The sequence below is a fragment of the Flaviaestuariibacter amylovorans genome, from assembly GCF_039541815.1.
Taxonomy (GTDB): Bacteria; Bacteroidota; Bacteroidia; order Chitinophagales; family Chitinophagaceae; genus Flavisolibacter; species Flavisolibacter amylovorans.
Map to the genome: position 1 here is coordinate 1 of NZ_BAABGY010000009.1, position 115343 is coordinate 115343.

The following is a 115343-nucleotide window of genomic DNA, read 5'->3' on the forward strand; positions in this document are numbered from 1 at the left end:
CATGAAAACACCTGAGCAGGTGCACAAAACAAAAATCCCGGCCACCTGAGGCAGCCGGGATCTCTTCTAAAAACTGTCAACCTATTCTAGGACTATTCAGAATGATTGAGGAGCAAAGAAGTACATGGGTGTAATAAGTGATGAAATCTGTCGTTTGCCCCCTCATGTATTTCCCCGCCCACGATCGAAGAACAGCCTCCTACCGTAAAAAAATAATCGGCCTGATTTCCCCCCCTTGGGGGACAGGGGGGCGGGCCTATCTTCGCCGCGGACCCAAAACAACTGCATGAGAATCCTACTGCTCGCTGTGCTCCTGGTGGCCGCTCACGGCCTTTTCGCCCAGAAATCTGTTTCCCGCGCCACGTTCCTGACCTACGACCGTCAAAAGCTGGAAGGCTTCGTGCGCAACACGGCCTACGAGGGTACGCCTCAGGCCTTTGAATTCGGGTGGTCGGAGAACGGCCCGTTCAACGTCATCCCGCTCAGCCAGGTAAAGGAAGTGCGGATGGCCGACGGCCGCATCTATGAGCAGCACCCCGTTTCGCTGAGCGTGATCGCCGCTCCTTACATCTCCCGCGTTCGCAACGAATACGTCAATCCTGCCAACCAGCTTTCGGGCAACGTGTTCCTGGAAAAGATCCTGGACGCGCCGGTAGGGCTGTACCAATACGTCGACCGGTACCTCTTCCCCCATTTCTTCTATATGTCGGCCCCCGACACCTCCGTCGTATACCTCGATTACCGCCCCTTCGACGACAACGGGAACCTGCGGGAGAACGCCGGGTATAAAGACAAGCTGAAGCGGCTCGCGGAGGACAAGAGCTGCCGTAGCGCGGGACGCCTCGTACCGAATCTCGATTATGCGCGTGCCACGATGCTGCGGATGTTCCAGCGGCTCAACGCCTGCGGCGGCGGCGCGGCGGCGCCGGCACGCAAGACAGGGCAGCAGCGGATGCGCGTCAGCTTCGGGCTGATGGGCGGGATCTCGATGATCTCTTCCCGGAAGATCGAGGAAGACTTCACCGGCTTTCCCGCCCTGCACGAGAAGGCCTTCGGTGCCTCGTCGAAGCCGGCCTTTGGTGCCTACGTCAGTTTCTATCCCGCCAAGACCGTCCGCAACTATGTTTTTTCCATCGAGGTACTCCACCAGTCATATGCCACCGCCTCGGATTCGGTGACGCAGGGAAACTATACCGGCAAGGGCACCCTTTCGCAGGGGATGCTTAGCCTGGCCCCCGTGATGCGGTTGCTGCTGACCCAGGGTAAGGTGCTCAACCCGTTCCTTGAGGCGGGTGGCAGTGCGCACTACACCTACCGCTCCGACCTCAGGTATCACTACCGCCACCACCTGTTCCCCGGCAGCGCCATGTACACCCGCTCTACGGCCACCAACGGCTTCTCGTTCGGCGCGCTCCTGGGTGCCGGCCTCGACCTCAAGCGGGTATCGCTGCATGCGCGCTACGGCATCAGCGGCAGCGATTACACTTCCTTCCTGCTGCTGGCCAAGGTCAACCTGTTCTGACCGGCCCGGAACGCGAAACGTGTGCTGATATAAAAGAAGGCCCCGACACTACTGTCGGGGCCTTCTTTTATATCACATTAGCACATTAGCACATTATCCCATTACCCCTTCAGCACATTACTTGAGTTCCTGCATCTGCACGAGGCGGTAGTAGTAGCCGCCCTTCTCCATCAGCTGGTCGTGGTTGCCGCGCTCCACGATCTGGCCCTTTTGCAATACCACGATCTCGTCGGCGTGGCGGATGGTGGAGAGGCGGTGGGCGATCACGATGGAGGTGCGGTGCTGCATCATGTTGTTGATGGCGTCCTGCACGAGGCGCTCGCTCTCGGTGTCGAGGGCCGAGGTGGCCTCGTCGAGGATGAGGATGGGTGGGTTCTTGACGATGGCGCGGGCGATGGTGAGGCGCTGGCGCTCGCCGCCCGACAGCTTGGTTCCGCGGTCGCCGATGTTGGTGTCGAAGCCCTGCTCTTTTTTGCTGATGTAGTTGTACGCATTGGCGATGCGCGCGGCGGCCTCGATCTCGGCCTGGCTGGCGTCTTGCTTGCCCATGCGGATATTGTTGGCGATCGTGTCGTTGAAGAGGATGGGCTCCTGCGTTACGATGGAGATGCGGTCGCGCACGGAGCGAAGCGAGTACTCGCGGATGTCGATGCCGTCGATGAGCAGCTGCCCGGAGCTTACGTCGTGGAAGCGCGGCACGAGGTCGGCGAGCGTGCTCTTGCCGGCGCCCGAGGAGCCCACGAGTGCCACCGTCTGGCCCTTGCGGATCGTGAGGTTGATGTTCTGCAGGATCGGCTTGCCGTCGTAATCGAAGGAAACGTCGCGCAGCTCGATCGAGTCGGTGAAGTCGGTCAGCTGCCGGCCGTTCGGGTTGTCGTCGACCGTCACCGGTGCCGTCAGCACTTCCTCGATGCGGGCAATGGCGGCGGAGCCTTTCTGCATGTTGGAGAACGAGGTAGAGAGCGCCTTGGCGGGGTTGATGATGGTGTAGAAGAGGCCCAGGTAGCCGATAAAGGTGGCCGCATCGAGGGGGATGCCGCCGGAGAGCACGAGGCGGCCGCCGAAGTAGAGGATCCCGCAGAACACCATGATGCCGAGCGTTTCGGAGGTGGGCGAGGCGATATCGCGGCGACGGGCCACAGCGTTTTTGGCCCGGAGCAGTTGCTCGCCGTTGCCGTGGAAGCGGCGCTGCAGCAGCGGCTCGAGGTTGAAGGCCTTCACCACGCGGAGGCCGCCAAGCGTTTCGTCGAGGATGGAGACCGCGTCGGCATTGCGGTTCGAAACCTCGCTGTTCTGTGCCTTGAGCGAGCGGGAGATGCGGCCGATGATGACGCCTACGATGGGCAGCAGCACCAGCACGAACACGGTGAGCTGCCAGCTCGTGCTGAGGAGAAAGGCCAGCACGATGAGGATGGTGATGGGGTCGCGTACCCAGCCTTCGAGGGCGCCCACGAGCGAGCCTTCCACCTCGCCGATGTCGTTGGTGACGCGCGAGATGAGGTCGCCCTTGCGCTTCTCGGTGAAGAAGCCGATGGGCAGCTGCAGGATCTTGTCGAACATCTCGGCCCGCATCCGCACCACGATGCGGCTCTTGAGCGGGTTCAGGATGTACATCGAGAGCACGAGAAAGATGTTCTTGAGCAGGATGGCCACGATGATGAAGATGCAGATGAACGCCAGGGCGGCCACACGGCCCTGGGAGTCGATGATGTTCTGCATGGCGCCCTGGATGGCGTTGATCACCGGGCTCGAGGATTCCTTCATCTCGGCGCCTTCCACCGCGAAAATGAGGTTGAAGAAGGGGATGAGCATGCCGATGGAGGTGATCGAAAAGGCCACCGAGAGCAGGGTCGTGAGCGTATAGAGCGCGATCTGCGGCTTGTAATGACGCAGGTAGCGGAAGATGCGGGCGTATTTGTTCATGATTGCGGAGGCAAAGGTAGGCCCGTAGTAGGAGACTACGGACATCGTGAGCGGTGAGCGGGGTGAGCGGGTGAGCTGTCGGCTTCCAAAGTCATTTTCCGCATGAATTCTTCACAGCATTCGCTCACTTGCTGACTCGCTCCCCCGATCACAGCTCACGGTTCACGGTTCACGCCTCACGATTTCGTATTTTCGCCGCCAAACCAACCCCCAAGCGATGCAGGAAGGAAAACGACAGAAGCAGGTGGCCGGGCTCATCCAGGAAGAAGTGAACGACATCTTCCGGCGCCTCGGCATGAGTATGATGGACGGCGGCATGGTGTCCGTATCCTCCGTAAAGGTCACCCCCGACCTCCTCGAGGTGCGGATCTACCTTTCCTTTTTCCAGGTGACCGACCCGAAGGCGACGATGAAGAAGATCACCGAGCGCGGCTGGGAGGTGAAGCGCGAGCTCGCCGCCCGCATCGCCAAGCAGGTGCGCCGCATGCCCGAGCTCCGGTTCTTTTACGACGATACCCTTGACCACGTGTTCAAGATGGAAGATATCTTCAACCAGATCAAAAAAGACGACGAGGCAAGGGACCAGGGAACGAAGGAAGAGGGGGGGAAGGAGAATACTTGAGCATTTGAGTACATGAGTACCTGAATAACCGAGGGGTTGAACGGATAGGGGAGCGGGAGCAGGAAGAATACTTGATTACTTGAGTACATGAGTACTTGAATAACCGAGGGCGGGCCTGATTGATAAGTGATGAATTCCCTTTTCCGATCCTTCCTTCCGGCCTCCACCTCGAGTAATCGATTATTCATGTACTCTATTATTCAAGTAATCCCCCTCATAACCTTCAGTCCTCATTCCTCATGAACTTCCTGTTTGCCTGGCGCTATTTCAAGGCTAAAAAGTCCACGAACGCGATCAACATCATCTCGTGGATCTCGATCCTCGCCATCCTGGTGGGGGCGGCGGCGCTGATTTTGGTGCTGAGCGTCTTCAACGGCTTCGAGGACCTCGTGAAGGGGCTCTATTCCTCCTTTTACCCCGATATGCGGGTGGCGCCGGTGTCGGGAAAGCAGATCACGCTCACCGCGGAGCAGCTTGCCAGGCTCCGGGGCGTACCCGGCGTGGCCGCCGTTGCCGGCACCCTCGAGGAGAAGGCCCTCCTCCAGAACGGCGACTACCAGTCGATCATCTACCTCAAAGGCGTGGAGGAAAGCTACCGGCAGGTGAGTGGCGTGCCTGCCCATATGCTGCGCGGCGAATTCAACCTCGGCAGCGCGGAGCAGCCCCTCCTGGTGCTCGGCGCCGGCGTCGAGAACGCCGTGGGCGTGCAAAGCGACCGCAACATCGTTCCCCTGCTCGTGCATCTCCCCAACAAAAGCGCCGTCGAGGTGTCGAGCCCGCTCAACTCGATCTCGGCCGATACCGTCAATACGTCCGGGGCCTTCCTGATCCAGCAGGACTTCGACAATAAGTACGTGCTGACGCATATCGGCTTTATGCGCGCCATGATGGGCATCCCGGAAGGCAGCTACAGCGCCCTGGAGATCGCCCTGCGCCCTGGCACCGAGCCGCTCGACGCCCAGAAGGCGCTGCAAAGCGTGCTTGGTAAGGGCTACCAGGTGCAGACGCGCTACGAGCAGAACGCCTCGCTCTATGCGGTGATGCGGGCCGAGAAATGGGTCATCTACGCGATCCTCTCCCTCATTCTTGTCGTTGCCGCCTTCAACATGATCGGATCGCTGACGATGCTGGTGCTGGAGAAAAAGGCCGACATCACCGTGCTGCATGCCCTGGGCGCCGATGCGCGGCGCATCCGCTCCATCTTCGTGAGCGAGGGCCTCCTGCTCGCCCTCATCGGCGGCGGCGCCGGCATCCTGCTGGCCCTCGGCCTCGCGCTCGCCCAGATCAAGTACAAGCTCATCCCGCTCGCGGGCGGCTCCTTCCTCATCGATTACTTCCCCGTCAAGCTCGACCCCTGGGACTTCCTCCTCGTGGCGGTCACCATCCTCGTCATCGCCCTCGTAGCCGCCTGGGTGCCCGCCCGCAAGGCCGCCCAGCAACAGTTCGGTTTCCGGGAGGAATAAATGACAACAGTCTACTTAGAACTTCAAAAGCAAGGCAGAGTAAGGTAAAGAAGGGTCTTTTTACCGCTAAGAAAAGAAGTAGCAAAGGTATTCGCTAAGGCGACCGGTCACGCAGCACTCCATTCAGCCATCGTACGAAAAGATCATACAGAGAGGTATCGCGGAGTAGGGAAAGCGTCTGGAATAATTATTAAAAAACGGCGGGAATCGTATAAATCCTACTAAATCTGCGTTCCTTCTCTCCGCTGACCCAATAGCTTGCCCTATGGCCAAAAAAGGAGGAACGATTATCGCTCCTCCTTCACTTCGGTATTCAAAATTTCTAAAGCCCCCGTTGTCCTCTAATAATCGCCAAGGGTCTCCGGCAGTTGGGCTAACGCCTTCTCAAGTTGCTCGTTGGAGGGGGCCACGCCGTGCCAGTTGTGGTCGTTTTCCATGAAATCGACCCCGCTGCCCATGATCGTGTGCATGATGATGGCGATGGGCTTGCCCTTGCCTACGAGCGATTTGGCCTCTTTCAGGGTGTGTACCACCTCGTCCATGTCGTTGCCGTTCATCTCGAGGGTATGCCAGCCGAAGGCGTCGAACTTCTCGCGGATGTTGCCGAGGGAGTTCACTTTATAGGTCGGGCCGTCGATCTGCTGGCCGTTCCAGTCGATGGTGGCGATGAGGTTGTCGACGTTCTTGTTGGGGGCGAACATGATGGCCTCCCAGTTCTGGCCTTCCTGCAGCTCGCCGTCGCCATGGAGCGACCACACTACGTGCTGGTCGTTGTTGAGCTTCTTGGCGAGGGCAGCGCCGATGGCCACGCTCATGCCCTGGCCGAGCGAGCCGGAGGCAATGCGCACGCCCGGAAGCCCCTCGTGGGTGGTGGGGTGGCCCTGCAGGCGGGAGTCGATCTTGCGGAAGGTGGCCATTTCCGATGCCTCGAAATAGCCGGAGCGGGCCAGCACCGAGTAGAACACCGGCGAGATGTGCCCGTTGGAGAGGATGAATACGTCCTCTTCCTTCGCGTCCATATCAAAGGCCGGGTTGTGGGTCATGACCTCGAAGTACAGGGCGGTCAGGAAGTCGGCGCATCCCAAGGAGCCACCGGGGTGTCCGCTGTTCACCCCATGTACCATCCGGAGGATGTCGCGGCGTACCTGGCTGGCGATCTCTTGCAGGCTTGGCATAGATTTTTTATTGATTTTTAACCTTTTGTGTGAAGTGCTGCGGGGACTCCCGTGCCGTGCAAATGTGCAACCTTTTTGCATTCAAAAAACCGTAGTCTCCCGGGAATTTCCTATGTTAAATGATGTATAATGGTTATTTTCGCCGCGTAATTGAGCGCGAACGACAGCCGACAGCGGTTCCTGCGTTCGCTAGTGCGTATCCCTTACCCATGAAACTTGTAAGCTAAACCCAAACCACGCTGTATGCTCAATGTGCTCTTGACTGCATCTGTTTCCTTCGTCCTTACGTTCCTGGCCATCCCGGTCGTGATGCGTATAGCCGAGCTGAAAAAGCTCTACGACGTGCCCGATGCCCGCAAGCTCCACACGAAGCCCATTGCCTCCCTTGGTGGTGTCGGCATCTTCATCGGCTTCTTTCTCTCCAGCCTCCTCACGGTTTCCCTGAAGGATACACCCGAGTTCCAGTATTTCTTTGCCGCTGCAACCGTCATCTTCTTCCTCGGCATCAAGGACGATATCCTCGTGCTGAGCGCCACCAAGAAGTTCCTCGGCCAGGTGCTGGCCGCTGCCATCATCATCCACCTCTGCAAGGTCCGTATCGACTCTATGTATGGCCTTTTCGGGCTCTGGGAGCTGCCGGAAGCGCTTAGCCTCGCGCTGAGCTACCTCACCATCATCGTGATCGTCAACGCCTTCAACCTGATCGACGGGGTCGACGGCCTCGCCGGAACCCTCGGCCTGCTCACGAGCTGCGTGTTCGGCGCCTACTTCGTGATGGTGGGCGTTCAGGCCTATGCCGTGCTCTCCTTCGCGGTGGCTGGCTCGCTGATGGCCTTCCTGATCTTCAACTACAACCCGGCCAAGATCTTCATGGGCGACTCCGGCTCGCTGATGCTGGGCCTTGTCAATGCCGTGCTGGTGATCAAGTTCATCTCTGTGGCCGACAACCCGGCGGTTGCCTACCCGATCCCCTCAGCCGTGGCCGTGGGTTTCGCCATTCTCGTAGTGCCGCTGACCGACACGCTCCGCGTGTTCTCGATCCGCATCCTCAACGGACGCTCGCCCTTCTCGCCCGACCGCAACCACATCCACCACCTGCTGCTGGATCGGGGCCTCAACCACAAATACGTGACCTTCTCCTGCCTCGTGCTGAATATGGCGTTTATCTCCATCGCTTATTTCGGCCGCACGCTGGGACCCAACTACCTGATGCTCCTCATCTTCGGCGTTTCCTTTTCGCTGCTTGCGCTGCTGATCTATACGCGCAAGGAAAAGCGGATCAGCCGCCGCTCCGCCGTTGCCGAGCCGCTCACGAAGAACATAGCCGAAGGCCATACCCCGCTGGTCACCAAGGTGGTACCCATCTCCGCCGAGTCGGCCGTCGCCGAAAACTAGGGAATAACGAATATCGAATACGGAATATTGAATATCGAAGTGAGGACCCCGCTACTGGCGGGGTCTTTTTTATCTCGGATCGGTGATCTCGGATCTGTGATCTCTTCCTCCACAAACTTTTTGCGCCGCCGGCTGCCTTCGGCGCGGTGTGCAGGGCAGCCGGAAAAGGCTGGTCAGAAACAGATCTCAAATCCGAGATCTGAGATCCGAGATCTATTTTGTTCCTTAGCTTTGCCTCACTAAATCAAAACTTTATATGTCAGAAGAAGTGTCGCTTACGCTGGAAATGGCAGAAGATTCGATGCAGAAGGCCATCAGCCACCTGGAGTCCGAGCTCGGCAAGATCCGCGCCGGCAAGGCAAATCCCATGATCCTCGAAGGCATCATGGTGGACTATTATGGCTCCCCGACACCCCTCAACCAGGTAGGCAACGTGAGCGTGATGGACGCCCGCACCCTCACCATCCAGCCCTGGGAAAAGAACATGCTCCAGCCCATCGAGCGCGCGATCATCAACTCCAACATAGGCCTCAACCCGCAGAACGACGGCATCATCATCCGCCTCTTCCTGCCGCCGCTGACCGAGGAGCGCCGCCGCGAGCTCGTAAAACGCTGCCAGGGCGAGGGCGAGCATAGCCGCGTGGCCATCCGCAACATCCGCCGCGACGCCATCGAAAGCATCAAGAAGGCCCAGAAGAACGGCCTCTCCGAAGACGCCGCCAAAGATTACGAGGCCGAGGTGCAGGAACTCACCAACAAGTATATCGCCCTCGTGGAAAAGCACCTCGTGGCGAAAGAGAAAGAGATCATGGTGGTGTGAGGATCTCAGATCTCAGATCTCGGATCTGTGATCTGTTTCGGATCAGACAGACGTTACAATATTGGGCCTTTCCGCTTTGCGGGGAGGCTTTTTTATTGCGGCTATGTGCTGGTCGGGAGCAACACCGTTCCTTATGAGGTACACCTGCAGGTGCGGGACTAAAGGAAATGTTCGTCTAAGAACAGATCACAGATCTGCGATCACCGATCTGAGATCACCGATCTGAGATCAGCTCTTGTTGCCGAGGTATACCCCAAACAGGATGACCCCTAGGCAGGCCATCTGCAGGAGGGTGACGTGCTCGCCGGCGAGCAGGCCCCAGCCGATGGCCACCACCGGGATGGCATAGGTGACGAGCGAGGCGAAGAGGCCGCCGGCCCGCTTGATGAGGAGGTAAAACAGGGCGGTGGCCACCGCGCTGCCCACGATGCCGAGCAGGGCCGAGGCGCCTATGCTCCAGCGGGCCGCCGCGTCGTGCACCGCCATCGACACGAGCTCCTGCTGCGCCACCACGATCGCCGCAGGCACCGCCACAATGCTCAGCGACACGGTAGCCATAGCGATGGGGTCAAGGCCCTTCAGGTAGTGGTTCACGAGGTTGACGTTGATGCCATACATTAGCGTCGCCAGCAGGATGAGCGCGGCATAGCCGATGTCGGAAGCACCGATGCCGCTCGAAAGCGTCAGCAGGAGCAGTCCCACGAAGCCCACGATCACGCCCAGCACCTTGCGCGCAGGTAGCTTCAGCTTGAAGAACAGGACGCCCACCACGATCACGAACAGCGGCGTCAGCGAGTTGAGGATGCCCTCGAGGGCCGAGTCGATCTTTTCAATGGCCGTGGCAAAAAGATAGGCCGGCAGCAGGTTGCCGAGCACCCCCGAAAGCGCCACCAGCGGCAGCTTGCGCCGCGGCAGCCGCCGCACCTGGAACAGCGCGAACGGAAGGAACACGAGGCCTGCCGAGAGAATCCGCAGCGATCCGATCTGCAGGCCCGTCAGGTGCTCCTTCCCGATCTTCATCAGGATGAAGGAAGATCCCCAGATCAGGGCCAGCAGCACAAAAAGCCCCCAGTTGATCCATCGTTCGCGTGCGGTCATAGGCTGCAAAAGTGCGGTGCTGCCGCCAAAGCGCCGGCACTTTTCTGCGCTGTGCACAACGCGGCGGTCCCGCATCGCCCGATTGAATATTTTCTCCTATTTTTGAGACCCGCGCCCTCCGGGAGCACGGTATTAAAACCAACAACTGTTTTATGAGAAGAGCACTACTGTCGGCCGGGGCCCTCTGCCTCGCGCTCACGTCCATTGCGCAGACCGCCCCCCGCAAGATGAAGAACCCGAAATGGAACCGGGGGGGTATGGTGAGCATCGTAGGCGCACAGACCGGAAGCCGCAACTTTACGGTAGCCCCCGAAAAATATTCGCTGACAGGCGTCGCCTCGGCTTACCTCTTTGCCAATAAGAGCTGGGGCCGCTCAGGCTGGGATACCGTCAAGTACGAGAGCCGCCACAACTGGAATACTTCTGTGGACCTTTCGTACGGCCTGTCCAACGTTCAGTCTTCCGGCATCCGCAAGGTCGACGATAAGCTCGAGCTGCATACCCGCTATACCTTCCACGCCGTGCCCCGCTTCGGCCTCGGCTTCCAGGCCAACCTGCGCACGCAGTTCTCAAACGGCTACGACTATTCCGAGTCGCCGCGCCGCCGCATCTCCGGCTTCTTTGCGCCGGCCTACCTCTCCTTCAGCCCCGGCATGCACTGGGCGCCGAGCCGCAACACCCTCCTTGCCGTGGGCGTGGTGGGCCGCTGGGTGATCGTGAGCAACAACCCCTACAGCTTCAACTACCAGGGTGGCGTGAAGCCCACCGGCGAAACCGAGCGCACGCTGGCCAGCATCTATGAGGTAGACCCCGAGCGCACCTCGCGCTTCGAGATCGGCCCCATGGTAACCCTGCAATACAACCGCAACGTGTTCAAGAACGTGCACTACCGCACCCGCCTCGACGCCTCCTACGACACGAAGCAGGCGAGCCGCAACGGCCTCGACGTGTACTGGACCAATAACGTCACCATGAGCGTGAACAAGTGGCTCAAGGTGGTCTACAACTACGATCTCATCTACGACGGCAACGTGAAGTACTTCGGCCCCAACAAGAACCAGAACGCCATCCAGATGCGCTCGGTACTCGGCGTGGGCGTTGGCGTAGCCTTATAACAGAAAAGCGTAACTTTGAGGGTCCCGTGGCACGAAAGCCGCGGGATTTTCGTTTCTTTCCCTATGGCTGCACACAACATCAATTATAAGATCCAGCTCCCCCAGTTCGAGGGCCCCTTCGACCTGCTGTTGTTCTTCATCGAGCGCGACGAGCTGGACATCTACAATATCCCGATCACGACGATCATCAAGGACTTCCTGGCCTACATCCATTCGCAGGAGACGCTCAATATCGAGCTCTCGAGCGAGTTCATCCTCTTCGTTTCCACGCTGATGCGGATCAAGGCCAAGATGCTGCTGCCCCGCAAGGAGGTGGACGCCCAGGGCAACGAGATCGACCCGCGTCTCGAGCTCGTCGACAAGATCCTCGAATACAAGAAATACAAGGAGGCCGCTGCGCAGATGGCCGAGATGGAAGCCGAGCGCATGCTGCTGATCCGCCGCGGCAACATCCAGAAAGAGCTTTCCTCCATCGGCGAGGAAGCGGCCGAGGGCACCGAGGTGCAGGCCATCACGCTCTTCAAGCTGATGAAGGCTTTCGAGAAGGTGATTCAGCGCCTGCATGAGAAGCACAACAAGCCCGTGCATACCGTGGTGCAGTATAACTACAGCATGGAGGCCACCAAAACGAGCATGATCTCCGTGGCGCAGAGCCGCCGCACGCTCTCCTTCGAAAGCGTATTCGAGCGGGCCGAGAACCGCGTACACGCCATCTTCCTGTTCCTCTCCATGCTGGAGCTCGTGCAGCAGAAGTTCCTCCGCATCATCATCGGAGAGGGGCGCAACAACTTCCTGGTAGAATACAACGAAACGGAAGAAGGCCTCACCGACGAGGAGCACATGCACCTGTTGTGAGTTTGAAGTTTATAGTTGGCTCCGCCAGCGGCCATAACTGGTAATAGGACCCGGAAGCTCCGGGTCCTATTATTTTTTGTCCGGCCGGCGATGAAAGACACCTGCGATAAATTACGTTTCGGAGAGCGCACATTTTTCGGCGAACAGGTCATTGCGAGCCAGGCGAAGCAATCTCCTGCGTTACGCGGAGGGCTGCAACAGAAAGGCTCTTTGGGCACTCCGAAGGTGATGGAGATTGTACCGAAGCTTCGGAACGCTGTGCTTGAAATGACTGCTTCCAAGTATGGAACAAGGATTCGAATGCCCGAATCATCTGCATCCATCAGTTTCGTCATAAACCCCGAAGCTTCGGGGGGCGTTCTCCTTTCCGGCAACAGTTATTTGGAGATAGCGTTTGGTCCGCAACGGGACCTTCCCCGAACATCAAACCGCAAACGGCTACCGCATCCGGCGGAGCGAGATCTCGATTACCCGCGGCACGCCCATCGCCGAGCGGCCCTCGACAGTGGCCAGCGCTGAATCGGCGCTCACCTTCCGGTAGCCGATACGCTGCGGGTTGTCGTGCGTTGGGTTGGCGAAGGTATATACGGTGCTGCCCGAATCGATGCGTGTGAAGGTCACGGGCTGGCCGGAGTTCTGGTCGGCGACATGCACGATGTATTGCAGGCCGGCAGCACCTTGCTTGAGTGTGACCGATTCGAAGAACGTGGTGTCGGTGCTGCCGTCGGCAAGCAGGTAGCTGCGCCCGGTGAAACTGCTGTCGTTCTGCCGCCGCCACTCTTCCACCTGCCGCTTTCCGGCTTCCGCGGGCCTGCCCGCGGCCGACATATCCCACTTGCCCAGGAGCCATTCGAGGCTGCGCAGCTGGGCGCGCTCGGTCGGCGCTTGGGCAGACTTCCCGTTACAGGCAAACAAAAGGCCGGCGGCACAGAGTACAGGGAGGAGGCGCATAGGTACTTTTTGTAAGGGCCGAAAGATACGAATGCGGCTCAACGGTAGACCCAGAGCAGTACCGGTTTTCTTTCGCGGGCGAGGTAGCCGGCCGCCGTTTCCAGGAATCGGTTGGACACCATCGGGCAGCCGAGCGAGTTGCAGATCGATTCCGGATACACTTCGGTGTCGGGCACGCAGCGATAGGCATGCAGTACCACGAAGCGCTCGAAGGCCGTGCGGTTGCTGCTGTCGAGTCCGTACAGCTTGAAGGCCTTGCCGTAATTACCGGTGTAGGAATAGCCCACCTTGTAGCGGCCGAGGGAGCTGCAGCCGCAGCCCGGCTCCGCTGAAAAGGAGGCCTCTTCGAGAAAGCCTGCGTTGCAGGAGCCGTGCGCCACGAGGCCGGCGGCCAGCACCGAGTCGCGCACCAGGTCGTGGATAAAGAACCGGGCCCGGCCGCTCGGGAGGCGCATGTCGATGAGGAACGCAATATGGGTGGAATAGCCGTTGCGCCGGGCGAACGAAATGAGCTCGCGTGCATGGCGGCTGCGGCGTTGTGCGGTTGCCGTGGCAGCCGTTGTGGCGCCTGCGGCGGGGGCTGCCCGCTTCGCTGCAGGAGCTGCTGCCACCCTTGGCGCGTTCCCGGACCCGGGCTTCGCCACGCCCCCGGCCGAATGTAGGAAAAGGCCTGCCGCGAGCAAGAGGCCGGCAACGGGGAGGAAGTACACCAAGAGGCGGTTCATACGCATGGGATGCTGTTTTGATCGGTTTCCATAAAATGACCGCCACTCCCGCCGCCCCGCTTTTTTTCATACCTTTCGGTCATCCTCCTGTGTAAACCGTCCTCAGAACGCTGCGGCTCCTCTTTTATGATGCCGCGGCCTGCCGGCGCAGGAATATTTGTAAACCGATCCCGATGCGCACCCGGCTCCTCATACTGCTGCTCCTGCTGTTTGGTCTCTCCCGGGATACCCTGGCGCAATGGACCGGCGCGCGCGAGAACCTCGGGCCCTCGGTCAACGACGCCCGCGCGCAGGTGCTGCCGGTGTTCTCGCCCGGTGGCGATACGCTGTTTTTCAGCGAGCCGGCGGCAAGCGGTGGCTTCATCATCCGCTATAGCGTCCGCGGCTCCGCGGGCTGGTTGCCCAAGACCGACCTCGCTCCGCTCAATCCGCCTTCTTCCGGTGATAAGTATTTATACGGGGCGCTCTGTGAAGGCCAGTACCTTGTGAACGGGCATTTCCGTACGCTGAACCGGCGCGTGTACCAGACGGCAGGCCTGGCCTATGCAGCCGTTGCTGCCGGCGAAGGCAGTTTTCTTTCCGTGCCGTTCGAAGGCGCCGATACGATGCTCAACAGCCGCTATACCGGCGCCTGCATCTTCGAGCCGGCACGGGCGCTGTTCCTGAGCATCGTGCGCGGTGGCAACGAGGATCTTTTCGTGTGCGTGCCGCTGAACCCCGAAGAGCGCGAGTGGAGCCGCATCCGCTGGGCTTCGCCGCAAAAGCTCTCTGTCAATACGCCCTTCCGTGAGGGGGCGCCCTCGGTCTCGCCCGACGGCAGCACCCTGTTCTTTTCTTCCGACCGCCCCGGCGGGCAGGGAGGCGCCGACCTCTATCGCTGCACGCGTAGCGGCCCGGGCTGGACGGAATGGAGCGTACCGAAGAACCTCGGCCCCTCCATCAACAGCAGCGGCGCCGAGCGCGGCTTCGCCCTCGACCCACTCAGCGGCGACGCTTACTTCGTGTCCGACTCCGGCACGGTGGGCGCCACCGACATCTTCCGCCTCCGGCCTGATACCACGGTGCCACCGCCTGCAGCCCTGGACACACTGCCGCCCACCGCTCCCGGCGACCCCGAGCTCGACGAGCGCTACTACAAACCCAACAACATCGTATTTCTGCTGGATCTCTCGAATTCGATGAAAAAGGCCAACCGGATGAACCTGCTGAAGACCGCCATGCGGCCGCTCGTGCGGGCCCTTCGCCCGGTGGACAAGGTCACGATCTACCGCTTCGCTGAGGCGACCCTGCGGCTTTATGAAACGTCATCGGTGAACGATCCGAAGCGGCTATCGGGGCTCGTGGATTCGCTGCGCTCGCTGGGCGAGGCGACCAACGGCTCGGCGGCGATACAAGAGGGCTACCGCGAGGCCGAGCGCAAGCTGCTGCCCGGTGCCAACAACGAGATCTTCCTCATCACCGACGGCGACTTCCCGATCTTTCCCGACGTGGAGAAGCTGATCCTCCAATCGCTCCATATCCGCTTCTGCGTGGTCATGATCGACGAAACGCCCGAAGGCCAGGCGCTGCTTGCCAAGTTCCGCCGCTACCCCAACGTGCAGGTCGTGACGCTGCACGACGTAGTGAGCGATGCGCGGGCCCTGCTCAACAATGTGAAACAGAATGCGCGGAAGAAGTAGTTTCCGGTTTGTTGTGTAAAGCCTTGGAGTTGCCTACAGGCGCTCGGCGGCCTCTTGCAGCACCTCGCGGTACTCGGGATCCCATTTGCGGTATTTCGTTACGTCGAGCACTACCGAGCCGGCCACCAGGTCGTGAAGCGCGCGGCGTTGCGGGTGAAAGAACGCGATACCGATATCCACGAAGGAGAGCCCGATCACGATCCCCTCCAGCGTAAGCGAGCGGGCAGGCAGGCCGGCCACGGCAACCGGTGCACGGGAAAGGAGCAACATCACCAGGGTTCCGTAAAGCAGCGAGGGAAGCTCCCGGAGCAAGGCACGCCCGTAGCCGATGGTGCCTTGCTCCTCGCCGGCAAGGGTGACTTTCAGGTCGGAGGCACGCTTGCCCACCGTCCAGCCGAAGCGTCCGTGCATGAAGACCCGGTAGGCGGTCAGTAGTACTACGGATATGCCTTCCTCGAAGTATTCGGACAGCGGATCTCCTTCGCCGGCAAGCGCCGTGCACGCGATGCTGACGGGCAGGAAGATCACTGCGTCGATAAATGCGGCGGCGGCGCGCTGCACGAGCGTTTTGTGGCGTCGTTTGATTTTTCCCATGGCGTTGCGGCGGTCAAGATACAATAAAAGAAAAGCAGCCCCGCAGGGCCGCTTTTCTCCTGGAGATTACCCAGGATCTTTTAGAACGAGGGGCATCCATAAGTATGCTCCGTTCATGATTCAGGATTGACGATTCACGCTTCCGGCTGCGCGATGATGGCCGCCACCGAGATCCGGCACAGGTCGCGCACCGCCTCGGCGATGGCCGGGGCATCGTAGCCGCATTCCTTGTGCAGTTCCTTCAGCGTGCCGTGCTCCACCACGCGGTCGGGGATGCCGAGGATGCGCACGTCGTTCTTGTAGCCATGCTCCGCCATAAACTCGAGCACCGCCGCGCCGAAGCCGCCGACCACCGTGCCGTCTTCTACGGTCACGATCTTGTCGTAGGAGCGCAGCGCCTCGTGCAGCAGCTCGGCGTCGAGGGGCTTCGCAAAACGCATATCGTAATGAGCCGGCTCGATGCCTTCGCCCTTCAGCTCGCGGATGGCAGCCGCGGCGAAATTGCCGGGGTGGCCGAACGAAAGAATGGCCACGTCCTTGCCCGTGCGCAGGCGGCGTCCTTTGCCGATCGTCACCGCTTCGAGCGGCTTGCGCCACTCCGGCATCACGCCCTCACCACGCGGGTAGCGGATCACGAAGGGTAGCTCCGTGCTCTCGAGCTGGGCGGTGTACATCAGGTTGCGCAGCTCCTGCTCGTTCATCGGCGCGGAGATGATCATATTGGGGATGCAGCGGAAATACGGGATGTCGTAAGCGCCATGGTGCGTCGGGCCGTCTTCGCCCACGAGGCCCGCGCGGTCGAGGCAGAATACCACGGGCAGCTTCTGGATGGCCACGTCGTGCACTACCTGGTCGAAGGCGCGTTGCATGAAGGAGGAGTAGATGTTGCAGAACACGCGGAGGCCCTGCGTGGCGAGGCCGGCGGAGAGCGTCACGGCGTGCTGCTCGCAGATGCCCACGTCGAAGGCGCGGTGCGGCATCTTTTCCATCATGAACTTGAGCGAGGAGCCGGAAGGCATGGCGGGCGTGATGCCCATCACCTTTTCGTTGGCCTCGGCGAGCTCGATCATGGTATGGCCGAACACGTCCTGGTATTTGGGTGCCTGCGGCACGTCGAATTTCTTCTTGTAGATCTCGCCGGTGATCTTGTCGAAAAGGCCCGGGGCATGCCACTTCGTCTGGTCCTTTTCGGCGAGTGCGTAGCCCTTGCCCTTCACGGTTACGATGTGCAGCAGCTTGGGGCCGGGGATATGGCGCAGGTCGGAGAGGGTATCCACCAGCTTCGTGATGTTGTGGCCGTCGATAGGGCCGAAGTAGCGGAGGTTGAGCGCCTCGAAGAGGTTGGAGCTCTTGTTGACCATGCCCTTGAACGAGGCCTCGAGCTTGGAGGCCATGTCGCGCGTAAATTTCTTTCCCACGGGCAGTTTGCCGAGCAGGTTCCAGACCTCGTCGCGCACCTTGTTGTAGGCGGGCGAGGTGGAGATGTCGGTCAGGTATTCCTTGAGCGCGCCCACGTTGGGGTCGATGCTCATGCAGTTGTCGTTGAGGATGATCAGCACGTCGGAGTCGGCCACGCCGGCGTGGTTCATGGCCTCGAAGGCCATACCCGCGGTCATGGAGCCGTCACCGATCACCGCCACCGACTTGCGGTCCTTCTCGCCCTTGTAGCGGGCGGCCATGGCCATGCCGAGCGCGGCGGAGATGGAGGTGGAGGAATGGCCCACACCGAAGGTGTCGTATTCGCTCTCGCTGCGCTTCGGGAAGCCCGAGAGGCCTTTGTACTTCCGGTTGGAGAGGAAGGACTCGCGGCGGCCGGTGAGGATCTTGTGGCCGTAGGCCTGGTGCCCCACGTCCCAAACGAGCTGGTCGTAGGGCGTGTTGTACACGTAGTGCAGGGCCACGGAGAGCTCCACCACGCCGAGGGAGGCGGCAAAGTGGCCGCCGTGCACGCTCACCACGTCGATGATGTATTGGCGCAATTCGTCGCACACCTGGTGCAGCTGCTCTTTGGAAAGCTTCTTAAGGTCTTCGGGACTGTCGATCTGTTGCAACAGCGGGCCGGGGGGTATCTGCATGAGGACGATTTTGGGCTTCCCGGCGCTACCGCCGGGAGGAGGGACAAAAATAGCCGAAACTGGCGGTCCGCAGCCGTCAAACTACGGCCGGGCGGAAGCTTAACATACCGGATGCAATTATGTTGCCGCACCAGGATCTTAGATCTCAGATCTGTGATCTCGGATCTGCTTCCGGTGGCATCATTTCCTGCGCCTGGCGGAGGTTTCACCAAGTGCGTCCTGAAGTTTTTTGCGGTATTCGTGGCCCAACTCGTCGACAACGACTTAGGAACTGTCCGGTATCAATAGGAAAACTACCCGCCGAAAACAGATCTCACATCCGAGATCCCGGATCTGAGATCAACTCTCCATGGTCATATACGCGAGCTCGCCGTTGGCGTCGAGGTTGACGACGATGAGGTATTGAGTGAGGTCTTCGCCGAGGCTGTAGTCGAGGGTGGCGAACACTTCCTCGTCGTTGGGGTAGAAGCCGGCACGCACCCAGCGCAGGGCCTTCAGGAGGCGCTCGTCGCGGGGAGCGGCCGCGTCGGAACCCTCCAGGAGCGGATCCAATGCGTTGCCGAGCTCCTCGGAGTGATGCTCCAGGTACTCCGTTACCGTGTCGCCGCCGCCATGGAAGTCTTCGGCCATGAGGGCACGGGCCTTCCGGTCGAGGGCGGGCAGGTCTTCGAGGAAGCGCTTCACCTTGTCGAGCGACTCCGGCGCCACGCTGGCTTCGTCGACGTTGAGGTCGAGGGAAAGCGGGCCGTTGCCGAAGGTGGCCTCGGCGTCGTAGAATTCTTCGGGAGCGCCGGTGTCGATGGCACCGAAATAGGGGAGGGTATAGGTGGCCATAAGTACAGAGCGGCTTTGCGCCGCTGCCCCGAAAATAGCGGTTTTCGCCTGCCGTTGCTACAGGCCGAACCGGACGCCCAGGAGCAGGCTCAGGGCGTTGGTCCGCAGCACGCCGTTGTCGGGACCATCGATATCGCTGCTATTCGTAAGCCCGAGCTCGTCGCGCAACTCGAGGCTGAACGCCATTTTCCGGCTTACCGGGAAGAGTCCGCCAACGCCGGCAGCAAGTCCGAAGTCGGTCTTCCGGTAGCGGCCTTCGTTGTCGGCCCGGTCGTTTACCCCGGGCCCCTTAAGCTCGGCACGCTCGCGCAGCAGGAAGCCGGCCCAGGGGCCTGCCTGCAGGTAGATCCGCCCGCGGTTGCTACCCATATGGATGCCCACCAGCAGGGGTACGGTGAAGTAGTGCAGGCGGTGCGTCTGCTCGGCGCGGGCAAGCACGGTGCCGTTGCTCCCGATGGCGGCACCCGTCCAGCGCAGCCCTTTTTGTGTGAGCGAGAGCCCGCTGCGGAAGAAGAGGCGGCCGTGCAGCGCCCGCTGCAGGATGATGCCGGCCGCGGGTGCAAACAGGGGCTGCTGTCCTTCGAAGGGCGTACGCTCGCCGCGGGCCGATGCGAGGCTGGCCCCGCCTTCGGCACCGAGCGTCCATTTTCCGTCCTGCGCCCACAGGATGGTACAGGAGAGGGCGAGCAGCACGAAAAGGGTGCATTTTTTCATGGGTCTTTCTTTCCCTGAAGGTACGCCTGTGCTCAGCTCCGGCGCAACGCGGGCAGCTTCCGCAAGGGGATGCTATAGATCGACTCGATCCGGCGCCCGCCGGGGAGCACCTGGGTGCGCGAGAAGTAAAAACGCCGGCTGCCGGGGTGTACCGAAGGGCAAAATTCGCTTACCGGGGTATTGACGGCCGGGCCCAGGTTTTCGGCAGGCGCCCAGCCATTGCCCCGGCGCCGGGCGATGTGGAGGTCGCCGGAGCCGGCGCCGCCGGGGCGGTCGCAGAGCAGCAGCAGGTAGCGCTCGTCGGGGTCGATGAAGGGATTGGTCTCGTTGCCGGAGCTATTGAGGCTGCTGTCGAGCGGTACCGGTGCCGTGTAGGCGCCGTTCTCGAATCGGCTCATCCAGATATCGTTGCTGTTGTGCAGGCGGCGGGTGAAGTAGATGTTGCCGCTCCGGGCCATCGTAGCGTAAAAGTCGGAGGAGTCGGAGTTGAGCGCCGCGATCGGCTCGGGGCGGCTCCACCCGGTGTCGCGGCGGTGGCTGATGAAGATGTCGAAGCTGCGGGTGCCCGGCCCGTTGATGTTGAGCAGCAGGTGCTGCCCGTCGGGCGAGAAGGCCGGGTCGATCTGGCGCTGCGCGCCGTCGGCATGGGCCCAAGGCCGGGGCCGGGTCCACCGGCGTCCCCGCTTCACCATGTGGTACAGCTGCATCGTATCGCGCCCACCGTTGGAGTGCACGAAAAAGGCTTCGCGACCGTCGGGCGATACCGAAAGGCCGAAGGCGCCGTAGGGCAGCAGTCCCGGTGCGAAGGGCTCGGCCTGAGCGAGCGCCGCGCTGGAAAGAAGGAGCAGCGAAGTGAAGAGGAGCAGGGGCTTCATCTTTTTTTGTCAATGTTCGGCGTTCCTGCTCGTCACCTCAATTACATCCTGCCGAGGCGTTCCCGCGGCGGACGGGCCGTGCGCCGCGGCGGCGGTGGCGTTTCTTTCACCCGGGTTTCAGGCGCGCTCCTCCGTTCCCGACAACGATAGTTCTTCAGCCCATTGCAGCGGCGGCGGTAACTCGGAATCCGAGAACTCGAGATGCAGCACGCGCCGGGGCCGGTCGGTGGCGCTCCGCGAGGAAGCGTGCCACAGGAGCGGGCGCATCAACAACGCGCCACCGCGGGCAACCGGGCACAGCACCTCTTCGAAGCCTGTGGCGGCATCGGCCCGAAGGATGCCCTGGCGGTGCGAGCCGGCCCGTACCCGCAGCGCCCCGTTCTCCGCATCGGTGTCGTCGAGGTGGATGCGGAGCGTGAAGTTGTTTTCCAGCACCTGGAGCGGCGGCTGCACGGCCCACTGTTCTTCCTTCCGGGTCCAGGGACCGAAGCCCGGTAACGCGGCGCGCTCCTTTACGGCGATCGTCAGGTCCTGGTGGCCGGCCACGAACCAGTTGGCCGCCGGTGGCTTGTCGAAATAGATCGCTTTCACGAGACGATAGCCCTCGCCGAAAAGCTCGTGGAGGGCAGCCCGCAGCGCAGGCGTCATCAGCAAGGCGCGGCAGGCCGGCGCCGCATGCAGGAAGCGACGAACGGCAAAGCGCCCCGCTTCCTGCAACCCTGCTGCGTCGATGGCGGCGAGCAGGGAAGCTACTTCCGCTTCTGAGTAAAGCGGCGGCAATACGGTAAAGCCGTCCGCAGCAATCGCCCTCCGCTGTTCGTTGAAAGAATGCATGCTTAAAGGTAGGTGCAGGTGCCGGGAAAAAGTTCAGGTGAGGTCGCCGGCCGTATCCCTGATCCGTATTTCTACCAGTGTGCGCAGCTCCTCCGCCTCTTCCCTTGCTGCGTAGCGTGCTGATGCCTCCACAAGCGTCTCCCGCAACGAGTTGCGCAGCAGTGCATGGTAGGTGTCCGGAAAGCTTTCCGGATCCTGAACAGAAAGTTCGGGGTTGTTGCATTTCACTTCCAGCAGCGACCGTAGTACTCCGAGGGCATAGCGCTGTTGTTCTTCGTCGGCTATCGCCAGCACATGGTCGAAGAGCTCGCGGAAGGTCAGCCCGGCCAGTATCATACCGCGGTAGGCGTGGTAGCGGGTGCCGGTGCCGGAGCCGCCCGCCTCGTAGCACGGGTCCAGCAGCGCGTCGAGGAACCAGGGAAATCCTGCTTCGCCACTTCCTGCAAACCCCAGCAGGAGGCCGGCGTTACAATCAGTGGACGCCCATTCGCGGCCGGAGTGGTAAAGCTCGGGAAGCAGCTCCACGCGGTTCGGAAGCGTCGCTACGAGCGCAGGCACAAACTCCGGAAACAGGTTCTTGCCCAGGGTTGCGCGCACCGCGGCCTCGATCACGGCCCGCCACTCGCTGCAATCAACATGAAGTAGTCCGAGGGTAGCTGAGGCGGCATTGTAATAATCGTCGTTTTCGACGAGCGCATAATGGTGAAGCACCGCCCGCGCTGGCGCCCATTGCAGGCTTCCCAGCACCTCGAGCACTTCGGCCGGTGCTTCGGCATGAAGGCGTTCCCCCTCGAGGCAGGGCTTCGCCAGGAGCGGGGCGAAGGTAGGGTCGCCATGACGTGCAAATACCGGCAGCAGCAGCCCGCGCTCGTACTGGAAGGGGCGCTCGAGGAAGACTTCGAGCAAGGCCCGGGCGTCGGTGCGGTCGCCCCGGTACAGCACCGTGCGTATACCGGCGCGGATCGCCTCGTAGGCACCGATATCCATCCGGATCAGATCGGAGAGGTGTTTGGTGGCGGGCAGCATATGCCGCAAAGAAAATGCATTTGCTTCCGGCTGTGGCCTTCGGCAAATGCATTTCTATGATCGTTGCAAACACGGTTACTGCTTCATGAAGCGGAGCGTCATGGGCTTGTCGCCACCGTTGCCATCCACCGACACCTGGTACAGACCTGCCGGCAGGCTGCTCACCTGGAGCGGGATCTCGTTGGTGCCGGCATGCAGGCGCACGCTGCCCTGCAGGAGCGGGCGCCCGTCGACGCCGTAGACGCGGTAGCGTACGGGGCGCTCGCCGGGCGACTGGATCTCGAGTACCGTGCGGTTCGTGGCCGGGTTGGGCCGCAGGCCCTGCACCGAAAGGCCGGCGCCGGTGTTGATGACGCGCGAGTATTCGGGGCGGCCGTTGGCGCCGGTGATGCGCAGGCGGTAGTACGACGTGCCCGGGCGGCGCGCCACGGACTGGCGAACGTTGCGCGGACTGTTGCGGGTCAGCACCACCTGGTGCTCGGTGCGGAAGGTGGCGCCGTCGGTGCTGCTTTCGAGGGCCAGCGTTTCCAGGCCTTCCAAATCGGCCAGCCGCCAGTTGAAGGTGTGCTCGTCGGGGCTGGAGCCGGCAAGTCCGAAGTGCAGCAGCTTGATCGGCAGCAGCGGGCCGCAGGGCAGGATGCTGAACACGAAGGTCTTCAGGTTGCAGCCTTTGTAGGAGCCGACCGTTACGCGGTAGGAGCCGCCTGCAAGACCGGTAAGCTCGATGTCGGGGGAGGAGTTGTCGGATCCGTAGGTATACGTATCGCTGAAGTCGAACACGCCGTTGCCATCGGCGTCGTAGGCGATCGTATACTCCATCGGGAAGAAGGTGGAGATGTTGGAGCCGGAAGCGGTAATGGTGACGGCGCCGCGCTGTCCGGTGCAGTAGTCCATAGCGTTCACGATGTTCATCGAGTAGGTGATGCTGGACGTACCGCCGGAGGTCTTGTTGTTGTTGGCGCCCGCCGAGATCTGCGGCTGCTTGATCCATTCGCAATCGCCATCGAGCCTGCGGGCAAAGGAGTTGGCCTGGCCGGTCGACATGCCGAGCACTTCGTAATTAAGCGTCAGGTTGTCGAGGTCGAAGGTCTTGCGTACACACTGGCTCGAAACACTGGAGGTGGTGATGGTGCTCACGGCAGGGGCGGGGGTGGAGCGGGTTACGGCATCCACCACGTTCATACTCGCGTCGAAGAGCACCATGTTCGGATTGCCGTTGCCGCCGTCGGGCATGAAACCGGGTGCGGCTGTCGGGATCGTGGTGTTGGTGCAGCCGCAGGTGTTCCAGTTCAGGTTCACTACGGTGGGGCCGTCGATGTTGCCGCAATTCGTGACGAGGGTGTTGACGCCGGAGATCACATAATACTGACCGGGCTGCAGGATGGTGTTGGGCGGAATGGTCACCGAATACTTACCGTTGGTAAGGATATAGCATCCGATATTGGTGGGGCCGGGGCCGAAGTTCAGGAGCTCTACGAACTCCGTGGCCACTCCGCACGTGTTGGAGGTCCATGGCATGTACTCGTTGATCACGACACGGCCATAGCTCTGGGCTTTTGAGGTAGCTGCAAACAGCAGGACGATTCCGCTGAGCAGCACCAGTTTTAGGATACGGGCGCTCATAGGGACGGTTGGTTGGGTTTACGGACTCTACTAAAGTAGATACGAGGTGTACCAATTATTGGATTTTGGTAAGGAAACATTAAAAAATGCGGCCTTGTACTTAGGGAAAATACGATGGTAACCTAGGGCCCTAATGGTTCCTCCTGAGGGCATCTAAAGGAGTATCCTTCAGTATCGGTGGAAACCCGTAGAAGTCCCTTTGGGCGGCCCGGAAGCCCATTCAGCGGCCCGATTGCCCGTTCCTATAATTCGGCGCCGGCAGGCCGGCAGATATCGTAGATTTGTTTTCTATGAACCTGGGCAAGTTTTCGCGGTATTGGTTTTTCCAGGCAGCAGGGTGGGGGAGCTTTGCCTTTATCAACACCTTCTTTGCCTACTCTTTCGACAAGCTCAATAACCGGGCAGATGTGGAAGTGTATTTCGGCCGTCTCGGCATCTTTATCCTGCTGGGCATCCTGGCCACTCATGCGATGCGCTTCGTGATCATCCGCGTCAACGTGCTGCAGAAGTCCTTCGACCGGCAGGTAGCGCAGTTCCTGCTCATCACCTTTTTCTTCTCCACCGTCGCCTCCTACTTCTATATGATGGCGCTGCAGGACCGCACCTGGCTCAAGGACCGCAGCTGGCTCAATAAGAACGAGCATGAGTACCTCGAGAAGAACATCTTCCTGCTCGTGCTTTCCCTGGCCTTCTCCTTTTTTCTCCTGCTCTTTATCTGGAACCTGATCTACTTCATGTACCACTACGTGTCGAAGAGCCGCAAGCAGCAGATGGACACCCTGCAGCTGGAGGCGCTGGTGAAGGAGCTGGAGCTGAAGACCATCAAGGCGCATATCAATCCGCACTTTATCTTCAACGCCCTCAACAGCATCCGCGCGCTCATCGATGAAAACCCGGGACGCGCCCGCACGGCCGTGACCGAGCTGAGCAACATCCTGCGTTCCTCGCTGAAGGCGGAGAAAGGGGAGACTGTTTGCCTGAACGACGAGTTGCGGATCGTGAAAGACTACCTGGCCCTCGAGCATATCCGCTTCGAGGACCGGCTGCGGGTGGAGTACCAGCTCGACGAGGAAACGCTGAAGTGCGAGGTGCCGCCGATGATGCTGCAGACGCTCGTGGAGAACGCCATCAAGCACGGCATCTCCAAGCAGATGCGCGGCGGCCTCGTCCGCATCTGTTCCGGCTTCCGCGACCAGTTCTACGAGCTCACCGTGCAGAACACCGGCCACTTCAACGGTTCGGGCTCGGCACAGGGCGGGGGTTTCGGCCTCTCGAGCACCCAGGACCGGCTCGTACTGCTGTACGGCGCGCGTGCGCGCTTCCAGATCCGCCAGATCGGCGACGACCTCGTGGAGGCCAAAGTGCAGATACCGGTGGGGATGTAGGGAGCTTAGATGTCAGATCTCGGGTCTTGGATCTCAGATGTAGGATTTCGGATTTCAGATTTGGCTGGCGCACGTAGCGGATGCGGCAGAAAGAGTTGAACCGATCGAGGAAAGCCGGCACCAGAGGCGACCCCTTACCAATAAACCAATAGACCAATAAACGAATAGACCAATAAACGAATAGACCAATAAACTAATAAACATCCTCATGAGAGCGATCATAATTGACGACGAACGACTGGCCCGGGCTGAGCTGCGCAAGCTGCTCCAGGAATTTCCGGAGATCGAGATCGTGGACGAAGCCAGCAACGTGGACGAAGGCCTCGCCAAGATCGAGACCCACAACCCGGACCTGATCTTCCTCGACATCCAGATGCCCGGCAAGACCGGGTTCGACCTGCTGGCCGAAGTGGACAAGGCGCCGCAGGTGATTTTTACCACAGCCTACGACGACTATGCGCTGAAGGCCTTCGAGGTCAACGCGCTCGATTACCTGCTGAAGCCCGTGGAGCCGAAGCGCCTCGCCGACGCCATCCATAAGCTGCGCGGCGAAGAAGGCGGCCATGGCAACGGCGGCACCGCTTTCCCGACCGAAGGTAACCGGAGCCTGCTCACCGAGAACGACCAGGTGTTCGTGAAGGACGGCGACCGCTGCTGGTTCGTGCGCCTCTCCGAGATTCGCCTCTTCGAGAGCGTGGGCAACTACGCCAAGGTGTTCTTCGGCAACAACAAGCCCCTCATCCTGAAATCCCTCAACGCCCTCGAGGAGCGCCTCGACGAAAAGGTGTTCTTCCGCGCCAACCGCAAGCACATCGTGAACCTGCGCCTCATCGAAAAGATCGAGCCCTACTTCAACGGCGGCCTGCTGCTGGAGTTGAAAGGCGGTGAGAAGATCGAAGTGAGCCGCCGCCAGACGGTGAAGTTCAAAGAGATGATGTCGTTGTAGGCACGCAGAAAACGCGGAAGTACGTTTTGTGAGCGGTTTACAGAAGGGAAGTTTGTTTTACTGCTTGATGAACCCTCCGAAAAAGGTGCTGCTTTCCGTAGATGGACGTTGTTGTATAAAGCGCCGAAGGAGCTACCTCGGTACTCCCAGGCAACGATCCGCCGGTCTCCCCGCGTTCGCTTGCGAACGCTTCTGCGTTTTATTTGGAGGCGTCGGATCGAAGACGCTTCGAGCTAATTGGAATGATGGCATTGAAGCATTTGCAATTCAAAGAATATTGACCACCGATCGGAGTGCCCATGCAAAAAGATTCCGCGTTTTCCGCGCTTTCTGCGTGCCACCCGGTATTACCCACTAACCCCAATCATGAATAAAAAGCTGTTTTTGCTCCTGGCCTTTGGAGCCCCTTTATTTTCCTGTGCACAAAAGACCGACATCTCCGCCGCCGAGGCGACCCGTATCGAAACCTACCTTGCCTCCGACGAGCTCGGCGGCCGCCGGCCCGGCACGCCTGGTATTGAAAAGGCTGCTGCCTTCATCGCCGACGAGTTCCGCAAGGCCGGACTGCAGCCCCTGCCCGGTGCCACCGGCTTCCTGCAGGAGTTCCCGGTACTGCGCCCGAAGCAAACCCTCCTGAAGGCCGAAGTGAACGAGCAGGACTTCGACGTAAAGAACGTGCTGGTCGTCACCACGAAGAAAGAATTCAAGGTGAACGAGAAGAGCGGCTTCCGGGTGATGCGCCTGGCGCCGCAGGGAAAAGTGGACACGCGCCAGGTGTTCTCCGAGGTGCGCGGACTGGCCTCCGGCAAGGAGAACCTGGTGGTGCTGGTCGATACGGCCTATAGCCGCCTGTTCCCTCGTTTTTCTGGACTGAAGCGTGCGATGCTGCCCTCGGAGTACGACGTAGTGTTTCTTCTGACGCAGGAGACACCCCGTAGTTTTACGGTAAAGGCCGAGCATTCGTTTGCAGAAGAGCGGATGGCCAACGTGGTAGGTGTTCTGCCCGGCACCACGCGTGCTTCGGAGCAGGTGATCTTCTCCGGGCATTACGATCACCTGGGCATCGGCAAGCCGGTGAACGGCGACTCGATCTACAACGGTGCCAACGACGATGCGTCGGGTATCACTTCGGTGATCCTGCTCGCGCAGCACTTCGCAAAGCTAAAGAACAACGCGCGTGGGCTCATGTTCGTGGCTTTCACCGCGGAGGAGAGCGGCGGCTGGGGCGCCCAGTACTTCTCGCGCCAGCTTGACCCCGCCCGGGTAATGGCGATGTTCAACATTGAGATGATCGGCACCGAAAGCAAGTGGGGCCGCAACAGCGCCTTCATCACCGGCTTCGACAAGACCGATATGGGCGTGCTGCTGCAAAAGAGCCTGAAGGGCTCCGGTTTCGACTTCCACCCCGACCCGTACCCGGAGCAGGATCTCTTCTACCGCTCCGACAATGCCACCCTCGCCTATCTAGGCGTACCGGCCCATACGATCTCTACGTCGAAGATGGACGTGGAGCCGCACTACCACAAGCCCTCCGACGAGGTAGGCACGCTCGATATGGCCAACCTCGCCAAGATCACCGAGGCCATTGCCAGGAGCGCCGCCGGCATCATCTCCGGAACGGATACGCCGACACGGGTGAAGCAGGAAAAAAGTTTTTAGTTTGAGGTTTGGAGTTTGAAGTTGGCTGAGGCCGGTTGCTTTGGTCTCCAGCCCTTCCGAACACATACAGAAAAGCCGCCCGCCGGGCGGCTTTTCCCGTCATTGCGAGCGCAGCGAAGCAATCTCCTCCGTGACGCAGGGTGACCGCAAGATGACCGATATCGTTGGACGGTCATTCCGATAGTGCGGGAGATTGTCCCGAGGCTTCGGGACGCTGCGCTCGCAATGACGATGCCGCGCCTTTTGGGCGCGGCATCTTTATAAAGTTTATCGTCTAAGCCACGTTCACACCGTGAATCGCCGACGCGATCTCATTCAGCAGTTCCGGGTCTTTTTCGATGGCGTTACCCACTACCACCACGTCGGCACCGGCGGCGCAGGCGGCCGCGGCACGGGCGCCGTCGCGGATGCCGCCGCCCACGATAAGGGGCACGTCGATATGCCTGGCCACGGCACCGATCATGGCGGTGCTCACCGGGCGCAGGGCACCGGAGCCGGCATCGAGGTAGATAAGGCGCATGCCGAGCATCTCGCCCGCCAGTGCCGTGCACAGGGCGATGTCGGCCTTGTCGTGCGGAATGGGGGCCGCGTTGGAGATATAGGAGACCGTGGTGGGCGCGCCGCCGTCGATCACCATATAGCCGGTAGGCATGATGTCGAGACCGCTCTTTTTGACGAAGGGCGCCGAGATCACGTGCTGGCCGATGAGGAGCTCGGGGTTGCGGCCGGAGATGAGGGAGAGGTACAGGAGGGCATCGGCATGACGGCTGAGCTGCGACGGAGAGCCCGGGAACAGCACCACCGGCTTATCCGTGCGCGCCTTGATCTGCAGGACGCAGGCGTCGAGTCCGTCGGTTACGACGAGGGAGCCGCCTACAAAATAGAAGTCCACACCGGCTTCAATAGCGCGGTCGAGGAGGCGGTCGAGCGATTCGGGGGTGACGTTATCGGGATCGATCAGCAGGGCGAAGGATTTGATCCCCTGTATCTTCCGTTCCTGTAAAGTCTGATAAACAAGCCCCTGCATCCGTAGTCTTTAAAATGTATGCAAAAATGCGGAATTTTCTGCAATGCCGGTGCCCTGGGGAATTTCAGCCACCATCCGCACCCCCTCCGCAGCCCTCCCCGTATGGGTATAAACGGTAGTTCCTGTTTAGGGGATTTTGGGGCGATGCCAAAAAATTGTTATGCCGCGGACTGTGGATTTTGAGTGCAAAAATCACGGGATTCGCGCCCGGCGCGCCCTCCCGGGATTGTCCCCATTTTTGGGCCTCCATGTGCATATCTCCGGCCTCTTTTTTTCGCTCTATCCGGATACTTTCGTCGTCCGCCGAAACATTTTGGCGGATGTACGTCCGACAATTTTAATCCTACATAAACACATTTGGCTATGGGCAACGCTAAGAAAACCACGAAGGGCTTGGCCTTCACGCGGAAGTTCACCCGCGACGACATTCCTGTTTTCGACCAGTTCGAGTACGATTACCGCACCTCCGTGATCCGCAACCCGAGCGGCGAGGTAGTGTTCGAAATGAACAACGTTGAAGTGCCCAAGGGCTGGAGCCAGATCGCCACCGACATCCTGGCGCAGAAGTACTTCCGTAAGGCCGGCGTGCCGCAGCCCGATGGCTCCACCGGCCGCGAGACCTCCGTGAAGCAGGTGGCTCACCGCCTCGCCAACTGCTGGAAGGCCTGGGGCCACAAGTACGGCTACTTCGCCACCGACAAGGACGCGCAGGTGTTCTACGACGAGCTCGTTTATTCGATCCTCGCCCAGATGTGCGTGCCCAACTCGCCCCAGTGGTTCAACACGGGCCTGTACGAGAGCTACGGCATCTCCGGTAAGCCCCAGGGTCACTACTACGTGGACCCCGTCGACGGACAGCTGAAAGAATCCACCTCCGCTTACGAGCGCCCGCAGCCCCATGCCTGCTTCATCCTCTCCGTGGAGGACGACCTCGTGGGCGACAACGGCATCATGGACCTCTGGGTACGTGAGGCCCGCATCTTCAAATACGGCTCCGGCGTAGGCACCAACTACTCCAACCTCCGCGCAGAAGGCGAGAAGCTCTCCGGCGGCGGCACGAGCTCCGGCCTCATGTCCTTCCTCAAGATCGGCGACCGCGCCGCCGGCGCCATCAAGAGCGGCGGCACCACGCGCCGCGCCGCCAAGATGGTGTGCCTCGACCTCGATCACCCCGAGATCGAGCTGTTCGTGAACTGGAAGGTCGAAGAAGAGAAGAAAGTGGGCGCGCTCATCGCCGCCGGCTATCCCTCCGATTACGAGGGCGAAGCCTACCGCACCGTGAGCGGACAGAATTCCAACAACTCCGTGCGTATCCCCAACTCCTTCTTCGAGAAGCTCGAGAAAGGTGAAGACTGGGAGCTCACCGCCCGCACCGACGGCCGCGTAATGAAGAAGGTGCCCGCCAAGCAGCTGTGGGACACGATCGCATACGCCGCCTGGCGCTGCGCCGACCCCGGTACGCAGTACAACACCACCATCAATGAGTGGCACACCTGCCCCGAGGGTGGCGAGATCCGCGCCTCCAACCCCTGCTCGGAGTACATGTTCCTCGACAACACGGCCTGCAACCTCGCTTCGGCCAACCTGATGAAGTTCTACGATGCCGCCACGAACACCTTCGACGTGGAAGGCTACGAATACAACTGCCGCCTCTGGACCGTGGTGCTCGAAGTATCGGTGCTGATGGCCCAGTTCCCCTCCAAGGAAGTGGCCCAGCTCTCCTACGACTACCGCACCCTCGGCCTCGGCTACGCCAACCTCGGCACCCTGCTGATGGTGAGCGGCATTCCGTACGACTCCGAGAAGGCCCGCGCCATCGCCGGTGCCATCTCCGCCATCATGACGGGCGTTGCCTACAAGACGTCGGCTGAAATGGCTTCCGTGCTCGGTGCCTTCCCCCGCTACGAGGAGAACAAGGAGCACATGCTGCGCGTGATGCGCAACCACCGCGCCGCTGCCTTCGATGCTGCCGAATACGAAGGCCTCTCCGTGAAGCCCCAGGGCCTCAAGGCGCAGTTCACCCCCGACTACCTCCTCAAGGCTGCCTGCAAGTCGTGGAACGACGCGGTGGCTCTCGGTGAGCAGTACGGCTACCGCAACGCGCAAACGACGGTGATCGCCCCCACGGGTACCATCGGCCTCGTCATGGATTGCGACACCACCGGCGTGGAGCCCGACTTCGCCCTCGTGAAGTTCAAGAAGCTCTCCGGCGGCGGCTACTTCAAGATCATCAACCAGTCGGTTCCCCTGGCGCTCCAGCACATGGGCTATGGCCAGAAGGAGATCGACGGCATCATCAACTACGCGGTCGGCCACGGTACCTTCGCCGGCGCCCCGCACATCAACCACCAATCGCTGTCGGAGAAAGGCTTTATCGCCTCCGAGATCGAGAAGCTGGATAAAGCCGTAAAGGCCGCTTTCGAGATCGGCTTCGTGTTCAACGTCTACAACCTCGGCGAGGAGTGCCTGCAGCGCCTGGGCTTCACCCCCGAGCAGTACTTCAACTTCGAGTGGAGCCTGCTGGAGGCCCTCGGCTTCTCCGACGAGCAGATCGACGCCGCCAACGACTACGTGTGCGGAACGATGACGGTGGAAGGCGCACCCTTCCTGAAGGCCGAGCACCTGCCGGTATTCGACTGCGCCAACAAGTGCGGTAAGAAAGGCGAGCGCTACATCCACGCCCACGGCCACATCCGCATGATGGCCGCCGCCCAGCCCTTTATCTCCGGTGCCATCTCCAAGACCATCAACCTGCCGCACGAGGCCCAGGTCGACGAGATCGCCGATTCGTACCTGCTCTCCTGGCAGCTCGGTCTGAAGGCCTGCGCCCTCTACCGCGACGGCTCCAAGCTTTCGCAGCCGCTGTCGAACAAGTCGGACAAGAAGAAGAAAGAAGATACGTCGGCCACCTCTGAAGCTGCTGCCGAAACGCCCGCAGCCGAAGTGGAAAGCGGTATCGTGGATATGAGCAAGCTCACCATCGAGGAGCTCCTCGAGGAAGTGCAGAAGCGTGTGCAGGCTTCGCCCGACACCGTGCTGAAGCGCCAGCTCGCCTCCATCGTGGAGCGTCGCTCGCTGCCCGCCAAGCGCCGGGGCTTTACGCAGAAGGCGAAGATCAACGGACAGACGATGTTCATCCGCACCGGCGAGTACGCCGACGGCACGCTGGGTGAGATCTTCATCGATATGGCGAAGGAAGGCGCAACGATGCGCTCGATGCTGAACTGCTTTGCGGTGGCCATCTCGATCGGCCTGCAGTATGGTGTGCCGCTGGATGAGTACGTGGAGAAATTCGTGTTCACCAAGTTCGACCCCGCCGGCTTCGTGGAGCACCCGAACATCAAGAGCACCACCTCGATCGTGGACTTCATCTTCCGCCTCCTCGGCTACGAGTACCTCAACCGCACCGACCTCGTGCACGTGCTCGACAAGCCCGAAGTGGGCAACACCGGCGAAGAGAGCTGGGACGAGCCGACGGCGAAGTCGATCGAGAAACCTGAGTTGTCTTCGGTGCGCGTGGTAGCCACGACGCCCCAGGCCGCCAAGACGCAGAAGCAGCAGCCGGCAGCCGTGAAGGCTTCGAGCAATGGCCTCGGCGCAGTAAATGCAGCCGCCAAGAGCATGCAAAGCGATGCCCCGGCCTGTAACACCTGCGGCCACATCACCGTACGCAGCGGCACCTGCTACAAGTGCCTCAACTGCGGCAACAGCATGGGTTGCAGCTAACACTGGGATCTAGTTACTAAGGAAGGCTTTGTTTCATCGCCCTTTGCTTACTAACCTTTGGATATGGCAAGGGCCGCACGCAAGTGCGGCCCTTTTGTTTTACCCTTCTTTGCTGGGGAAACACCACATTTTTTGGCCAGAAAAAACCCAGCTTTTTTTGAGAGAAAGCACATGGAAGCCCCCTGCAAGCAAGGGTAGTTTTGAAAAAAAAGTTATGAAACAAATTCCTCTCCTCGCCCTGCTTGTAGCCTGTTGTATGTCGCCTTTCGAAAAGGCGAAGGCGCAAACGAAGAACGTTTTGCAGTTGGACCAGTACAAGAAAATCACCGCCGATCAGCTGGAAGCGGCTGCACGCCAATCTGCTTCCGATCCAAGTAAGGAAAGCACCTGGCCCACCCTGCGCCCCGAAGACATCCAAGGGGCCCAACTCATTGATCTCAAGAATGAAGCTACTCCTGTCGTCTTTGCCTCAGTTGTTCGTAGGGATGGTGAAGCTGTGGGTGTGCTCGCCGGGTACCCTGTAAGAGGCGGGGTTTTTAATGTCTACTACAGCTTCGAAGGCAGCCGCGATAGCAAGTATCCTGGCTTGGGCGTCTACTTGATCAATGGAACACGGCTTGGTTCCGTTATCTTTAACGAAGAGGGCTCCGGCCGAGTGGTGCCGGTGGAAAATACCGAAGTAGCCAGGCGCGGATTCTGGCAGTGGCTTGCCTGTACGGGAGATTGTGTGGGAGATGCGCAGATTGCGTGTAATTCGAATGCGCAATGTGCCATCCTGCTGATCTCGACAAACATCGGTGGCTCCGCAATTGGGGCAGGTCCGATCGGAACGGTGTCCATCGCGATGGCCTGCGGGATTGCCTGTACCGCCAACTCGAGTATCGACCTCCTTCCTGCCTTTTAATTCATGAATATGAAGAAGATCGGAAATACCCTGTTACTCGTTTTCCTGCTGGTCGTCATCGTTGTCATGAGTTTTCAGCAGCCCCAACGGTTCCTGCCGATTTACCTTTCCGTGTGGGTTGGTACCCTTATCTGGATCTATGTGGCTTTTTACCGTAAGCGGGCCGGCCGGAAACATGCCCGGTAACACTGCTTTGCTGACGAAGGCCCTGTGCTATAAGGTTCGCTTTTGGTAACCGAAGGGCACTTGGTTGTCTGTCTTAGGGGGAAAGAAGGTAGGTCTTGCCGCAGGGCAGGGCCTGCCTTACTTCTTTACCGGAGCTTTCGGTTGCTGCTGCTTTTTCACGAAGTCGCGGAGGTAGCCGCAGCGGTTGTAGGAATACTTATAAAATCTGGTGTCGCCGAATTCCCTGATGTACTGCGGGAAATACGGGTTTTCGCGGAAGTTGCGCTCGAAGGCTTTTTCAGCGGCCATCGGCGCGCTGTAGTCGGGCCGCGCGAACTGCCGTTGCCGGCACTTGGCTACCAGGAACAGGCAGGCTGCCTTGAACTCACGGTCGGCCGTCAGGGCATACGCTTTTTCATAGAAACCCTTGGCCCGGTACACGCCGTAGTATTCCTTTTGCCAGGCCAGCTTGTAGTTGCCCTCGTTCCAGTCGGAGCCCGTGCGGTCGTAAGCCACGGCGTTCCAGTTGTTGCCGTAGTAGCTCATGTTATACAGCGCGCTCGCCCAGCGGTAATACAGCTTCGCCTTTGCCTCCGGCGCCGTTTCTTTCTCCACCTGTTGCTCCAGGGCCAGCAGCTGCCGCGCCACGTCCAGCTTCGTAGGGCTTCGGTGCGCCTTTGAGGTAGCGCTGCCGGTCGCTGAGGTAGTCGTGGAAGGGATCGGGATCGGCCTTCCAGTTCTTTTCGTCGGTGTACAGGTCGTGGGTCAAGGGCTCCAGCTTTTTTGCTTTTGAAAGCCACTCAACGGCCTTCGCATACTGCCCTTCGCGGAGGTAAGCGGTTCCCGCGGTTTCGCTCACCGCGTCGGCATTGAAGGAGGTATGGTTCGCGAGGAACCGTTCCCAGGGCGTGGCCGGCTGCGTCATCGTACCGTATAATTGCTGTACGTCGGGTGCCGGAAGCTCGTAGCGCACGAAGTCGAGGCCGCGGCCCCAGCCATAATGCACCGGGCGCACTTCGTTGCCGGAGAACTTGAGGTCTGCCATGCCGAGGGAGAGGGCCGCACGCGTGCGGCTGCCGGCTTTCTGGTAGCGCAGGGCCAATACTTCGGAGAAGAAGTTGCGGCAGAACACCGCGTACTCGGTGTTGGTTTTTGCCTTGCCCACGAGCCATTGCGCGGCCGGCAGGAGCGCGGCTTCCTGGGTGGGGCCAATGACCTTTGGTTCCTCGGTGAGCAGGAGTAGTTGCAGCAGCTGCAGCTGGTCGTTCACGGGTGCCGCCGGTTCCAGTGCCCGCGCGTGTGCGAGCTCCTTACGCGCCGCGTCGAACTGGTGATCGATGATGTGGAGGTAGGCCGACGCGGCGGCATAGAACGCCCGGTTAGGCAGCGCAGCGTTATCGGCCAGGCGCGGCAGCCAGGCGGCGAGCGCGCGGGCGTTGCGCAGCACTGCCGGGAACTTGCCGGTGGTTTCGGTGCCCGGCTCCCAGGCATAGCCGAAGGAGGGTAGCTTGCTCTTGGGCCAGTGCAGCGCGGGCGAGAGGTATTGCTCCTCCACCTTGCTCACCTCGCGCGACACGAGCAGGGGCACGAGGGGCGACGAAGGGTCGAGCGCATACATCTGTTTCAGGAGGTGCAGCTGGCCCGCTTCGCCATACAGGCCGAACATCCCGAGCAGGTTCGCTTTTTCCCGCGCCGTGCGGCCCTGGGCGGTATAGGATTCCCGCAGGCTGCTGTCGACGGAGTTGGTGCTCCAGTTGAAGCCAAGGTAAGCACTCCTGCGCAGGCCCGGGGATTCGGCGAACACGCGGCTGAAGGCATAGGCCGCCTCCTTGTTCCGCCCCATGCGGTAGAGGCTGCCGCCTTTGTAGGAGCGTGCCAGGGTGGCCACCGTGCTGCTGTCGGCGGGAGCAAAGCCCTCGTCGGCATACTGCACGGCCGCCTTGTGGTTGCGGGCGTGGAAGGCGGCGCGGCAACGCTGCAGTCCGTAGCGTCCTTTCAGAAAAGGGTCGGCGGTAGCGGCGGCACGCCCGGCTTCGGCGGAGAGGCGCATGAGGCCCGCGCTGTCGCGTTTGGGTGCCGCTTCCCATTCATCGCCGGCGGGTACGAGGCTGTCGATGCGGCCTACGAAGGCGAGGTAGTTCAGGACCGCAGGATTACGGTTGTCGACGAGCGTACGCACCACTTTGTTGTTGCTGTAGTCGGGCGGCAGGGCTGCACCGGGCGGGAGCCTTCGTAATTCATTGATCGTGCTGTCGGAAGCGCCGAATACCAGCGCGGCGGCGTCGTCGCGGTGGGGCGTCCGGAGGTAGGCTGCCCATTCGGCGGCGGCGGCGGCCGTCAGTTGTTCGCTGCGGTCTTCTTCGCTGTCGTCGTAGAACGTGTGCATCATCGTATAGAAGAACGGGCGGAGCGACCGGTCCTGGGTGGCTGCCGGCCGGCTGAAGAAGGAGGTGAAGTAGTCGGTGCCGTCGGGTTCATCGCCCGCGCAGCTGATCCCGTTCTGCGGCAGCGAGCCGAGGAGGGCGGTGGCGCAGGCGGTCGTAAAAAGCTTCCAGTTCATCGTGGGTGTAGGCCGCGAGGTTTTGCTCGTCGAGCGCAAATAAAAGTACGCGAACCTGCCCGGATGGCAGCCGTTTTGCGACGGCGCTGGCGGCCCGCCGCACGCTTTCGGCATCGCTGCGTTCGGGCCGGAGGCGGTCGCCGGCACGGAAGCGGTAGCCGCCAATGGTGCTGTCGCGCGTGAAATCGAGCGTACTGCGGGGCGCGAGCGAGTCCGGTAGATATACAAGTCCTTTGTAACGCCCGCCTTCAAACCATACATTCCACTGGAACACGGGCAGGGCCACGTCGAGCGGGAGCGGGTAGGAGCGGAGGCCGCCGATGTACGGCTCCAGTACGCCGGGGTCGATGATGGAATTGCGAACCTTCGGATCACGGAGGTCGCCCATATTGTAGCACATCAGGAGGCCTTTGGCGGCAGGAGGGAGGCCGGACGCTGCGCGGTATTTGAGCTGGTGCAGGCGGATCGTTACCGAAAGCGTTTTGCTGCGGACGAAGGGCTGTCGCTGCAGCGCGCGCAGCAGGCAGAAATAGCGGTCGCGGGTGCCGGCGCTCCAGTCGCAATCGAGCTGCAGCTCGCCGCTCAGCGGCAGCCCGGCGCAGAGTTGCTCCATCAGGCGGGCCATCCGCGGCGCGAGGGCTTCGAGTGCGGTGCTGTCAGACCGGCGGAGTACTTCCTGCGTGATGAACACGACCGGGGTGATGCGAACATCAGGCGGCGCGGCGCTGTTGATCTGCACTGTACCCACCGGTGCGGGCTTGCCCTGCTCGTTCAGGTCTACATCAAACAGGCGGAGGTAGAGGTGGGAGGCGTTTAGCGCGCGCAGGTATTCCTGCTCTTTAGGCGTCGGGTCGAAGGTGGTCTTCCAGTAATAGAACCCACGCTCTACGGTGCGGTCGGCCGGTGGCTGGCAGCCGGCCACCACGAGTGTGATCAGAAAAAGGAGCGCTGCATTACGCATGGGGAGCGCAAAGATAGCAGGCCTGGCCCTGCGCCGGTTTCGTAACTTAGGGGTATCGTTAAGCTCCCTATGAACCGACACCTTTATCTGTTTGCACTACCGGCCCTTGTGCTCCTCTGTGCGTTCCGCTGCTCGCGCACGCCGGATTGCCCGCCCGATTCCGGGTATGCCTTCCGCGTTGCATCTTCCTGGGAGCCCGGACTTCCCGGTTATCGCGTCGGCGATACGCTCTGGTTTACATCGCGGTTTCCGAAAGCGCTGTTCGACGAGCGCAGCCGGCAGGTGGTTGTCTACAGTGAGGCCCAGGTCAGGATGGCGCTGCAGGTGTACCGTCTCGATACCGTGCGGCAGCGGCATGAGCCTGCAGCGGCGGAGTTCCGCTATGTGACCGTCATCGGTACGCTTCCCGATTCGTTTGCCACGGACCAGCGCGGTTTTCGCTTTCGCGAAGACAGCAGCGGCTATGCCCTGCGCGTCGGGCTTGTGACTCAGCGCCCCGGGCTGTACGCGATCATGGCCACCCAGATCACGAGTGCCGGCCGGGCGGGGCTCGCTTGCACCTTCGCCACCTTTTCGAACCGCCTCAGCAACCCCGACCGCTTCGTTTCGCTTTACCGGAATGCAATGGGCGCCGCGGCGCAGCCGGATGTAGACGAGCGGCTATTTGCCTTCCGGGTAGAATAAAAAAACGTCCCGCACAGTGCGGGACGTTTCCAATTTGTTTTATGCGCTTACTTGCCTTTCCCGAGCATGTTCTCGACCATGCCCTGCATCATCGGAAATTGCTCTACGAGGTATTCTTTCATGGTCTCGAGTACCTGTGCCACCTGCTCGTCGGTGAGGCCGGCATCGGCTTTCAGACGGGTGGAGATTTCTCTGACGTGGCCCTGCATATCGCCGCCGCCGCCTAACATGGATCCGAACATAGATTCTGGTTTTATAAGTCAAAAGTAAAAAGTCATCCCGCATTCTGCGGGACAAAAGCCTTGCCGCACACAGCGTTTTTGACTTTTGAATTTTGACTTTTGAATGAATTAAAATTAAGCCACCTTAAGGAGCGACATCTTGCTCTTGTCGAACTTCCGCTGCGCGTACTCGAGGTCGAGCGTGAAGAACTTCTCCTGTGAGGAGGGAAGCTCGAACATCGCGTCGGTGAGGATGCTTTCGCAGATGGAGCGGAGACCGCGGGCGCCAAGCTTGAACTCGACGGCTTTTTCCACCATGAAGTCGAGCACGGGATCCTCGATGTGCAGCTTGATACCTTCGAGGTCGAAAAGGCGGATGTACTGCTTGATGAGGGCGTTCTTCGGCTCCACCAGGATGGCGCGGAGCGTCTTGGCGTCGAGCGGGTCGAGGTGCGTCACCACGGGCAGGCGGCCGAGGAGCTCGGGGATAAGGCCGAAGGCCTTCAGGTCCTGGGCGTTGACGTAGCGGAGTAGGTTCTTCTTCATGTTCTCCTGCAGGTCCTTGTCGACGTTGAAGCCGATGGTGTTGGTCTGCACGCGGCGGCCGATGATCTTGTCGATGCCGTCGAAGGCGCCGCCGCAGATGAAGAGGATGTTTTGGGTGTTGATCTTGATGAGCTTCTGCTCGGGGTGCTTGCGGCCGCCCTGCGGGGGTACGAGCACGTCGGTGCCTTCGAGCAGCTTCAGCATGCCCTGCTGCACGCCCTCGCCACTTACATCGCGGGTGATGGAGGGGTTGTCGCCCTTGCGTGCGATCTTGTCGATCTCGTCGATGTACACGATCCCGCGCTCGGCGGCGGCCACATCGTAGTTGCACACCTGCAGGAGGCGCGTCAGGATCGACTCGACGTCCTCACCCACGTAGCCGGCCTCGGTGAACACGGTAGCGTCCACAATAGCGAAGGGCACGTTGAGGAGCTTGGCGATGGTCTTGGCCAGCAGGGTCTTGCCCGTGCCGGTCTCACCCACCATCACGATGTTGCTTTTCTCGATCTCGATCTCGGTGGCGGGATCGGTCTTGTACTGGAGGCGCTTGTAGTGGTTGTACACGGCCACGGAGAGGACCTTCTTGGCCTCGTCCTGCCCGATGATGTACTCGTCGAGGAATTTCTTGATCTCGAGGGGCTTCTTCACGGTGAGCTTGAAGGTGGCGGAGCCGGCACCCTTCTCATCGCGCACCATCAGTTCCTGGTCGATGATCTCCCGGGCGTGCTCCACGCAGTTCTCGCAGATATGCCCTTCCTGGCCGGCGATGAGGATCTTGACCTCGTCGCGGCTGCGCCCACAGAACGAACAGTGTAATATATTCTTTGCCATTGCTTCTAGTTAGAATGTTTTCCCGGCCATTTGGCTGCATGGATAGCCGGCAAAGTTAGAAAAAAGCCAGTGCCCCGGGCCCCTTTTGGCCGAATTAGGAACAAATTAGGGCGAAGCGGCTCCGGCCCCGGTTTAGAACGTTGAACGGCAGGGGTTTGTTACAGGGCGAAGCCCGGCATTTACGCGGAGAACAAGTGAACAGGGAATAAGGAACAGGGAACACGGAAGGGGAAGGCGGGGAAGGTAAAAGAAGGGATTTTTACCGCTAAGAAAAGAAGAGGCTAAGGTATTCGCTAAGCTCAGGGTGACAAGCCACGCTATGGAGGGAGCGTCTGTTTGTCTATTTGTAAAGGTCGCCTCTGTGCGACCTGCCTCATCGTACCCAAATATCTTACGGGTGTCAAGCTCGCGAACGCGGAGTGTACCCATTATAGGTAATCATCCGCGCTCATCGTATCAAATCCGTGACATCTGCGTTCTTTCTCTTTCTTGCCCATCCGGTTGCCACTGCCCATAAAAAAGGAGGAACCCACGGTCCCTCCTTCGTATTTCACATGTTCCTTGTTTCCTGTTCACTGGTTCTTACACCAGCTTGTCGATCACCTTATCCACGATGCCATAGGCAACGGAGGCTTCGGCGTCCATCCAATAGTCGCGCTCGAAGTCCTTGCGGATGCGCTCGATGGTCTGGCCGGTGTTCTCGGCGAGGATCTTGGCGCCCATTTCCTTCGTGCGGAGGATCTGCTCGGCATGGATCTCCATGTCGGCGCTCACGGCCTGGATGTGGCCGCCGAGCGACGGCTGGTGGATCATCACCTCGCCGTTGGGGAAGATGTAGCGCTTGCCCTTGGTGCCGCCGGAGAGCAGGATGGAGCCCATCGAGGCTGCGAGGCCCATGCAGATGGTGCTCACGGGGCTTTTGATCATGCGCATCATGTCGTAGATCACCATGCCGCTCGTAACGGAGCCGCCGGGCGAATTGATGTAGAACTTGATCTCCTTGCCCGGATTGTCGTGCTCGAGCAGCAGGAGCTTGGTGGTGATGTCCTTGGCCGACTTATCGTCTACAACGCCCCAGAGGTGAATGGTGCGGGTGTCGTAGAAGTACGACTCCAGCTTTTTATACAGCATGCGCGTGTCGATCTCCGCGCGCTCTTCTTTTTCTTCTTCGGTGTGTTCCGGCTCTTCCGGGTTGGGCTGGGGGCTCATGACCGGGTACCGGTTCAGGAGGATATCGTTGATGCTCATGGTTGTTCTTTTTGTGGGGTGATTCCTTTTTATTCTGATGTTTCCTGGAGTGCTTGTGAGCAGGTCAGCAGGTCAGCGGTGAGCGGTTGTCCAGGAGGCGGCTCACCTGTTCACCTGCTCACCCGCTCACGCTCCTTCGCCTTTCTTCTCTTTCTTCGGATTGGTGCCGAGCACTTCGTCCACGAGGCCGTATTCCTTGGCTTCGGCGGCCGTCATCCAGTAGTCGCGGGTGAGGTCGGCCTCCACGCGCTCCACGGGCTGGCCCGAGTGGTTGGCGTAGATCTCGTAGAGCTCGCGCTTCAGCTTCTTGATCTGGCCCACGGTGATCTCGATGTCGGTGGCCTGGCCGCCCATGGCGCCGGAGGGCTGGTGCATCATCACGCGGCTGTGCTTTAGGGCGGCGCGCTTGCCGGGGGCGCCGGCGGAGAGCAGCAGCGAGCCCATCGAGGCGGCCATGCCGATACAGATCGTGGCCACGTCGGGGCTCACGTACTGGATCGTGTCGTACATGCCCAAACCGGCATACACGGAGCCGCCGGGCGAGTTGATGTACATATTGATGTCGCGCGTGCGGTCGGTGGAATCGAGGAAGAGGAGCTGCGCGGTCACGATGTTGGCCACTTCATCGGAGATGGGATAACCCAAAAAGATGATGCGGTCCATCATGAGGCGGCTGTACACATCCATTACGGCTACGTTCATCGGGCGCTCCTCGATTACGTTGGCCGTCAGGGCGGTGACACTGTACTTGGCATAGGAGTCCAGCGTGTTGCTGGAGATGCCCCGGTGCTTGACGGCGTATTTTTCAAATTCGGAGGGGAAACTCATATCGTCTGTTGTTAAGTTGTGGCAATTTAGTGGAATACCGGTTTGCAAATACCGTGCGCGGCCGGAATTCGGACATTCTGTCCGAACTCCGGCCGCGCACGGGGATCTCAGATCTCAGATGTGATGATCTCAGATGTATTGCTTTCGCCGGCCACGGGGATTCCAGATTTGGGATTTCAGATTCAGGCTGACGCCAGCCAGGGGATTTTCGATTTCAGATTTCGGATTTGTTGCTTGCGCAAGACGGGGAGCCCTGTACCGCATACCCACAAACGAAAAAGGAGCCCAAGGGCTCCTTTCCGGTTATCGTGCGTCAGCAATAAATCTGAAATCTGACATCCAGATCTGAGATCATCACATCCGAGATCTGAGATCTCTTAGTGGTGTTGGTGCTGGTGCTGCTCGTTCATCTTGATGAAGTCTTCGCGGGAGATGGGCGTGTCCTGCGCGCGCGACTGGCTTTCGACCCAATCGAAGATCTTCTGGGTCTGGATCTGGTTCCAGGCATCCTCTACGTACTTGCGGTCCTTCATCATGCGGTTGATGTAGTCGCTTACCCACTCGGCTTCCTCGTCGAGGGCGCTCATGCCCATGTAGCCGAGCAGCTGCTGCTTAGCGAAGGCGCGCAGGTCTTCGGGCTGAACGTCGATGCCGGCTTCGGTGGCGATCTTATCGGTGATGAGGGTCCACTTCAGCTGGTTGAGGAACTGCGGGAACTCGGCTTCCACCTGCTCGTCGGTCTTGGGCTCGTTCTTCTCGCCCTGGGTCTTGAGCCAGCGCTTCAGGAACTCTTTGGGGAACTCCACGTTCGCGCCGTCGAGCAGCACGTGGTAGAGGGAGTGGTGCAGCTGGTTGCGACTCTGGGTGGCCCACTGCGTCTCGAGCTCGGAGCGCACCTTGTTGCGGAAGTCTTCCTCGGTCTTGACGTCGCCGTTGGGGAAGAGCTGGGTGAAGAACTCCTCGTTCAGCTCGCGCTTCTCCACGAAGCCCACCTTGGTGATGTCGAGGCGGAAGTAGCGGTCGGTGCCGGAGTCGATGCCGAGGTCCTGCAGGATCCACTGCGCTTCCTGTCCTTCAAAAGCCTCGTCGAAGGCCACCTGGAGGGAGTCGCCGGTCTTCTTGCCCTGGAGCTGGGGGCGGAAGGAATCCTTGAAGTAGCGCACCAGCACGGAGTTGTCCTTCGTTACGCCACCCGTGATGGGGGTGCCGGCAGCATCGGTCTCGGTGAAGGTGATGTTGAGCACGTTCTCGTCGTTGTCGACGGCCGCGGGCTCCGTCATGTTGCCATAGCGGCTGCGGAGGCGCTCCACTTCCTCGTTCAGCATGGCGTCGTCTACCGACACCACGTAGCGCTTTACGGAGGCGGACCCGAGGTCGGGAAGCTGCACGGAGGGCTTCAGGCCCATCTCGAAGGTGAAGTTGTAGTCGGCAGGCTTGTTCATGTCAAGCTGGCCGAGGTCCATCGATACGGGGATCGGCTGGCCGATGTATTCCGCCTTCTGCTCCTGGAGGTAGGTGTTCACCTGCTGGTCCACCTGCTTCAGCACCTCGTCCATGAAGAGGGAGGAGCCGTACATTTTCTTGACGAGGCCGGCGGGCACCATACCCTTGCGGAAGCCGGGGATGTTGGCCTTCTTGCTGTATTCCTTGAGGGCCTTCTCGAAGGCCGGCAGGTAGTCTTCTTTCTGGATGGTGACGTGCAGCTGCTGGTGCAGAGGCGCCACCTCTTGTTGGGTGATCGTAGCCATAATGAGTTTATGATTGGAAAACAGTGGAACAAGGAACAGGGAATAAGGAACAAGGAAGGGAGGCGCCGTTCGACGGTTCCCTGTTCCTTATTCCCTGTTCCATTGTTCGTTCGGTGCGGGTGGAGGGACTCGAACCCCCATGCCTCGCGGCGTCAGATCCTAAGTCTGATACGTCTACCAATTTCGCCACACCCGCGGTCCCGGCAAGCCGGAAGGGGGGCAAAGGTAGGGGAAACCCGAAAGGTTTTGGAGGTTTTGGGGGTTTTGAAGGTTTTAGGGGTTCAGACCCCACCCCCGTTTCCTCCCCGGGGAGGGAGGGGAGCGGCGCCCACCAGCCCACGGCTTCAGCCGTGGGTTTTCGATTTTTACCAGCCCATGGCTTTAGCCATGGGTGCCGGAAAGCGCCCCCCTCATGTTCTACCCGCCCGCAGGAAGCCACAGACGCCTGGTAACCCGTTTGACGCCCATTTTAGAAGAGCTTTAGCAAGGATCCCGACATTTAGGAGCGCGGTTTGCCCTTTATAAAAGTGGTGCTCCTGATCCCGTGACCGGGTCGGCCCTGCCGGCGTCAGCGCAACCTTCCCAAACCCATCAAAACCACTCAAAATCCCTCAAAACCTTTGTTTTCCGTAAATTCGTGACGCATGGAAACCGTAGCGCAGGCCCCGAAATACAACCTTAATGAAGAACAGGAGAAGCGGCTCATCCTCCGGGAGTACCGTGCCCTCCTCCGCTGCCTGAAAAGCCGGATCAAGCCCGGCGACCGCAAGCAGATCCGCCAGGCCTTCGAGATGGCCGCCGACGCCCACAAAACGATGCGTCGTAAGAGCGGCGAGCCCTATATCCTCCACCCGCTGGCCGTAGCCCGCATCTGCGTGGAGGAGATCGGCCTCGGCGTACGCTCCACCATCTGCTCCCTCCTCCACGACACCGTGGAAGACACCGACGTCACGCTCGAGGACGTGCAGCGCGAGTTCGGCTCCGAGATCGCCAAGATCGTGGACGGCCTCACCAAGATCTCCACCGTGGTGGACGTCAACGCGTCGCAGCAGGCCGAGAACTTCCGCAAGATCCTGCTCACCCTCACCGACGATCCGCGCGTCATCATCATCAAGCTCGCCGACCGCCTCCACAACATGCGCACGCTCGACTCGATGAAGCCCGAGAAGCAGCTCAAGATCTCCTCCGAGACCATCTACGTATACGCGCCGCTCGCCCACCGCATGGGCCTCTACAACATCAAGACCGAGATGGAGGACCTGGCGATGAAATACCTCGAGCCCGAAACCTACCGCGGCCTCGCGCGCAAGCTCGCCGAAACGAAGCGCGAGCGCACCCGCTTCATCAACGAGTTCGTAAAGCCGCTCAACGACAAGCTCACGGCCGCCGGCTTCAACTTCGAGCTCTACGGCCGCCCCAAAAGCATCCACTCCATCTGGAACAAGATGAAGAAAAAGGGCGTCGCCTTCGAGGAAGTGTACGACCTCTTCGCCATCCGCGTCATCCTCGACTCACCCGCCGAAAAGGAAAAGGAGGACTGCTGGAAGGTGTACTCCATGGTCACCGACGAGTATACGCCCTCGCCGGAGCGCCTCCGCGACTGGCTCTCCAACCCCAAATCCAACGGCTACGAGGCCCTGCACACCACCGTAATGGGCCCGCAGGGCAAATGGGTGGAAGTGCAGATCCGCACGAAGCGCATGAACGAGGTGGCCGAAAAGGGCCTCGCCGCGCACTATAAATACAAGGAGGGCAACCAGGACGAGAGCCGCTTCGACAAGTGGTTCAACCAGATCCGTGAGGTGCTGCATAACCAGGACACCGACTCCGTCGACTTCCTGGAAGACTTCAAGACCTCGTTCCTGGCCGAGGAGATCTATATCTATACGCCGAAGGGCGATGTCAAGATGATGCCCACGGGCGCCACCGCGCTCGACTTCGCCTTTGCCGTGCACTCCATGGTGGGCACCCGCTGCATCGGCGCCAAGGTGAACCACAAGCTCGTGCCCATCTCGCACAAGCTCCGCTCCGGCGACCAGGTGGAGATCATCACCTCCAACAAGCAGAAGCCCAACGAGGGCTGGCTCGACTTCGTGGTGACGGCCAAGGCGCGCACCAAGATCAAGGACGCACTGAAGGAAGAGAAGCGTACGATCGCGGAAGACGGCAAATACAACCTCCAAAAGAAGCTCGAGGGTATGGGCGCCGCCTTCGTGCCGCATAACATCGAGGAGATCGCCAACTTCTACAAGCTGCCCTCCTCGCTCGAGCTCTACTACCAGATCGCGATCAAGAACATCGACCTGAAGGAGCTGAAGGAGTTCAAGCAGGTGGGCGACCGCCTCGACGCGCCGAAGCCCGTAAAGCTCCCGGACCCGCGCCACGAGGCGCCGGCGCACCCCGGGATGCCGCGCAAAGACACGGAGCTCATCATCTTCGGCGAAAGCTCCGACCGCATCGTGTACCACCTCGCCAACTGCTGCAAGCCGATCCCCGGCGACGACGTGTTCGGCTTCGTGACCACGGGCAAGGGCCTCACGATCCACCGCACCAACTGTCCCAACTCGGCCAAGCTGATGGCCAACTACGGCCACCGCATCGTAAAGACCCGCTGGGCCAAGAATAAGGAGATTGCCTTCCTGACGGGGTTGCGGATCATCGGGCTCGACGACGTGGGCGTCGTGAGCAAGATCACCAACCTCATCTCGGGCGAGCTCCGGATCAACATCGCGGCCATCACCATCGAGGCGAAGGAGGGGCTCTTCGAGGGCTCGATCAAGCTTTTTGTGCACGACCGCGACGAGCTCGATGCCCTGGTGGAAAAACTGAAAGCGCTTTCAGGCATCTCATCCGTGGACCGCTTCGACACCGAAACGGTCTGATCATATCGTTGTTTTCCCTGATGTGACCGATTATTTTAAGGGGTTCAACCTAGAGTTTTGTAAATTGTAGCCAATTTTTTGTCAAACCTGGCTGCTATGAAACTCAAGGCACTACTCCTCTGCTTCTTTGTTGTATTGATCCACGCTTCGGGCGCTGCCCAGCGGATCGTACTCAATGGCAGCCTGAACGGAACGACCCAGCAACTGATCTGCGGCAACACCTGTACGCCGGTTTCGTTCAAGACCTTCCACCTGAAGAAGACCGATGATTATGTAGTGCGCTCGATCAACTACGAGCCGTATGATTTCGTGACCCCTACGGGAACCGAGCTCAGTACGCTGTATGCCGACGACGAGTTCGGGCCGATCATGAACATGGCTTTCGACTTCTGCTTTTACGGGGCCACCTATAATAAAGCGGTTGTGGGGTCCAACGGCCTGATCACCTTCGACCAGACGAATGCGAACTGCGCCAATGCCTATACCACCACCGCCACCATCCCTTATGCTTCCGGCGACCAGTGCGACCAGTTTGACGTCTACTACCCCAAAGCCACCATATTCGGGATGTACACCGACCTCGATCCCCGCGCAACCGCGAGCGCTTCGGGCCGGAAGATCGAATGGCGCGTGGAGGGCGTAGCCCCGCTGCGCCGCCTCGTTGTTTCCTACTACAACTCGGGCATGTACGGCGCCAGCACCTGTGGCGGCAACCCGACCACGTTCATGATCGTAGCGTACGAGTCCACGAGCGTTGTTGAGGTGCACATCAAGTCGAAGGCCTGCAACACCACGAGTGCCTCCGGTAAGACGGTGCTGGGCATCCAGAACTTCAACCGCAACAAGGCCGTCGCCGCTCCGGGCAAGAACGCCACGGTGTGGACCGAGTCGAATACCGCTTATCGCTTCCTGCCCAACGCCGCCTCCCTCTTTGTAAAGAGCGAGCTGTATTCGATCACGGGCACCCTCATCAGCACCACCACACCCGGAACCGATACCTCCTCCACCACCGACGGCTATCTGAACGTCCGCTTCCCCGACGTCTGCCCCACCGCGGATACCACGCAATACGTGATCAAGACCTACTGGGCCTCCTGCACCGGCACGGGCCAACTGGTGGTCAACGACACCTTCAAGGTGGTGCGCGCCGGCCTGCTCACGGCCAACCTCGCGTCCACCAACTCGGCCTGCAGCCCCAGCGGCACCATCACCGTTACGCCTACCTCCGGCACCGCCCCCTACACGTATGAGCTGAACGGCGGAGCTCCCCAGGCTTCGGGCGCTTTCACCGCACTCGGCGCAGGCACCTACAATATCCTGGTGAAAGACGCCACCGGCTGCCAGGTGCTCAAGACCGTCACCCTCACCGCCTCCAACAACCTTACCGCCGCGGCAAGCGCTACCTCCTCCGGCTGCGCGCCCTCCGGCTCCATCACCGTAACGCCGGTAACCGGAACCGCACCCTATACGTATGCGCTCAACGGCGGTTCGCCCCAGAGCAGCAACGTCTTCAATGCCCTCGCACCCGGCGCCTATACCGTGCTGGTGACCGACGCTGCCTCCTGTACGAAGACCCTCAACGTCACGGTGGGTGCGCAGCCGCCGCTTACGGCCACCTTCAGCACCACTTCCTCCGGTTGCGCGGCAACCGGCACCATTACCGTGAACGTAACGCCCGGCGTCGGGGTGGCACCCTTCAGCTATTCCCTCGACGGCGGCACGCCCCAGGCGGCCAACGTACTCACCGGCGTCAGCGCCGGCGTGCACGTGGTGACGGTCAAGGATGCGTCCGGCTGTACGCTCAACATCAACGCGCTGGTTTTTGGTCAAACGATGACCGCCACGGCCGCCAGCACGGCCTCCGGTTGCACGCCTTCCGGCACGATCACGGTAACCGTGGGCGCTGTGGGTACTGCACCTTTTACCTACGCGCTTGACGGCGGCACGCCCCAGGCTGCCAACAGCTTCACCGGTGTCAGCGGCGGTGCCCACACGGTTGTGGTGCGCGACGCCGTTGGCTGCACGGTCACCGTCAACGTCAACGTTGCCTCCAGCTCCGCGCTCACCGCCACTGCCGCCAGCACGCCTTCGGGCTGCCAGCCGGCTGATGGCACCATCACCGTTACCGTTCCGGCAGGCGCCGGCGCGGGTCCCTACACCTATGCGCTCGACGGCGCTGCCGCCCAGGCTTCCAACAGCTTCGCGGGAGTAGCCGCCGGCCCGCACGCCGTAGTGGTGGCCGACGGTGGCGGCTGTACGTTCACCGTGAACGTGACCGTAGGCGCCACGCCTGCGGTACAGGCTACCGCCACAAGCACGCCCTCCGGCTGCAACCCCATCGGTACCGTTACCGTGAATGCGACCGGCGGCACCGCGCCCTTCCAGTACTCGCTCGGCACCGGCGGCGCCCAGGTCGCCAACACGTTCAACAACGTGGCCTCCGGCACCCACCAGGTAACGGTGGTGGACGCAAAGGGCTGCTCCAAAGTAGTTGATGTGACGGTAGGCGCCCACCCGGCACTTACCGCAACCGCTACCGCCACCCCCTCAGGCTGCACTCCGCCCACCGGCAGCATTACCGTAACGGTGCCTGCCGGAAGCGGCCTCGCCCCGTTCACCTACACGTTGGACGGCGGCACGCCGCAAGTGGTCAACACGTTCAACTTTGTTGCTTCAGGGGCGCATAGCGTGGTCGTCAGCGACGCGGCCGGTTGTACGTTTACCGTATCTGCTACCGTCGGCGCACCGGCCCCGATGACCCTGACGGCTGCTACCACCGCTACGGGCTGCACCCCCGCAGGCACCCTCACGGTCACGGTTGCCAACGGCGTCGCACCTTATACGTATGCGCTCAACGGCGGCACCCCGCAGGCCTCCAACGTATTCAGCGGCCTGGCCGCCGGCAGCTACAATATCGGCGTCACCGACGCCCAGGGCTGCACCGGTACCCACAGCGCTACGGTTTCCAGCCTGCCGCTCCCCGACGCTACCGCTTCCATGACGCCGTCAGGCTGCGATCCTACGGGTACCATCACGGTAAGCGTAGCCGCCGGCTCGGGTACCGCTCCGTTTACCTATGCGCTTGACGGTGCGGCCGCACAGGCTGCCAACAGCTTCAGCAGCGTAGGCGCCGGCGCCCACCGCGTAGTGGTGTTCGATGCCACCGGCTGTACCGATACGGTCGATATTACGGTGACGGCACTGCCGGCCCTGGCAGCAACCACTGCCACCACCCCGTCGAGCTGCACCCCCTCGGGCTCCATTACCGTGAACGTGACTGCCGGTACCGGCGTGGCTCCGTTCTCCTATAGCCTCGACGGTGGCGCCCCGCAGGCAACCAACGTCTTTACGAACGTTGCCTCCGGCCCCCACAGCATCACGGTGCGCGACGCCGTTGGTTGTTCGGTTACCTTGTCGGTGACGGTGGCTGATCCGTCGGCCCTTGCCGCCACCACCACCGTGAACAACACCTCCTGCCAGGGTGCCAGCAACGGCACCGTTACGCTGAACCCGCAGAACGGCCTTGCCCCCTACGAATACCGCCTCGGCGCGGGTGGCTGGCAAACCGCCGCCACCTTTACCGGGCTCCCTGCCGGCACCTACGACTTCTACTTCCGCGATGCGGCCGGCTGTGCCTCGGGCCTCATCCAGGCCACGGTGGCTGCAGGCGCTCCGCTGACCGCTACCGCCACGCAGGTGAACGTAACCTGTTTCGGTGGCACCAACGGATCGGCCACTCTGGCCCCGTCGGCCAACGGTACCGCCCCTTATGTTTATTCGGCTGATAACTTCGGCATCACCCAGGCAGGAGCCACCTTCACGGGCCTTGCGGCCGGCACGCACAACTTCTGGGTTCGCGACGCCGTTGGCTGCTCCGGCTCCGTAGCCGTGACGATCACAGCCCCCACGCAGCTCGTGGCCGGCACACCGGTGGTGACCGACGCCCGCTGCAATGGCGCCTCTGACGGCTCGGTGACCCTGTCGGCTACCGGTGGTACGGCGCCCTACAGCTACTCCTTCAACAACAGCCCCTTCGGTGCTTCGGCCGTCTTCACCTCGGCCGCCGGCACCTTCCCGGCTGCTGTCCGCGACAACAACGGCTGTTCCGTAGCGGTCACCCCGAACATCACCGTGGGCCAGCCTTCCGGTATGACGGTGACCGGTATCGACGTCGTCAACGCGGCCTGCGACCGCCTCGGCCAACTGACCGTGCATGCATCGGGTGGCACCGCGCCCTACCGCTATGCCCTCGATGGCGGCACGGCGGTTACCAACAATGTATTTGCCAACGTACCGGCCGGCCCGCGCGCGCTCCAGGTAACCGACGCCAATAACTGCCCGGTGCCTGCTGCCGCTACGGTAGGCCTGGACTCCAACCTGACCTATACCCGCCCGGTGGTGGACCCGATCTGCGAAGGCAGCAAGGCCAGCATCGAGCTCGGCGCCCCGCGCAGCAATGCCACCGCTTTCAGCTGGACCGGCCCCGTGCTCACCACCAACAACGCCTCCGGCTCCTCGGTGGACGTGCGCCCGACGGTATCGACCATGTACCACGTCCGGATGACCCTTGGCCGCTGCACCCACATCGACTCCATCTTCGTTCCGGTGCGTCCCGCCCCGGTTCCGGATGCCGGAACCCAGACGCCGATCTGCTTCGGTCAGAACGCCCAGCTCAACGCGGCCCCGGGCTATGCGACCTACGACTGGACGCCGCGCACCTACCTGTCGGGTAACGTGAACGGACCGAACCCCAACGTCGTCCGGCCTACGAGCTCGATCCGCTATACCCTGCACGTGGTGGATGCCAACGGCTGCCGCTCGCTGGTGCCCGACACGGTAACTGTAGTGGTGACGCCCCCGATCATCGTGCGCACCAACCCGCTCGACACGGTGGCCTATATCGGCGATACGATCCGCGTTACCGCATCCTCGCCCGGCACCAACTACCAGTGGTCGCCGGCGACCGGCCTCTCCAACCCGAACGTCGCCAACCCGCTCATCCTCGTGAACAAGGACGAGGTGTACCGCGTACGTGCCTGGACCGACCAGGGCTGCGCCGGTGAAACGATGTTCTACCTCCGCGCCTATGCCGGCCCGAACATCTATGTGCCGGATGCCTTTACGCCGAACCGCGACGGCCGCAACGACCTGCTGCGCCCCGTGTGCGTGGGTGTGAAGACGCTGAGCCACTTCCGTGTGTTCAACCGCTGGGGACAGCTGATGTACGAGTACAAAGGCGAGCGCCGCGGACCGGAAGTGTATAACCTGCTCAACTCCAACATCGGCTGGGACGGTACGCTCGGCGGCAAGGAAGTTTCGTCCGGCACCTATGTCTGGATCGCCGAGGGCGTGACCAAGGAAGGCCGCGTCATCAGCCGCAAAGGCACGGTCACCATCATCCGCTAATTGAAGCCGCTGCTTTTTATAGAATAGCCATCCCGCCAAAACGGGATGGCTATTTTTTCACCCTTACATTTGCGGCAATTCAACAAGCTTTTTATGGTAGACGTTATCCTGGGCCTGCAGTGGGGCGATGAAGGGAAGGGCAAGATCGTGGACTATTTCGCTTCGCAGTACGATGTCATCGCGCGCTTCCAGGGTGGTCCGAACGCCGGCCACACGCTGTATGTAGGCCCGGAGAAAACCAAGGTGGTGCTGCACCAGATCCCTTCCGGTGTGTTCCACCAGGGCACCGTCAACCTCATCGGCAACGGCGTGGTGCTCGACCCCATCACCCTGCAGCGCGAATGCGCCACCGTTTCGGGCTTCGGGGTAAACCTGAAAAAGAACCTCTTCATCGCGCAGCGCGCGCACCTCATCCTGCCCACCCACCGCGCCCTCGACAAGGCCGCCGAGCTGGCCAAGGGCGCCGATAAGATCGGCTCCACGCTGAAGGGCATCGGGCCGACTTATATGGACAAGACCGGCCGCAACGGCCTGCGCGTGGGCGACCTCCTCCACAAGGACTTTGAGAAGGATTACCAGAGCCTCCGCCAGAAGCACCGGGTGCTGCTCGACCACTACGGGTTCAACGAAGACATCACGGCCTGGGAGGAGGAGTTCTTCGCAGCCATCGAGGAGCTGCGGGCGCACAACATCGTGAGCGGCGAATACTTCATCAACGAGCACCTCTCCAACGGCAAGAAGGTGCTGGCCGAGGGCGCCCAGGGCTCGATGCTGGACATCGACTTCGGCACCTTCCCCTTCGTGACCTCGAGCAACACCACCTCGGCCGGCGTTTGCTCCGGCCTGGGCGTGGCGCCGCAGCGGATCCGCGAGATCATCGGTGTGTCGAAGGCCTACTGTACCCGCGTGGGTGGCGGCCCTTTCCCAACCGAGCTCGAAAATGAAACGGGAGAAGAGCTGCGCCGCCTCGGCTCCGAGTTTGGCGCCACCACGGGCCGCCCGCGCCGTTGCGGCTGGATGGACCTTGTGGCCCTTAAGTATGCCTGCATGATCAACGGCGTCACCGCCGTGGTGATGACCAAGGCCGATGTGCTGGATGCGTTTGAAGAGCTGCAGGTATGCACGGGGTATATGGTCGACGGACAGCCCTCGGAGCAGGTGCCTTTCCAGATGACCCGTGCCGCCATCGAGCCGCAATACCGCGCGGTGAAGGGTTGGAACACCGACAGCAGCGTTTGCCGCGACGCCGCTTCGTTGCCCGCAGAGATGAAGGCCTATGTTGACTTTATTAACGGCTACCTGGGCACACCCGTACGCTGGATCTCGAACGGCCCCGGACGCGAGCAGATCGTGCCCCTGTAAGCTACCCGGCCGGTACCCCGCGGGAGCTGAAAAAAAGGTTTAAAAATTTGGATAATTCAATACTTCGACGAATTTTACAGCGCTAATAAACCAGACTATGTTGGTAACATCAGATAAGGAAAAGACCCTGCTAACGACCGAATGGATCGATGAAGTGCTGGCCCAGGCCAAGCGCGCCGCCGCTAAGTCGGAGGAGGAGGAAGAAGCAGACGACGAGGACCCCGATGCAGACGGCGAAGGAGGGGAGGAAGACGAGGACTGGGATCCGGATTTCGATGAGTTCGACCTTCCCAAATCGCGTAAGGGCGGCAAAAAAGACGAGGAAGAGACCGTAGAGGAAGAAGAGGACTTCAAGATCGAGGACGACGAGGAGTTCAAGGACCTGTTCAGTGGCGGCGGTGGCAGCACCGGCTACGACGACGAAGACGATGATTTCTAAGCTCAAACAAGCCTGCTGATACAACGTATTTATTCCATTGCCGGCGATCCGGCCTTTAAGCAAAGAATGTTGAACTGGTCGAAACGGTTCAACATTTTTTGTTTTCTGGATACCCATGGCTACGACGCGCCGCCCCGGCGCTGGGACTGGCTGCTGGGCGCCGGCGCGGCCACCGCGGCAGGGCTCGACGGGGAGGACCTCCACACGCTCGACCGCTTCCTGGCCGGGCGACGCTGGGCCTTCGGGCACCTTGCCTACGAGCTCGGCCACCGCTTCTTTCCCGGGCTGCCGCTCCGGCCCGACCCCCTGGATTTTCCCCACTACTACTTTTTCGAGCCCCGGATCGTGCTGGCGGCGCAGAACGGTGCGTTGACCATCGAAGCGCCCGACCCGGACGCGGTGTGGGCGGCCATCAACGCAACAGCGCTGCCCGCCGGTACGGCGGCAACGCCCGTGCCCGTGCACGCCCGCCTTACACGGGAGGACTATCTCGCTGCCATCCGTTCGCTCCAGGCCAATATCCGCCGCGGCGACTGCTACGAGATCAATTTCTGCCAGGAGTTCTTTGCTCATGCGGCACAGATTGACCCCTGGGCTGCCTGGACGCGGCTGTCGGCCGCCTCACCGGCGCCGTTCGGCGGCTTCTACCGCCTCGGTCACCGCTACCTCCTCTGTGCCAGCCCCGAGCGTTTCCTGAAGCGGGAAGGCGATCTGCTCACCGCGCAGCCCATCAAAGGCACTGCCCGCCGTCTTCCTGCTGACCCCGTGGGCGATGCGGCGCTGGCGCAGGAGCTGCTGCAGAGCAGTAAGGAGCGGGCGGAGAATGTGATGATCGTGGACCTCATGCGCAACGACCTTTCGCGGATCTGCCGGGCGGGGAGCGTACGCGTACCGGAGCTGTTCGGTCTTTATTCCTTCCCACAGGTGCACCAGCTCATCTCTACGATCGAGGGCGTGCTACCTGCGGATACGACCTTCCCGGAAGTGCTGGAAGCCACATTCCCGATGGGCTCGATGACGGGCGCGCCGAAGCGCCGCGTGCTGGAGCTGATCGACCGCCACGAAGGACGCGCACGGGGTATCTTTTCGGGCTCCATCGGCTACTTCCACGAGGGCGACTTCGACCTTAACGTCGTGATCCGGAGCCTTATGTACAACGAAGCGTCATCGTACCTGTCGTACCAGGTCGGCTCCGGCATCACCGTATACAGCGATCCCGCCGCCGAATGGGAGGAGTGCCTGCTGAAGGCAAAAGGGATGGAGCGGGCGTTGGGTAATGGGGTGATGGGGTGATGGGGTGATGGGGTGATGGGGTAATGGAGGATAAATCTAGGAAGATAGGAGCAGGCACATTTCAGGGCGATGGTAACAACGCATCAGGATGCGTTGCTCTTACTGAAGAGACAGCTTTTGGTTGGGAGAACTATCGCACATAGACGACCCCTAACTAATAAACTAATAGACCAATAAACAAATAAACAAAAAGCCGCCCCGGAGGGCGGCTTTGTCGGTTACGGTCATCAATACGTTTTAGCGGCCGGCGAGGGTCAGGGCAACCTTTACGGATTGCTCGAGGATCCCGAATTTGTTGGCCTGGAAGGCTTGCATCTTGTCGGCAGGAAGGCGGAGCTCATAGGTGCCGCTCTGGGCCATCTGCTTGTCGAAGGAGGGATTCAGGCGGTTGAACGTGCCGAGGTCCATGCCGATCATTTGAGCGAGCACGGTGCCGTTGAACTTACCGGAGATGCGCTCGGTGGCAACGTCGCCGGAGGCGGACACAGCGGCGGTGGTTGCGGCCGGGGTGAAGCCGCTCGTGTAGTTGGCGTGCACGGCGCGCTCCGACTTGGTCATGGTGGTTACGGAACCGTCGCCTTCCATGATATAGTGCGTAGCGATGAATTTCTTGACGTGGTTACGGCTTTCGGCGGGCAGGTGGTACTGGAGTTCCCAGAAGTTGCGGCTGCCGCTCTTGCGGATGGCCTGGTTGACGTTGCCGGGGCCACCGTTGTAGGCAGCGATCACCAGCAGCCAGTCGTTGAACTCGGAGTAAAGGCTCTTAAGGTAGCGGGCGGCGGCCACGGTGCTCTTCTTGTAGTCGCGGCGCTCGTCGGTCTTGCGGGTTACGCGCAGGCCGAGCTCGCGGGCCGTCTGGGGCATGAACTGCCAGGGACCGGCGGCACCCACCCAGGAAGTAGCGGAGGTCTTCAGCTCCGACTCGATCACGGCGAGGTACTTCAGCTCCGTAGGGAGGTTGTGGGCACCCAGCACGCCGTCGATGAGGTCGAAGTAGGGCTTGCCCCAGGACTTCATGTTATTGAGTTTCTTCGTATAGACGTCGATATAGTCTTCCACGAAGGAAACCGCTTTCGGGTTCAGCTGCACGTTGTAGGCATCGCTTTCGGCCGAGGCGCCCTGGAACAGGTCACGGAAACCGGCTTTCGGATCAGCGGGCAGGTCTTTCTTTATGGTTGAATCGTTGAGGGGACGCTCAGTGGAACCACCCTGCATTCCGGCGAAGGAAGAGAGGAAGGTGGCAAGCGGGAGGGTCGTCAACAATAAAAGTTTTTTCATACTACATTTTTTAAGAATGAGTCAATCACACGAGGTCAGGGGCGACTTCTATTGTTAGTTCTGATTGGCTAAGGCGTTGCAAAGATACCACTATCTGTTGACGATTTTCCCTAATAAGTGTTAGAGTTGCGTTAAGGCGCACGAAAAAGCCGCTGTGCCAAAAGTGGCGCAGCGGCTTAGTAAATTGTTAAATATCAGCGTTTTAGGCTTGGCTAGGCGGGGTAGTGGCGGAAGTAGGCGTAGTAGCGGGCGTAGTGCCGGCAGCGGCCGCGCGCTCCTTTTCCGTAATGCCTTCCTCGATCTCCCGGCGCACGTTGCTTTTGGCATCGTTGAACTCGCGGACGCCCTTGCCGAGGCCGCGCATCAGTTCAGGAATTTTCTTGCCGCCGAACAGCAGCAGCACGATGATCAGGATGACGATGATCTCATTGAAACCTAAGGGACCCATAGACTGGATTTAATGGTTGACGAATTAGTGTACAAAAGTAGGGCAATTCCCCTGCCCGGCAAGGCTGAGCCGGCGGTCGGCGCATTTTCCCGGCGGGCAATAAAAAAGCGGAAGGTGTTTCCTTCCGCTTCCATATACGTTGAATTTGCTTAGGCAGTTTGCGCTTTGGGGGCCACAGCACGCTTCTTTTCCTGGATACGTGCACTCTTACCGCTACGCTCACGCTGATAGAACAGCTTGGCGCGACGTACGCGACCCGACTTGTTCACCACGATGGAGTCGATGTTGGGGGAGTTGATGGGGAAGAGACGCTCTACGCCGATACCATCGGAGATCTTACGCACCGTGAACGTAGCCGTGGCACCAGTGCCCTGCAGCTTGATCACATCGCCCTTGAAGGACTGGATACGCTCCTTGTTGCCTTCAATGATCTTGTAATTGACCGTGATATTGTCACCCGCTTTGAATTTCGGGAAGGTTTTAATGGCCGTAAGCTGCTCGTGTACAAATGCAATAGCGGCGGAGTTCATAACATCTAATTTAAGGAGTGCAAAGGTAAGGGGAAAATCTCAGATCTCAGATCTCAGATCTGAGATTTTTTTCTCAAGTCTGAAGTATCCCTTATCTCCGACCGCCGCCCTGGCGCAGGATCGCCACAAAAAAGGCCTTCCCGCTGCAGGAAAGCCTTTTTCACTTTTTTCTTTTGAATTTTGACTTATCGGGCCACATTCACCGCGCGCTTCTCGCGGATCACCGTCACCTTGATCTGGCCGGGGTAGGTCATCTCGTTCTGGATCTTCTGGGCGATCTCGAAGGAAAGCTTCTCGCTCTCGTTGTCGGTCACCTTGTCGGCTTCCACGATCACGCGGAGCTCGCGGCCCGCCTGGATGGCGTAGGCCTTCTCCACACCATTATAGTTCTGGGCGAGGGTCTCCAGCTCCTTGATGCGCTGCAGGTACTGCTGCATGATCTCGCGGCGGGCGCCGGGGCGGGCACCGGAGATGGAGTCGCAGGCCTGGATGATGGGGGCGATGACGTATTGCATTTCCATCTCGTCGTGGTGGGCGCCGATGGCGTTCACGATGGCGGGATTCTCACCGTATTTCTCGGCCAGCTTGGCGCCGAGCAGGGCGTGGCTGAGCTCGGATTCCTCGTCGGGCACCTTGCCGATGTCGTGCAGGAGGCCGGCGCGCTTGGCGAGCTTCGGGTTGAGGCCCAGCTCGGCGGCCATGATGCCGCACAGGTTGGCCACTTCGCGGCTGTGCATCAGCAGGTTCTGGCCGTAGGAGGAGCGGAAGCGCATCTTGCCCACGAGGCGGATGAGCTCCTTGTGCAGGCCGTGGATGCCGAGCTCGATCACGGTACGCTCGCCGATCTCCATGATCTGCTCCTCGAGCTGGCGCTTCGTTTTCTCTACGACCTCCTCGATACGGGCCGGGTGAATACGGCCGTCGGTAACGAGGCGCTGCAGCGACAGGCGCGCGATCTCGCGGCGCAGCGGGTCGAAGCAGGAGAGGATGATGGCTTCGGGGGTATCGTCCACGATCAGGTCGACGCCGGTGGCGGCTTCGATGGCGCGGATGTTCCGGCCCTCACGGCCGATGATCTGGCCCTTGATCTCGTCGGTCTCGAGGTTGAATACGGTGATGGCGTTCTCGATCGCCTGCTCGGCGGCTGTACGCTGGATGCTCTGGATGATGATCTTGCGGGCTTCTTTGTTGGCCTTCTGCTTCGCCTCGTCGATGATTTCCTGCTGGAGGCCGAGGGCCTGGGAGTGGGCTTCGGCTTTCAGGGTCTCGATGAGCTGGGCCTTTGCTTCCTCGGCGCTGAGGTTGGCGAGCTTCTCGAGGCGGCGCGTATGCTCCTCCTGGTGCTTGTCGAGTTCGCTCTGGCGGTTGGCCACCACTTCGAGCTGGCGGTTCAGGTTTTGCTTGATGGTGTCGTTCTCCTTGATCTGACGCTCCAGCTGCTCCGTCTTCTGGTTGATGGTCTGCTCTTTCTGCTTGAGTCGGGACTCGCCTTCCTGCACCTTGCGGTTGCGCTCCAGCACCTCTTTCTCATGCTCGGAGCGGAGCTGTACGAAGCGCTCCTTGGCGGAGACCTCTTTTTCCTTGCGGATGGTCTCGGCGCGCATTTCGGCTTCCTTGAGAAGGGTTTTGGCGTGGAGTTCGGCTTCTTCGATCTTTTTGGAGGTGTCTTTGGCAAAAATGAACTTGCCCGCCACGATGCCGACGATGAGGGCAACGACGGCCGCAATGATTATGCTGATGTCCATTGTTCTGTGTTTTTAAATGAGGGTTGCTGTATCGATATAATAACGCGCTACCCCGGTGGGGTAGGGGACGAAGATACGGACCCGGGGTCAATTGTAAATCAAGCGGCTGCGTTTGGCAACGTGCCCGTTCTCGTTATCTTGGGCGGATAAAATTCCTCCTTGGGCTGCTGTTCTTTGCGATCCCTTTATTTACCACTGCCCAAGGCGGCCCGGCCTTGCTCGAGGGCACCGTGCCGCCGTCCTGGAACGGCCGCACCGTGTTCCTCTACTATTATCCCTACAACGGGGCCATCAGCCAACGGGAAGACAGCTGCCGCGTAGCCGGCGGCCGGTTCCGGCTCCGGGCCGACCTCTCCGAAGCGGTACCCGGCTTCGTGCGGGTCCGCGGCAATGGAGCCAACGGACAACGCACGACCCTGATCGATACCTCGTTCCTGCTGCAGCCGGGCCCCCTCCGGCTCCGCGGGAATGGCAACTCTGGCGGTCTGCGCATATCGGGCGGGCAGGGACATGCTGAATACGCCTTCCTGAAAAAGCTACGCGACAGCTTCAACCAGGCCAGCAACCCGGTGGCGACGCGACAGTCGAAGGCACACGCGCTCCGGGACACCGCAACGGCGCAGGCACTTCTCTCGGAACTGGCCAGGCTGCGCGCGGCACACCGGGCCCGGCTGCTGCGCTTCGCCGAACACCACCCCGGCTCCCTGGCTACGCTGCTGGCGGCGGGGGAATTCGTATCCACTACGGGGAATGCATCGCCGGCCCAACTGCAGGTCTTTTGGGAAGCGCTCCCGAAAGACGTCATGGAAGCGCCAAGCGCTCTCAAAGTGGGAAGGGCGCTCGAAGCCGCAGCCGCTACCACCCTGGGTAGGCCTGCTCCCGATTTCACCCAACCCGACACGCTCGGGCTTCCGGTTTCGCTGGCCTCCTTCCGGGGCCGCTGGGTGCTGCTCCAATTCTGGGCCTCCTGGTGCAAGGGCTGCCGCCTCGAAAGTCCGGCCCTCGTGCAGGCCTGGAAAGCATATCGTGATCAGAACTTCACGATCCTGAGCGTATCGCTCGACCGGCCGGGCCAGAAGGACCGGTGGCTCGCCGCCATCCGCCAGGACGGCCTGAATTGGAATCATGTGAGCGACCTCCGCTTCTGGGACAACGCCGTGGTGAAGCTGTACGGGATCCGTGCCGTTCCGGCCAACATCCTCATCGACCCGCAGGGACGGATCGTTGCCCGCAACCTCGAAGGGCCCGCGCTCGGTCGGAAGCTGGCCGAAGTGCTTCGATAAGCAGTCAACCCCGGGAAAGGAGGAACGGCGGAGCGCACCGCGGAACTGTCCGTATCTTAACGGGCGTTGCCGTTCCTGTAATTCCCTACTAAATTAATAGACTTTACCTGCTTTCCCCTAAACTTTGCACCATGAAACCGACGAAATTCCTGCTGTCGCTCCTGCTTCCCGCCGCCGCCTTTGCACAAGGCCCGGAGCTGAAGCTGACCGGCACCCTCAACAACCTGCCCAACGTGGAGTGGGTATACCTGACCTTCCGCACCCCCGACCTGACCATCAAGGACAGTGTGCGCGTCGAGAACGGCACGTACACGATCAAGCGCTCCCTCGACGAGCCGGTGCTGGCCGACCTCGCCTTCAAGGGCAGCACTGCCTTCGGACGCAAAGCCGATGGCAAGGAGCTCCGCGAGTATCACCTGCCCGTGTTCCTGCAGCCCGGAACGATCCAGGTAACGAGTTCCGATTCGGTACAGGCCACCCGCGTGACCGGCTCTAAGGCGCATGCCGACTACGAGGCGCTGCAGGCTGCCGACAAGCCCTGGCAGGAGCAGCTGAACCCGTTGTACGATGCCTACCGGAAGGCCGCGGTGGCCAAGGATGCCGCGGGCATGAAGGACGCGGAGCGCCGCATCGACTCCATCGACGGGCTGCAGCGCAACGCCGTGTACGCTGCCTTCCTGCAGAAGCGCGCATCCTCGCCCGTGGCGCTCTATGCCCTGAAGCAATTTGCCGGATATAGCATCGAGCCCGAAAAGGTGGAGCCGCTCTTCAACAAGCTGCCGAAAGCCACGCAGGCTACTCCCTCGGGTGTTGCCTACCGCGAGCAGATCGATATCGCCAAAAAGACGGCCGTGGGCCGCTACGCGATGGACTTCACGATGAACGATACACTCGACCGCCCGGTGGCGCTCTCCTCGCTGAAGGGCAAGTACGTGCTGGTGGACTTCTGGGCCTCCTGGTGCGGTCCCTGCCGCCGGGAGAATCCCAACGTAGTGGCTGCATTCAATACCTATAAGTACAGGAATTTCACCGTGTTCGGGGTATCGCTCGACCGTCCCGGCCAGAAGGACCGCTGGCTGAAGGCCATCCACGACGACGGCCTCAATTGGGCGCATGTAAGCGACCTCAAGTTCTGGGACAATGCCGCCGCAAAGCAGTACGGCATCCGCGCCATCCCGGCCAACCTCCTGCTCGACCCGGACGGCAAGATAATCGCCCGCAACCTGAGCGGCGAGGCGCTGACCAAAAAGCTTGCAGAAGTCATCAAATAGGAGGCGGCAAGACGTACCTAAAATGGGCCGGATGTGAGGCGGCCGCCAGCGGCCTTTATGCACGACGGCGCTACGGCGCAACGGCGCGACGAGAAAATAAAATCAGTTGATTTGTTCTCAAGCTATTTCACAGCGTCGCCCATCGCCGCTTCGCTGCGTGACGAGGCCGCTTGCGGCCTTCGATTTTCGCTCAATAGGGGAGCCGCATTTAATATTGTCAGATCTGGAAAGGCGCACGAAGTGCGTCTTTCGTTTTTGCATGCGCGTACATACACGATGCCCTGCGGGAAAAAAACAGGATTCCGGGGAAATTTCTCTTTTTCGCGAACAGGTCCGCTTCCTAACTTTTCGCCATGAAACCCGCAACCCTTTTCCTGATGCTGCTGCTTACGCTGGCCGTCCGGGCCCAGCAGCCCGAAGTCACCATCGAGGGCAGCTTTGCCCGCACGCCGCCTGTCAAGTGGGTCATTGTGATGTTCCAGCAAGGCGATGTTGCCGTAAAAGACACGATCCGCGTACAGAATGGCGCCTGGAAGTACAAGCGCCCGCTGCCGGGCCCCGTGCTTGCCAATATCGTGTACCGTTCCGACTCGGCTCTTCGCCAGTTCAACGGGATGGGCATCAAGCAATACAATTTCCCTCTTTACCTCCAGCCCGGACGTATCGAGATCGAGACCCGGGACTCGGTGCAGGGCAATGCCGTGAAGGGCTCGCGGGCACATACCGATTACCTGGCCCTGCAGGCGGCGGCGCAGCGCTACGAGAACGAATTCCAGCAAGGCCGGCTCGACTATATGAAAGCACGGCGCGCCAACGACACGGCAACCCAGCGTGCTATTGAAACCCGGATGCAGGCACTGGAGAAAGAGCAGCAGGAGCGCGTCTACGGCGCCTTCGTGAAGGAGCAGCCCGGCTCGCCGCTTGCCCTCTACGCCCTGCAGAAGGTAACTGAAGGGGGCCTCGACCCGGCCGTGCACGGTCCGCTGTTCGAACGCTTTCCGAAAGCGACGCGCGAAAGCCCCGAAGGGAAGGCCTTCGCCGCTACCCTGGCCACGGCCCGGAAGACGGCCGTAGGACAGCCCGCGATGAACTTCACGATGAACGATACGCTCGACCGGCCGGTAGCCCTCGCATCGTTCAAGGGCAGGTACGTACTGCTGGATTTCTGGGCCTCCTGGTGCGGACCCTGCCGGCAGGAGAATCCTAACGTGGTGCGGGTGTACCAGAAGTACAAGGAGCGCAACTTCACCGTGCTTGGGGTCTCGCTGGACCGCCCGGGCGCCCGCGACAAGTGGCTCGGGGCCATCCGCGCCGACGGCCTTACCTGGACGCACGTCAGCGACCTGAAGTTCTGGGATAACGCCGCCGCAAAGCAGTACGGCATCCAGTTCATCCCGCAGAACTTCCTCCTCGATCCCAACGGCGTCATCATCGCCAAGAACCTGAATGGCGAAGACCTGGAAAAGAAGCTCGCGGAGGTGCTGCCCCCTGTCCCCCAGAGGGGGAACTAACGCTGGATCTGTCCCTTCCATACCTGGACATTCTTCTTATTGGAGCTGGAATAGGTATACAGGAACAAGGAATACATGAAGTAGAACTGAAAGCGGCGCCAGCCCCCTCATTTGTTCAATTACTCATGTACTCAAATGCTCAAGTACTCCCCTCCTTTCTCCAGCGCTCCACCCTCTTAACGTAGAAAGCCCCGACGGAGTCGGGGCTTTCGTATAAAGTGCTTTGAAGAATAATTGGAACCGGGAAGAGTGATCGGCCTAAGTGCCCCCTTCGGGGGACAGGGGGCTTAGGGCGCCATCTACGAGCTTCTCCAGCCCGGCGAGCTTTTCCTCCAATTCTTTCTGCTGCAGGTCGGCGGCCATGGCACCGGTCTGGTGCGTGGCGAACCAGATGAGCACCATCGCGATGTAGTCCTGCATGTCCTTGGCGGCGAAGGCTGCGCGGAACTCCACGAGCTTGTCGTTGATGACCTTGGCGGTATGGCGCACCACCGCCTCGTCCTTTGCCTGGATCTTGATGCGGTACGTGCGGTCGCCGATGACGAGGTTGATGGGAATGAGGTTCATGATCGGCAATCGGGAATCGGGAATCGGTAATAAGGCGTCTCCTTGCCTGGGCGTTCCGTCATCATTTAAGAGGTTCTTTGACGTTATTAATGATCGTGTTCGTAAGAAGCACCAGCTTTCGGAATCCATTGCCGATTACCGATTGCCGATTGCCGCCTCAGATCGTTCCGAGGTAAGCGATGGTTTTATCCAGGTCGCGGACGAAGCGGTTGATCTGCTTTTCGAATTCCTTTTTGTCTTTGTCGTCGAGGTTGCCGGCGGCGAGCTTCAGGATGCCCACGAGCTGCACGAGCTCCTGCACCTGCGTGGCGAGCGTGTTCCGCTCTGCCTCGGCGCGGGTGAGGGCTTCGGTGAGCTCGGCGTGCTCCTTGCGGAGGCGGGCCTGCTCCTTCACGAGCTGCTGCAGCTTGCCCTGCAGGGCATTAAAGCGTTCGTCTACCGTCATGGCTTATTTGCGGATCTCGGCGCCGAGCTCCTTTTCGAGGCTGTACATGATCTTTTGCATCCACCCGTCGATCTCCTTGTCGGTGAGCGTCTTCTCCTCGTCGAGGAACGTGAAGTTGACGGCCAGCGATTTCTTGCCGGCGCCGAGCTTCTCGCTTTCGAACAGGTCGAAGAGACGCGTGCCCTGCAGCTTCGGCAGGCGCAGCTTGCCCACCTGCTGTTCGATGGCGGCAAACGGCATCCCGGAAGGAATCACCAGGGCGAGGTCGCGCTGTACCGCGGGGAAGCGGGGCACCTCGCGGTAGCGCAGCGTCAGGGAGTCGGCGGCGCGCATCAGCGCATCCCAATCGATATCGGCCACGAACACGGGCGCTTTGATGTCGAAGCGGCCCGCAAGGGCGGCGTCCACGCGGCCGGCCTGCGCCAGCACCTTGTTGTTGAACATGAAGGTGACCACGCCGGTCAGTCCGTCGGCGCTTTGCTCGAGCGAAGTTTCTGCAGCGATGCCACATAGACGGAGCAGGGTATCTACGGCGCCTTTTACATAGTAGATATCGGCCGGCGTGCCCTTGCCCTTCCAGGTCTGCGGACTCAGCGCGCCGCTGAGGTAGAGGCAGAGGTGGTTGCGCTCGCTGTATTTGCCGGTGCTTTCCGAAGTATAGGTCTTCCCGAACTCGAAGAACCTGAGGTCGGCGTTGCGGCGGTTGCCGTTGAAGGCGATCACCTCGAGGGCGGTGGGCAGCATGGAGGGGCGCAGCACGTCGAGCTCGGTGCTCAGGTTGTTGAGCAGCCGCACCGTGGTGGCGAGCTGTGCCTCGGAGAAGTGGGCCGAGTGCGTGATGGAGTTGGTCAGGATCTCGGAGAAGCCGAGGCCCACGAGCGCGTCGGCCAGCTTCTCTTTGAGCCGGTCGGCACGCGGGTTCTCCTCCACGGAGGGCGTCAGCGTTATCGCCGAAGGGATCTCAATGTTGTCGAGGCCGTCGATGCGGAGGATCTCCTCCACGATGTCGGCCGGCAGGCTCACGTCGCGCTTATGGTAGGGCACCTCGATGGAGAGGGCGTCCATACTGTCTTTGATGATGCCGAAGCCGAGGCTCTGGAGAATGCCCTTGACGGTTTCGGGATGGTAGTTCTTGCCGGAGAGCTTCTTGAGGTACTGGTTCTTGAGGATGACCTCGCGCTTCGGCTCGGGCTTCGGGTAGACGTCGATGAACTCGGAGGCGATGCTGCCGCCGGCGATCTCTTTAACGAGCGCCGCCGCGCGCTTCAGCACGTTCACGGTGTTGGAGATGTCGGTGCCCTTCTCGAAGCGGGTGGCCGCATCGGTGCGGAGCCCGTGGCGGAAGGAGCTCTTGCGGATCGTGCCCGGCTCGAAGTGGGCGCTCTCGAGGAAGATGTTCTTCGTGCTGTCCGATACACCGCTTTTGCTGCCGCCGAACACGCCGGCGATGCACATCGGCTCCTGGGCATTGCAGATCATCAGGTCCTGCGCGCTCAGCTTCCGCTCCTTTTCATCCAGCGTCACGAAGGGCGTGCCCTCGGCTTCGTTCTTCACGATCACTTTGGCGCCGGTGATGGCGTCGTAGTCGAAAGCATGGAGCGGCTGGCCGGTCTCGTGCTGGATATAGTTGGTGATGTCGACGATGTTGGAGATGGGGCGCACGCCGATGGCCTTGAGGCGGTCCTGCAGCCACTTCGGCGAGGGCTTTACGGTGATGCCGGCGAGCGACACGCCGCTATACCGCGGGCAGGAAGCGCCGTTCTCGACAGTCACCGTTACCGGCAGGCTGTTGCTTTCGGGCTTCAGGTTGGCGTAGGGGATCTGGGCCTTTACTTCCTTGCGGTCGTGGTGGGTGAGGTAGGCACACACGTCGCGGGCGACGCCCCAATGGCTCATGGCGTCGGCGCGGTTGGGGGTGAGGCCGATCTCGTAAATGATGTCGGTATAGGGACTGAAATACTCGGCAGCGGGCGTACCGATGGGTGCGTCGGCCGGTAGTACCATAATGCCGGCGTGCGAGTCGCCGAGGCCGATCTCGTCTTCGGCGCAGATCATGCCGTAGCTCTCGACCCCGCGGATCTTGGCCACCTTCATGGTGAGGGGCTCGCCGGCGGTGGGGTAGATGGTAGCGCCTACGGGGGCCACCACCACGCGCTGGCCGGGGGCCACGTTGGGCGCGCCGCACACGATGGGGAGGGGCTCGGCGCCGCCGGTGTTCACCTTCGTCAGTTTCAGCTTGTCGGCGTTGGGGTGTTGCTCGGTGTGGAGCACCTCGCCGAGCACGAGGCCCTCGAGGCCGCCTTTCACCTCCTCGTAGCGCTCCATTGATTCCACCTCCAGGCCGATGGCCGTGAGGATGCGGGAGAGGCGCTCGGGGTCGAGCTTGACGGGGATATAGTCGCTAAGCCAGTTATAGGAGATGGTCATACGTTCGGTTCTTGGGCGGCAAAGATAAGAACCCTTAGTTTGTAGGCTTAAAACCAGAATTGTCAGCAAACTTTCATGCTCGCTAAAAAAAGAAAGAGGCGTTGAGTTACCTTCGGTTCCCAAGCCTTCCTTTGGTCCTTTCGATGCCAAGAGTTAAAGGGTGTTTTGTCTAAACATACCATTTGTTTACGTCAAGCTCTTAATTGTTGCAATTCGTAGCCGATCTGGTTTTGCTTTCCATTCTATAATAAAATGTTGTAACCAAAATGACTATCTACGAAAAAATTCAAGATGAAATAAAAGCCGACTATTACCAACAAAACTATCCAAACGATGGGCAAAGGTTTGTTGCATGGTATCTTTTCAATATCCTTCATCAAGACAGAAATCAAGCCAAGGACGCAATCACCGACGGAGCGGATGATAAGCAAATTGATGCAATTGTTATTAATGACGATATTCAAACAGTTTACATCATACAAGGAAAGTTTATTTCCGGAGGGGCGGTGGATGCCGAGCCGTTGAGAGAGGTGTTGTCTTCATGGATGCAACTCCGGGATCTTGTCAGGCTTCAAACCGTCAGCAATCAAAAGCTTCAACGAAAATTGTCAGAAGTCGCAAAGGCATTTGAAGATGAATATGAAGTGTGTTTCGAGCTCATTACCACAGCAAGCTTGACTACTTCTGCTCAGAATGATCTGGAGACGTTCCAAAAACAGCTTGCAGATATCTCAGAGAATGAGGATTTTGATGCCATTATAACAGTAGTTGACGAAGCTGAGCTTTCGCGACGTTATGAGCTGGCTTTGGAAACAGACAACCCGCAAATCAACTACACGATGGATTTGAGTGAAAGCAAGTTCATGCCTGTGGGAATTGCAGGCACTCAAGTTGTCATCGCTGCATTACCTCTAAAGGAATGCATTAAAATACCGGGTATCAAAGATGGTTCTTTGTTTCAGAAAAATGTTCGCCAGAGTCTTGGTACCAGCAATGCAGTGAACAAGAAAATAAGACAGACAATACTGGGTGATAAACACAAAGACTTTTTCTTCTTTCACAATGGAATTACTGCTATTTGCAACCGACTTGAAATTGACAATAGCAAAATGCAGCTTTATGGCTTGAGCGTGGTAAACGGTTGCCAATCACTAAATACAATTTTGAGCTGCAGCGAAACTGCAAAGAAATTGGATGAGACCTATGTTCTTTTTCGGTTTTACGAAATTCCACAACGCGATCGGGCTGATCTCATCAGCATAAATACAAACTCACAAAGTGCGGTCAAACCTCGAGATCTCAGAAGTAACGACAAGCGTGTGTTGAATCTAAAACGTTCTTTTGAACAGAAGTTTCCGCAAGGTTATTTCGTTACCAAGCGTGGGGAAATGCCTCCAGCTGAGAAAAATAAGAAGTTCGTCATCGATCTTTCTGATCTTGGAAAGTACTTGATTGCTTGGCATTCTCAACGTCCGAACATTTCTTACGGTGAGACTAAGATTTTTGATAAGTATTTCGAAATCCTTTTCAAAAGGGACTACAAACCGGAGAACATTCAAGCGCTCAATAATTGGATGCAGGAAGTACTGAAAAACTGGTCGGATAAGAATCCACTTGGGTTGAATGAAACGCTGTTGACTATGAAGGCCTATGCCCCCTATCATCACTTATACGCAGTTTCATTAATTTTTGCAATCGGCAATAACAAAAGCGATAGAGTTCCTTCGCCAAATGCAACTTGGGAGGCAGCGCAGCTCAATGGAATGGTTGATCAGATAGTAAAAACGTCAGGTCGTTGTCTTAATACTGCTTTGAGAGTAGCCTCTAACCGTACATTGCCAAACGGGGCGATCTTTAGTCCTCAGAATTGGATTAAGTCAAAGCAAAGCCTCAACGATATAAACGCTGCGATTGAACAGTATATAGATATGCTTCCCACAATGGAAGGTGGAGAGCAACAATATCAAAAGCTAAAGGATACTATTTCACTTGGTCAGGAGCAATTTGAATATCGACTTCAAGCTGATTAGCATCTTCTGTCATTTGTTATTTTGGGTCTAAACATAAAGCCACCTTACGGTGGCTTTATCAATAAAACAATCATGTTGATCACGCTCCCGGCGCCGCTTCCTTCCTTACCTCCGCCCTTCCCTTCCTTGCGGCCACTAACTCCCTATACGTCTCCGTCAGCGCATTGCCTTTTCCAATAGCGGCTTCAAGTTCCGCGGCACCCATCTCCCAGGCCGCATTGAGCTTACGCCGCAGCAGCTCGTAAGCCGTCGCCGCCTCCTTGCGCTTTTGCTTCATCGTGAACGTAAACTCCTTCGCCGCCGCCTCGTCGTTCCGGTCGAGGAAGCGGGCTTTGAAGCGGTCGTTGGCCGTCTTCAGCGGGGCGGTCCAGACCGTGGCGCCAGTGCGGGCGGTGGCGGCGGAGAGTGCGGGTGCCGCCAGGTCGGTGAGCAAGGATTCGATGTCGGTGCTTTCGGCGGCATAGCCCTGGCGCGTTACTTCGGCGGCGTTGCCATACACCCCGAGCGCGTGCTGCAGGTCGGTGCCCGCTTTGCGCAGCTCCCCATCGTTGTGGTAGGAGAAGCTGTTGCAGAAGGCCAGCAGGCCGGTGTAGAGCGCGTCGCGCTCAGCGTCGAGGGCGATCAGCTCGTCGGTGATGAGCGAGGCGGGGTCGGTCTTGTGCAGGGCATCGAGCTCGGTCAGCACCCGGCGCAGGCCATTTGCGGCTTCGGCCGCCGGCGCCGGCAGCCCGGTGGCGGGAATTGTTTCGAGCAGTTGGGTGAGGTACTGGATGAGCTCCGCGTTGCGCAGCCCGGAGAGGGAGAGTTTCGTTAGCATGGGTTAAAATTTTGGTTGCTTTAAAATACTTCTTTCTCGATAAAATAGCAACCCGGCCTTTTTTTCTAAGCTTGATGTTCCGACTGCGAACAAGGTGCACTCCCAAGCATTCCGTGGGCGCCTCGCCTGCTGCGGGGTAAACTACGCGACTCAAGGTCATTGCGAGCGTAGCGAAGCAAACTCCCCCGTTACGCGGAGTGTTTCTTTAGGCGCGGCAAGAGGAACACTCCGCAGGTTGTGTGGATTGCTTTCCTTCGACTTCGCTCAGGACAGGCTCGCTCAATGACCTCCGTAAGGCTCACAATGACCTTCGGTGCGACGACAGCAGGCCGGCACCGTCTTCGCCACCAGGAGGGGCGCAGCGGCTGGAGGAAGCTAGCGGAGGCCTTTACTACGGCACTCACGGCGTGCGGGGCGCCGGCAAAGGTTGCCGCTACCCCGCCGCATCCACTGCGGGCACCGGCACAGGCGCTTTCTGCCTTGCGCACCGGCTGCGGGGCGCCTGCAAAGGCTCTAGGAGCCTCGCGCACCCCGTGCGACTCCCCGGCAACACCCTTACCCGGCCCCCCGCAGGGGATGCATGCTCCCCGCACCCCCTTTTGGGTACCCGCGCCACGGATGCGCCATTCCGGCTAACTTCACGCCCGGCAAGGGCCCCCGGCTTTTGCCTAAAATTTCGTATCGAAGCGAACCAAAACCACTATGGCGATCAAAAAATCCGAACTCTACAGCTCCATCTGGGCCAGCTGCGACGAGCTGCGCGGCGGCATGGACGCCAGCCAGTATAAAGACTACGTGCTCTTTATGCTGTTCATCAAGTACATCTCCGACAAATACGCGAACTCCGACGACTTTGCCCCGCCCGTGGTGATCCCGCCCGGCGCCTCCTTTGCGGATATGCTCGAACTGCGCGGCAAGACCGACATCGGCGAGAAGATCAACACCGGGGTCATCGTGCCGCTGGTAGATGCCAACAGCCGCCTCGCGCGCGCCGACTTCCCCGACTTCAACGACCCCAACAAGCTGGGCGAGGGCAAGGACATGGTGGAGCGCCTGACCAAGCTCATCAATATCTTCAACGGGCTCGACTTCTCGAAGAACCGCGCCGACCACGACGATATACTCGGCGACGCCTACGAATACCTGATGCAGCACTTTGCCCAGGAAAGCGGCAAGAGCAAGGGCCAGTTCTATACCCCCTCCGAAGTAAGCCGCATCCTGGCCAAGGTGATCGGCGTCTCCCCGAAGAACTCGGTGGCAGCCACCACCGCCTACGACCCCACCTGCGGCTCGGGTTCCCTGCTGCTGAAGGTGGCTGCCGAGGCCGGCAAGCACATCACCCTCGAAGGGCAGGAAAAGGACGTGACCACCGCCGGCCTCGCCCGCATGAACATGATCCTGCACAACTTCCCCACGGCCAATATCATGGCGGGCAATACGTTGGCGTCGCCCCGCTTCAAGGATGGCGAAGGGCTGCGCACCTACGACTACGTAGTGGCTAACCCGCCTTTTTCCGACAAGGCCTGGAGCACCGGCCTCACGCCTTCCGACGACCCCTACGGGCGCTTTGCCTGGGGCGAGCCGCCGGCCAAGCAGGGCGACTATGCCTACCTGCTCCACATCATCCGTTCGCTCAAGAGCACCGGCAAGGGTGCCTGCATCCTGCCGCACGGCGTGCTGTTTCGCGGCAACGCCGAAGCAGCCATCCGCCGCAAGCTCGTAGACTCCGGCATCCTCAAGGGCGTGATCGGGTTGCCGGCCAACCTGTTTTACGGCACCGGCATCCCGGCTTGCATCCTGGTGCTCGACAAGGAGAATGCTGGCGCGCGCAAGGGGATCTTCATGATCGACGCCAGCAAGGGGTACCTGAAAGACGGCAACAAGAACCGCCTGCGTGAGCAGGACATCCACCGCATTGTGGACGCCTTTAGCAAGGGCGAGCCGGTAGACAAGTTTTGCCGCATGGTGCCGCTCGACGAGATCGCGGATCCGAAGAACGACTACAACCTCAACATCCCACGCTATATCGACACCACCGAGCCCGAAGACCTCCAGGACATCGACGCCCACCTCAATGGCGGCATCCCCGCGGCCGACATCGACGCGCTGAAGGCCTGGTGGGACGTGCTGCCCGGGCTGCGGGCTACCCTCTTCACCGAAGGGCCCCGAGCGGGCTACCTCGAGGCGGCCATCGAGCCGGCGCAGTTGAAGGCCACCATCCAAGGCAGCGCCGAGTTCGCCGCGCTGCAGGCGGCCAATGCCGAGATCTTCCGCAAATGGAAGGGCGCCGTGTGGCACCTGCTGGACGGGTTTAAGAAAGGCGACCATCCAAAAGACTTGATCCACGAGCTGTCGGAAAGCCTGCTGGCCGCCTTTCGTGCGGCCAAACTGATCGACCCCTACGACGTGTACCAGCACTGCATGGACTACTGGAACGATACCATGCAGGACGACTGCTACCTGCTGTCGGCCGACGGCTGGAAGGCCGAGACCCGCCGCCTGGTAGAAGAAGTAAAAGCCGGCAAAAAGAAGGGTGAAAAAATCGATCGCGGCTGGACCTGCGACCTCGTGCCAAAGGCCCTGCTGGTGGCTCATTACTTTGCCGCCGAGCAGGAAGTGATCGATGCGAAGGAGGCCGAGCTCGAAAGCACGCTCGCTTCCCTGGCGGAACTGGAAGAGGAGCACTCGGGCGAGGATGTTGCCACCGGGGCCACGTTGATCTTTACGGCGCTGGATAAGGTGAATAAGGCGGAAGTGGCCCGCCGCCTCAGGGAGATCCGGGGCAAGCAGGATTACGAGAACGAAGAAGCCGTGCTGAAGCAGTGGGCTGAGCTCGATGCGACCGCAGGCGCGCTACGTGCCGACATCCGCAAGTGGGAGGCCGAGCTCGATGCCTTGGCCTACGCCAAATACCCGATGCTCAGCGAAGACGATGTAAAAGAGCTGGTGATCGAGAAGAAATGGCTGCCTGCGATCGGGGGAACGGTGCAGCAGGAAATGGACCGGTTAAGTCAACAGCTTACAGGCCGGCTGAAAGAGCTGATGGAGCGCTATGAAACGCCCCTGCCGGAGATCGAGCGGGAGCTGGAAGCCTTGCAGGAGAAAGTAAATGGTCACCTGGAAAAAATGGGGTTTGTATGGAGCTTAGAGAGGTAAAAAAGGTATCTAAAGTCTATATGTTTCCTGAAGATTGGATGACGATGCGTCTATGCGATCTAGCAGACATTGTCACTGGAAGTACTCCCCCCACGCATGATCTTAGCAATTATGGCGATGAATTCTTATTTGCGAGCCCCGCAGATTTGGGTTCAAGCAAGTACATCGACGAGACAGAGAAGAAATTGTCAGCTAAAGGGTTCAAGTATTCTAGAAAGTTTCCGAAGGGATCAATCCTTTTCACTTGTATCGGGTCTACGATAGGAAAGTCCGGAATGGCAAGGTTCGCAATAACATCCAATCAGCAAATCAATGCTGTGCTGCCAAACAAGAACTATAATTCCGATTTTCTTTTCTATTCTCTCTCCTATTTGTCACCAAGCATTAAAGCTTTAGCTGGCGAACAGGCCGTGCCACTAATAAATAAAACTCAGTTTGGTCTTACGTGGGTGACATTACCTACCCTCCCTGAACAAGCCGCCATTGCCACCGCCCTTTCCGATATGGATGCGCTGATTGCGCAAACCGAAACCCTCATTGCCAAAAAGAAGGCCATCAAGCAAGGCGTGATGCAGCGCTTGCTGTCGCCGGTGGATGCGGATGGGAAGATGAAGGAGGGATGGGTAGAAAGGAGGCTAGGTGATTGTATGTCGACAAGTCCACAATACGGGTTGAATGCTTCGGCTACCGCATTTGATCAGTCATTACCTGCATACCTGCGAATTACTGATATTACAGAAGATGGGAAATACTCAACGAAGAATATTGCCTCCGTTAATAGCCCATTATCTTCTTTTTTTTATCTCCAAAAAGGTGATATTGTATTTGCTAGGACAGGAGCAAGTGTTGGAAAAACCTATTTATACCGGATAAGTGATGGACCATTAGTTTTCGCCGGATTTTTGATTAGAATCCAGTGTGACCCAATGATTCTTTTATCTGAGTACCTATTCTACTATACACATTCCAAGCCTTATTACGACTGGATTACTGCAAATTCGATGCGTTCGGGTCAACCTGGTGTTAACGGTAATGAGTATCAAGAACTAAGGTTTTGGATGCCCCATGATGTAGAAGAACAATTATCTACGGTTAAAGGACTTCAGGGCATGTCGGATGAAATTGATCACCTGGGACTGAAAGTCGCAAAATTGAGTGAAATGAAGCAAGGCATGATGCAATCTCTCCTCACCGGCAAAATCAGAATCCACCAACAGACGCATGAGCCAGCAACCACGATCTGAGCGGGCCACCCAAAACCGGGTGGTGCAGCATTTTATCCAAAGCCTCGGGTACCGCTACCTCGGTAACTGGGAAGGGCGGGAAGGCAACCGCTGCATCGAAACCGAGCCCCTCCGGGCCAACCTGAAAAAGCGGGGCTACAGCGATGCGTTGATCTCTGCCGCGCTGGTGGAGCTCGAAAAGGCAGCCGACGTTACGGGCACTACGCTGTATCAAAGCAATCTCCGCACCTACAACCTGCTGCGCTACGGCGTGAAGGTGAAAACGGCCATCGACAAGCCCTATGAGAATGTTTTCCTGATTGAATGGGATCCGGAGAAAGTTAATGACAACGACTTCGCCCTTGCCGAGGAAGTGACCCTGAAGGGCAAGGAAGGCTACCAGCGCCGCCCCGACGTCGTGCTGTATCTCAACGGCCTCGCGGTGGCCGTGCTGGAACTGAAGCGCATCTCGGTCGAGCTGGCTGAGGCAGTAAGACAGCTCATTACCAACCAGGAGCCCGAATTCAACGCGCCTTTTTTTGCCACCGTGCAACTAGTGCTTGCCGGCAACGATGCGCAGGGCCTGCGCTACGGTACGGTGGGTACCAGGGAGCAATTCTTCGTGGAGTGGAAAGACAAGAGCGGCCTTCCCGCCAACGAGGCCGGCGCCCTGCTCGACCGGCCGCTGGAGCAGCTATGCAACAAAGCCACCCTGCTCGACCTCGTCTACAACTTCATCATCTTCGACGGTGGGGTCAAGAAGGTGCCGCGCCCGCACCAGTATGCCGGCATCAAAGCCGCGCAGGAGCGCATCCGCACCCGCGAGGGCGGCGTTATCTGGCACACGCAGGGCTCCGGCAAAAGCATCCTGATGGTGCTGCTGGCCAAGTGGGTGCTGGAGTATGATCCCGATGCCCGCGTGCTCATCGTCACCGACCGCGACGAGCTCGACAAGCAGATCGAGGGCGTCATGCGCAAGGCGGGCGTCATCCCAGAGTCCGATCCCTCGCCGCGCATCACCAAACGGGCCCAGTTGTTGGAGAAAATGGCGGCTACCACGCCGCGCCTCCTCTGCGCCCTCATCCACAAGTTCGATACCACCGACCTCAAGGGCGAGCTGCCCCCCGTGAGCGGCCGCTTCTACGTGTTCGTGGACGAGTGCCACCGCACCCAGGGCGGCAACATGAACAAACAGATGAAGCGCTGGCTGCCCCACGCGCTCTTCATCGGCTTCACAGGCACCCCGCTGCTCCGTACCGACGCGGCCACCACCCGCGAAGTGTTCGGCTCCAACATCCACACCTACAAGTTTCCCGAGGCTGTTGCCGACGGCGTGGTGCTGGACCTTAAATACGAGGCCCGCACGGTGCCCCAGCGGCTCACCTCGCAACAGGCCGTGGATGACTGGTTTAACGCTACGACGCGGAAACTGAAAAATAATTACCAGAAAGCCGTAGTGCGCAAGGCGTGGGCCAATATGGAAAGCCTGATGAGTTCGGGTGAGCGCAAGAACCGGATCATTGTCAGCATCAACCACGATTTCGTCGCACGTCCCCGCCTCAACAACGACCGGGGTACGGCCATCCTGGTAGCGGCTTCGATATACGATGCCTGTCACTACTACCGGCTGTTCCAGGCCACTCCGCTTGGCCCCCATTGCGGCATCATCACTTCCTACGAGCCCAACCCCGCCGCCATCTCGCGGGAGCCCGCTAAAGGTGATGAGCATTTCAAGTTCGATACTTACGCGAAGTGGGTGCTGCAGTCAGGCCAGACCACTTCCAGGTACGAGGAGGAGATCAAGCGCCGCTTCAAAGAGGAGCCGGCCAACTGCAAGCTGCTGATCGTGGTGAGCAAGCTGCTTACCGGCTTCGATGCGCCCTCCTGCACCTATATCTACCTTGACAACGAGCTCCGCAACCACAACCTGTTCCAGGCCATCTGCCGCACCAACCGCCTCGACGGCGAGGATAAAGACTTTGGGTATATCGTCGACTTCAAGGAGTTGTTTGCCGACGTGCAGGAAGCCATTTCGGTGTACAGCTCCGACGAGCTCGACGACGAAGGCGGCGCCGGCGACGACAACAACGTGGGGCTGAAGCACTGGCTGGTGGAAGGCCGCAAGCGGCTTGACACCGCCCGCGAGGCCATTAAGTACCTCTGCGAGCCCGTGGCGGAGCCGAAGGAAATGGAGCAGTTTTTTGCCTACTTCTGCGGCGATGCCGCGAACCCGCTGTCGCTTTCCGAAACCGAGCCCCTGCGTATCTCCTTTTACAAAGCGGTGGTGAGCTATGTGCGCGCCTTCGCGGCCCTCGCCAACCACCTGCCGGAGGCCGGGTACTCCGAAGCCGAAGCCGAGGCAATCGGCCGGGAGGTTACCTATTACAGCGACATACGGTCAGCCATCAAGCATTATTCGGGTGAAGAGCTGGACATCAAGCCTTTCGAGGCCGACATGCGTCACCTCATCAACACCTATATCCAGGCCGATCCGGCCGACCCGCTCGGGGAGGTAGACCAGTTTTCATTGGTAGAGATGATCATCAACACGGGCATCCACGATGCCATTGCGAAAAAGCTGAACGAGAAAGGGAAACTCTCGCGCAACTCGATTGCGGAAAGCATCATCAACAACGTGCGGCAGTCCATCATCCGCGAGCAACTTACCGACCCGCGTTTTTACGAGGAGATGTCGAAACTGCTCGACGACCTCATCGAGCAGAAGCGGGAGCAGGTAGAAGAGTACGAAGAATTCCTGCGCAAGGCCGAAGAGCTTGTTCGAAACATGAAGCGTGGGCAGAACACGGCGGATGTGCCTGCGCCGTTGCAGGGGAAGCCCGAAGCCATTACCCTTTACAAGAATCTTCCGGATATTCTTTCCATCGTGGGCGACGACTCCCAGGCCGCCGAGCCGGAAGAGCCTTATGGCGACCCGCTGGTGCAGCTAGCCCTGAACATCGACCGGGTGATGCGCGAGCAGGCGCCTGCCGGCTGGCGCGGAGATGAAGCACGGGAAAAACAGGTGCAGAATGCCTTATATCTCCTTATGAACCGGAATAAGGCGCATACTATCGCGTTGTTTGAGCTGATCAAAAACTTGAGAGGGTACGCATGATCGACCGCATCCATATCGGCGAAATCGAGATCGAAGTCACCCGGAAGAACATCAAGAACGTGCACCTGACCGTGCACCCCCCAGACGGGCGCGTTACCCTGGTGGCTCCGCTCAAAACGAGGCTTGAAGTGGCAAGGGCCTTCGCCCTCTCCAAATTGTACTGGATCCGGCAGCAGCAGGAAAAGATGGCGGCCCAGGCCCGCGAGTCGCCCCGGCAACTGGTGAAGCGCGAAACGCACTACCTGTGGGGGCGCCGGTACCTCCTGGATGTGATCCCGACAGAAGTAGTCCAACAGGTGATCCTCGACCACAAAAGAATCCGCCTTCATGTGAAGCCGGGTGCCTCCAAAGCGAAAAGGGAAGAGCTCCTTTATGCGTGGCAAAAGGCTCTGTTGCACGCGTTCATCAAAGACGCCATTGCGAAATGGGAGAAAATAATGGACGTGCAGGTACGCGCTTACTTCGTTCAGAAGATGAAAACGAAGTGGGGAAGCTGCAACCATAAGTCCGGAACCATACGACTCAATACCGAACTGGTCAAGAAGCCCAAGGATTTGGTGGAGTATGTCATCGTTCATGAAATGGCCCACCTGATCGAGCCGACGCACAATGCGCAATTTGTAGCGCTGCTCGATAAGTATTACCCGAGCTGGCGGGAAGCAAGAATGGAGCTGAATGAGCTTCCTCTTGGGTATGTCGAATGGAAGTAATGTCTTCTTAGCAATTGCATCCATTATAAGTACGCTCAACCTTTGTCAAAGCTACGCTTCCCGATACGACTCTTTTCGGCTGAAACGATCCCCGCCGCCGCCCATACTGTTAGCAAAAACCAAAAACCGTAACCTCGCGCACCAACGCCGCGCCGGCCGCCTTACTTTTAAAGACCTCAAACCGGAACCGATGCGCTTTTACCTGCTTTTCCTCGTGGTGCTGTGCGCCGGCATGGCCTCCGCCCAAACAAGGGCCATCGCCCACAAAAGCCATAGCGGCTCCGCGGCCGACCTGGCCCTCGTACATGAAGCGGCCAGCGCCGACTTCGGCCTCTCCGAGGAAATGGAGCAGGAGATGAAGCGGCGGCTCGTAGAGGTGCGGCGCGTAGCGCGCGTCGTTCGTCTCTCTGATTCCACGGCGCTGGCGGTGCGGCACTCCTACCGGAAGGACGCCTCGGGAAACGCCGTCGGCAGCCCCATCAACACCCGGCGCGATACGCTGCACTTTGAGCCGGCCGCCACCCAGCCGGACTGCCTCAAACAGGCGAAGGCCACTACTGAAGCCTGGTATGGTGCAGAAGCGAAAGAGACCCGCTATATCGGATTTGAGAAAAAAGCGGACCCGAAGCCGGTCCGGAAAAAGGCGGCGCCAGCAACAAAGGTGGAATCCCGTCCCGAAGCGAGCAGCGTACTGCCGATGGTCCCGGCGGGTGGCGGCAATGACGACACTCCTGGCAATGGCCCGCTGATACTGGTGTTTACTGCGGCCCTCGCTGCCGCCCTCACCGGGGCCATTACGTGGCTGTACCGCCGGACGCCGCTTGCGGCCTGATCGCTCAAACTACCATTCACCAACTGATTGCCTGTTATGCTCCCTGCGCCGATCCGACAACTGCTCATCTGCCTGCTCCTGGCCTCTTCGGCCGGCGCCCAAACGGCCGCGATCGAATACAAAAGTCATAGCGGCACCCCTTCCGGGCTCGCCGGATTCCTGGCCGATGCCGACGCCGACTTCGGCCGGGTGAGCCCGTCGCGAAGGCACCCGGCCTCGGTTCACCTCGACAGCGTGGTCTTGCTCTCCGACTCCACGGCACTAGCCGTTACCGCCACCTACGACTACCGTCCCACGGGAGGGGCGGCGCCGCGGCGGATGTCGGCGCGCACCGATACCCTTCGGTTTTTGCCCGCGCCCGCCCAGCACCGATCTCCCGACAGCCTCAGGCGCCGGCTGCCGGTAAAGCCGGGCGTTACTACCGACAGCACGCGTTACGTCGGGTTCGAGCGCGCCGTTCCCGTCAGCCGGTTGCCCATGAGCAGAGATACATCTACTGCCTCCGTGCTGTTGCCGGCGGCGGGCAACGACGACCCGTCGGCCCCGGTAGGCCTTCCCGGCGTGTTGCTCGTTGCGGCTGCTTTGGCGGCCGGGCTCACCGGTTTCATCACCTGGCTCTATCGCCGGATGCCGCTTCCTTCCTGACGGCATGCGTACTCCTCGTTGGCTTACGGACGGTGTACTCTTTTTTGCGGCGGCGCTGGCGTTGCTGCTGCCGTTTCCCTGGCGGCTCGCTCCCTTCTGGACAAAGCTCACAACCGCCGTTTTCGACCCGCTGCTGACGCCCCTTGCCCTTACCCTCGATCCGGGGCACCGCTCAGCGTACCCGGTGTCGGACAGCCTGCAGCAATGGCTGCTCGCGGGCCTGCTGCTCCTCGCCGCCATCCTGCCCGCCTTACTCCTCAACCGCAGGGCCGGCTGGGTGGAGCGCCGCGAACGCGCGCAGCGGGCCCTGCGTGCGGGGCTCTCGCTTTACCTGGCTACGGTACTGCTCGTGTACGGCTGCGACAAGCTGTTCAAAGCACAGTTCTACCTGCCGGAGCCCAATACCTTGTACACGCCGCTTGGGCAACTCGACAAGGACATCCTGTACTGGAGCACGGTGGGCACCTCGTATTCCTACAACCTGTTTCTCGGCGGGACGGAAGTGCTCGCGGCCGTACTCGTATTTTTTACCCGCACCCGCCGTGCGGGATTGCTGCTCACGGCCGGCACGATGGCCCAGGTGCTGGCGGTGAATCTCTGCTTCGGGATTACCGTGGTGCTGTTCTCCGGCTTCCTGCTGTTTGTGTCGCTGCTCCTGCTGGCGCCCGACGCGGGGCGCCTCTTCGCGGTATTGTCGGGGCGCGCTGCCGCCGCCGCTCCCGTAGTTCCACGGGCGCCGCTCTGGTGCGTGGTGCTCAAAGCATTTATCGGGTTCCTGGCGCTCGCCGAGGCACTCTATCCGTCGCTGCGCAGCGGACACTGGAACGACGACCGGGCGCCGCGGCCCCTGCTGCACGGGGCTTACGAAGTGCTGTCCGGCGCGCTGAGCCCAACGATCGGTCCGCCCCCGGTCCGCCTCTTCGTGCACCGGCGCGGCTACCTCGTGTTCCAGGACAGCGCCGGCTTCCGCAGCTTTCCCTTGCAGGTGCGGGACGAACACCTGGTGGTGACCTATCCGAATGGCCGCACGCGCACGACGGTGCCCTATGTCTACCACCTGCGCGACAGCGTGCTCACCGTGATGCGCCCTTCCGGAGACACGGTGCTGCTGCGGGCACGCATGCTGGATTGGCGTTCGCTGCCGGCCCTGCGCTGATTCTTTTTCCCTACGGATGATCCCTTCGCCGTGCTCGGGGTGACAACGGGTTGACGCAATTCGAAAACCCATGGCTTCCCTTCGCTGCGCTCCGGGATGACAACGGGCTGGTGCATCTCGAAAACCCATAGCTAAAGCTATGGGCTGGTATGGATCGAATACCCATAGCTAAAGCTATGGGCTGGTGGTCGACGCTTCCTTCGTGGAGAGGGGCCGCGGTAGGGGTGCGATCTGGCAGCGTTCCCTTTTCACACCGATGCTCAATTCGCGGTGTATCTAACTCCCCTTCCCCCCGGACAACCGAGCCAAAGGCGAAGGTTGCGCGCTACATATAAAATATTCTTCATTCATATAAAAAGGTTATCTTGTACGACACACGATTGCTCTAACCAACACATTGCTTATGAAGTATCCCGCGATCCGGAATTTTATCGACGGACAGTTCTCCCCTTCTTCCCCGGGCCGCAGCCTTAACGTGGTGTCGCCCCTCGACGGACAGCTTCTTTCCACCGTTCCGCTTTCCGACGCCGCCGCGCTGGAAGCCGCCGTGGCTGCCGGGCAGAAGGCCTTCCCCGGCTGGTCGCGCACGCCCATCAAGGAGCGCGTGCAAGTCTTCTTCCGCTACAAGGCCCTGCTCGAGAAGCACCTGGTGGAGCTCTCCACGCTCGTGATGGAAGAGAACGGGAAAACCTACGACGAGGCAAAGGCCGAGATCGAGAAATGCATCGAGCTCACCGAGTTCGCCACCTCGCTGCCGCAGCTGGTGACCGGCGAAGTGCTCGAGGTCAGCAAAGGCGTAGAGTGCCGCACCGAGCATGCCCCGTTAGGGGTCGTGGCCTCCATCGTGCCCTTCAACTTCCCGAGCATGGTGCCCCACTGGACCATCCCCAACGCCATCGCCCTGGGCAACTGCATGATCCTGAAGCCGAGCGAGAAGGTACCCCTCAGCGCCGGACGGATTGCCGAATTATTGAAAGAAGCCGGATTGCCCGACGGCGTATTCAACATCGTACACGGCGACGTGTCGATCGTGGAAGCCATTTGCTCCCATCCCGATATTGAAGCGGTATCGTTCGTAGGCTCCACGCGCGTGGCCAAGATCGTGTACCAGCAGGCGACGCATAACTATAAGCGTTGCATCGCCCTCGGCGGCGCCAAGAACCACCTCATGGTGATGCCCGACGCGCTTCCCGACATGACCGCGCAGAACGTGGCTGCCTCCATGAGCGGCTGCGCGGGGCAGCGCTGCATGGCCGCCTCCGCCATGGTGGCCGTCGGCGACGTGGACCACATCGTGAGCCGCATCGTGGACGAAGCACGGAAGATCATCCCGGGACAAAACCTAGGCGCGGTCATCAACAAGGAATCGAAGGAGCGCATCGAGCGCTACATCACCGAGGCCGAGGCGCAGGGCGCCACCGTGCTCGTGGACGGTAGAAATGCGGTGGTGGCTGGGAAAGAGGACGGTACCTATGTAGGTCCCACGGTGATCGACCACGTGCGCCCGGACATGGCCGTGGCCACCGAGGAGATCTTCGGGCCCGTCATCTCCATCATGCGCACGAAGACGGTGGACGAAGCGCTCAAGATCGAGAACGCCAGCAGCTACGGCAACGCCGCCTCCGTATTTACCCAGAATGGCGGCGTGGCCCGCTACGTGATGGAGCGCGCCTCCGCGGGCATGGTGGGCGTGAACGTGGGCGTGCCCGTGCCGCGCGAGCCCTTCTCCTTCGGCGGCTGGAACGAATCCAAGTTCGGCGTCGGCGACATCACCGGCAAGAGCTCCATCGCCTTCTGGACGAAGCTCAAAAAGACCACCATCAAGTGGAACCCGGAAGCTGGTGTCAACTGGATGAGTTGATCGTGAATCGTCAATCCTGAGTCGTGAATGGCTTCTCCCAGATCGGGTAGGGGCCGTTAGTCACACAAGTGCATTCACGATTCACGATTCACGTACCCTGTTGCCGATTGTACACTAACCTTAAACCAACTGACATGGATACAGCCCTGAACTCCCGCACGGAAACCGAAAGCATCGTGCAGGACAACCTCGATTACACCCTCTTTTCCTGGAGCAAGCAAAAGGGCGTGAACCCCATTGCCGTAAAGTATGCGGAGGGGGTGTATTTATACGACTACGACGACAACCGGATCCTCGACTTTTCCTCTGGCCTCATGAACGTCAACATCGGGCACGGCAACCAGCGCATCACGGCCGCCGTAACGAAGCAGATGCAGGAAGTGGCCTACGTGACCCCGAGCTGCGTCACGAAGGCGCGCGGTGAGCTGGGCAAGAAGCTCGCGGAGATCTGCCCCGGCGATCTCAATAAGGCCTTCTTCACCCTCTGCGGCGCCACCTCCATCGAGAACGCCCTGAAGCTTGCCCGTATTTATACAGGCCGCCACAAGATCCTGACGCGCTACCAGAGCTACCACGGGGCTTCCTATGGGGCGATGAGCGCAGGCGGCGACCCCCGTAAGCTGCCCGCCGACTCCCAGCAGGTGCCCAATCACGTCCATGTCGACATTCCCTATGCCTATCGCTGGGAGTATGGACAAGAAAACTTGTTGAAGGAGTGCCTGCAGCGCTTCGAGCGCACCATCGCCTTCGAGGGGCCCAACAACATCGCCGCCATCCTGCTTGAAGGTGCCTCCGGCTCCTCGGGCTGCTTCACCTACCCGAAAGGCTTCCTGAAAGGCCTGCGCGCCCTCTGCGACAAGCACGGCATCCTCCTTATCATGGACGAAGTGATGAGCGGATTCGGGCGCACCGGCAAATGGTTTGGCTTCGAGCACGAACACATCGTTCCCGATATGATCTGCATGGCCAAGGGACTCACCTGCGGCTACCTGCCTTTCGGCTGCCTGATGGTCACCGACCGCATTGCACAGAAGTTCGATGACAACATGCTGCCGCTGGGGCTTACCTATTCGGCCCACCCCGTATGCTGCGCGGCTGCCCTCGAGACGCTTGCCGTATACGAGGACGAAGGCCTGATCGAGAATACCGTAGCGATGGAGCAATACCTCAACACGCGCATCGAGGAGTTGAAGCAGCAGCATCCCAGCATCGGCGACTGGCGCAACCAGGGACTGCTCGGCTGCCTCGAGCTCGTGAAGGACCGCGGCACGAAAGAGCCCATGGCCCCCTTCAACGCGAAGCCCGACGAGATGGCCGTGATGAACAAGGTGGCTGCGAAGATCCGCGAGCTCGGCATGTACACCTTCGTGCGCTGGAACTACATCTTCATCGCACCGCCGCTCTGCGTCACCAAAGAGCAGATCGACGAAGGCCTGGCCATTATTTCGGAGGCGATCAAGATCGCTGATGCGAATGTGCTGATGGGATAATGGGGGAATGGGGTAATGCTGTCAAAGTTCTGACTGTATGCTCCAATCCCTTGATTCTCCCATTACCCCATTTTCCCATTCTCCCATTTTGTAAAAAGAATGCTCCCATGGCTAAAGAAAACATCGAACATTCGAGTCTCTATAACGAAGATCTCGCGCCGGTGCCGGCAGAGAAGCGCACCTGGGGCACGGGCAACTATGCCGCGCTCTGGATCTCGATGAGCCTTTGTATTCCAACGTACCAGCTTGCCTCCGGTATGATCCAGCAGGGCATGAGCTGGTGGCAGGCCATCGTGCTCATCTTCCTGGGCAACGCCATCGTGCTGGTGCCCATGCTGCTGAACGGACACGCCGGTGCCAAATACGGCATTCCCTTTCCTGTATTTGCACGGGCTTCGTTTGGTACCGCTGGCGCCAACATTCCCGCGATGCTGCGCGCCATCGTAGCCTGCGGCTGGTTCGGCATCCAGACCTGGATCGGCGGCGCCTCGCTGTACCACCTGCTGCGCGCCTGGAACCCGGCGCTCCCGGAGATCGCGATCAACGGCCTCCTGCCGCAGCCCCTGCCGCTGGCCTGCTTTGCTGCCTTTTGGGCGCTCAATATGTGGGTGGTGTACAAAGGCGTCGAAAGCATCCGCAAGCTGCTCGTGTTCAAAGCGCTCTTTCTGCCTGTTGCGGCGCTTGCACTGTTTGCCTGGGCTGTGATTGCCGCCAAGGGCATCGGGCCCATCCTCGAGAAACCCACCACCGACGCCGAATGGCGCGCCTTCAAGACCTTCTTCGTGCCCGCGCTCACCGGCATCATCGGCTTCTGGGCCACGCTCTCGCTCAATATCCCCGACTTCACGCGCTACGCGAAAAGCCAGCGCGCGCAGGTGCGCGGACAGGCTATCGGCCTCCCGCCCTCGATGACGCTGTTCGCCTTCATCGGCGTGTTCGTGACCTCCGCTACAACGATCCTGTATGGTACGCCCGAGTGGGATCCGGTAAAGCTCGCCGGCCGCTTCTCGAGCCCGCTGGTCGTGAGCTTCGCTATGATCGGGATCCTCATCTCCACGCTGGCCACCAACATCGCCGCCAACATCGTGAGCCCGGCCAACGATTTCGCCAACCTGGCCCCAAAGAAGATCTCCTTCCGCACCGGCGGCTTTATTACCGGTATCATCGGCGCCTTCATCTTCCCGTGGAAGCTCGTGGCCGACCCGAGCGGCTTCATCTTCACCTGGCTCGTAGGCTATTCGGCGCTGCTAGGTCCTGTGGGCGGCATCATGATCGCCGACTACTATTTTATCCGTCGGCAAAAGCTCAACGTGCGCGCGCTGTATGATCCGAAGGGCAAATACAGCTACGGCAACGGCTTCAACAGCCACGCCATCGTGGCCCTGCTTGCGGGCATTCTGCCCAACATACCGGGCTTCCTCGTAACGGTCAAAGCCGTTCCGGCCGAAAGCGTCGCCGGCTGGGTTACCGAATTGTATCATTTCTCCTGGTTCGTGGGCTTTTTGCTTTCGGGCGGGTTGTATATCTTACTGATGCGTCGTCGCGAGGCTCCCGATGCGGAGCCGGCGGCTGCGCCGATCCCTGAAGAACAAACTGCTTATGTCGCTACTCATTAAGAACGGCCGTATTATTACTGCTTCCGGAGATCAGGTCGCAGACATCCTCGTGGAAGGAGAGACCATCGTGGCTATCGGCCGAAACCTGCCTGCCGGCAATGCGCGCGTCATCGACGCTTCGGGCCTCCTTGTATTCCCCGGCGGCATCGATCCCCACGTGCACCTCGACATGCCCTTCATGGGCACCTTCTCGAGCGACTCCTACGAGACCGGCACGCGCGCCGCGCTCCACGGTGGTACCACGATGGTGATCGACTTCATCCTCCAGAAGCAGGGCGACTCGCTGCGCCATGCGCTCGAAGAATGGAGTGCCCGTGCCGACGGTACTGCAGTTGGCGACTACAGCTTCCACATGGCCGTGACCGACTTCAACGAGGAAACCAAAAAAGAGATCAAGGGCTTCGTGGATGAAGAAGGCATCACCTCCTTCAAGACCTTCATGGCCTACAAGGGCGCGCTTATGATCGACGACCGGCAGATGGTGGGCCTCATGGAGGAGGTGAAGCGCTGCGGCGGCCTCGTGACGGTGCACGCTACCAACGGCGACATGATCGACTACCTCATCGCGAAGCACCGCGCCGAAGGCAAGCTCGCGCCCCTCTATCATTACCTGTCGCAACCCGAGGTCACCGAGGCCGAAGCCTCCGAGCGCTTTGCCGCGATGAGCCGCTACACGGGCTGCCCGGGCTATATCGTACACCTTACCTGCGAAGGCGCGCTCAACGCCGTGCGCGAGGCCGCCAAGTGCAACCAGCACGTGTTCGTGGAGACCTGCATCCAGTACCTGCTGCTCGACGCGTCGCTGTATGAGAAGGACTTCGAAGGCGCCAAGTGGGTGATGAGCCCGCCGCTCCGCGAAAAGAAGGACCAGGAGACATTGTGGGCCGGCATCAACCAGGGCCTCGTGAACGTGGTGGCCACCGATCACTGCCCCTTTATGTGGGAGCAGAAGCTGATGGGAAGAGAGGACTTTTCGAAGATCCCGAATGGCCATCCCGCGATCGAGCACCGCTTTGAGCTGCTGTTCTCCGAGGGCGTTCAGGGCGGGCGTATCTCGCTCAACAGGTTCGTGGAAGTGGCCTGCACCAATCCGGCAAAGATCTTCGGGATGTTCCCGCGCAAGGGCACCCTCGGCATCGGCTCCGACGCCGACATCGTGCTGCTGGATCCCAACGAGGAGCACACGCTCTCCGCCAAGACCCACCACATGAACGTGGATTACTCCGCCTACGAAGGCCGCGCCGTGAAGGGTAAGGTAAAGACCGTAATCCTACGGGGACAGGTAGCCATCGACAACGGTGAATGCCACTTGAAGAAAGGATATGGGCAGTTCATCAAAAGAAGCAAGGTAACCGACCACATCTAGTATCTCAGATCTCAGATCGAGGATCTCGGATCTGGAGGTCGCTCAATTATCAGCTCATCGTAAGGACACGCTATGGCGCGTCCCAACTATAAACTAAAAAATAAATCTATGCCTAGAATCGTGAAGTCTGGCCTCATCCAGATGAGCCTGCCGAAGACCGAGGGGGAGGGAACGATCCCCGAGATCATGGAAGCCATGATCCAGAAGCACATTCCGCTGATCGAGAAAGCCGGCGAGCAGGGCGTTCAGATCCTCTGCCTGCAGGAGATCTTCAATACGCCCTATTTCTGCCCGGGGCAGAATAAAGACTGGTATGCTTCCGCGGAGCCCGTGCCGGGTCCGACCACGAACCGGATGGCGGAGTACGCGAAGAAGTACCAAATGGTGATCATTGTACCGGTGTACGAGCGCGAGCAGGCCGGCGTGCTGTACAACACGGCCGCCGTCATCGACGCCGACGGCACCTACCTCGGTAAGTACCGCAAGAACCACATCCCGCACACCTCCGGCTTCTGGGAGAAATTCTTCTTCAAGCCCGGTAACCTTGGCTACCCCGTGTTCCAGACGCGTTACGCGAAAGTGGGCGTTTATATCTGCTACGACCGCCACTTCCCCGATGGCGCGCGCGTGCTGGGCCTCAACGGCGCGGAGATCGTGTACAACCCTTCGGCTACCGTTGCCGGTCTTTCGCAATACCTCTGGAAGCTCGAGCAGCCGGCGCATGCCGCGGCCAACGGCTACTTCATGGGCTGCATCAACCGCGTCGGCACCGAAGCGCCCTGGAACCTCGGTACCTTCTATGGCTCCTCCTACTTCGTGGATCCCCGCGGCCAGATCTTCGCCCAGGCGTCCGAAGACCAGGATGAATTGCTCGTGGCCGAATTCGACCTCGATATGATCGAGGAGGTGCGTGCCACCTGGCAGTTCTTCCGCGACCGGAGACCGGAGACGTATGACAAGCTGGTTGAACTTTAATTCAAAAGTCAAAAGTCAAAATTCAAAAGGTCGTGCGGTTCGAAGTGTCCTCGTATTGGCACCGACTTTAGCACGCAAGTGACAATACTGAAAAGTGACCGCGCTTTGATTTTTGACTTTTGAATTTTGCCTTTTGACTTCCAAAACGCTGACTATGTCTATAAGAAGTAACCGCCTTACCGCTGCCGAATACGCACACAACTTCTCCGATGTGCACCCGCCCTTCGAGAGCCGCGAGGCCGCGCTCGTAGAAGCGGAGCGCTGCCTGCGCTGCTACGACGCGCCCTGTACCAAGAGCTGTCCCACGAGCATCGACATCCCGAAGTTCATCAAGCAGATCACCACCGACAACGTGAAGGGCTCGGCGCACACGATCTTTCAGAGCAATATCATGGGCGCCGGCTGCTCGCGCGTGTGCCCCGTGGAGAAGCTGTGCGAAGGCTCCTGCGTGTACAACCTGATGCACGAAGACCCGATCGCCATCGCGAAGCTGCAGCGCTACTCCACCGAGATGGCGATGGAAAAGAACTGGAAGCTGTTTACGCGCAAGCCAAGTGCCGGCCGTCGCGTAGCCATCGTGGGCGCAGGGCCTGCCGGGCTTTCCTGTGCGCACGTGCTGGCCCGCGAGGGCGTGGACGTTACCATCTTCGAAAAGGAAGCGAAAGGCGGCGGCCTCATGACCTACGGCATCGCTGCTTACAAGGTGACGCCCCAGTTCTGCCAGGACGAGGTCGATTATATCCTCTCCATCGGCGGCATTGACATTCGTTACGGTCAGGAGCTCGGAAACAACATCACGCTGGCGCAGTTGAAAGACGAATACGACGCCGTGTTCCTCGGCTTTGGAGTCGGGTTGGCACGCCAGCTCAATATCCCCGGCGAGGAACTGAATGGCGTGGTAGATGCCATCTCCTTTATTTATCACCTCCGTACCAACGAGCTCGCCGCCACCGCCGTTGGCGACCGCGTGATCGTGGTGGGCCTCGGCATGACGGCCATCGACGCAGCTACGCAGGCCAAGCGCCTTGGTGCTAAAGAAGTGACCATCGTATACCGCCGCACACAGGACGAGATGCCTTGCACGCAGGTGGAGCTTGACCTCGCGCTGCTCGACGGTTGCCACATCGAGTGGCTTGCCGCACCTAAGGAGGTATTGGGCACCGACGGAACAGTAACCGGTCTCGTGTGCCACCGCATGAAGCTGGGTGAGCCCGACGCGTCGGGTCGCCGCTCGCCGGTGCCGGCAGGCGAGGAGTTCACGATCGGCGCCGACATGGTGATCAAGGCGGCCGGGCAGATGCCATTCGAAGGGCTTGTTGCCGGCCTCGACCTGCAGCATGTGTCGGGAAAAGTGAATGTGTCTTCGTCGGCCACCAATATCGAAGGCGTCTTCGCCGGTGGCGACTGCGTCAACGGTGGCCGCGAGGTAGTGGACGCGGTGCAGGCCGGCAAGGATGGCGCTGCAGCCATCATGGGCTACCTTGGGCTGTCCGTAGAAACACGGAAAGCAACCAGGGCCGACATCCAACCCATTTTCTGACCGACAACCATTTTACAGATAACGTACGGACGCGTCATGACGCGTCGCATCGAATAAGAAAATCTTAAACCTTTCGCTCATGGCCGATATCTCCGCCAATTTCCTCGGCATCCAATCGCCCAATCCCTTCTGGCTTGCTTCGGCGCCGCCCACCGATAAACAGATCAACGTGCTCCGCGCCTTCGAGGCCGGCTGGGGCGGGGTGGTGTGGAAGACGCTCGGCTCGCAGGTGAAGAACGTGTCGTCGCGCTACTCGGCCGTCAACTACGGCGGGCACCGCGTGATGGGTCTCAACAACATCGAGCTCATCTCCGACCGCCCGCTGGACCTCAACCTCCGCGAGATCCGCGAGTGCCTGCGCCTCTTCCCCGACCGTGCGATGATCGTATCGCTCATGGCCGACAACGACCGTAGAAGCTGGCACGAGCTCATTAAGAAAGTGGAGGACACCGGGGCGCACGGTCTCGAGCTCAACTTCGGCTGCCCGCACGGCATGACCGAGCGGGGCATGGGCGCCTCCGTGGGCCAGGATCCCGAGATCGCCCGCATGGTGGTGGAGTGGGTAATGGAAGTGGCCACGATCCCCGTGATCACGAAGCTGACGCCCAACGTGCACTCGGTGGTGCCCACCGGCAAAGCCGTGGTGGAGGCGGGCTCCAACGCGCTGTCGCTGATCAACACCATTCAAAGCGTGACCGGTATCGACCTCGACACCTTCGTGCCCAACCCTTACGTCGGCGGCAAATCGGTATTCGGGGGCTACTGCGGCCCTGCGGTGAAGCCCATCGCGCTCAAGTTCCTCACCACCATCGCGCAGAACCCGGTGACGCGCGGCGTTCCGGTGTCGGGCATCGGCGGTATTTCTACGTGGAAGGACGCGGTCGAGTTCATGCTGCTCGGCGCCTCCACGGTGCAGGTGTGTACGGCAGCAATGACGCACGGCTTCCGCATCGTGGAAGACCTCTGCGAAGGCCTGAGCAACTGGATGGACGAGAAGGGCTTCGCCCGGCTCGACGACTTCATCGGTAAGTCGGTACCCACGATGACGAAATGGGAGGAGCTCGACATCAACTACCACCACGTGGCGTCCATCAACCCCGACAAGTGCATTCACTGCGGGCTGTGCTACATTACCTGCGAAGACACCTCGCACCAGGCCATCCACCTCGAGTACGGCAAGCCCTATAACGACTATTCGATCAAGCAGGACGACTGCGTGGGCTGCAACCTGTGCCAGCTCGTATGCCCCGTGGATGATTGCATCACGATGGTGGAGCAGCGCAAGGCGCCCGAGTACGTAAACTGGACCGACTACCAGCGCCTCGGGATGCCGCTGAACGACCACTAGTATCACGCTACGTTGGCCGAAGCCTACTGCCGCGGAGACGCAAAGTTTTTAGTCCTGCCTGCGGCAGGACTTTTTCACGCTGCGACGCGGCGAAGGGCGGCGCGGCGGGCGATTCGCCTGTTGCATCCGTTCGCTCTGGTTCAATATTGAAACCCGGGAGATTTGCGCCGAGTGCCACACCATCCGGTGATCCCGGGAACCGGCAGGAGGACTGCAAAAAGACTTAGCGTTGCGTCGCTGTGCCGCGGCGCCGCCGCGTGAAACAAGTGAGCGAAGCGAACCATGTCTGCGGGCTTTGCGTCTCCGCATCTTTGCCGGCCTCCGCGGCAAAAGCTTCGGCCGATGGCGCGCGAAATTCCCCTGCTCTCAAGTTTTCCACAAGGGTGTTTTCAAGCCGCTCCGCGGCAGTCAAGGCAACATCCCAAAGTGCTTCGAAAGGGGAAGAGGAGCGGCCGGATTTCCAAATATTCGTCCCTTTTTATTTACCGACAAAAGTTGTGCACAACGGCCCGCCGGATGGGGAAAAAGGGTCAATTTTGTGCATAACAGACCAGCATACGGGTATAAGGGCCCCGCGGCGGTGGATTCAGTGGTGTATATCCTGTGCGGTAATTAAAATCGCCGGTGCTCCATCACCCCCGCCCGGTGCGGCTATATTCGTTGGCTGACCAACAGGATAGGGGTAAGGCAAGCAACGGAAGCGACCGGTTCGCGTGGGCATCCATCCTGGGGTCATTGATGAAAATCAATGGTTTAAACCTTTATCGCCGCAAGTGTATGGATCTTACTAATCTCAATAAAGACCGCGACCGCAAGAAACGCCACAAGGCGCCCCTCGACCTCAGCACCATGGTATACGGCAAGGTGCCGCCCCAGGCCAAGGAGCTCGAGGAGGCCGTGCTCGGCGCCATCATGCTCGAGAAGGCCGCTTTCGACGCCGTAGTGGAGATCCTGAAGCCGGAGTGCTTCTACGTGGATGCCCACCAGAAGATCTTCCGCGCCATGAAGGGCCTCGCCAACAAGAGCCAGCCCATCGACATCCTCACCGTGGTGGAAGAACTCCGCTCGCTCGAGGAACTCGATATGATCGGCGGTCCGTACTACATCACCCGCCTCACCAACTCGGTGGTGTCCTCGGCCAACATCGAGGCGCACGCGCGGATCATCCTGCAGAAGTTCATCCAGCGCGAGCTCATCCGCATCTCGGGCGAGATCATCGGGGAGGCCTACGAGGACTCCGCCGACGTTTTCGACCTGCTCGACCAGGCCGAGAGCAAGATCTACGAGGTGACCTCCAACCACCTGAAGAACTCCTACGAGTCGATCGACTCGGTGCTTGTGAAGACCATCCAGCGCATCGAGGACCTGCGCCACCAGAATGCCGACATCACCGGGGTGCCCAGCGGCTTCCCCTCGCTCGACAAGGTGACCTACGGCTGGCAGAACACCGACCTCATCATCCTCGCCGCCCGCCCGGCCGTGGGTAAAACCGCCTTCGCCCTCAACCTGGCGCGCAACGCCGCCCTCGACCCGCGCAAGCAAACGCCGGTGGCCGTGTTCTCGCTCGAAATGAGCGCGGCGCAGCTCGTGTCGCGTATCCTCTCCGCGGAAAGCGAGGTGTTCCTCGAGAAGATCTCGCGCGGTAAGCTCGAAGACCACGAGATGAAGCAGCTCTATGCAAAGGGCATCCAGCGCCTCGCACAGGCACCCATCTTCATCGACGATACCGCGGCCCTCAACATCTTCGAGCTGCGCGCCAAGTGCCGCCGCCTCAAGAACATCAACAACATCGGCTTCATCATCATCGACTACCTGCAGCTTATGACCGCGGGCGGCGACGGTAAGAATACAAACCGCGAACAGGAGATCTCCACGATCTCGCGTTCGCTCAAAGGACTCGCCAAAGAACTCCAGGTACCGATCATCGCCCTGTCGCAGCTCTCCCGTGAAGTGGAAAAGCGTAAGGACGGCAACAAGATGCCGCAGCTCTCCGACCTTCGCGAATCGGGTGCCATCGAACAGGATGCCGACATGGTCTGTTTTATCTACCGCCCCGAGTACTACGACGTAACGCAGAACGAGATGGGGGAGAGCTCCAAGGGCGAAACCCACATCCGCATCGCCAAGCACCGGAACGGCTCGCTCGAAACGATCGTGCTGCACGCGCGCCTCGAGATCCAGCGCTTCTACGACAACGGCGGCGGCGACTCCTTCGGCGGTGGGGGTATGCCCACGAGCTGGAAACCCGTGTCGGACAACGATGGCGGCGGCGGCGCCCGCATGTTCATCCAGACCGGCTCCAAGATGAACAACTTCGGCGACGACGACGAGGATGCGCCGTTTTGAGGAAGTGAACAGGTGAGCAAGTGAGCGGGTGAGCTCTTGCACGTGGACCCTCCCACCATATCATGCCTCTGATCTGCTACAATGGACAATCACAATAGGCCGCAATGACAAGCTCATTGCGGCCTAATTATTTCCAGCAACGATACAATCTTGCCTCCGGACCGAAGGCCAAGAACCTATGGGGGCTTCTGCTCACGCGCTTACCTGCTCACCCGCTCATGATTCACTAGCTTTGCGCCATGGCCCTACCGTATTTTTTCGTGGAAGCGATCGGGGAAGACCGCGTGGTGCTCGATGAGGCAACGTCGAAGCACGTGGTGGGCGTGTTGCGCATGGAGCGTAACGAGGAGCTGCTGCTGACGGATGGAAAAGGCCTCAAGGCGCGCGCCGCCATCATCGACGACAACCGCAAGCGCTGCGTGGTGGCCATCGGCGAAAGGCAGCATGAAGCGCGGCTCGCGCCCAAAGTCATCGTTGGCATATCGCTGGTCAAGAATGCGGCGCGCTTCGAGTGGTTTCTGGAGAAGGCCACCGAGATCGGCGTCACGGAGATCCTGCCGCTGCTCTGCGCCCGCACCGAGAAGGAGAAGTTCCGCGCCGACCGGTTGCAGGGAATCCTGCAAAGCGCGATGCTGCAGTCGCAGCAGTGCTGGATGCCGGTGCTGCATGAGCCCATCGCTTTTGCCGGGGCGCTGCAGGTGGTCGCCGGTCAGCGGTTCATCGCGCACTGCGAGGAAGGAAGCAAGGTGGAGCTGACCGTACAACTACAACCCCATACCGACCGCTTTTTGCTCATTGGCCCGGAAGGCGATTTCACGCCGGCCGAGATCGCCGCGGCGCTGTCTGCGGGTTTCCTGCCCGCGACGCTGGGCGCCACCCGCCTGCGCACCGAAACCGCGGGGATGGTGGGGGCGGCAATCCTTCGAAACCTATAGAGAGGGTTTTGAAGGTTTTAATGGTTTTGGAGGTTTTGGGGGGGTAGTAGTTGGCAGACCAGGCAAAATAAAGTGCCCATCTCCCTGGAAAGGAAGATTGGCACTCCACTTCAAGCGTCAAACTCGAAACATCAGACTTTTTCGGAGGCCTTCTTCTTCGGAAGCATCTTCTTCACCAGGATCAGGATCTTCTCAATGATAAAGCCCAGGATGAGGCCGCCGATGAGACAGGCGACCACCTTGGCGAACCAGGCCAGCACGGGTATATTGGCCAGCGCATGTTCAAGATCGTGCAGCAGATGCGCCGTGAACGGGATGCCGTGCGCGACGATCTCAGCGCCGACCCACAGCATCGCGGCCGTGCCGACAACGCCGAGGAAGCCCAGGAAATGCGGCATGAACTTCACGATGCCCCGTCCGAACTTTTGCGCCACGGGATGGAACCGGTCCTGTGCGAGGTGCACCCCGAAATCGTCCGCTTTTACGATAAGACCCACAAAGCCGTATACGGCGATCGTGATGAACACCGCTACGGCCAGCATCACCATGGCCTGGTTGGCGAAGGGCTCGTCTTTCACCTCGTTGTAGGCAATGGCCATGATCTCCGCCGACAGGATGATGTCCGTGCGCACGGCGCCGGTCACGCGCTCCTTTTCGAGCTCCTCGGGTGTGATGACCTCCACCGGTTCGGTAGCCGGGTCCACGTCGTGGTGCTTGGCGAACATCGAATGCACTTTCTCGTAGCCTTCGAAGCAGAGGTAAGCGCCGCCCACCATGAGGATGGGCGTGATGGCCCAGGGCGCGAAATAGCCAAGGATCAGTGCCGCCGGGGTCAGGATCAGCAGCTTGTTGAAGAGCGACTTCTTGGCGATCTGGAAAATGATGGAGAGCTCCCGCGAGGGGTCGAGGCCGACGACGTACTTGGGCGTCACCGCGGTATCATCGATCACGATGCCCGACACTTTACCGGTAGTTTTGGCTACCTGGGTGGGCACGTCGTCCAGGGTGGCGGCACTGGCCTTTACAAGGGCGCCGATATCATCCAATAACGCGAAAAATCCTGAGGGCATATCTTATAGCTTCAATTTGAGTGTTACAAAAAACCGTCCCGGCCGGGCCGCCAGGCTTCTATTAGTGATCTGGGGGCGGGTTCACTTGCCGGCCGGTGCCAGATGCCTGCAAATATTGCGCACAATCAGCGGACCTTCATAAATAAACCCGGTCCACACCTCGGTAAGGGTAGCGCCAGCGGCGAGCTTTTCCTGCGCGTCGGGTCCCGTGAAGATGCCGCCCGAGCCGATAATGGGCAGGCGGCCACCGGCCCGGGTGGCCAGGTGGCGAAGTACTTCGGTGGAGCGCTCCCGCACCGGGCGGCCGCTGAGTCCGCCGGCACCGATGGCTTCCACGGCGGCGCTGCCGGTCTGAAGGGCTTCCCGGCTGATGGTGGTGTTGGTGGCTACGAGCCCGTCGAGGTTGATCTCTAGGGCGAGGTCCACCACGTCATCAAGCTGCGTGGCGGTGAGGTCGGGCGCGATCTTGAGCAGGATGGGCCGCGGTACGGGAACGGCGCGGTTGAGGGCCTGCAGGCGCGTGAGGATGCCGTGCAGGGCGTCCCTTTCCTGCAGGGCACGCAAGCCCGGGGTGTTGGGCGAGCTTACGTTCACCACGAAGAAGTCGACGTAGGGATGCAGGGCGGAGAAGCAGGTCTCGTAATCGGTCCAGGCATCTTCGTTGGGGGTGGCTTTGTTCTTCCCGATGTTGCCGCCGATGAGCAGGCGGGAATCGGCAATCGGCAATCGGGAATGCTCCACTCCAGACGATTGTGCTGCGTTGGTGTTGCCTGCCGAACCGGAACGGTCGGAAAGCGATTGCCGATTGCCGATTCCCGATTGCCGATTCCCGATCGCCGCTTCCCGATCGCGCCACGCTTTCAGGCGCGCCACGATTACTTCAAGCCCATCGTTGTTGAAGCCCATGCGGTTGATGAGGGCGCCATCCTTGGGCAGGCGGAAGAGGCGGGGCTTCGGGTTGCCTTCCTGGGGCTTCGGGGTAACGGTGCCGATCTCCACGAATCCAAAGCCCAGTGTGTCGAGCTCGCGCAGGTAGCGCGCATTCTTGTCGAAGCCCGCACCGAGCCCGACGGGGTTGCGGAAGGTGAGTCCGAAGGCGTTGCGGGCGAGGTCGCTGCGGCCGGCGCCGAACAGGCGCGCCAGCATCCGCCGCAGGGGCCCGATGCCGCAGGCGGCACGCAGGAGGTTCATCGAAAAATAGTGGGCCGTTTCGGCGGGCAGCAAAAAGAGCAGGCGGCGCAGCAGGGAATACATAGCGACGCGAAGGTAGGATCTGATATCTCAGATCTCGGATCTGTGATCTCGGATTTACAGTGAAGGCACAAAACTATGAGCGCTGCCGACAGTCTTTTCCAGCTGCCTGACCTTTTATCGGAGGTTGAACGACCCGAAGAACCGGTCGCGCTCCGCGCTTTCCACCTGGTCCTTCTTCTGGAGGTACGAAAGGCTGTACACCCTGGTGCCGATAAAAAAATTCTTGCTGTAGTAGGTGACGGCCCCTTCCTTCATCGTGAACTTGTAGTTGGTGACCGGGTAGCCTTTGTATTCGCCGGTGGTGGATGACACGAGCTTACCGTTGGGAAGCTTGCCCAGGATGCCCTTCTGATACTCGTCGAAGAATTCGGGCTGGGTGAGCACAACGGCCATCGTGGACGAGTCGAGGCCAAGCTTCGTAAAGTCGATCAGCATGGCCAGGTACACGGTGTTGCTGTCGGTTGCTTCCAATGTCCACAGGCTCGTTCCGTTCTCGTCGGTTGCTTTTTTGGGTTCACCCGGAAAGGCCACGGTATATTTTTCGTCAAGCTGCACGGGCGTCCATTCGATGAGCGTAAAGGCAAGAAAAGGGAGCAGGAGGCCCGCAAGAAGCAACTTTCGCATTAGATTTTTTTTGCAAATCTACGGAACCCCGCTGCTGTGGATGTCAGATTTCAGATTTGTGATTTCAGATTCGGCTGGCGCCAGCCCTTGGCGACGCTTCGCGCAAATCTGAAATCTGAGATCAAAGATCTGACATCCTCTGGTTGGTTGTTGATGCAACTAATTAAGCCTTTCCGTACTTTTAGGAATAAATCTGCCCTTCATGCAAGAAGCATATATCGTAGCGGGCTACCGCACGGCCGTCGGAAAGGCCAAGCGCGGCGGCTTTCGCTTTTATCGCCCCGACGACCTGGCCATCGACGTGATCCGTAAACTGATGGCCGACGTTCCCGGCCTCGAGCCGAAGCAGGTCGACGACGTGATCGTGGGCAACGCCGTTCCAGAGGCCGAGCAGGGCCTGCAGGTGGGCCGCATCATCGCCGCCCGCGCCGTGGGCTACGATACGCCCGGCATGACCGTCAACCGCTACTGCGCCTCGGGCCTCGAGACCGTCGCCATCGCCACGGCCAAGATCCGCATGGGCATGGCCGACTGCATCATCGCCGGCGGCACCGAGAGCATGAGCCTCGTACCCACGGCAGGCTGGAAGACGGTGCCGGCCTACTCCATCGCCAAAGACGAGCCCGACTACTACCTGTCCATGGGCCTCACCGCGGAGGCCGTGGCCAAAGAGTACGGCGTGGACCGCGCCGCACAGGACGAGTTCTCCTACCACTCGCACCGCAAGGCCCTCGCCGCCATCGAAGCCGGTCACCTCAGGGAGGGCGTACTTCCCATCACGGTGGAAGAAGTGTACCTCAACGAAAAAGGCAGGAAAGCCACCCGCTCCTTTGTGGTGGATACCGACGAGGGGCCGCGCGCCGATACGTCGATCGACGCCTTAGGCAAGCTGAAGCCCGTATTTGCGGCCGGCGGCACGGTGACGGCCGGCAACTCCTCGCAAACCTCCGATGGCGCGGCCTTCCTGCTGATCATGAGCGAGCGGATGGTAAAGCAGCTCGGCGTGCAGCCCATCGGCCGCCTCGTGGCCTGTGCCTCGGCGGGCGTACACCCCCGCATCATGGGCATCGGCCCCGTGGCCGCCATCCCGAAAGTGCTGCAGCAGTCGGGGATGAACCTCGGCCAGATCGATACCATCGAGCTTAATGAAGCCTTCGCATCGCAGGCCATCGCCGTCATCCGCGAAGCCGGCCTCGACCCGGAGAAGGTGAACCCCAACGGCGGCGCCATCGCCCTTGGCCACCCGCTGGGATGCACCGGCGCCAAGCTCTCCATCCAGGTGCTCAACGACCTGAAGCGCACCGGTGGAAAATACGGCATGGTCACGGCCTGCGTAGGCGGCGGACAGGGCATTGCCGGCATCATCGAACGCTTTTGACCGGCCACCGGGCCATACCGGATTTTTACGGTACGGCCCGGTGGTTTCTACGGCATTTTCGCCTTGCAACAGGTTCGTCTGCCGTTTTCATGCATCTTTGCAGCCGAGCTCACGCTCCCTCCGAAAAACTAAATCCAACCGGTGACCACAAAAAAGCTTGTCCTGTATGCCGACGACGACTCCGATGACCGTACCTGGGTCAGCGAGGCATGCCGGGTAGTAGGGGCGCCGCTCGACCTGCATTTCGTGGAGAACGGCCGGCAGGTGCTGGAATACATGAAAGGGGCCGCCGGCGACGCGCTGCCCGCGCTCATCGTACTCGACCTCAACATGCCGGAGATGGACGGCCGGCAAACCCTGCAGCAGCTCAAGAACAACCCCGCTTTCAGGAACATCCCGGTAGCCATCGTCACTACCTCCAACTCGCGCATCGACCGCGACGTATGCAAGCGCCTGGGTGCTTCCCTGTACCTCACAAAGCCCGACACGCACGCCGAGTGGCAGACCATCATCAAGCAGCTCGAGCCCATCACCTCCTGATCGTTCACTTCGCTTTTCGTACGCCGGCAAACCCGGGCCGACGTCGTGCCGTTGTGCCGTCATGCAGAAGAGGCAGAAGCCCCGCATGCCGTGCTTGCATGGTCCCGAGATCCAGGTGCTCAATTACGCAGAGGCCGTTAGAATTAATGTACTTACCTGGAAGCTCGGGAATGTCGGCCGCAAGCGGCTTTTGCACGCGACGACGCGGCGACGATAGGACGCAAGGAGAAATAAGTAGCACATTTCCGCTTCGCTGCGCCGCCCCCCGCCGCGTCGCCGCGCGAAACAGGCCGCTTGTGGCCTTGCCGGCCTCTCAATTAATTCAAACAGCCTCTCTGGCAGCCGAACCGGTCGAAATAGTATTGCAACACAGATGCAACGCGCTTAATTTCGCAAAAAGGCGCCCATGAAGCTGATTTGTACCCTTACCTGCCTGCTCTTTCCTGCCGCTGCCGTTTTTGCGCAGACCAACAGCGTGACGCTGCGGGGGCGCATCACCGATGCCAGCACCGGCGCACCGATCCCCGGCGCTTCCATCTCCTTCTCCGAGGCCCGCATCGGCACCATTGCCGACACGAGCGGTTACTACCAGTTCCGGCGCCTCCGCACCGGCCACTACCTCGCCGAGGTGAGCTCCGCCGGCTACTCGCCCATCGTGGTCCATATCGACGCCGAGAGCGACCTCGTGCAGAATTTCAGCCTGCGCCCGTCGGTAGTGGAGAACCGCGGCGTGATCGTGACCGGTGTGGCGGCCTCCACTTCTACGCGCAATGCCCCGGTACCGGTGACCTTGGTGCGCCGCGGACAGCTGCTCGAAGCCGCGAGCACCAACATCATCGATGCTCTTACGCGTCAGCCGGGCGTGTCGCAGATCGGCACGGGGCCGGCCATCTCGAAGCCGGTGATCCGCGGCCTTAGCTACAACCGGGTGGTGGTGGTGAACGACGGGCAGCGCCAGGAGGGCCAACAGTGGGGCGACGAGCACGGCGTGGAGATCGACGAGCTGAGCGTGAACCGTGTAGAAATACTGAAAGGCGCGTCGTCGCTGATGTATGGCTCCGATGCCATCGGCGGCGTGGTGCACTTCATCACCAACGTGCCGGTGCCGGAAGGCTCCGTGCGCGCCAACGTGCTCGGCACCGCGCAAAGCAACAACGGGCAGCTCGGCGTGCATACCAATATCGCGGGCAACGTCAATGGCTTCAACTGGAATGCGTACGGTACGTTCCGCAGCGCCGCCGATTACCGGAATAAGTACGATGGACGGGTGTTCAACTCGCGATTCAACGAGCGCAACTTCGGCGGCTACATCGGCCTCAACAAGCACTGGGGTTTCAGCCACCTCATCGTGTCGTCCTTCAACCAGCGCATCGGCATGGTGGAAGGCGAGCGCGATGAGGCGGGCCGCTTTCTCATCTTCCCCGAAAACCCCCTCGAGCGCGCCGCTACCGACGACGAGCTGGCATCGCGCAAGCTGTATACGCCCTACCAGGGCGTGCAGCACTACCGCGTCATCTCCGACAATTCCTTTCGCGCCGGCCGCAGCCGCATCAAGCTCAATGTGGGTTACCAGCAGAACATCCGCCGCGAGTTCGGTGAAGCCGAAGATCCCGGCATAGCCGGCCTGCACTTCGACCTGCGCACGGTGAGCTATAATCTGCAATGGCACCTGCCCGAAGGCCGCGGCTGGCAAACCACTCTGGGCCTCAGCGGCATGTACCAGCAGAACCGCAACCTCGGCGACGAGGTCATCATTCCGGAATACAACCTATTCGACGCGGGCGGTTTCCTGTTCGTGCAGCGAACTTTTAAAAAGACCACCGTCACCGGCGGCCTGCGCTACGACAACCGCTCGCTCGACTCGAAGCCCTTCGCCGAGGGCGGGGCCGAGCGCTTCACCGCCTTCGACCGCAACTTCCACAACGCCTCGGGCTCGCTCGGTCTTTCGCACCAGCCCTCCGACGACGTGACGCTGCGGGCCAACGTGGCGCGGGGCTTCCGCGCTCCTACCGTTTCGGAGCTGTCGGCCAACGGCGCGCACGAGGGCACCAACCGCTTCGAGTACGGCACCCGGGGGCTGCGCTCCGAAAAGAGCTGGCAGTTCGACGCCGGCGCGGAGCTCGATTACGACCACGTTTCGTTTACGGCGAGTGTTTTCTACAACCACATCAGGGACTTCATCTTCTACCAGCGCCTCGCGGCGGCCGGTGGCGGCGACTCGCTCGTGGTGACCACCGGTGGCGAGGAACTGGAAGCCTTTCAATATGCGCAGCACAACGCGTCGCTTGTGGGCTTCGAGCTCACCTCCGACATTCACCCGCATCCCTTCGACTGGCTACACTGGGAAAACTCCTTTTCGATCGTGCGCGGCCGCTTCAGCGAGCCGGTGGGCGGTAGCCGCAACCTGCCCTCCATCCCGGCGGCGCACTGGGTGACGGAGCTGCGCGCCGCCTTTCCGAAGGCGGGCCGCAGCCTGCGCAACGCCTATGTGCGCGTGGAGCTCGACCGCACCTTCCGGCAATCCAACGCCTTCCTCTCGTACAACACCGAAACGCCCACGCCGGGCTATGGCCTCCTGAATGCCGGCATCGGCGGCGACGTGTTGTCGAAAGGGAAGGTGCTGTTCACCGTGCACCTCACCGGTACCAACCTCACCGACGTTGCCTACCAGAACCACCTGGCCCGCCTCAAGTATGCCGCCGTGAACGAGGCCACCGGCCGCCGCGGCGTCTTCAACATGGGACGCAATTTCTCCGTGAAGGTGAACGTGCCGCTGGAGTGGCGGATCGGGAAACGTCAATCGTGAATCGTCAATCGTGAATGGGTTTCCAACGCTCCGGTTTCGATCATACAGTAAAAGGCCGCAAAGAAAACCTTTGCGGCTTTTTACTGTAGTGTGGCGAGGGTAGTTTTAGTACGAAGTAGCTGCTGATGGGAAAAAACGCACCCGCAAGCATTCACGATTCACGATTCACGCCTTCGCCGTCGCCTTTCTTTCCCCGATCTGTTGCCGCCACATGGCGTAATACAGGCCTTTCTCGCTGAGGAGGGATGCGTGATCGCCGGTTTCGATGATGACGCCCTTCTCGAGCACGAAGATGCGGTCGGCGTGCATAATGGTGGAGAGGCGGTGGGCGATGAGGATCGTGATCTGGTTCTGCAGCGACGACACATCGCGGATCGTTTCGGTGATCTCTTCCTCGGTGAGCGAATCGAGCGCGGAGGTGGCCTCATCGAAGATGAGGAGGCGCGGCTTGCGCAGCAGCGCGCGGGCAATGGAGAGGCGCTGCTTCTCGCCGCCGGAGAGCTTCAGCCCGCCTTCGCCGATCACGGTGTCGATGCCTTTTTCAGCGCGCGACAGCAGGTAGTTGCAGGAGGCGCGCTGCAGGGCGTCGAGGAGGTCCTGCTCGGTGGCTTCGGGCGCTACGAACATGAGGTTCTCGCGGATGGTGCCGGCAAATAGTTGCGTGTCCTGCGTCACGAAGCCGATCTGGCGGCGCAGGTCGTCGAAGAGGATCGCGTTCTCGTCGAGGCCGTTGTAGTAGATATTGCCCCCCAGAGGCCTGTACAGACCCACCAGGAGCTTCATCATCGTGCTTTTGCCCGAGCCCGAGGGGCCTACGAAGGCAATGGTCTCACCGCGTTTGGCGTGGAAGGAGATGCCGTCGATGGCCTTGTGCTGCGCCGTGCGGTGCTGGAAGGAGACGTCGCGGAACTCGAGCTCCTGGATGGGGCCGAGGGACGTGGGCTGGGCGGGCTGCGGCTCCGATTCTTTTTCCATCAGGTTGCGGAAGTTCCCGAGCGAGGTCTCTGCTTCGCGGTAAGAGACGATGATGTTGCCGATGTCCTGCAGCGGGCCGAAGATGAAAAAGGAAAAGATCTGCATCGTCACGAGGTCGCCTTCATCCATCTGCCCGCGGAAGATGAGCCACATGAGGAGGAAGAGGATGATCTGGCGCAGCGTGTTGACGAAGGTGCCCTGGATGAAGCCGATGGAGCGGATGCGCTTCACCTTCACGAGCTCGAGACCGAGAATTTTGTAGGTGTTCTTGTTGAGGCGGTCCACCTCCTGTGCCGTGAGGCCGAGGCTTTTCACGAGCTCGATGTTGCGGAGCGACTCGGTGGTGGAGCCGGCCAGCGCCGTTGTTTGCGACACGATCGTTTTCTGGATCGACTTGATCTTCTTCGAAAGCTTGTTGGAGATGAACATGAGGATGAACACACCGCCGAAGTACACCACGGGCAGCCAGCCGGAGAGCTTGGCTGCGAAGGTGGCCACGATCACGATGCCCACGAGCACGGTGAAGAGGATGTTGACGAAGTTGGACATGAACTTCTCCGTGTCGGTGCGCACCTTTTGCAGGATCGACAGCGTTTCACCCGAGCGCTGGTCCTCGAACTCGGCGTACGGAAGCTTCATGGAGTGGCGCAGGCCGTCGGTGAACATCTTCGCGCCGAACTTCTGGATCACGACCTGCAGGAAGTAATCCTGGAAGTTCTTGGCGATGCGGCTGATCATGGCTACCGTGATGGAGGCGCCGAGCAGCCACACCACGCCATAGAGCATGAACGAATCTCCGTTGGGCGTTGTGGCGGGCACCTCCACGCGGGCAAACAGGAACTGGTCCCAGTCGAAGTCGCCCGGAGGGGTCACCGGCTTGTGCTTGTGCGAAGCAAGCTTTATGAGCTTGCCGAAGATGATGGGGTCGAGCAGCGAAAACCCGATGTTGACGGCCGCCAGGAACAGGACGAGCACGACCATCCATTTATGTGGTTTGAGGTAGTGGAGCAGGATCTTCATTCGATAAAGCTAGGGCACGGATGAGTGATTTCAGATTTGTGGTTTCAGATTTCAGGTTTCTCGTTGATCGTGCCGGCCGACGGGGCCTCGCGGGGTTGTTTCCAACGCCTGTTCCGCACCGGAGGCACTCCGTTGTTTGTGTCCGGGACCCCGTAACCATTTTCGCGCCTGGTGCGTTTTAGAGGAAACTACCGCACATGAGCAAATCAACACTCCTGCTACCGGTTGCCATCGCCTGTGTGCTGGCATCCTGCACGATGGTGGCCCGGATGAGCGGTGCGTACAAAACGCCGCAGCCGGAAACGACCGCCACCCTCAGCACCTTCCTCGAAGAAGCCGGCGCCTCCGTCGACGGGCTCTTTGTATGTCCTACGAAAGCCGCCTACAAGCAATTCGCCGACTCGCTCGGCCAGAGCATCCCGCACCTGTATGTCTTTGATGCGTCGGGGCAGAACCTGTATAACAACAGCAAGTGTCCCTGGCAAAACGTGCGGCAGCTCGACTCGCTCCGGACCCAGGCCGGCTTCCGCACCAACGGCGATTTCCGCGTGACGCAGCTGCTGCAGCCGCTCGCCCTCGTAAAAGGCAACGCCCCCTCCGGGCAGTACGACTACTACCTCTTTTTCGTGTGGGCCCGCTTCGTGCCGAAGCTCAGTAAGGAGATGATCGCCGATGTCCGCGCCTTCCGCGGGCGCTCGGGCGGCCGCATCTATGTGGGCGCCCTGAACATGGACCTCCAGCAAAGCTGGGAGTAGGGAAGGATCTTACGGCATTACCCGGCCGGCATACCCGGTTGCCCGATGGTACGTCCCCACCAGCCCACGGCTTCAGCCGTGGGTTTTCGAATGTCACCAGCCCATGGCTTTAGCCATGGGTTTTCGATTTCCCACCAGCCCATGGCTTTAGCCATGGGAACAAGGAACAAGGAACAAGGAACAGGGAACAAGGAACAAGGAACAGGGAACAAGGAACAAGGAACAAGGAACAAGGAACAGGGAACAAGGAACAAGGAACAAGGAACAAGGAACAAGGAACAAGGAACAAGGAACAAGGAACAGGGAACAAGGAACAAGGAACAGGGAACAGGGAACAAGGAACAGGGTCAAATAAAAAACCACCGCAAGGCGGTGGTTTTTTCAACTGTTGTGGGGTGCGTTACGACGCAAGCTGCGTCAGCTTTACGTTGTCGAAGTAGAGATCGCCGTTGGTGGACGACTGCCAGTACGATTCGGCGCCGCCGCGGAAGTTCTCGAAGGAGAGCTTGTTGACGAAGCGCTTGAGGTCGTTGGTGGTCCAGCGGATCGGCTGGTCGAGGATGGTGACGCCGTTGATCACGATGCGCACGTGGCCGTTGGTGTTGGAGCCGGTATTGCTCTTCACGTACATCTTCACGTTGTACCAGACGCCTTTTTCGATGTTGCCGGTGGCCGGGAATTTCTTGCCGAAGTCGTTGCCGTAGGTGCCGGGCTGGTCTTTGTGATACACGTAGGGGATGAGCGTGATGGGGCTCGTGCTCGTTTTCTTCATCCACATCAGGCGTACCGAGCCGCCGTTGCCGTCCCAGGCAGCGTCGCCGCCCGTGTTGCCGTCGCCGATGAGGAGGCCGTAGCCGATCTTGCCGCCGCGGCTGAAGTCGAAGTTGGCGCCGAACTGCATGTCGTAGGAAAGCTCATACTCGGAGCCGGGGGTAACGTTGGAGCGCGAGAGCACACCGCCCGAGGTGAGGCTGTTGGCCAGCAGGGTGGTCTTCAGCATGCCGTTATACACCTGGCTCTGCGCCGTTTGCTGCTGCTGCCAGAAGTTGGCGGAGCCGAAGTCTGCCGATGCCTGGCTGAGGCCGTAGGAGCTGTTGGGGCGGCCGTCCCAGTTGATCAGCCGGGTGGAGAGACCGTTGGTGGGAGGCGTAGCGGTGGGCGTGGCGGTAGGGGTGGCGGTGGGAGCAGCCGTAGTGCCGGTTGCCGAGCTGCCCGACTTGATCACGAGGTTATCGAAGTAGATGCTGCCGTCGGTGGCCGAGGGCGATCCGGTGCGGAAATTTTCGAAGCTCACGTTCTTGATCAGGCGCTGCAGGTCGTTGGTGGTCCAGCGGATCGACTGGTTGAGCACCGTGACCCCGTTGATCAGGAGCTGCACGGAGCCGTCGGTATTGGAGCCGGTATTGCTCTTTACGTTCATGGTCACTTTATACCAGGTGCCTTTTTTGAGGCCCGAGCCGTCGGCCGGGAACTGCTTCCCGAAATCGTTGCCTACCGAGGCGGGCTGGTCTTTGTAGTATACGTCGGGCTTGAGCACGGCTGCGCCGCTCGCGTTCTTTTGCCAGCTGAGGCGCAGGGAGCCGCCGTTGCCGTCGGTACCCGGATCGCCGCCTGTATTGCCTTCGCCGATCAGGACGCCAAAGCCGACCTTGCCGCCCTGGGTGAATTCAAAATCGTTGGCGAACATCAGGCTGTAGGAAATGCTATAGTCCGAAGCATCGGGCACATCGACCCGCGACAGTACACCGCCGTCGATCAGCGAATTCTTCAGCAGGATCGCACGCAGCATGTAGCTGGGGGTCGTCGTTTGGGCAGTTGTGGCTTTCCAGTAGGCGGTGGGGCCGAAGTCGGTGTTGGCCTGCGCGAGGCCGTAGCTGCCTTTCGTACGGTTGCTGAAATTGACGCTGCGGGAGTAGGGGAGGGCAAACGTGGTGCTATTGGTAGCTGTAGTGGTGGTGGCGAGCGAGGCGCCATTGCTGATGTCTGTGTCGGGTACTTCGATTCCGGCAACATCGGCCAGGGGCGCTGCGGGCGGCTCTGACTGGAGGAGGTCGCCTTTGGAGCAGCTGATGATGGAGGTGCTGAGGGCGAGGCACAGGAAGGCCAGGCCGGAAGTGCGGTGCTGTTTCATCGGAAGGACGGTTTAGGGTGGTGATTCAGGTGGTAGCCTTGCGGCGTGGAATAAAGGTACCCTCCCCGGCCGGCGACGGGCGCTTCCTTTAGACGGGCCGGGTACAATCGGGGGTGAAAAGGGCCTCACCGGGGTTGAGTGCCCGCGCCCGGATCGGCGAATCCCCGGAAACCCGCGCCCGGGCTGCTTTTGCGCGTGCCCAACTCTAATCCTTCTCTTAGGTTTCTTTAATCCTCCTCTAATAAAAAGGCGCCCACCGGCACCCGAAGTAGGCAGTCTTCCCTTTCTCCCAAACCTTCTAAACCCTTTTGAACTTACCTAAACCTTATTCCCCCATTCCCCCATTCCCCCATTAACTCATTAGCACATTACCCCGCCCACCCTTCCCGGTCGAGGCTTCTATAGTGGATGGCCTCGGCGAGGTGCTCGGTGCGGATACTGTCGCTCCCGGCCAGGTCGGCGATGGTGCGGGCCACCTTCAGGATGCGGTCGTAAGCGCGGGCGGAGAGGTTGAGCTTTTCCATGGCGGTACGCAGGAGGGTGCTTCCGGCGCTGTCGATGGCGCACACCTCCTTCAGCAGCCTGCTGCTCATATGCGCGTTGCAGTAGACGCCGCTCAGCGTTGCATAGCGCGCCGCCTGCCGCTCGCGCGCCGCCACCACGCGGCCGCGGATGGCTTCCGAGCGCTCCGCTGTTCCGCCCACCGACAGCTCGCGAAAGGCTACCGGCGTTACTTCCACGTGCAGGTCGATGCGGTCGAGGAGCGGTCCGGATACTTTGTTGAGGTACTTCTGCACTACGCCGGGTCCGCAGCTGCAAGGCCGCTCGGGGTGATTATAGAAGCCGCAGGGGCAGGGGTTCATCGACGCGATGAGCATGAAGGCGGCGGGAAAGTCGACGGCGACCTTCGCCCGCGAGATCGTGACGCGGCGCTCCTCCATCGGCTGCCGCATCACCTCGAGCACGGTACGCTTGAATTCCGGCAGCTCGTCGAGGAACAGCACGCCATTATGGGCCAGCGAGATCTCGCCCGGTTGCGGGTGGCTGCCGCCCCCGACTAAGCCTGCATCCGAAATGGAGTGATGGGGGCTCCGGAAGGGCCGCCGGGCGATGAGCGTAGACCCTTCGGGCAGCTTGCCCGCCACCGAGTGGATCTTGGTGGTTTCGAGGGCTTCGGGCAGGGAGAGCGGCGGCAGGATGGTGGGTAGCCTCCGGGCAAGCATCGTTTTACCGGCCCCGGGCGGACCGATCAGGATCGCGTTATGTCCGCCCGCGGCCGCGATCTCGAGGGCCCGCTTGATGTTCTCCTGCCCCTTTACCTCGGCAAAGTCGATGTCGCTCTCGTGCTGGGCGGCGCTGAAGGCGGCGCGGGCGTCTACCTGCACCGGCTCGAGTCCCTGCCCGCCCTGACGAATGAAGTCGAACACGGCGCGCAGGTGGTTGGCGCCATATACCTCGAGCTTTGTGACGATGCCTGCCTCGGCCGCATTTACGGCCGGCACGATGAGCCCACGGAAGCCTTCTTTGCGGGCGCCGATAGCGATGGGCAGGGCGCCCTTGATGGGCCGCAGGGCGCCGTCGAGGGCGAGTTCGCCCATGATCACGAAGCTTTCGAGCAGGGGCGGCGGCAGGTGGCCGGTGGCGGCGAGGATGCCGAGGGCGATGGGCAGGTCGAAGGCGGAGCCGCTCTTGCGCAGGTCGGCGGGCGCGAGGTTGACGACGATGCGCGTGCGCGGCAGCGAGAAGCCGATGGCGCGGATGGCGCTCTCCACACGCTGCAGCGATTCTTTTACAGCGCCGTCGGGCAGGCCCACGAGCAGAAGGCCGACGTTCGATTCCATCCAGTTTACTTCGATCGTGATGGTGAGGGCATCCACGCCGTGGACGGCGGAGCCGAAGGTGCGTACGAGCATGGCCGGCAGGTTGAAGCCCCGAAGTTGACACGGCAGGATCGTGATTCCATGAGGAGAAAAACACCGGCGGATGGGATTTTTCCCGGGGTTGCCGGCCGATGTGACCTTTGCAACCACGGGAATTCTCCGAAGCATACTGAATGATTAGTGTAGCCCTCGTCGATGGGCGAAATTGCCTTGGAATATCGCCGACATGGCTCGGGAGGCCGAAAAGATCGCTCGTGAACACGCGTTGCAGGTCCTTTGCTGCCGGGGCGGCACGGATACGATGCGCAGTATGCGCGCCGCCTTTTGTACCTTGTCCGGAACCCACACACCCCATGCGCCTCCTGCTCCTGATGCTATTACTCCCCTTCGCTGCCAACGCCCACCCCGGCGTCGGTATCGTGTCTGACCGGCGCGGCATCATCTACTACACCGACCTGCAGCACGTCTGGAAGATCGAAGGAGGAAAACGCAGCATCGCCGTGCGCGACGTGCATACCCACGAGCTGTACCTCGATACCGCCGGCAACCTCTATGGCGAGAACGAACGGTACCAGGGTGGCGACCGCTTCACGCATTACCTCTGGGTGCTGCGTCCTTCCGGCCGGCTTGACACATTGAAGGGCCCTGACGTAGCTTTTGTCAACGACGATTATTCATTGGCGCGCGACGCAGCGGGCAACGAGTATTTCCGCCGCCATCACTTCAGGAAGACCGGCCCGGTGCCGCTTTACCGCCGCCGCCCCGACGGGAGCGAGGCCCTCTTTGCCGAAGGCGATTACCGCGATGTGAAGTGGCTGCACCCGCAGCCCGACGGCTCGCTGCTCTTTGTGCGGGCTAATGCCGTATACCGTATTTCTACAGAAGGGCGCGTGCTGCTGCTGGCCGATTCGCTGGCGGGCGCGAAGCCGGACTTCCCGTTTGCTTCGGGGCCGCAGCTCTGGGGCGCCTGGCAGGATGCCGGCGGGCAGGTGTACGTGGCGGTGTTCAGCGATGGGGCCGTGAAGCGTGTGGCGCCCGGCGGCGGGCTGGCAGTCGTGCACCGCTCCGCGCCGCGTTGGACGCCCACCTATGGCGCATTCGACCCGGAAGGGCGGCTCTGGGTACTGGAAACGTCCGACAAGAACGAGATCCGCGTGGTGCCCGCGGGCGGGGAACCGGAAGCAACAGGTACGGCTGCTGCGGTAAGCGAACAGCGCTTCGCCCGAGGAGCACTCATGGCGGGATTATTGTTGGTGCCTGCACTCCTGGTCGGCTACTGGTTGTGGCGGCGAGGTAAAGACAGGGAACACCGATCGAACGGATAGGACGGATGTGAGCAGGTAATCTGTGTAAATCGGCCTGATCCGTGTTATCCGTGTTCCTTCTCTATGACAGGAACGGATCTCAAACCTCCAGCAATTCGCGGTTGCCCCAGATCTTCACCGCACCGTCGCGGGCAAGCGTGCGCAGGTCGGCAGCCGGCACGATCTCGAAATGGTCGAACAGGAACTCGTTGCACAGGAACTCGGCTACGTCCTCCGTCAGGAAGAGACCGTAGATATACGGTCCTGCCGGCGCCACGAATACGAACTGGTCGGCCGGTGTGCGGGCGATGAAATCCAGGAGGGTCGCTTTCGGAAGCGCAGCCTTGAATGCAATGGGGTTGATGAACGACATGATCGGGAGGCAAGTTACGGCCCGCACGGCGCTGTGGCCGCACGCGGACCAAAATTCGGCGGTCCGGCGCCTGTACCTAAGCCCGTTTCCTTATTTTTATGGGAATAAGAATCGCTACCATGACCCCCGCGCAAAAGAACCTCCGAGTCGCCCTCGCCGCCACCATCGTCGGGTCGCTGATCGTGCTCCGCATTTTCCTGCGGGCGATCGAGTGGGAGGAATACAACTGGAAGATCGGCGCCAGCGGCGCCGGGCTCGTCATCTGCGGGGGCTTTATCTACCTCCTCATCCGCGAGCTGCGGCGGCATCGTGCGTCGGATTAGTCACCCGGGGAAGAGAAGGCACGCAGATCATTATGATTGGTACGATTGCCGCGGATGCTCTTCGTACCGCTGCTTAATTATGACGCTACCTGCTGTAGTTACGCTGATGGCAGGTACGATTGACGGTCGATCCGGTTTACATTATTGGGCATCGAGCGCTTCCTGGAAGCGCTCCAGGTATTGGGCGGCGTGGTAGCCGTCCATGAGGGCGTGGTGTGCATGCACGGCGTGCGGCATCGTGCGGCGCCCGTCGCGCTCCTCCATCTTGCCGAAGGCCATCTTGGGACAGCTGTCCGGGTAGGAGAAGCTGCGCGCATGCGCTATCGAGGTAAACCGGATCCAGGGTATCGACGAATAGTGGATCACGTTCTCGCCCGACATGGCCGGCACCAGCCCGGAGCTTTGCCGCACCCGCTCGGTCTCTGCGGAGGCCGACCGCAGGAATACGGGAAACTCCGGGTGCCAGTTCATATACGAGAAGCCGAAGGTACCGTCGGGGCGGTTGATGGTGGGAGAGGCATGGATCTCGTCGTAGCAAAGCACCTCGTCGCCGGAGATGCGGTAGCGGAAGGGCTCCGTGGCGTTGGCGGCCTTCAGCGAGCACCAGAGGTAATACAGGAAGAACGAGTATCCGCCTTCCTTCGCACGCGCATAGGCCTTCGTGCAGTCCACGTCCACCGTCACCCCGAAGAAGGGCTCCTCGAATTTCCGGAAGAAGTTGAAGTGATCGCGGCGGGGCCAGGTGCTGAGGTCGAGGGAGCGTTTCATGCGGGGGTTACTTTGGTGCGGCGTTTCTTTAGGTCTGAGGTCGAAATTCAAACTTCGAAAGTCAAAAAACGTCTACGGGTAGGCTGGTCCAAAGGCACGCGGAGTGTTTCGGGTGCAAGGTCTTTTGACTTTTGATTTTTGACTTTTGAATTTACAGCAAGGGAAGTATCTCCCGGATACTGGTCACGCTGCGGAAGTGCTCGTGCTCGATGGCATGGTCCACCACCTCGTGCGCCCAGGTAGTGTGGTAGGGCACGTGGATGGCGTGGCCGCCGAGGGCGAGCACGGGCAGCACGTCGCTTTTGAGCGAATTGCCGATCATGAGAAACTCTTCGGGCTTGATATCAAGGTGCCGGATGAGCTTGCGGTAGTCGGCCTCCGCTTTTTCCGACATGATCTCGATGTGGTGGAAGTGGTGGTCGATCCCGGAATTCTTCATCTTGCGCTCCTGGTCGAGCAGGTCGCCCTTGGTGGCCACCACGAGGCGGTAGCGCTCCTTCAGCGTCACTACGGTTTCCTCCACGCCTTCCAGCAGCTCGATGGGGCGGGCGAGCAATTCCTTCCCGAGCTCCAGGATGCGCTGTACGGCATCGGCCCGGAGGGTGCCGCCCGTAATGCTGAGCGCCGTCTCGATCATCGACAGGGTGAAGCCCTTGATGCCGTAGCCATAAAGCGGCAGGTTACGGATCTCGGTCTGGAGCAACTCGCGCTCAGCGCTGTGCAGGGGCATGAAGTCCTGGAACAGGGCGCAGAAGGCGGTTTCGGTTTCCCGGAAGTAGGGCTCGTTCACCCAAAGGGTGTCGTCGGCGTCGAAGGCAATGACTTTGATGTTCATCATACGTAAACAGAAATAGGAGCAAAGCTATCGAAAGGCAGCTTCAATAGCGGGCCCTGTTCGTATAGCAAGGCCTTCGCGGAGCATGAGCTGCATTAAAACAGGATGTATCCCTTGCCGAAGTGGCTGGTTGGGCCAGCTGACTGGGCCGCAAACGCTGCTTGCGGCCGATCCATGCAGCGCTTCGGAAAGCTCACTTTCGCAAACCGCATGAGCCGGGCCCGCAGGCATTTGTAAAGGGAACGCAAAAGCCGCCGACGCGGCATACGAAACAGGGGCCGCCGGGCGTTGTGGTGCTGCCTGTTTTACCGAAATTTGATCCTTATAAACACGACCCGGTGGCGGTGCATCCATTCATGCCGACGCGCATACAGCCCTGCCAACTTCTCTTTCCCATGAAGACCCTACTCTCCCTGCTCCTGATATTGGCCGGCCCTCTTTGCGGCGGTGCCCAATCGCTGCCTGTGCGGCCGGTAGCCCGCTATGTTGCCACCCCTGCCGCATTGGCGGAAACCGTGGTGGTGCACATGCCCTATGCCGGCAGTACCGTGCTTTCGGTGACGGGCGATACCGCCGCGCTGCGCACCGCGGGCGTCTTGCAGGTCGAGATCGTGTGCACCGACTTTCCCGCTTCGGCCTCGCTCACGGAACTCAACGCCGCCCGCCTGGAGGCCGTATATGTACGGTTCCCGTATTTGCGTGCCGTGCCGCTGCACTCCGTGCAGGTGCTGCGCCAACTCGACGGCGCCGAAAAGGCGCCCGCACAGGGCCTGTTCCACGGGGCGGTGCTCCGCTTCCGGCCCCGCCAGGATGCGGCGCTGATGAAGCAGGACCTGGAGCGGCTCGAGGAGCTGCTGCGCCCGCCGCTGTCGCCGGAGGCCACTCCCGCCAAAGCTCCCGCCACCGGCGACCCCGGTATCCCCTGGGTGCTCGAGTCCGGCTTCGGTACCATCGTTCCCGGGGTGCAGCAACGTTTCGTGCGGCGCCATTACCCTGCCGATACCATCCTGGTGCTCACCCCCGACGGGGCGGTGCGCCGGGGTTATGGCACCAAAAAGCAGTACGATGACCGTGCGCGCCGCTACGGGCCCTTCGACTCGGTAACGGTGGCCCACCGCGTAACGGCCCGTGTGTTCAAGGCACCCGAGCCGGACGACGAAGCGCTTGGCCCGGTGCCGCTGCCCGACTCGTCGCTCTTTAAAGTACTTACGCGCAACCGCTGGACGGGCATGCCTGTGGTCGCCGACGTAACGGGCAGCATGTATCCCTACACCGGCCAGTTGCTGCTTTGGCTGCGCCAATGGAACGCCGAGGGTTTTACCCGCCGCTTTGTGTTTTATAACGACGGGGATGCGACCCCCGACGAGCAGAAGGTGGCGGGCCGCACGGGCGGCATCTACAGCTGCACCTGCGATTCCTTCGGCGCCGTGCGGGCGCTGGTGCAGCACACGATGCAGCGGGGGAGTGGCGGCGACAGCCCGGAGAATACGGTGGAAGCGCTGCTGTCGACGCAACAGCGTTTTCCCGATGCGGCCTTCCTGGTGCTGGTGGCCGACAATTGGGCCCCGGTGAAGGACCTTGCGCTCGCCGGCGGCATCACGAAACCGGTACGCGTGGTGCTGGGGGGCGTATCCGGCGCCGGTGTGCACCCGCACTACCTCGACCTCGCGCGGCGTACCGGCGGCTCGCTCCACCTGGGCGATGCGGACGTAACGGGCCTGGCAGGGCTGCGGGAAGGGGAGACGCTGCAGGTAGGTACTGCTGTTTACCGGCTGGTGAAAGGGCGCTTCGAGGAGGAGCGCCCCTGAGTGCAGGTATACCGAAGACCCGCTCTTAAGAGGATCCGGATGCGTCGACTTCAAAGCGCACAATGACTTCCCCGCTGTAAACGACCCTTATGCCGGCGCTGCGGCCGGCATCCCGACAAGCCTCGCTTCGTCGGGATCAATAAACTAGTAAACCAATAGACCAATAGACCAATAAACCATCAAACCAATAGACCGATAAACCATCAAACCAATAGACCGATAAACGAAAAAGCGCCCCGAAGGGCGCTTTTTCGTTTATCGAAACAATTACATCACTTCAAAGCGGAAATTCTCGGTGTGGCGGGCCTTTATGTTCTGACCGGCTTTCTGGGCCGGCGTCCAGCGGGCCGACTTGCGGAAGAGCTCTACCGCCTTGGCTTCGAGGCCAAACCCGTTTTTGGAAACGGCCTGTACGTTGCTCACGTTGCCGCGGGCGTCTACATCGAAGGAAAGAACCACGTTATAGGAGCCGGCGGGAAGCTGCTGGAGCATGGCCGTGCGGATCATCTTGTTCAGGATGTCCATGCGGAACGCGTTGTGCGCCTTGTTTCCACCGCGGAAGGCGGGTGCTACGAGCTCGCTCGTGGCGGTGGTTGCCGGCTTATCCTCTGTGTTGCGGGCGATAGCAGAGAGGTTGAAGACCAGGAGGAGGGCGGCGAAGAGGGTAAACGTTTTCATGAGCAGGAGCTTTGTTTGTTGTTGACTCGTCAAAAGTAGTTATGCAGGCATCCGGGTATCCACTTATATCGGCTAAACCAGCGTTTTTGTCGGCAGGTCGGCATAAAATCATAAATAAGTGATTTTTCTTAGTGGCGGAACCAAGATTTAGGCGATTAGAGCAAAAAAAGGCCCCGACCTGGATGGTCGGAGCCCTCAAAACCGGTTGAAAGCGCTGCTATTGGCGATGGATGAGTGTCGCCGCCCGCCGGACACCTCAGACCGCTTCCTTGTTGGCAAGCTGTCCGCAGGCGGCGTCGATGTCCTTGCCGCGGCTCCGGCGCAAGCGGGCATTTACCTTGTGCTTCGCGAGGTAGGCCATAAAGGCAGCCGTCGCCTCCTCGGTGGGCTTTTCGAACTTTGCGAGGTCGATCGGGTTATACTCGATGATGTTGACGAGGTCGGCCGGGATCTGGCGGTAGAGCTTGACGAGCTCCTCGGCGTCCTTGGTGGAGTCGTTGAAGTCCTTGAACAGGATGTATTCCAGCGTGATCTCGTTCTTCGTTTTCTGGTAGAAGTAGTTCAGCGCGTCCACGAGGCTCTTGAGGTCGTTGGAGGCATTGATGTTCATGATCTCATTACGCTTCGCGTCGTTGGGCGCGTGCAGCGAGAGGGCGAGCTTGAATTTAACGCCGTCATCCCCAAGCTGGCGAATCCCTTTTGCGACGCCTGCCGTAGATACAGTAATGCGGCGCGGGCTCATAGCCAGTCCGTCGGGAGCCGTGATGCGCTCGATGGCCTTCATCATGTTCTTGTAGTTGAGCAGGGGTTCGCCCATGCCCATGAACACGATGTTGGTGAGCTTGCGGTTGTAGACGCGCTCGCTCTGCTGGTTGAGGAGCACCACCTCGTCGTAGATCTCGTCGAAGTCGATGTTGCGCTTGCGGTCGATGTAGCCGGTGGCGCAGAACTTACAAGCGAGCGAGCAGCCGATCTGGGAGGAGACGCAGGCGGTAAAGCGGTCTTCGGTGGGGATGAGCACGCCCTCGCAAAGGTGGCCTTCGTGGGTACGGAAGCGGCTTTTGATGGTGCCGTCGGCACTGTACTGGGTGGCATCCACCGAAAGGGCTGGCAGGGCGAAGTGCTCGCCGAGCTTCTGGCGGAGGTCCTTGCTCAGGTTGGTCATGTCGGCAAAGGACTGCGCCCCCTTCTGCCAGATCCATTCCCAGACCTGCTTCGCGCGGAACTTCGGTTCGCCCATGGTGCCGAAATACTGCTCGAGGTCGGGCAGGGAGAGGTGGCGGATGTTCTGCACGCCGTTGCGCTTCAAGGTAGCCGTTGCGTTCATCCCGCAAAGATACCTTAAAGGTGGGAGGGCATAAAACGGCGGGAGTTATCTTGCGACGGATTTAACAGCCCCTGAAAAGGGTTTAGGAG

General features: G+C 60.2%; 88 protein-coding genes and 1 tRNA gene. 47 read left to right on the top strand and 42 right to left on the bottom strand.

Features of this window, described 5'->3' with window-relative positions:
* The first annotated feature begins 286 nt into the window (after positions 1–286).
* Positions 287–1522 carry a hypothetical protein gene (locus ABD937_RS15390; RefSeq protein ID WP_345256654.1) on the top strand — a complete coding sequence of 412 codons (1236 nt, stop codon included), beginning with the start codon at positions 287–289 and terminating at the stop codon, positions 1520–1522.
* Between the two features lie 117 nt (positions 1523–1639).
* On the opposite strand, the gene ABD937_RS15395 is transcribed toward ABD937_RS15390, so the two are convergent.
* Positions 1640–3445 carry an ABC transporter ATP-binding protein gene (locus ABD937_RS15395; protein WP_345256655.1) on the bottom strand — a complete coding sequence of 602 codons (1806 nt, stop codon included), beginning with the start codon at positions 3443–3445 and terminating at the stop codon, positions 1640–1642.
* A gap of 217 nt (positions 3446–3662) precedes the next feature.
* Here ABD937_RS15395 and rbfA point away from each other — a divergent pair, with 217 nt between their 5' ends.
* Positions 3663–4067, top strand: coding sequence for a 30S ribosome-binding factor RbfA (rbfA, locus tag ABD937_RS15400; RefSeq protein WP_345256656.1), 405 nt, complete (start codon positions 3663–3665; stop codon positions 4065–4067).
* Between the two features lie 239 nt (positions 4068–4306).
* Positions 4307–5530, top strand: coding sequence for an FtsX-like permease family protein (locus ABD937_RS15405; RefSeq protein WP_345256657.1), 1224 nt, complete (start codon positions 4307–4309; stop codon positions 5528–5530).
* Between the two features lie 341 nt (positions 5531–5871).
* Here ABD937_RS15405 and ABD937_RS15410 read toward each other — a convergent pair whose 3' ends face one another.
* Positions 5872–6720, bottom strand: a complete 849-nt coding sequence (locus ABD937_RS15410) for a transketolase (protein WP_345256954.1) — start codon at positions 6718–6720, stop codon at positions 5872–5874.
* 228 nt (positions 6721–6948) lie between these two features.
* On the opposite strand from ABD937_RS15410, the gene ABD937_RS15415 reads away from it, so the two are divergent.
* Positions 6949–8100 carry an MraY family glycosyltransferase gene (locus ABD937_RS15415; RefSeq protein WP_345256658.1) on the top strand — a complete coding sequence of 384 codons (1152 nt, stop codon included), beginning with the start codon at positions 6949–6951 and terminating at the stop codon, positions 8098–8100.
* Between the two features lie 256 nt (positions 8101–8356).
* Positions 8357–8920, top strand: a complete 564-nt coding sequence (frr, locus tag ABD937_RS15420) for a ribosome recycling factor (protein ID WP_345256659.1) — start codon at positions 8357–8359, stop codon at positions 8918–8920.
* A 228-nt stretch (positions 8921–9148) separates the two neighbouring features.
* Here frr and ABD937_RS15425 read toward each other — a convergent pair whose 3' ends face one another.
* The gene (locus ABD937_RS15425) at positions 9149–10018 is read right to left on the bottom strand and encodes a DMT family transporter (RefSeq protein ID WP_345256660.1); all 870 of its coding nucleotides are present in this window, start codon (positions 10016–10018) and stop codon (positions 9149–9151) included.
* 152 nt (positions 10019–10170) lie between these two features.
* Between ABD937_RS15425 and ABD937_RS15430 the strand changes: the two genes are divergently transcribed.
* Positions 10171–11133: a DUF3078 domain-containing protein gene (locus ABD937_RS15430; protein ID WP_345256661.1), complete on the top strand. Its 963-nt coding sequence runs from the start codon at positions 10171–10173 to the stop codon at positions 11131–11133.
* Positions 11134–11196: 63 nt separating this feature from the next.
* Positions 11197–11988 carry a segregation and condensation protein A gene (locus ABD937_RS15435; protein WP_345256662.1) on the top strand — a complete coding sequence of 264 codons (792 nt, stop codon included), beginning with the start codon at positions 11197–11199 and terminating at the stop codon, positions 11986–11988.
* Between the two features lie 438 nt (positions 11989–12426).
* On the opposite strand, the gene ABD937_RS15440 is transcribed toward ABD937_RS15435, so the two are convergent.
* Positions 12427–12939, bottom strand: coding sequence for a DUF6265 family protein (locus ABD937_RS15440; protein ID WP_345256663.1), 513 nt, complete (start codon positions 12937–12939; stop codon positions 12427–12429).
* 38 nt (positions 12940–12977) lie between these two features.
* The gene (locus tag ABD937_RS15445; RefSeq protein ID WP_345256664.1) at positions 12978–13664 is read right to left on the bottom strand and encodes a murein L,D-transpeptidase catalytic domain-containing protein; all 687 of its coding nucleotides are present in this window, start codon (positions 13662–13664) and stop codon (positions 12978–12980) included.
* A gap of 173 nt (positions 13665–13837) precedes the next feature.
* Here ABD937_RS15445 and ABD937_RS15450 point away from each other — a divergent pair, with 173 nt between their 5' ends.
* A complete protein-coding gene (locus tag ABD937_RS15450; RefSeq protein WP_345256665.1) occupies positions 13838–15343 on the top strand; it encodes a VWA domain-containing protein in 1506 nt (501 codons plus the stop codon).
* Between the two features lie 33 nt (positions 15344–15376).
* Here the strand turns inward: ABD937_RS15450 and ABD937_RS15455 are convergent, their stop codons facing one another.
* The 8 genes from ABD937_RS15455 to ABD937_RS15490 form a co-directional block, all read right to left on the bottom strand.
* Complete coding sequence (locus ABD937_RS15455; protein ID WP_345256666.1) at positions 15377–15937, bottom strand: RDD family protein; 561 nt, start codon at positions 15935–15937, stop codon at positions 15377–15379.
* 134 nt (positions 15938–16071) lie between these two features.
* The gene (dxs, locus tag ABD937_RS15460; protein ID WP_345256667.1) at positions 16072–18012 is read right to left on the bottom strand and encodes a 1-deoxy-D-xylulose-5-phosphate synthase; all 1941 of its coding nucleotides are present in this window, start codon (positions 18010–18012) and stop codon (positions 16072–16074) included.
* A 339-nt stretch (positions 18013–18351) separates the two neighbouring features.
* Positions 18352–18846 carry a DUF2004 domain-containing protein gene (locus ABD937_RS15465; protein ID WP_345256668.1) on the bottom strand — a complete coding sequence of 165 codons (495 nt, stop codon included), beginning with the start codon at positions 18844–18846 and terminating at the stop codon, positions 18352–18354.
* Positions 18847–18903: 57 nt separating this feature from the next.
* A complete protein-coding gene (locus tag ABD937_RS15470) occupies positions 18904–19560 on the bottom strand; it encodes a porin family protein (protein ID WP_345256669.1) in 657 nt (218 codons plus the stop codon).
* Positions 19561–19592: 32 nt separating this feature from the next.
* Positions 19593–20435: a TolB family protein gene (locus tag ABD937_RS15475; RefSeq protein WP_345256670.1), complete on the bottom strand. Its 843-nt coding sequence runs from the start codon at positions 20433–20435 to the stop codon at positions 19593–19595.
* 117 nt (positions 20436–20552) lie between these two features.
* Positions 20553–21269 (bottom strand): phytanoyl-CoA dioxygenase family protein, encoded by a 717-nt coding sequence (locus ABD937_RS15480; RefSeq protein WP_345256671.1) that lies wholly within the window; start codon positions 21267–21269, stop codon positions 20553–20555.
* A gap of 33 nt (positions 21270–21302) precedes the next feature.
* A complete protein-coding gene (locus tag ABD937_RS15485) occupies positions 21303–22295 on the bottom strand; it encodes a hypothetical protein (RefSeq protein WP_345256672.1) in 993 nt (330 codons plus the stop codon).
* Between the two features lie 75 nt (positions 22296–22370).
* Positions 22371–23918, bottom strand: a complete 1548-nt coding sequence (locus ABD937_RS15490) for a lamin tail domain-containing protein (RefSeq protein ID WP_345256673.1) — start codon at positions 23916–23918, stop codon at positions 22371–22373.
* A gap of 290 nt (positions 23919–24208) precedes the next feature.
* On the opposite strand from ABD937_RS15490, the gene ABD937_RS15495 reads away from it, so the two are divergent.
* The 3 genes from ABD937_RS15495 to ABD937_RS15505 all read left to right on the top strand — a co-directional run bounded on the left by ABD937_RS15495 (position 24209) and on the right by ABD937_RS15505 (position 27908).
* On the top strand, positions 24209–25303 hold the full coding sequence (locus ABD937_RS15495; RefSeq protein ID WP_345256674.1) for a sensor histidine kinase: 1095 nt from the start codon (positions 24209–24211) through the stop codon (positions 25301–25303).
* A 208-nt stretch (positions 25304–25511) separates the two neighbouring features.
* Complete coding sequence (locus ABD937_RS15500) at positions 25512–26249, top strand: LytR/AlgR family response regulator transcription factor (RefSeq protein ID WP_345256675.1); 738 nt, start codon at positions 25512–25514, stop codon at positions 26247–26249.
* 366 nt (positions 26250–26615) lie between these two features.
* A complete protein-coding gene (locus ABD937_RS15505; RefSeq protein ID WP_345256676.1) occupies positions 26616–27908 on the top strand; it encodes a M28 family peptidase in 1293 nt (430 codons plus the stop codon).
* A 274-nt stretch (positions 27909–28182) separates the two neighbouring features.
* On the opposite strand, the gene ABD937_RS15510 is transcribed toward ABD937_RS15505, so the two are convergent.
* Positions 28183–28935 (bottom strand): phosphoglycerol geranylgeranyltransferase, encoded by a 753-nt coding sequence (locus ABD937_RS15510; RefSeq protein ID WP_345256677.1) that lies wholly within the window; start codon positions 28933–28935, stop codon positions 28183–28185.
* 363 nt (positions 28936–29298) lie between these two features.
* Here ABD937_RS15510 and ABD937_RS15515 point away from each other — a divergent pair, with 363 nt between their 5' ends.
* The 3 genes from ABD937_RS15515 (at position 29299) to ABD937_RS15525 (ending at position 33751) form a co-directional block, all read left to right on the top strand.
* On the top strand, positions 29299–32661 hold the full coding sequence (locus ABD937_RS15515) for a vitamin B12-dependent ribonucleotide reductase (protein ID WP_345256678.1): 3363 nt from the start codon (positions 29299–29301) through the stop codon (positions 32659–32661).
* 214 nt (positions 32662–32875) lie between these two features.
* Positions 32876–33565, top strand: a complete 690-nt coding sequence (locus ABD937_RS15520; RefSeq protein ID WP_345256679.1) for a hypothetical protein — start codon at positions 32876–32878, stop codon at positions 33563–33565.
* 9 nt (positions 33566–33574) lie between these two features.
* The gene (locus ABD937_RS15525) at positions 33575–33751 is read left to right on the top strand and encodes a hypothetical protein (protein ID WP_345256680.1); all 177 of its coding nucleotides are present in this window, start codon (positions 33575–33577) and stop codon (positions 33749–33751) included.
* Between the two features lie 117 nt (positions 33752–33868).
* Here the strand turns inward: ABD937_RS15525 and ABD937_RS15530 are convergent, their stop codons facing one another.
* Genes ABD937_RS15530 through ABD937_RS15540 form a run of 3 tightly spaced genes read right to left on the bottom strand, consistent with a single transcriptional unit; the run spans position 33869 to position 37251 of the window.
* Positions 33869–34378 (bottom strand): hypothetical protein, encoded by a 510-nt coding sequence (locus ABD937_RS15530; RefSeq protein WP_345256681.1) that lies wholly within the window; start codon positions 34376–34378, stop codon positions 33869–33871.
* Positions 34278–36290, bottom strand: a complete 2013-nt coding sequence (locus tag ABD937_RS15535; protein WP_345256682.1) for a hypothetical protein — start codon at positions 36288–36290, stop codon at positions 34278–34280. Before ABD937_RS15535 ends, ABD937_RS15530 begins: the two co-directional genes overlap by 101 nt.
* Positions 36205–37251: a hypothetical protein gene (locus ABD937_RS15540; RefSeq protein WP_345256683.1), complete on the bottom strand. Its 1047-nt coding sequence runs from the start codon at positions 37249–37251 to the stop codon at positions 36205–36207. Before ABD937_RS15540 ends, ABD937_RS15535 begins: the two co-directional genes overlap by 86 nt.
* A gap of 69 nt (positions 37252–37320) precedes the next feature.
* Between ABD937_RS15540 and ABD937_RS15545 the strand changes: the two genes are divergently transcribed.
* Positions 37321–37935: a hypothetical protein gene (locus tag ABD937_RS15545; protein ID WP_345256684.1), complete on the top strand. Its 615-nt coding sequence runs from the start codon at positions 37321–37323 to the stop codon at positions 37933–37935.
* Positions 37936–37982: 47 nt separating this feature from the next.
* Here the strand turns inward: ABD937_RS15545 and ABD937_RS15550 are convergent, their stop codons facing one another.
* From ABD937_RS15550 to ABD937_RS15575, 6 genes are all read right to left on the bottom strand, one after another.
* Complete coding sequence (locus ABD937_RS15550) at positions 37983–38177, bottom strand: hypothetical protein (protein WP_345256685.1); 195 nt, start codon at positions 38175–38177, stop codon at positions 37983–37985.
* A gap of 114 nt (positions 38178–38291) precedes the next feature.
* The gene (clpX, locus tag ABD937_RS15555) at positions 38292–39533 is read right to left on the bottom strand and encodes an ATP-dependent Clp protease ATP-binding subunit ClpX (protein ID WP_345256686.1); all 1242 of its coding nucleotides are present in this window, start codon (positions 39531–39533) and stop codon (positions 38292–38294) included.
* 582 nt (positions 39534–40115) lie between these two features.
* Complete coding sequence (locus tag ABD937_RS15560; protein WP_345256687.1) at positions 40116–40781, bottom strand: ClpP family protease; 666 nt, start codon at positions 40779–40781, stop codon at positions 40116–40118.
* 126 nt (positions 40782–40907) lie between these two features.
* Positions 40908–41609: a ClpP family protease gene (locus tag ABD937_RS15565; RefSeq protein ID WP_345256688.1), complete on the bottom strand. Its 702-nt coding sequence runs from the start codon at positions 41607–41609 to the stop codon at positions 40908–40910.
* Between the two features lie 377 nt (positions 41610–41986).
* A complete protein-coding gene (tig, locus tag ABD937_RS15570; RefSeq protein WP_345256689.1) occupies positions 41987–43357 on the bottom strand; it encodes a trigger factor in 1371 nt (456 codons plus the stop codon).
* 114 nt (positions 43358–43471) lie between these two features.
* Positions 43472–43553 (bottom strand) — tRNA-Leu (locus ABD937_RS15575).
* 448 nt (positions 43554–44001) lie between these two features.
* Here ABD937_RS15575 and ABD937_RS15580 point away from each other — a divergent pair.
* The 5 genes from ABD937_RS15580 to ABD937_RS15600 all read left to right on the top strand — a co-directional run bounded on the left by ABD937_RS15580 (position 44002) and on the right by ABD937_RS15600 (position 54739).
* Positions 44002–46239 (top strand): RelA/SpoT family protein, encoded by a 2238-nt coding sequence (locus ABD937_RS15580; protein WP_345256690.1) that lies wholly within the window; start codon positions 44002–44004, stop codon positions 46237–46239.
* 96 nt (positions 46240–46335) lie between these two features.
* Positions 46336–51645 carry a T9SS type B sorting domain-containing protein gene (locus tag ABD937_RS15585; RefSeq protein ID WP_345256691.1) on the top strand — a complete coding sequence of 1770 codons (5310 nt, stop codon included), beginning with the start codon at positions 46336–46338 and terminating at the stop codon, positions 51643–51645.
* 93 nt (positions 51646–51738) lie between these two features.
* The gene (locus tag ABD937_RS15590; RefSeq protein WP_345256692.1) at positions 51739–53007 is read left to right on the top strand and encodes an adenylosuccinate synthase; all 1269 of its coding nucleotides are present in this window, start codon (positions 51739–51741) and stop codon (positions 53005–53007) included.
* 97 nt (positions 53008–53104) lie between these two features.
* Positions 53105–53446, top strand: a complete 342-nt coding sequence (locus tag ABD937_RS15595; protein WP_345256693.1) for a hypothetical protein — start codon at positions 53105–53107, stop codon at positions 53444–53446.
* 66 nt (positions 53447–53512) lie between these two features.
* A complete protein-coding gene (locus ABD937_RS15600) occupies positions 53513–54739 on the top strand; it encodes an anthranilate synthase component I family protein (RefSeq protein ID WP_345256694.1) in 1227 nt (408 codons plus the stop codon).
* 237 nt (positions 54740–54976) lie between these two features.
* Here ABD937_RS15600 and ABD937_RS15605 read toward each other — a convergent pair whose 3' ends face one another.
* The 4 genes from ABD937_RS15605 to rny form a co-directional block, all read right to left on the bottom strand.
* Entirely contained in the window at positions 54977–56017 is a 1041-nt protein-coding gene (locus ABD937_RS15605; protein WP_345256695.1) for a lytic transglycosylase domain-containing protein, read from the bottom strand.
* A gap of 202 nt (positions 56018–56219) precedes the next feature.
* Positions 56220–56465: a Sec-independent protein translocase subunit TatA/TatB gene (locus ABD937_RS15610; RefSeq protein ID WP_345256696.1), complete on the bottom strand. Its 246-nt coding sequence runs from the start codon at positions 56463–56465 to the stop codon at positions 56220–56222.
* A gap of 149 nt (positions 56466–56614) precedes the next feature.
* Complete coding sequence (rplS, locus tag ABD937_RS15615) at positions 56615–56995, bottom strand: 50S ribosomal protein L19 (RefSeq protein WP_345256697.1); 381 nt, start codon at positions 56993–56995, stop codon at positions 56615–56617.
* 185 nt (positions 56996–57180) lie between these two features.
* Positions 57181–58740, bottom strand: a complete 1560-nt coding sequence (gene rny / locus ABD937_RS15620; RefSeq protein ID WP_345256698.1) for a ribonuclease Y — start codon at positions 58738–58740, stop codon at positions 57181–57183.
* Positions 58741–58955: 215 nt separating this feature from the next.
* Here rny and ABD937_RS15625 point away from each other — a divergent pair, with 215 nt between their 5' ends.
* The 3 genes from ABD937_RS15625 (at position 58956) to ABD937_RS15635 (ending at position 62805) form a co-directional block, all read left to right on the top strand.
* Positions 58956–60023 carry a redoxin domain-containing protein gene (locus ABD937_RS15625; RefSeq protein ID WP_345256699.1) on the top strand — a complete coding sequence of 356 codons (1068 nt, stop codon included), beginning with the start codon at positions 58956–58958 and terminating at the stop codon, positions 60021–60023.
* A gap of 131 nt (positions 60024–60154) precedes the next feature.
* Positions 60155–61294 (top strand): redoxin domain-containing protein, encoded by a 1140-nt coding sequence (locus ABD937_RS15630; protein WP_345256700.1) that lies wholly within the window; start codon positions 60155–60157, stop codon positions 61292–61294.
* A gap of 353 nt (positions 61295–61647) precedes the next feature.
* Complete coding sequence (locus ABD937_RS15635) at positions 61648–62805, top strand: redoxin domain-containing protein (RefSeq protein WP_345256701.1); 1158 nt, start codon at positions 61648–61650, stop codon at positions 62803–62805.
* Between the two features lie 258 nt (positions 62806–63063).
* On the opposite strand, the gene ABD937_RS15640 is transcribed toward ABD937_RS15635, so the two are convergent.
* From ABD937_RS15640 to pheT, 3 genes are all read right to left on the bottom strand, one after another.
* On the bottom strand, positions 63064–63372 hold the full coding sequence (locus tag ABD937_RS15640; protein ID WP_345256702.1) for a cell division protein ZapA: 309 nt from the start codon (positions 63370–63372) through the stop codon (positions 63064–63066).
* A gap of 157 nt (positions 63373–63529) precedes the next feature.
* Entirely contained in the window at positions 63530–63817 is a 288-nt protein-coding gene (locus ABD937_RS15645; protein ID WP_345256703.1) for a hypothetical protein, read from the bottom strand.
* A 3-nt stretch (positions 63818–63820) separates the two neighbouring features.
* A complete protein-coding gene (pheT, locus tag ABD937_RS15650; protein ID WP_345256704.1) occupies positions 63821–66244 on the bottom strand; it encodes a phenylalanine--tRNA ligase subunit beta in 2424 nt (807 codons plus the stop codon).
* Between the two features lie 266 nt (positions 66245–66510).
* Here pheT and ABD937_RS15655 point away from each other — a divergent pair, with 266 nt between their 5' ends.
* Complete coding sequence (locus tag ABD937_RS15655) at positions 66511–68274, top strand: AIPR family protein (RefSeq protein ID WP_345256705.1); 1764 nt, start codon at positions 66511–66513, stop codon at positions 68272–68274.
* Between the two features lie 79 nt (positions 68275–68353).
* Here ABD937_RS15655 and ABD937_RS15660 read toward each other — a convergent pair whose 3' ends face one another.
* Positions 68354–69091 carry a DUF6261 family protein gene (locus ABD937_RS15660; RefSeq protein ID WP_345256706.1) on the bottom strand — a complete coding sequence of 246 codons (738 nt, stop codon included), beginning with the start codon at positions 69089–69091 and terminating at the stop codon, positions 68354–68356.
* Positions 69092–69793: 702 nt separating this feature from the next.
* Here ABD937_RS15660 and ABD937_RS15665 point away from each other — a divergent pair.
* The 16 genes from ABD937_RS15665 (at position 69794) to ABD937_RS15740 (ending at position 93405) form a co-directional block, all read left to right on the top strand.
* Positions 69794–72247, top strand: coding sequence for a type I restriction-modification system subunit M (locus tag ABD937_RS15665; protein ID WP_345256707.1), 2454 nt, complete (start codon positions 69794–69796; stop codon positions 72245–72247).
* Positions 72229–73491 (top strand): restriction endonuclease subunit S, encoded by a 1263-nt coding sequence (locus ABD937_RS15670; RefSeq protein WP_345256708.1) that lies wholly within the window; start codon positions 72229–72231, stop codon positions 73489–73491. Before ABD937_RS15665 ends, ABD937_RS15670 begins: the two co-directional genes overlap by 19 nt.
* A complete protein-coding gene (locus ABD937_RS15675) occupies positions 73469–76585 on the top strand; it encodes a type I restriction endonuclease subunit R (RefSeq protein ID WP_345256709.1) in 3117 nt (1038 codons plus the stop codon). Before ABD937_RS15670 ends, ABD937_RS15675 begins: the two co-directional genes overlap by 23 nt.
* A complete protein-coding gene (locus tag ABD937_RS15680) occupies positions 76582–77295 on the top strand; it encodes a M48 family metallopeptidase (protein WP_345256710.1) in 714 nt (237 codons plus the stop codon). Before ABD937_RS15675 ends, ABD937_RS15680 begins: the two co-directional genes overlap by 4 nt.
* Positions 77296–77485: 190 nt before the next feature.
* Positions 77486–78127 (top strand): hypothetical protein, encoded by a 642-nt coding sequence (locus ABD937_RS15685; RefSeq protein ID WP_345256711.1) that lies wholly within the window; start codon positions 77486–77488, stop codon positions 78125–78127.
* A gap of 36 nt (positions 78128–78163) precedes the next feature.
* Entirely contained in the window at positions 78164–78772 is a 609-nt protein-coding gene (locus ABD937_RS15690; protein ID WP_345256712.1) for a hypothetical protein, read from the top strand.
* Between the two features lie 4 nt (positions 78773–78776).
* The gene (locus ABD937_RS15695) at positions 78777–79928 is read left to right on the top strand and encodes a hypothetical protein (protein WP_345256713.1); all 1152 of its coding nucleotides are present in this window, start codon (positions 78777–78779) and stop codon (positions 79926–79928) included.
* Between the two features lie 403 nt (positions 79929–80331).
* Positions 80332–81789 carry a CoA-acylating methylmalonate-semialdehyde dehydrogenase gene (gene mmsA / locus ABD937_RS15700; protein ID WP_345256714.1) on the top strand — a complete coding sequence of 486 codons (1458 nt, stop codon included), beginning with the start codon at positions 80332–80334 and terminating at the stop codon, positions 81787–81789.
* Positions 81790–81923: 134 nt separating this feature from the next.
* Positions 81924–83279 (top strand): aminotransferase class III-fold pyridoxal phosphate-dependent enzyme, encoded by a 1356-nt coding sequence (locus tag ABD937_RS15705; RefSeq protein ID WP_345256715.1) that lies wholly within the window; start codon positions 81924–81926, stop codon positions 83277–83279.
* Positions 83280–83386: 107 nt separating this feature from the next.
* A complete protein-coding gene (locus tag ABD937_RS15710; RefSeq protein ID WP_345256716.1) occupies positions 83387–84895 on the top strand; it encodes an NCS1 family nucleobase:cation symporter-1 in 1509 nt (502 codons plus the stop codon).
* On the top strand, positions 84879–86261 hold the full coding sequence (gene hydA / locus ABD937_RS15715) for a dihydropyrimidinase (protein ID WP_345256717.1): 1383 nt from the start codon (positions 84879–84881) through the stop codon (positions 86259–86261). The genes ABD937_RS15710 and hydA overlap by 17 nt, the downstream gene beginning before the upstream one ends.
* Positions 86262–86369: 108 nt before the next feature.
* Positions 86370–87236: a nitrilase-related carbon-nitrogen hydrolase gene (locus ABD937_RS15720; RefSeq protein WP_345256718.1), complete on the top strand. Its 867-nt coding sequence runs from the start codon at positions 86370–86372 to the stop codon at positions 87234–87236.
* Positions 87237–87390: 154 nt separating this feature from the next.
* A complete protein-coding gene (locus ABD937_RS15725; protein ID WP_345256719.1) occupies positions 87391–88776 on the top strand; it encodes an NAD(P)-dependent oxidoreductase in 1386 nt (461 codons plus the stop codon).
* 79 nt (positions 88777–88855) lie between these two features.
* Positions 88856–90124, top strand: a complete 1269-nt coding sequence (preA, locus tag ABD937_RS15730) for an NAD-dependent dihydropyrimidine dehydrogenase subunit PreA (protein ID WP_345256720.1) — start codon at positions 88856–88858, stop codon at positions 90122–90124.
* A 777-nt stretch (positions 90125–90901) separates the two neighbouring features.
* On the top strand, positions 90902–92470 hold the full coding sequence (gene dnaB / locus ABD937_RS15735; RefSeq protein WP_345256721.1) for a replicative DNA helicase: 1569 nt from the start codon (positions 90902–90904) through the stop codon (positions 92468–92470).
* 239 nt (positions 92471–92709) lie between these two features.
* Entirely contained in the window at positions 92710–93405 is a 696-nt protein-coding gene (locus ABD937_RS15740) for an RsmE family RNA methyltransferase (RefSeq protein ID WP_345256722.1), read from the top strand.
* A gap of 131 nt (positions 93406–93536) precedes the next feature.
* Here ABD937_RS15740 and ABD937_RS15745 read toward each other — a convergent pair whose 3' ends face one another.
* The 3 genes from ABD937_RS15745 to ABD937_RS15755 form a co-directional block, all read right to left on the bottom strand.
* Positions 93537–94475: a DUF808 domain-containing protein gene (locus tag ABD937_RS15745; RefSeq protein WP_345256723.1), complete on the bottom strand. Its 939-nt coding sequence runs from the start codon at positions 94473–94475 to the stop codon at positions 93537–93539.
* Positions 94476–94556: 81 nt separating this feature from the next.
* Positions 94557–95729, bottom strand: coding sequence for a quinone-dependent dihydroorotate dehydrogenase (locus ABD937_RS15750; RefSeq protein WP_345256724.1), 1173 nt, complete (start codon positions 95727–95729; stop codon positions 94557–94559).
* Between the two features lie 114 nt (positions 95730–95843).
* A complete protein-coding gene (locus ABD937_RS15755; protein WP_345256725.1) occupies positions 95844–96353 on the bottom strand; it encodes a hypothetical protein in 510 nt (169 codons plus the stop codon).
* Between the two features lie 202 nt (positions 96354–96555).
* Here ABD937_RS15755 and ABD937_RS15760 point away from each other — a divergent pair, with 202 nt between their 5' ends.
* From ABD937_RS15760 to ABD937_RS15770, 3 genes are all read left to right on the top strand, one after another.
* Positions 96556–97731: an acetyl-CoA C-acyltransferase gene (locus ABD937_RS15760; RefSeq protein ID WP_345256726.1), complete on the top strand. Its 1176-nt coding sequence runs from the start codon at positions 96556–96558 to the stop codon at positions 97729–97731.
* Positions 97732–97872: 141 nt separating this feature from the next.
* A complete protein-coding gene (locus ABD937_RS15765) occupies positions 97873–98271 on the top strand; it encodes a response regulator (protein ID WP_345256727.1) in 399 nt (132 codons plus the stop codon).
* A 406-nt stretch (positions 98272–98677) separates the two neighbouring features.
* The gene (locus ABD937_RS15770; protein WP_345256728.1) at positions 98678–101077 is read left to right on the top strand and encodes a TonB-dependent receptor; all 2400 of its coding nucleotides are present in this window, start codon (positions 98678–98680) and stop codon (positions 101075–101077) included.
* A gap of 165 nt (positions 101078–101242) precedes the next feature.
* Here ABD937_RS15770 and ABD937_RS15775 read toward each other — a convergent pair whose 3' ends face one another.
* Positions 101243–103072, bottom strand: coding sequence for an ABC transporter ATP-binding protein (locus tag ABD937_RS15775; RefSeq protein WP_345256729.1), 1830 nt, complete (start codon positions 103070–103072; stop codon positions 101243–101245).
* A 197-nt stretch (positions 103073–103269) separates the two neighbouring features.
* Here ABD937_RS15775 and ABD937_RS15780 point away from each other — a divergent pair, with 197 nt between their 5' ends.
* Complete coding sequence (locus tag ABD937_RS15780) at positions 103270–103827, top strand: hypothetical protein (RefSeq protein WP_345256730.1); 558 nt, start codon at positions 103270–103272, stop codon at positions 103825–103827.
* A gap of 400 nt (positions 103828–104227) precedes the next feature.
* On the opposite strand, the gene ABD937_RS15785 is transcribed toward ABD937_RS15780, so the two are convergent.
* Entirely contained in the window at positions 104228–105958 is a 1731-nt protein-coding gene (locus ABD937_RS15785) for a polysaccharide lyase (RefSeq protein WP_345256731.1), read from the bottom strand.
* Between the two features lie 368 nt (positions 105959–106326).
* Entirely contained in the window at positions 106327–107871 is a 1545-nt protein-coding gene (locus tag ABD937_RS15790) for a YifB family Mg chelatase-like AAA ATPase (RefSeq protein ID WP_345256732.1), read from the bottom strand.
* A gap of 320 nt (positions 107872–108191) precedes the next feature.
* On the opposite strand from ABD937_RS15790, the gene ABD937_RS15795 reads away from it, so the two are divergent.
* On the top strand, positions 108192–109163 hold the full coding sequence (locus tag ABD937_RS15795; RefSeq protein ID WP_345256733.1) for an NHL repeat-containing protein: 972 nt from the start codon (positions 108192–108194) through the stop codon (positions 109161–109163).
* 79 nt (positions 109164–109242) lie between these two features.
* Here ABD937_RS15795 and ABD937_RS15800 read toward each other — a convergent pair whose 3' ends face one another.
* The gene (locus ABD937_RS15800; RefSeq protein ID WP_345256734.1) at positions 109243–109515 is read right to left on the bottom strand and encodes a hypothetical protein; all 273 of its coding nucleotides are present in this window, start codon (positions 109513–109515) and stop codon (positions 109243–109245) included.
* A 119-nt stretch (positions 109516–109634) separates the two neighbouring features.
* Here ABD937_RS15800 and ABD937_RS15805 point away from each other — a divergent pair, with 119 nt between their 5' ends.
* A complete protein-coding gene (locus ABD937_RS15805; protein ID WP_345256735.1) occupies positions 109635–109838 on the top strand; it encodes a hypothetical protein in 204 nt (67 codons plus the stop codon).
* A gap of 141 nt (positions 109839–109979) precedes the next feature.
* On the opposite strand, the gene ABD937_RS15810 is transcribed toward ABD937_RS15805, so the two are convergent.
* Both ABD937_RS15810 and ABD937_RS15815 read right to left on the bottom strand, forming a co-directional pair.
* Positions 109980–110606, bottom strand: coding sequence for a CatA-like O-acetyltransferase (locus ABD937_RS15810; RefSeq protein ID WP_345256736.1), 627 nt, complete (start codon positions 110604–110606; stop codon positions 109980–109982).
* 151 nt (positions 110607–110757) lie between these two features.
* A complete protein-coding gene (locus ABD937_RS15815; RefSeq protein ID WP_345256737.1) occupies positions 110758–111444 on the bottom strand; it encodes an HAD family hydrolase in 687 nt (228 codons plus the stop codon).
* A gap of 392 nt (positions 111445–111836) precedes the next feature.
* Here ABD937_RS15815 and ABD937_RS15820 point away from each other — a divergent pair, with 392 nt between their 5' ends.
* Entirely contained in the window at positions 111837–113249 is a 1413-nt protein-coding gene (locus ABD937_RS15820) for a hypothetical protein (RefSeq protein ID WP_345256738.1), read from the top strand.
* A 267-nt stretch (positions 113250–113516) separates the two neighbouring features.
* On the opposite strand, the gene ABD937_RS15825 is transcribed toward ABD937_RS15820, so the two are convergent.
* Positions 113517–113927, bottom strand: coding sequence for an energy transducer TonB (locus ABD937_RS15825; RefSeq protein WP_345256739.1), 411 nt, complete (start codon positions 113925–113927; stop codon positions 113517–113519).
* 256 nt (positions 113928–114183) lie between these two features.
* Positions 114184–115254: a dual-specificity RNA methyltransferase RlmN gene (gene rlmN, locus ABD937_RS15830; protein WP_345256740.1), complete on the bottom strand. Its 1071-nt coding sequence runs from the start codon at positions 115252–115254 to the stop codon at positions 114184–114186.
* Between the last annotated feature and the right edge of the window lie 89 nt (positions 115255–115343).

Bases quoted from the DNA above. Each gene is read 5' to 3' on its own strand.
- ABD937_RS15695 (WP_345256713.1), top strand. From the start codon at position 78,777: ATGCGTACTCCTCGTTGGCTTACGGACGGTGTACTCTTTTTTGCGGCG.
- ABD937_RS15475 (WP_345256670.1), bottom strand. From the start codon at position 20,435: ATGAAGCCCCTGCTCCTCTTCACTTCGCTGCTCCTTCTTTCCAGCGCG.
- tig (WP_345256689.1), bottom strand. From the start codon at position 43,357: ATGGCTACGATCACCCAACAAGAGGTGGCGCCTCTGCACCAGCAGCTG.
- ABD937_RS15810 (WP_345256736.1), bottom strand. From the start codon at position 110,606: ATGAAACGCTCCCTCGACCTCAGCACCTGGCCCCGCCGCGATCACTTC.
- ABD937_RS15725 (WP_345256719.1), top strand. From the start codon at position 87,391: ATGTCTATAAGAAGTAACCGCCTTACCGCTGCCGAATACGCACACAAC.
- ABD937_RS15790 (WP_345256732.1), bottom strand. From the start codon at position 107,871: ATGCTCGTACGCACCTTCGGCTCCGCCGTCCACGGCGTGGATGCCCTC.
- ABD937_RS15390 (WP_345256654.1), top strand. From the start codon at position 287: ATGAGAATCCTACTGCTCGCTGTGCTCCTGGTGGCCGCTCACGGCCTT.
- ABD937_RS15405 (WP_345256657.1), top strand. From the start codon at position 4,307: ATGAACTTCCTGTTTGCCTGGCGCTATTTCAAGGCTAAAAAGTCCACG.
- ABD937_RS15635 (WP_345256701.1), top strand. From the start codon at position 61,648: ATGAAACCCGCAACCCTTTTCCTGATGCTGCTGCTTACGCTGGCCGTC.
- ABD937_RS15480 (WP_345256671.1), bottom strand. From the start codon at position 21,269: ATGCATTCTTTCAACGAACAGCGGAGGGCGATTGCTGCGGACGGCTTT.
- ABD937_RS15820 (WP_345256738.1), top strand. From the start codon at position 111,837: ATGAAGACCCTACTCTCCCTGCTCCTGATATTGGCCGGCCCTCTTTGC.
- ABD937_RS15690 (WP_345256712.1), top strand. From the start codon at position 78,164: ATGCTCCCTGCGCCGATCCGACAACTGCTCATCTGCCTGCTCCTGGCC.
- ABD937_RS15685 (WP_345256711.1), top strand. From the start codon at position 77,486: ATGCGCTTTTACCTGCTTTTCCTCGTGGTGCTGTGCGCCGGCATGGCC.
- ABD937_RS15630 (WP_345256700.1), top strand. From the start codon at position 60,155: ATGAAACCGACGAAATTCCTGCTGTCGCTCCTGCTTCCCGCCGCCGCC.
- ABD937_RS15550 (WP_345256685.1), bottom strand. From the start codon at position 38,177: ATGTTCGGATCCATGTTAGGCGGCGGCGGCGATATGCAGGGCCACGTC.
- clpX (WP_345256686.1), bottom strand. From the start codon at position 39,533: ATGGCAAAGAATATATTACACTGTTCGTTCTGTGGGCGCAGCCGCGAC.
- ABD937_RS15755 (WP_345256725.1), bottom strand. From the start codon at position 96,353: ATGCGAAAGTTGCTTCTTGCGGGCCTCCTGCTCCCTTTTCTTGCCTTT.
- ABD937_RS15510 (WP_345256677.1), bottom strand. From the start codon at position 28,935: ATGCAGGGGCTTGTTTATCAGACTTTACAGGAACGGAAGATACAGGGG.
- dnaB (WP_345256721.1), top strand. From the start codon at position 90,902: ATGGATCTTACTAATCTCAATAAAGACCGCGACCGCAAGAAACGCCAC.
- ABD937_RS15795 (WP_345256733.1), top strand. From the start codon at position 108,192: ATGCGCCTCCTGCTCCTGATGCTATTACTCCCCTTCGCTGCCAACGCC.
- ABD937_RS15590 (WP_345256692.1), top strand. From the start codon at position 51,739: ATGGTAGACGTTATCCTGGGCCTGCAGTGGGGCGATGAAGGGAAGGGC.
- ABD937_RS15670 (WP_345256708.1), top strand. From the start codon at position 72,229: ATGGAGCTTAGAGAGGTAAAAAAGGTATCTAAAGTCTATATGTTTCCT.
- ABD937_RS15610 (WP_345256696.1), bottom strand. From the start codon at position 56,465: ATGGGTCCCTTAGGTTTCAATGAGATCATCGTCATCCTGATCATCGTG.
- ABD937_RS15675 (WP_345256709.1), top strand. From the start codon at position 73,469: ATGAGCCAGCAACCACGATCTGAGCGGGCCACCCAAAACCGGGTGGTG.
- ABD937_RS15825 (WP_345256739.1), bottom strand. From the start codon at position 113,927: ATGAAAACGTTTACCCTCTTCGCCGCCCTCCTCCTGGTCTTCAACCTC.
- ABD937_RS15605 (WP_345256695.1), bottom strand. From the start codon at position 56,017: ATGAAAAAACTTTTATTGTTGACGACCCTCCCGCTTGCCACCTTCCTC.
- ABD937_RS15435 (WP_345256662.1), top strand. From the start codon at position 11,197: ATGGCTGCACACAACATCAATTATAAGATCCAGCTCCCCCAGTTCGAG.
- ABD937_RS15800 (WP_345256734.1), bottom strand. From the start codon at position 109,515: ATGTCGTTCATCAACCCCATTGCATTCAAGGCTGCGCTTCCGAAAGCG.
- ABD937_RS15470 (WP_345256669.1), bottom strand. From the start codon at position 19,560: ATGAAAAAATGCACCCTTTTCGTGCTGCTCGCCCTCTCCTGTACCATC.
- ABD937_RS15720 (WP_345256718.1), top strand. From the start codon at position 86,370: ATGCCTAGAATCGTGAAGTCTGGCCTCATCCAGATGAGCCTGCCGAAG.
- ABD937_RS15665 (WP_345256707.1), top strand. From the start codon at position 69,794: ATGGCGATCAAAAAATCCGAACTCTACAGCTCCATCTGGGCCAGCTGC.
- rbfA (WP_345256656.1), top strand. From the start codon at position 3,663: ATGCAGGAAGGAAAACGACAGAAGCAGGTGGCCGGGCTCATCCAGGAA.
- hydA (WP_345256717.1), top strand. From the start codon at position 84,879: ATGTCGCTACTCATTAAGAACGGCCGTATTATTACTGCTTCCGGAGAT.
- ABD937_RS15740 (WP_345256722.1), top strand. From the start codon at position 92,710: ATGGCCCTACCGTATTTTTTCGTGGAAGCGATCGGGGAAGACCGCGTG.
- rny (WP_345256698.1), bottom strand. From the start codon at position 58,740: ATGGACATCAGCATAATCATTGCGGCCGTCGTTGCCCTCATCGTCGGC.
- ABD937_RS15660 (WP_345256706.1), bottom strand. From the start codon at position 69,091: ATGCTAACGAAACTCTCCCTCTCCGGGCTGCGCAACGCGGAGCTCATC.
- ABD937_RS15440 (WP_345256663.1), bottom strand. From the start codon at position 12,939: ATGCGCCTCCTCCCTGTACTCTGTGCCGCCGGCCTTTTGTTTGCCTGT.
- ABD937_RS15680 (WP_345256710.1), top strand. From the start codon at position 76,582: ATGATCGACCGCATCCATATCGGCGAAATCGAGATCGAAGTCACCCGG.
- ABD937_RS15495 (WP_345256674.1), top strand. From the start codon at position 24,209: ATGAACCTGGGCAAGTTTTCGCGGTATTGGTTTTTCCAGGCAGCAGGG.
- ABD937_RS15805 (WP_345256735.1), top strand. From the start codon at position 109,635: ATGACCCCCGCGCAAAAGAACCTCCGAGTCGCCCTCGCCGCCACCATC.
- ABD937_RS15580 (WP_345256690.1), top strand. From the start codon at position 44,002: ATGGAAACCGTAGCGCAGGCCCCGAAATACAACCTTAATGAAGAACAG.
- pheT (WP_345256704.1), bottom strand. From the start codon at position 66,244: ATGACCATCTCCTATAACTGGCTTAGCGACTATATCCCCGTCAAGCTC.
- ABD937_RS15415 (WP_345256658.1), top strand. From the start codon at position 6,949: ATGCTCAATGTGCTCTTGACTGCATCTGTTTCCTTCGTCCTTACGTTC.
- ABD937_RS15540 (WP_345256683.1), bottom strand. From the start codon at position 37,251: ATGCGTAATGCAGCGCTCCTTTTTCTGATCACACTCGTGGTGGCCGGC.
- ABD937_RS15430 (WP_345256661.1), top strand. From the start codon at position 10,171: ATGAGAAGAGCACTACTGTCGGCCGGGGCCCTCTGCCTCGCGCTCACG.
- ABD937_RS15585 (WP_345256691.1), top strand. From the start codon at position 46,336: ATGAAACTCAAGGCACTACTCCTCTGCTTCTTTGTTGTATTGATCCAC.
- ABD937_RS15705 (WP_345256715.1), top strand. From the start codon at position 81,924: ATGGATACAGCCCTGAACTCCCGCACGGAAACCGAAAGCATCGTGCAG.
- ABD937_RS15595 (WP_345256693.1), top strand. From the start codon at position 53,105: ATGTTGGTAACATCAGATAAGGAAAAGACCCTGCTAACGACCGAATGG.
- ABD937_RS15600 (WP_345256694.1), top strand. From the start codon at position 53,513: ATGTTGAACTGGTCGAAACGGTTCAACATTTTTTGTTTTCTGGATACC.
- ABD937_RS15745 (WP_345256723.1), bottom strand. From the start codon at position 94,475: ATGCCCTCAGGATTTTTCGCGTTATTGGATGATATCGGCGCCCTTGTA.
- ABD937_RS15395 (WP_345256655.1), bottom strand. From the start codon at position 3,445: ATGAACAAATACGCCCGCATCTTCCGCTACCTGCGTCATTACAAGCCG.
- ABD937_RS15500 (WP_345256675.1), top strand. From the start codon at position 25,512: ATGAGAGCGATCATAATTGACGACGAACGACTGGCCCGGGCTGAGCTG.
- ABD937_RS15760 (WP_345256726.1), top strand. From the start codon at position 96,556: ATGCAAGAAGCATATATCGTAGCGGGCTACCGCACGGCCGTCGGAAAG.
- ABD937_RS15490 (WP_345256673.1), bottom strand. From the start codon at position 23,918: ATGAGCGCCCGTATCCTAAAACTGGTGCTGCTCAGCGGAATCGTCCTG.
- ABD937_RS15655 (WP_345256705.1), top strand. From the start codon at position 66,511: ATGACTATCTACGAAAAAATTCAAGATGAAATAAAAGCCGACTATTAC.
- ABD937_RS15710 (WP_345256716.1), top strand. From the start codon at position 83,387: ATGGCTAAAGAAAACATCGAACATTCGAGTCTCTATAACGAAGATCTC.
- dxs (WP_345256667.1), bottom strand. From the start codon at position 18,012: ATGCAGATACCCCCCGGCCCGCTGTTGCAACAGATCGACAGTCCCGAA.
- ABD937_RS15450 (WP_345256665.1), top strand. From the start codon at position 13,838: ATGCGCACCCGGCTCCTCATACTGCTGCTCCTGCTGTTTGGTCTCTCC.
- rlmN (WP_345256740.1), bottom strand. From the start codon at position 115,254: ATGAACGCAACGGCTACCTTGAAGCGCAACGGCGTGCAGAACATCCGC.
- ABD937_RS15485 (WP_345256672.1), bottom strand. From the start codon at position 22,295: ATGCTGCCCGCCACCAAACACCTCTCCGATCTGATCCGGATGGATATC.
- ABD937_RS15525 (WP_345256680.1), top strand. From the start codon at position 33,575: ATGAAGAAGATCGGAAATACCCTGTTACTCGTTTTCCTGCTGGTCGTC.
- ABD937_RS15455 (WP_345256666.1), bottom strand. From the start codon at position 15,937: ATGGGAAAAATCAAACGACGCCACAAAACGCTCGTGCAGCGCGCCGCC.
- ABD937_RS15545 (WP_345256684.1), top strand. From the start codon at position 37,321: ATGAACCGACACCTTTATCTGTTTGCACTACCGGCCCTTGTGCTCCTC.
- ABD937_RS15505 (WP_345256676.1), top strand. From the start codon at position 26,616: ATGAATAAAAAGCTGTTTTTGCTCCTGGCCTTTGGAGCCCCTTTATTT.
- frr (WP_345256659.1), top strand. From the start codon at position 8,357: ATGTCAGAAGAAGTGTCGCTTACGCTGGAAATGGCAGAAGATTCGATG.
- ABD937_RS15520 (WP_345256679.1), top strand. From the start codon at position 32,876: ATGAAACAAATTCCTCTCCTCGCCCTGCTTGTAGCCTGTTGTATGTCG.
- ABD937_RS15815 (WP_345256737.1), bottom strand. From the start codon at position 111,444: ATGATGAACATCAAAGTCATTGCCTTCGACGCCGACGACACCCTTTGG.
- ABD937_RS15425 (WP_345256660.1), bottom strand. From the start codon at position 10,018: ATGACCGCACGCGAACGATGGATCAACTGGGGGCTTTTTGTGCTGCTG.
- ABD937_RS15645 (WP_345256703.1), bottom strand. From the start codon at position 63,817: ATGACGGTAGACGAACGCTTTAATGCCCTGCAGGGCAAGCTGCAGCAG.
- ABD937_RS15445 (WP_345256664.1), bottom strand. From the start codon at position 13,664: ATGAACCGCCTCTTGGTGTACTTCCTCCCCGTTGCCGGCCTCTTGCTC.
- ABD937_RS15515 (WP_345256678.1), top strand. From the start codon at position 29,299: ATGGGCAACGCTAAGAAAACCACGAAGGGCTTGGCCTTCACGCGGAAG.
- ABD937_RS15770 (WP_345256728.1), top strand. From the start codon at position 98,678: ATGAAGCTGATTTGTACCCTTACCTGCCTGCTCTTTCCTGCCGCTGCC.
- ABD937_RS15535 (WP_345256682.1), bottom strand. From the start codon at position 36,290: ATGAACTGGAAGCTTTTTACGACCGCCTGCGCCACCGCCCTCCTCGGC.
- ABD937_RS15640 (WP_345256702.1), bottom strand. From the start codon at position 63,372: ATGAACCTCATTCCCATCAACCTCGTCATCGGCGACCGCACGTACCGC.
- mmsA (WP_345256714.1), top strand. From the start codon at position 80,332: ATGAAGTATCCCGCGATCCGGAATTTTATCGACGGACAGTTCTCCCCT.
- ABD937_RS15465 (WP_345256668.1), bottom strand. From the start codon at position 18,846: ATGGCCACCTATACCCTCCCCTATTTCGGTGCCATCGACACCGGCGCT.
- preA (WP_345256720.1), top strand. From the start codon at position 88,856: ATGGCCGATATCTCCGCCAATTTCCTCGGCATCCAATCGCCCAATCCC.
- ABD937_RS15565 (WP_345256688.1), bottom strand. From the start codon at position 41,609: ATGAGTTTCCCCTCCGAATTTGAAAAATACGCCGTCAAGCACCGGGGC.
- ABD937_RS15775 (WP_345256729.1), bottom strand. From the start codon at position 103,072: ATGAAGATCCTGCTCCACTACCTCAAACCACATAAATGGATGGTCGTG.
- ABD937_RS15560 (WP_345256687.1), bottom strand. From the start codon at position 40,781: ATGAGCATCAACGATATCCTCCTGAACCGGTACCCGGTCATGAGCCCC.
- ABD937_RS15750 (WP_345256724.1), bottom strand. From the start codon at position 95,729: ATGTATTCCCTGCTGCGCCGCCTGCTCTTTTTGCTGCCCGCCGAAACG.
- rplS (WP_345256697.1), bottom strand. From the start codon at position 56,995: ATGAACTCCGCCGCTATTGCATTTGTACACGAGCAGCTTACGGCCATT.
- ABD937_RS15780 (WP_345256730.1), top strand. From the start codon at position 103,270: ATGAGCAAATCAACACTCCTGCTACCGGTTGCCATCGCCTGTGTGCTG.
- ABD937_RS15785 (WP_345256731.1), bottom strand. From the start codon at position 105,958: ATGAAACAGCACCGCACTTCCGGCCTGGCCTTCCTGTGCCTCGCCCTC.